Here is a 112929-nt window from a genome sequence, read left to right on the forward strand (position 1 = left end):
CCCACGAGATCGCCCCGGCGATTTCGGTTCCCCCGGAACGCGTTACAGGCTCGCCGATGTCAGTCGATCGCTACAATATCAGCTCTCTGCAGATCGCTGCCATGTGGCTGTTTCTCGGGCCGCTGATCATCGTGCTCGGCACGGCCGATATCCTGACCGGGGGCCGCAGCCGCAACTGGCCTTTAGGCAAATAGCCGCGACAGCAAGGTCCAGATCAGCCAGCCCGCGCCGAAGAACAGCGCCCAGGCGGCAAGGGCCATGACCACGATGGCAGCCAGCCGGTGCTGGCGCAGCCAATCGACGCCGCGGCTGGGATAGCCGACCGCCAGAAGCAACTGGTACACGCGTTCCACGACATATCTCCCGCCAAACACCCCGTTTGGTAGGAGCGCCCGGTTACGAAACGCCCACCGAATTCCTTACAATTGCGACATCCACAGGGCCGTCAGCGGCGGGCGAAGCGCGAGCGCAGGGCCACGGTGACGCCGGCCATCCCGATGACCGCCATGCCGACGAGGCCCACGCCGTCGGGCAACTGGCCGAAGACCAGCCAGCCGAGCAGGCCCGCCCAGAGCAGGTGCAGGTAGCTCATCGGCGCCAGGAGCGATGCTTCGGCATAGCGATTGGCGGCGGTGAAGCAGAAATGGCCGATGCCGGCCGTCAGCCCCAGGCTGACGAAGAGCGCCATTTCGAAGAGGCTTGGCATAGCGCCGAACCAGAACCACGGCATGGCCAACCCGAAGCAGATGGCGCCCGCCAGTGCTGAATAGAACGGCAAGGCCAGGGTTTTCTCGCTGCGCGCCAATACGCGCGACAGCAGGTAATAGGTCACGGTGGCCACGACATTGCACAGCGCGAAGATCACCCCGGCCGGATCGAGCCCGGCGCCGGGCCGAGCAATCAGCACCACGCCGGCAAAGCCGCCCATGGCCGCCAGCCAACCCAGCAGGCCAATGCGCTCGCCCAGCACCGGCCGCGCCAGCAGCACGACCAGGATGGGCGAGAGATAGATGATGGACGTGGTCTCGGCGATCGGCATGAGTTGCAAGGCGAGACTGGCAAACAGCGACCCGACCACGAGGCACAGCGAGCGCAGCGCGACCGGCCACTTGCGGCGCACCGTCACCAGCTCCCGGCCCCGGCTCGGCCCCAGTACGGCCAGCATCAGCATTGCATGGACGATATAGCGGATGGCGGCGACCAGCGGCACGTCATAGGTGGCGATGAGATATTTGTTGGTGGCGTCATTGGCGGCAAACATCAGCGTCGCCACCACGATCAGCAGGATACCAAACAGCGGCCGATTTTCGGTCAGGCTGACCGGTGGACGCGCCGCAGCATCCATTTCCGCGCCGGCATCGGCAACGGCCTCATCGCTCATCGTGGTCTCCGGGGAAGGCACGGCTGGCGGCCGGCCCAACGGCCGGCGCAGTCGTCAGGAATTCATGACCGCTGGCTCGCCGGCTGATTTGCCGGCAGACCCAGCATGCTGCCATGCCGGTCTTTCAGCAAGAGGCCACAGCGCGCAAACGGGGTTTCGCTGCCGCGACGCATTTGCTATCCACGACCCCGTGGTCTCGTAGCTCAGCTGGATAGAGCACCGGATTCCTAATCCGGGGGTCATGGGTTCGAATCCCGTCGAGATCACCACTGCTCTGCTGCTCCGGAAGGCGCCATGCTGCAGCTCTCATTCCACACCACCATTATCGAATGGCGCGGCCCTGCCCCGTTCTTTTATGCGCCAGTGCCGAGCCAGCACGCGATCAGCATCGAGCGGATCAAGAAACAGGCCAGCTATGGCTGGGGTGTGATCCCCGTCGAGGCCGAAATTGCCGGCACGCGTTTCACCACATCGCTTTTCCCAAGGACGGCACCTATCTGCTGCCGATCAAGCTGGCCGTCCGGAAGAAAACCGGTATCACCGTGGGCGATACGATCGCTGTCGAAATGACGATCGGGCCACGGGAAAGCTAGCTCATCGCGCCGCCCAGTTGATCCCGCGCCGCAGGATCGTGGCCATTTCGGGGACCTGAAACTCGGCCGAGACATGGCCCAGCGCGGAGTAGAAGACCCTGCCCTTGCCGTGCCGGCGCTTCCACACCACGGGCATGGTGACGCCCTCGATCCAGCTGGCGTGGTCGCCGGTGAAACTGGTGGTGGCGAGGACCTCGTTGGAGGGGTCGACATGCATGTAATATTGCTCGGAGCGGTAGGCGAAGCCGTTGACGCCGGCCATGATCGGGTCGTCCGGCCTGGTGATATCGACGCGGTAGTCGATGATATTGCCCGGATGGGCCACCCATTGGCCGCCGACCATGAATTGATAATCCACCGCATCGCGGAAGGCGTCGGCCATGCCGCCATGATGCCCGGCCAGGCCCACGCCGCTTTCGACGGCAGCAGTAAGGTTGGCGACTTCTTCCTTTTCGATTTTGCTCATGGTGAAGATCGGGATGATGAGGCTGAGATCGTGGATGGAAGGATCGGCAAAGGCCTCGGTCGTGTTCTCGACATAGACCTTGAAGCCGTCCTCCTCGAGCCAGTCCCGGTAGATTTTGGCGCATAGCTCGGGCTCGTGGCCGCTCCAGCCACCCCAGACGATCAGTGCTTCCCGCATTCCATTCTCCTCACGCGATAAACGATTGGCTGTGCCGGGCCGGCCCCGTCGTGCCCCAGGGCGAACCGTAGAGTTCGCCCAAGGCCACGGCCGCCGCACCGCGCGCCCATAACTGGTCGCCGGTATCGTCGATGACGATTTCGGCCAGCGTGGCCAGCGGCGCCGGAATAGCCGCGGCAAAACTCTCGCGCAGCGGCGCCAGCAGATGTTCGCCCAGCGCCAGCGTGGAACCGACGAGAATGACGCGAGGCGGCGCGAAGAGCGCGACGAGATTGGCAATGGCAACGCCCAAAGCGGTGCCGGCACGGGCGACTACGGCGCGCAGCTCGTCATCGCCGGCCTCGAGCAGGTCATGGACCTGCGCCAGGCCATGCCCATGCAAGCGGGAATCGGCGAGCAATGCGCCTTGTCCGGCCAGATCGCCGAGGCGCATGGCAGTCTCGCCGCCCGGTCCCATGACCATGTCGCCCAGCGTCAGGCTCAGCCCATGCGCGCCGCGGAACAATTGGCCATTATGCATGACGCCCAGGCCCAGCACTTCCTCGATGGCGACCAGCACGAAATCGTCATGATCACGCGCCTGCCCGAACCAGTGCTGCGCCATGGTGATGGCATTGGCATCGCTTTCGATAATGGTCGCAATGCCCAGCCGGGCCGTGATGGCCTCATACAGCGGGGCATCGAGATCGCCGAGCACGCTGCTGGCCAGCACCTTGCCGGTGCCATGCTCGACAATGCCAGGCAGGCTGAGCGCAACTGACTTGATCCGGTCGAGCCCGAGCCCGGCATCGCCCACGCAGCGCCGCACCCCATCCGCGACGAGATCGGCAATATCCGGCGTGGCAAGGCTCGCGCAGCGCGCCGGCAGGGTCAGGCTGGACAGCACGTCACCCTGGAAATTGGTAGCGACGCAGACCACGCGATCGGCGGCGAGCCTGACCCCGACCACCCAGGCCGCTTCGGGATTGAGCGCCAGCATGACGCGCGGCCGTCCACGCAGGCTCTGGCTGCGAATATCGCCCTCATGCCTGACGGTGATGAGCCCATCATCGAGCAAAGCGGCGGTGATGGCCGACACCGTGGTGGGCGACAGTTCTGTGCGCTCACCGATCTCTACCCGGGCGATCGGGCCATGGCGGCGGATCGTGTCGAGCACGAGAAAGCGGTTGATGGCCCGCATCAGTTCGGGGTCGGCGGTCTTCATGCAGACGGAGGCTCGCTGGCGGGGCCCGATTTAAATCGGGATACAAAATAACTCCCCGCTTGTAGGCGCCCGCCGCGGACCAGCGCAAGGCCAAATCATCTTGCGTTAAGCCAAAGTCAGGGCTCATGCGCTATCAAGGCAGCCAACCATCTTTTGGCCTTGCTGACCGCCTAACCGGGCAGCGACCCTGTTTGACCGAGGATTTCCATGACCGTTCTGCGCGCCCTCAAGCCCGCCATCCTGCCCTTGGCCGCCCTCTTGGCCGGAGTAACCATCGCGGCTTGCAGCATGGGGGGGCGGCGCCAGCTCGCCCATCGCCCTGTCGCCCGGCCTGTCGGCCCGCATGGACCAGCCCGGCGCCAGCCTCGACCGGGCCCAGGCCATCGGCATGATCAATGCCTATCGCGCCACCAATGGCCTGCCCGCACTGACGCCCGACGCAGGCCTGGACGGCACGGCCCAGACGCTGGCCGACCAATATGCCCGCACCGGCACCCCGCCCCGCGCCCCGCAGGAGCTGACGGTGATGAAGCTCAGCGCCGGCTATGCCACTTTCGCCGAGACCTTCTCGGGCTGGCGCAACAGCCCGGCCGATGCCGCGGGCCTCAAGGCGACGGCCACCAAGGCCGGCGTGGCCATGGCCTATAGCCCCAGCTCGAGCTATGGCGTGCACTGGGTGCTCGTCCTTGACGACTGAGCCTGAAACCATCGACGCCCGCGGGCTGAAATGCCCGCTGCCCGTGCTCAAGATGGAAAAGGCCATCGCGGCCCTGCCGCGTGGCGCACACCTGCTCGTATTGGCGACCGACCCCATGGCCAAGGTGGATATTCCCCTGTTCTGCAAGCAGAAAGGCCATGACTGCACCGTCACCACGGAAGGTGGTGTGCTGCATTTTGCCATCGTAAAGGGGTGACAGGACGGGCTGCATGAGGTGAAGTGGACCTGCGGCGAGCAGAGGAGGTCCAAATGACACTTTCCACATGCAGCTCTGTTGCGCTCCGCGCAATGCTGGCCGCCAGCCTGATGCTGCCCGCCGGCGCCATGGCCCAGGACAATCCGGGCTGGCACGGCACCGCCTATGAGGGCGCGGCAACGCTGTTCTACGGCACTCCGCAATCGGACCATGCCGAGCTTTCCTTTTCCTGCGAGGCCGGCAGCAGCACGGCCACATTCGTCTCCGCCTTCGCCCCGATTCTAACCGTCGATCGCGTCGAGGTCGTCGTAACCCTTGAGGCCGGCGATATTTCCCTGCCCATCATGACGAAAGACATTGTGCTGGAGCTGGATAATCAGTCCCTGCTCGAAGGCAAGGTTGCGCTCGATGGGCGGCTCATCGACCTGCTGGGCTCGGAGGGCATGCTGAGCGTTTTCGTCGAGGACGGGTCGGAGGAATATCCGCTGGAAGGCGCCATGGAAGCCGCGGCGGCCTTGCTCGAAACCTGCGGACAGGATGCCGACATAGCGGCCATCGAGATCTGCAAATTCGACGCCTGGGCGCATGGCGGCAGCCCGAATGCCCTTGTCATCCGCGACGGCCCGTCCGCCGATGCCGCGGCCATTGCCGATATGCCGGGGCCCTATGAGGGCTATAATGACCTATCCTATCCCACGGTGAGCGTTACCGGCTCCAGCAATGGCTGGTTTCGCATCGACGAGGTCACCACGGACCGCTATGCCGACCGGGACCTCATCGTGGCCTTTACGGGCGAAGGCTGGGTGCAGGGCAAGGCGCTGGCGCTTTATGTGGAAAGCGGGCTCCGCGCGTCGCCATCATACGATGCGGTGACGTCGCAATTCGACGCCGGCACCGACAGTTTTCTGACTGTCGACCGGCTTTATAACTGTCGCGGCGATTGGGTCGAAATCGGCGGCACCTATGCCGGCAAACGGGTGCGCGGCTGGTCGAGCGATATCTGCGAAAGCCAGATAACCACCTGCCCTTGACCACTATGAGACGGGCAGCGCCTGCCGCAACTGGGCCACGAAATCCGCTGATCGGACCGACATCAATTTGACGGTGCCGCGGGAATAGCGAATGTCGATCCGCTCCGACGCCATGCGGTTTTCCACGGCGATATCGGCAATCTCGGCCAGGGGAATGGTCCAGCTATCGGGGGGAGTGCGCGACTTGGTCAGGCGCGTCTGGGTGAAACCGAGCTTGCCATCGGCAACGACCAGCGTGCCGCTCACCCACACGCCACGATTGCGGTTGAGCATGATCGTGGTGGCGGGAAGCACGATCCAGCGCCAGAACGGGATTTTATAGCTGTCCGGAAACGGCTTGAGCCAGGCGGCGGGAATCGAGGCGACAGCGGCGGTTTCGGTCAAGTCGGCTCCCCGATTGCCATCAGGTTGGTCGCGTTTCCGAACCGCAAAACCGCAAACACTTTTGCTGGAAACGCTCCGGGCTATTGGTGCCCCCCGCCGGACTCGAACCGGCACGCCTCGCGGCGGAGGATTTTGAGTCCTCTGCGTCTACCATTCCGCCAGAGGGGCACGGGGAGGGTTCCTAGCTCAGTTGCCCGCAAGCCGCAACTGGGCCTTGCGATTATCCGGCGATGAGCAGCCGGACCAGATAGACCGTGATGACGCCCGTCGCCATGGCCGCGAAGAGGTTGCGCGTCAGGATGAAGATGCCGCCCGTCGCCAAGGCGGCCACGACCTCGGCCGGGCTGCCGGTGACCAGAGCCGGCGCCACCAATGCGGCCAGCACCGCGCCGGGAATATGCCGCAGCCAGGCGGCGGCAAAGCCATCGCGCGGCAGGCGATCGGCCAGCAGCAGGCCGCTGGCCTTGACGGCAATGGTGACCAGCGCCATGCCCAGGATGACGATGACGGCTTCAGGCGTGGTGTGCATGCTTGCGAACCTCCACCAGGGCGCCGGCCAGGCTCCCCGCCACACCGCCGACCAGGATATGCCAGCTACCCTCGACGAATTGCGCCGTGGCAATGGCGGTCAGCGCCGCCACCAGCCAGGGCACGATATCGCCCCTGCCCTTCCACATGCCGAGCAACAGAGCGAGGAATGTGGCGGTGAAGGCGAAATCGAGCCCCCAGCGCGCCGGATCGTCGATGGCCGAGCCGAGGCCATAGCCGATGAGATTGGTGCTCATCCAGCTGATCCAGGCCAGCACGCCCCCGCCCATGAGGAAGGCGACGCTGCCGCCGCCCCGCGCCATGGCAGCCACGGTCATGGCCCAGTTCTCGTCGGTGACCAGATACATGCTGAGCGCGCCGCGCCACAGGCCCTTTTCGGGGTAAAGCGGCCGCAGAGTGGCCGTGAGCAGCAGATAGCGCAGGTTGACAATGAGGGCGGCCAGGATCAGCGGCCCGATGGGCAGGCTCGATGGCGTGGCGGTCCACAGGTCGAGCGCCACGAATTGCGCCGAGCCGGCAAAGACGAGGCCACTCATCATCACCACTTCGAGGAGGCTGAGACCCGCCCCGCGCGCCAGCATGCCCCAGACCAACCCATAGGCCGCCACCGAAATGGCCACCGGAATGCAGGCGCGGGCACCGGCATAGAACTGTTCGGAAAAGCGATAGGGGGCAGCAAGCGTGGACATGGATGATGCTTAGCCTGTGACGGCGCCCAACGCATCGGGAAATTGCGGGGTGGTGATGACAAGTGGTGATGGCTGACATTTGCGGGCGTGATGCGCGTCACCTCTCCCCCCCGGGAGAGCGTTACAAACCGCACGACACCATCGGCTCCTGCCCACCCTCCCCCTTGAGGGGAGGGTAGCGAAGCTGGGCCGATAGGCCCTAGCGGAGCTAGGGAGGGGGTCGTTCGGTGGCCTGCAGAAATACCCCCTCCCCAGCTCTGCCAAGGCCCTGTGGGCCAGGCGCCGCTACCCCTCCCCTCAAGGGGGAGGGTGGCGATGACCACCGACATCGCCACTGCGGCTCCACCTGAAGAGAGGCGGTGAAGAGAAGCCAGATTGACGCACCCACACCTCCGGCGTACACAACCGGCCGTGTCATTTCCATGCCTCCAGCGCCCGTCCAGCCTGCGCCCCGCCTTCGGGGTGTGAATCGGTCCCTGCAGCGGTCTGAATTTTGCTCAGAACCCCCCGCTGTTTCCGGGGCCAGCGACGTGACGCGCAATTTGTCGAGGTTCTCAGGAGTGTTCGAATGAACCCCCAATCCAAGCCGCTCTGGCGGCGGTTCGTTGTCTTTCTCGTGCCGCTCATGGCGTCCAATATCCTGCAGGCGCTGTCGGGCACGGTAAACTCGATCTATATCGGGCAGCTGATCGGCGTCGAAGCGCTGGCCGCCACCGCCACTTTCTTCCCCATCATGTTCTTCCTGATGAGCTTCATCATCGGGCTGTCGGCCGGCTCGACCGTGCTGATCGGCCAGGCCTGGGGCGCCCGCAATGTCGACAAGGTCAAGCAGGTGACCGGCACCACCCTGGCCGCGACCCTGGTGCTCGGCCTGCTGGTCGCCATTTTCGGCGGTTTCTTTGCCGAAGGCATCATGACCGTGCTCGGCGCGCCGGAAAATATCCGCGAGCTGGCCGTGGGCTATGCCCGTATCGTGCTGATCGGCATGCCCGGCTTCTTCATGTTCCTCGTGGTCACCTCGGTTTTGCGCGGCGTGGGCGACACCATCACCCCGCTCTTCTCGCTGATCATGTCCATGGTGGTGAGCCTGCTGGTCACTCCGGCGCTGATCCTGGGCTGGTTCGGCCTGCCGCAACTGGGCGTCGATGCCGCTGCCTGGGCGATGATTGCCGGCTTCCTCACCGTGCTGATCTTCCTCTTCGTCTATATGCGCGCCCGCAACATGCCGCTGGCACCCGACAGGGTGCTGCTCGGCGCCATGCTGAAGCCCGATTTCAAGCTGCTCGGACTGATCCTCAAGCTCGGCGTGCCGGCTGGCCTGCAGATGGTGATCTCCTCCATCGCTGGCATCGTGGTGATCGGGCTGGTCAACCGCTTCGGCTCGGACGCCACGGCCGCCTATGGCGCGCTGGGACAGGTGATGAGCTATGTGCAATTCCCCGCCATGTCGATCGGCATTGCCGCCTCGATCTTCGGGGCGCAGGCTATCGGTGCCGGGCAGATGCACCAGCTTTCCGCCATCACCCGCACGGCCTTGGGGCTGAACCTGGTGATCACGGGCGGGCTGATCGTGCTGGCCTATCTGTTCAGCCAGCATCTGGTGGCCCTGTTCATCACCGACCCTGAGGTGATCGAACTGACCGAAACGCTGCTGCATGTCGTGCTGTGGAGCATTCTCTGCTTCGGCTGGAGCGTGGTCTTCTCGGGCATGATGCGCGCCAGCGGCACGGTCTATGCGCCCATGGTGCTGTCGCTGGCCTGTATCCTCTGCATCGAACTGCCCGGCGCCATCCTGCTCAGCCAGACCAGCCTGGGGCTAACAGGCATCTGGATCGCCTATGCGGCCAGCTTCACCATGATGCTGGTGCTGCAGGCGAGCTGGTATCAGTTCGTGTGGAAGAAAAAGAAGATCGTGGCGCTGATCTAGCGCATTCCGAACATGAAAGGGCGGTCCTGCGGGGCCGCCCTTCTTCATTGGCCGACCAGTGAATCCCAAGCGGCCAGTGCGCCACTGACGATCCGGTCGAGCTCGGCCTGCCCCGCGCCGTCGCGCGCCTCGATGGCCAGCCCGTTGATGACCGTGGCGTAGAAGGTGGCGACCGCCTGTGGGTCGGCCGTTTCAGGCACATCGCCATCGGCAATGCCGCGGGCCAGCCGGGCCGCCAGCCGGTCCCGCGTCGCCTGGCGGCGGCGGGTCAGATGGGCGCGCACATCGGCATTTTGCGGCGTACCGACCGTGGCCGACAGCACGATGAAGCAGCCCGGAGGGGCACCGGCATTGAGCTGGGAAGCCGCATTGCGGCGCAGGGTCATGACGAAGGCGGCGTGCGCGGTGGGCGCGTCGTCCAGATCGGCCTGCGAGAAGCAGCCATAGGTGTCCTCGTAAAGCTGCAAAGCTTCGAGGAACAGGGTCTCCTTGTTGCCGAAAGCCGCATAAAGGCTGGGCTTGCCGATGGCCAGCGCCGCGGACAGGTCGCCGATCGACGTGCCTTCATAGCCGCGCTCCCAGAACAGCAGCATCGCCTTCTGCAAAGCTTCAGTGCGATCGAATTCGCGGGGTCGTCCTGCCAAAACCGGGTGTCCATCTGAATTTATACCGATCAGTATAAAATCCTTGACCGGCAATCGCAAGCCGGTCTAGCAATTGTGTACCGATCATTATAAAATAGGAGACAGACATGCGATCCAGGCCCGAACTTCTCGACCAGGTGGCCCTCGTGACCGGCGGCAGCCGTGGCATTGGCGCGGCCATTGCCGTCGCCCTGGCCCGATCAGGCGCCGATGTGGCCTTCACCTTTGCCAGGAATGGCGCCCGCGCCGACGAGGTGAGCAAGCAGATCACCCAGCTCGGCCGCAAGGCGCTGGCCTTCCAGGCCGACCTCGGCCGATCCCGATGCAGTGGTCGCGGCGGTGGACCGCACCGTCGCGCATTTCGGCCGGCTCGATGTGCTGGTCAACAATGCCGGCGTCGGCGATGGCGGCCCCTTCGCCGATGTCTCCCGCGCCGATTTCGACCGGCTGTTCGCCATCCATGCCCGGGCGCCCTTCTTCGCGGCGCAGGCGGCAGCAAGGCATATGCCCAATGGCGGCCGCATCATCAGCATCGGCACCAACCTGTCGAGCCGCGTGGCCGAGCCGGGCCTGGCGCTTTACGTGTCCAGCAAATCGGCATTAACAGGCATGACGCGGGCACTGGCACGCGAACTGGGTCCGCAGGGCATCACCGTCAATACGGTCGATCCCGGCTCGACCGACACGGAGATGAACCCGGCCGACAGCCCCTATGCGAGCGAACAGCTCAAGCATAATGCACTGGGCCGCTTCGGCGCCGCCGAGGACGTGGCAGCGGCCGTATTGCATCTGGCGGGACCGGGCGGCCGCAGCATTACCGGCAGCTCGATCCTGGTCGATAGCGGCTTCAACGCTTAGAAGCGGCGCTCCAGCCAGTCCACCGCGAAAGCGACGACGGCGGGAGCATCCACCAGCACGGAAGGGGCGTGGCCGACCAGGCCGCGCCTGCCCTGCCCGGTGGCGAGGAAGTCTTCCACCACCTCCTCGAAATAATCGTCCGCCAGTCCCTCAACCACTGGCATGCCGGTGTCGAATTCCTCGAACCAGCGCCAGGCCGTCTGGCCGTCGACCAGGATCGGGCTCTCGTAGCGCAGCACGCGTTTGCCCGGAATGTCCGCCAGGTGCTCGGCGTGATGCAGCAGGGTCATGGTGTCGAGCGGCGCACCAATGAGCAGGGTCTTGCCACCTGACGCAACCAGCTTGCCGAAGGGTGATTGCGGGCCATAGCCATAGTCGAGCGCATGATCGGTCACAAACCACTCGGCCCGCCCGCCTAGCGCCGCGCAGGAGGCACCGGGACTGCCGCTGCGGCGCGCGCCCGGCGTAGTGCGCAGCAGTTCGGGGAAGGCACCATTGTCGCGGATCGAGCGCGACCTGACCGGATCGAAACCAGGCACATGCTGCCGCAACACGGGATCATCGCGCCCTAGCTCGTCCATCTGCCAGTCGCAATAGCCCAGGATCGTGCCATCAGGCCCCACCACATCGCGCAAGGCGTCGATCAGCGCATCGGGACCACCCAGTATCGGGCCGACCGAGCGCAGGCCGGCATGGACCAGCACAGCATCGCCGGGCACAAGGCCGAGCGCCGAGAGGTGTTCGGTCAGCGCCGCGCGGGTCCAGATGCCTGGCATGGTTCAGCCGCGCGCGTAGGCGACCTTGCGCGGCTCGGCCGCCGCCACGGCGCTTTCGCGCGCATCATAGACGGCGCGGGCATCGATGATGGCGGCATGGTGCTCGGCCGACCAGTCCCACAGCTTGCTGATCGGGCCATCCAGCGTCTTGCCCATTTCGGTGAGGCCATATTCGACGCGCGGCGGCACTTCGGGATAGATGGTGCGGGTGACCAGCCCATCGCGCTCCAGATTGCGCAGGGTCAGGGTCAGCATGCGCTGGGACACGCCATTGATCATGCGCTTGAGCTCGTTGAAGCGCAAAGTGCCGTTACGGCCGAGCATGCCCACCACCATCACGCTCCACTTGTCGCCGATGCGATTGAGGACATCGGACATCGCGGTGCAATTGGCGGATTTGGATGTGTCATGCAGTGACATGGCTGTTCCTTCTTGTGCGTAACTCAGGCACTAATATAAACACAGTTCTCTAATGTGCCTAGGGTACAAAAGTCGAGATCGGTTCGAGGAGGAACGAATATGACCGACGTGACCAACGGCGCCACCGGCCGCAGCGGGTGGAATATCGGGCTTTGGGTGGCGCAGGTCGTGCTGGCCGTGATGTATGGCTTTGCCGGCTTCAACAAGGTGAGCCAGTCCATGGAGGGGCTGGCTGCCATGGGCATGGGTTATGCCGTGGATTTCCCGGAACTCTTGACCCGCTTCATCGGCACGATGGAAATCCTCGGTGCCATCGGCATCATCCTGCCGGCACTGACCCGCATCATGCCGCGGCTGACGCCGCTGGCGGCTTTGGGCTTCTCGGTCATACAGGTTCTGGCCATGGGCGTGCATATTTCGCGCGGCGAATTCATGGTGCTGCCGATGAACCTGGTACTGCTGGCTTTGTCGCTCTTCGTGCTGTGGGGCCGCGAGCGCAAGGCGCCGATCAGCCCGCGCTGATTGCAGATAACATTATCGATAATCTGCGTTGACAGCGGGGATGCGGCGCTGTCTTGTCGGCCTGCCGTGACGTGAAGGAGGCCCTATGAGCGACCGTATCGAAACCCTTGCCGACCAGATGACGCTGGAAGAGAAAGTGTCGATCCTGTCCGGCGAGGATTTCTGGTCCGTGCCATCGGTGGCACGGCTGAGCATCGGCAAGCTGCGCGTCACCGACGGCCCCAATGGCGCGCGCGGCGGCGGCTCGCTGATCGGCGGCGTCAAATCGGCCAGCTTCCCGGTGGGTATCGCGCTGGGCGCGACCTGGAATGTCGATCTGGTCAGGGAAATCGGCGCGGCTTTGGCCGACGAGGTCAAGTCCAAGCAGGCCCATATGCTGCTGGCGCCCACGGTCAACATCCACCGCTCGGTGACCAATGGGCGCAATTTCGAATGCTATTCGGAAGACCCCATCCTGTCGGGCGAACTGGCCGCGGCCTACATCATTGGCCTGCAGGGCCAGGGCATCGGCGCGACGATCAAGCATTTCGTCGGCAACGAATCCGAGATCGAGCGCACCACCATGTCGAGCGAAATCGACGAGCGGGCCTTGCGCGAAATCTATCTCATCCCCTTCGAATGGGCAGTGAAGAAGGCGCAGACCTGGGGCGTGATGAGCTCCTATAACCGGCTCAACGGCACCTATACCTCCGAGCATGACTGGCTGCTATCAGATGTGCTGCGCAAGGATTGGGGTTATGACGGCATCGTCATGTCCGACTGGTTCGGCAGCCACTCCACCGCCGAATCCGTCAATGCCGGGCTCGATCTCGAAATGCCCGGCCCGCCGCGCGATCGCGGCCAGAAGCTGGTCGAGGCGGTCAAGTCCGGCGCAGTGAGCGAGGCGACGCTCAACCAGCGCGTCATCGCCATGCTGCGACTGATGGAGCGGGTCGGCTCGCTCGACGATGTCAGGACGTTCAAGGAAGTGGCCGACGACCGGCCGGAACACCGCGCGCTGATCCGCCGGGCCGGCGCCGAAGCCGCCGTGCTGCTCAAGAACAATGGCGCCTTGCCGCTTAAGGGTGATGGACGCATTGCCGTTATCGGACCGAACGCGAAAATCGCCCAGATCATGGGCGGCGGCAGCGCCCAGCTCAATGCGCATTATCGCGTTTCGCCCTGGCAGGGGCTGGTCGATGCCGTAGGCGAAGATCGGTTGAGCTATGCGCCGGGCTGCACCAATCACCGTTTCGAGCCGGTTCTGCGCGGCAGCTTCAGGGTCGAATATTTCGCCAATGAGAAGCTCGATGGCGCGCCGGCATATGTCGGCACGCAGGACGACGCCCAGGCCTTCTGGATCGGCCAGGTCGCCGAAGGCAAGGTCGATCCGCTGCATTTCTCGGCCCGCCTCACCGGCAGCTATACGCCCGAGACGTCAGGCACCCATCGCGTCGGCATCTATTCGGCCGGCTTCGCCAAGGTCTATGTCGATGGCAAGCTGATTGCCGATGCCTGGACCAATTGGACCAAGGGCCGCACTTTCTTCGAGGAAGGCTGCGATGAGGTGGTGGGCGAAGTGGCGCTCGAGGCCGGCCGCGCCTATGAGGTGGTGATCGAATTCGCCACCAAGGATTTCGCCACGCTAGGCCTCGCCGCCTTTGCCGCCGGCATCGGCCTGCCGCTGGGCGACGATGCCATTGCCGAAGCGGTGCGCGTGGCCCGCAATGCCGATACCGCCATTGTCTTCATCGGCCGCAATGGCGAATGGGACACCGAAGGCAGCGACCTGCCCTCGATAGAGCTACCCGGACGGCAGAACGAACTGGTCGCCGCCGTGGCCCATGCCAATCCCAATACGATTGTGGTTATGCAGACCGGCGGCCCGGTGGAAATGGCATGGATCGGCTCGGTCGCGGCTTTGCTGCAGGCCTGGTATCCCGGCCAGGAAGCGGGCAATGCCATTGTCGACGTGCTTGTCGGCGCCGCCGAACCCTCCGGCCGCCTGCCCCAGACTTTCCCGGTGCGCTGGGCCGACAATCCGGCCCATAGCCAGGACCGCGAAGTCTATCCCGGATTCGAGGGCAAGGTGCGCTACGAGGAAGGCATTTTCGTCGGCTATCGCCACTATGACCGGCTGGGCCTGACCCCGCTCTTTCCCTTCGGCTTCGGGCTTGGCTATGCCAGTTTCACGGTGAGCGACCTCGTCATCGACGATGCCGAATTCGAAGCCGAGGGCAATGTGATGGTCGGCGTCACCGTCACCAACACGTCCAACCGCGAAGGCTCGGCCGTGGTGCAGCTCTATGTGTCGGACGATGCGGCCTCCGACCCCCGCCCGGCCAAGGAGCTCAAGGCCTTCCGCAAGGTGAAGCTCAAACCCGACGAAGTACGCCAGATCACCATGACGCTCGATGCCCGCGCCTTTGCCTTCTATCGCGCCAAGGCGAAGCACTGGCTAGTCGAAGACGGCAGCTTCACCCTGCGCGTCGGCCTGTCCTCCGCCGACCTGCCGCTGAGCGGGACGGTGACACGGAATACGACGCTGATGCTGCCGGTTTAGGCAGAACCTCTATCCTTCCCCCCTCTCCCCTTGAGGGAGAGGGACGGCCTGACGCGTTCAGCGGAAGGCCAGGGTGAGGGGTTCTGCGCCATCCCATGCTTCAATGCTCCTGGATAGCGCGACACCCCTCATCCGCCCTTCGGGCACCTTCTCCCTCAAGGGGAGAAGGAAGAAGCGCTCAAGCCGCCTTGTGCTCGGCGCCATACATGCCGAGATAGTAGTTCAGGTTGTCGTCGCGCAGCCCGAGTGTCTCCAGCACGCCGCCCATGAAGCTGACCGGCGCCGTGCCGGGTGCAGTGACGATCCTGCCGGATATCACCGCATCGGGCTGGTCCCGGTAATGCGCCGCGCCCTTGTAGCCGGTCGGGGTGAGATTGTCGGTCGAATTGGACGTGTGGGCGACCTCGTCGAGCAAGCCGGCCCGCGCCAGCGCCAGCGTGCCATCGCAGATGCCGGCCACCGTCTTGCCGGCGTCGCGCGCAGCAACGAGAACCCTGCCGATATCGGGCGCATCGGCCTGGCTCCAGGCCACGCCGCCATTGACGACCAGCGCATCGATGGCGCTCACATTGATGTCTTCCACCGCCAGGTCCGGCGTTACCTTGAGGCCGCCCGACGAGGTGACCGGCTTGCCACCGGGCGTCGCGAACCGGGTGTCGATATTGAAATAGGAGCGGGCCGCCGCGTTGAGCAAGGCGGTTTCCCAATCGGCATAGCCTGGGGTGAGAATGGTGACGATCGTGGTCATCTGGTCGCTCCTGTTGGTTGGACACAAACTGGTGCACTCGCGCGACAGCTTGTGTCAGCAGGTTCAAAAGCCTGTCAGCCGGGCCGGCGCCGCATTGAGGTGAAACGCCCACGCTGCTAAGAGGATGCCGCCTTCCCCGCCGTATCGGAGCCGTTGCCCCTTGCTGTTCGCCCGCCGTATCGTCCTTGCCCTCATGCTGGCGCTGCTGAGCCTCGCGCCGGCCCGCGCCAATCCGATGCTGCTGGTGGATATGGACAATTTCGCCGTGCTCTATGCCGAGGAAGCCGGCCAGCCCTGGCATCCGGCCTCGCTCACCAAGCTGATGACGGCCTATGTCGCCTTCGACCAGATCGCTCTGGGCAAGGTGAGTCTCGATACCCCCGTGGTCATCTCCCGCAAGGCCTTCAACCAGGCGCCGTCAAAATCGGGCCTGGCCGTGGGCAGCGCGGTCACCCTGCAGGACGCGCTCTATCTCCTGCTGGTGAAATCGGCCAATGACGTGGCCGTGGCCATCGCCGAGACCATTGCCGGCGACGAAGCCAGCTATGTGGCGCTGATGAACGACACCGCCATGCGCATGGGCCTGACGGCAACCCATTACGCCAATGCCAATGGCCTGCATGACCCGGCGCAGGTCACCTCGGCACGGGACCTGGCCATTCTCTCGCTCTATATCCGCCAGAGCTTTCCGCAATATATGCCCATTTTCGGCACTGCCACCGTCATGCTCAACGGCAAGAAGCTGGAATCGGAAAATAAGCTGCTTGAAACCTTTGCCGGCACGACCGGCATGAAGACCGGCTTCATCTGCGCCTCGGGCCTCAACATGGTGGCGACGGTGGACCGCAATGGCCGCCGCCTGCTCGCCGTGATCCTGGGCGGCTCGTCGGCGCGCGACCGCAATGAGCGGACAGCCGAACTGATCCTGCGCGGGCTGAGCGGCGCAGCCACCGGCACCGGCCAGACCGTGCTGACGCTGGGCAACAATCCCGGCGCGCTGCCGGTCGACATGCGGCCACAGATCTGTGGCAAGGAAGCCAAGGCCTATACGGCAAGCCAGGAAGCGGCCTTTCCCATGGGGCTCAAGGGTCAGCCGAGTTTCCTCACCGACACGGTGCTGACCAGCTCCTATGTGGCGACCGACCTGGGCCGCATCGCCGTCGGGGTCAGCCTGCCGCGGCCGCGCCCGGCCCATCTGCCGATCTTCACCGCCCCGACCACCGAAGCAGCGCTGGACGGCGACCTGCGCCCCGGCCTGCCGGCAGCCATGCCGGGCGCCGTGCCCTTCCCCCGGCCGCGCCCCAACTTCTAGCCTCCGCTGTCATGCACCTCACGCAGAGGTGACGCCCAGCCATGGCGCTACCGCATGGCGTTAACCTTGTTCCTTACCGGGGTGTTAATTTCTTCCGTCGCATTTTGCGGAAAGAAATTTAACCCCCTTCAGACGAGGACATCCATGAAGCGCCTTGGCATCATGCTTTCCGCGATCACCCTGCTGACCACTGCCGCGCATGCCGCCGATCTCGGCTGGAACAGCGGTGCCAGCCCGATCTATTCGCCCACCCCGGCCTCGGGCTGGTCGGGCTTCTATGCCGGCGTCAACGGCGGTTATGGCTTCGGCACGCTGACGCGCCGGCCGGCCGCCGGCGGGGCGCAGACCGAGAACAATAGCGGCGGCTTCGCACTGGGTGCGCAGGCCGGCTACAATCTGGATATGGGCGGCTTCGTGCTCGGCACGGAAGCAGACCTGCAATGGTCCAATATCGGCTATACCGAGGACATTCCGGGCATCGGCTCGTTCAAGGCCGGCATCGACTATTTCGGCACTATCCGTGGTCGCGGCGGTGTCAGCTTCGGCCAGGTCATGCCCTACGTCACCGCCGGCTTTGCCGCCGGGCGCGGCACGGCCAGCGTAACCAATGGCGCCGGCGTCACCACGTCGCAATCGGCGACCCATATGGGCTGGACAGTCGGCGCGGGCCTCGAGGCACAGGCGACAGAAAACATCTCGATCAAGGCCGAATATCTTTATGTCGACCTCGGCACGCAGACCTATGCCGGCCCGCTGGCCGGGCTGGGCGGCATCGACGCCACCCAGCGCTTCAGCGTGCTGCGCGCCGGCATCAACTACAAGTTCTAGCAACCTGCCGGTTGCCAAGTCTCCCCGCTCCGGGCAAAGCTCGGGGCGGCGGAGGATATTGGCATGACGACACAGGGCGCGATACGCACGGGAACGGCCGGCTGGGTCTTCGCACCCTGGCGCGGCACCTTCTTTCCTGATGGCCTCGTCCAGAAAAAGGAGCTGGCCTATGCCAGCTCTCGCCTCGGCAGCATCGAGATCAACGCCACGTTCCGCGCCAACCAGAAGCCGGATAGTTTCACCAAATGGGCGGGCGAGGCACGCGACGGCTTCGTCTTTTCCATCAAGGGCCCGCAACTCGTCACCCATATCAAGCGGCTGAAGAATTGCGAGCAGGAGCTGGCCAATTTCTTCGCCTCGGGGCCACTGGCGCTCGGCGCCAAGCTCGGCCCCTTCATCTGGCAGTTGCCGCCCCATGTCGGCTATAACAGGGACGTGCTGGGCGCCTTCCTCAAGCTGCTGCCACGAACCAGTGCCGACTATGTCGCACTGGCCAGCAAGGCCGATGCACGGCTCAAATCCACGCCCTTCCTCACCACTGATGGGGTCGGTCCCATCCGCCACGCCATCGAGATGCGCAATGCCAGCTTCGATGTGCCCGAGGTCAATGCGCTACTGGCCGAGCACAATGTGGCGCGGGTCATCGCCGATACCGCGGAAAACCCGTCGCGCGAGCTGACCGCCGATTTTGCCTATTGCCGGCTGCAGGGCCCGATAGCCGGCGATGGCTACCAGAAGGCCGACATTGCCGACTGGGCCAGCACGGTCAAAACCTGGGCCAATGCCGGCAAGGACGTGTTTGCCTATTTCGTCCACGAGGACAAATTGCACGCCCCGGCCAATGCCATCGCCCTGCGGCAGGCCGCCGGCATCAGCCTGCCGGGCGACTGATCACAAGCCCGTTCCCCGCTGGAATTTGCCGCAATCGCGGTCTATTCCGGCCCTGTTTCAGCGTCACCCAAGAGACTCCAGCATGGCTGCCTCCATCCTTCACCCGCTCGACAAGAAATCGGCCGGCCTCGCCTTCATATTGGGGCTGGTGGCGATCCTGGGCGCGCTCGCCTCGCAATTCATCGGCGGGCTGGTGCCCTGCGAACTCTGCCTCGAACAGCGCCTAGCCTATTACTGGGGCCTGCCGCTTCTGCTGCTCGTGCTGCTCACCTGGAACCGCCTGCCGCTGACTGTGTGGTACATCGCCATGGCCATCGTCACGGCCATCTTCATCTGGGGCGCCTATATGGGCGTCTTCCATGCCGGCGTCGAATGGGGCTTCTGGCCCGGCCCCACCGCCTGCACCGGCATCGGCGAGACCATGGACTTCAACGCGCTGAGCAACCTCACCCCGGTCATCGGCTGCGATGTGGTGCAGTTCCGCTTCCTCGGCATTTCGCTGGCCGGCTATAATGCCCTGGTCTCGGTCGCCATCGTGGCGCTGCTGGGCATTTCGATCGCTGCGCAAATGCGGCATAGGCGGGGCTAACTGCCGCCCAGCGCAACATCTAGGTCCATCGCCGCATGCAGCACGCGCGCTATGGTGATGGTATTGGCACCGACTTTATAGATAATGGCGTAGTTGCCGTAAGGACGACGGCGAAGGCCCTTAGCCTCATATTCCGGTATGAGCGGGTAGCGGAGCGGCTTATCAGCCAACGATGTACAAGCACTCGCGAGTTCGGCAACAAAACTGCGAGCCCGTGACGGGCTATCACCAGTAATGAAGATAGTGATGTTTCGTAGGTCAGCTCGCGACGCATCGGCGAAGACGACACGCATCACGACGCCTTGCGAGCAATCTGCTCAATAAGCTCTCGTAGTTCGGCGAAGACTTCTTCTGCAGGTGTCACTCGACCCGCCTCGATATCATCCAGCCCCACCTGGATTTTCGCATCCAGTTCCCGGAACCGCGCCTCACGCTCCTGCACCAGCCGGACGCCTTCGCGCAAAACTTCGCTCTTGGAATTGTAGCGTCCGTTTTCAACCAGTTCGGTCACGACCTGTTCCAGGGTGTCGCCCAGTTCTGCGCTAATGGCCATGGCTTTCTCTCCGCTTGAGATCAACCAATAATAGTTATTGGCCGACCCGGACGCAAGGAGAACCGCTCTACGGCTCCAGCTCGATATCCCAGTAGAGATAGTCCAGCCAGCTCTGGTGCAGGTGGTTGGGCGGGAAGGCGCGGCCATTGTTGTGCAGGTCATGCACGGTGGGATGGTATGGCTTCTGGTGCGGGAACATGCGGATTTCGCTGGGCATGCGATTGGCCTTGCGCAGGTTGCAGGGCGCGCAGGCGGCCACGACATTTTCCCAGGTGGTCTGGCCGCCCTTGGAGCGAGGAATGACGTGATCGAACGTCAGGTCATCCTTTGAGCCACAATACTGGCACTGGAAGCGGTCGCGCAGGAACACGTTGAAGCGCGTAAAGGCCGGGTGGCGCGCCGGCTTCACGTAGTCGCGCAGCGACACGACGCTGGGCAATTGCATTTCGAAGCTGGGAGAATGAATGACCGTGTCGTAATGCGACACGATATTCACGCGATCCAGGCACACCGCCTTGATGGCGTCCTGCCACGACCATAACGACAACGGATAGTAGCTGAGAGGCCGGAAGTCGGCATTCAGCACGAGGGCGGGACAGGCCTCAGGCGACACGTGGATCGTCACTTGAGTCTCCCGGAACGGGAATCGAGTAAGTCCATAGCTCCCTTATACTAAGCCCTTTGTGTCAGGGCTGTGAAGCGGGAAGCGATGGCTTATTTCGCGGCAATTCTCTCGATGAAGGCGGTGGCGAAAGCCAGCCCGTCCGGCGCGATGCCGTGGCCGACGCCCGCGCTGACGTGATAGGCCACGTCATAGCCGGCCAGTCGCAGGGCCACGTCGGCATCGGCGCTGAGTTCGGGATCGACCACCTCGTCCATGTCGCCATGCACCAGACAAACCGGGCTTTTGGCCAGGACGGCGCTGCCGAATCCCTCCGGTGGCACGAAGGCGCCGGAAAAGGCGATAATGCCCATAAGCGGCCTGTCGAGCGACAGCCCCACATGCAGCGCCATCATCGCACCCTGGCTGAAGCCGGCCAGAATGGTGTTTTCCGGCCCGATGCCGCTCTGGCGCCACAGATCATCGAGAAATTCGACCAGCACCGGCCGCGCCTGCGCCACGCCGAGCTGCCGACTGGCCAGCCGGTCGCCCTCGAAGGCGATATCGAACCACTGAAAGCCCGAGGCCAGTTGCCGGCATTGCTCGGGCGCATTGGGCGAGATGAAGACCGCGTCGGGCAGGGCATCCTGCCAATGCGGCGCCAGCCCGATCAGGTCATTGCCGTCGCTGCCATAACCATGCAGCAGCACCACCGCCTGTTTGGGAACACCGCCGGAGGCGGGCGGCAGCATGGGGCCGGAGAGTTTGACGGACATGGCGACCTCGAACCTTGCAATGGGTTCCGCCTAGCATGAACGTCCCGGTCTGGCGAGAAATGAGTCCGGCCGGAGGCAGGCCGGACTCCAGTCGGGGTCAGAAGTGGTAGTTGATCCCGGCTTTGACCTGATGCATGGCCGCGTCGTGGCTGCCGCCGCCGCCACCGAAAAGCCCGCCCAGGCCCAGGCCGAGTCCACCGGCGGGCGCTTCCAGCGCAGGCAGGCCGATAAAGCTGTATTCGGCCGAGATCGAGACCGCCTCGGTCACCATGGCTTCGGCGCCGAAGCCGAAGGCGGGGCCGATCAGCAACTGGTTGGCAGTGCTGCTTGAGGGCAGGTCGATGCCCGGCAGGCCGAGCAGGCCACCCGGATCGGCCAGAGTCAGCCGCGAATTGCTGGAAACCGAGCCATTGGCCATGACGACGCCGCCCTTGAGGTAGAACAGCCAGTTGTCCTGGGTGAAGCCCATGCGGCCCTGCAGGGTGGTCAGCCAGTCGATGTTGAAACTGGTGGTGTCGGTATAGTCGATCGTGGCCGTATTGACCCCGTCGGTCATGCTGAGGGCGGCCACCGTGCTGTTGGTCTTGCCGAAGGCGCCCAGGCCGAAACCGGCCTCGAGGCCCAGCACCAGCCGGTCCCGCTGATAATTGTAGCCGCCGACAACGCCGCCATGAATGCCATTGATGCGGCCGGTTTCGGTCGCAAGGCTGCCCGTCAGGACGTCGCCACCACCCAGGTCGAGCGTCGCCGGCCCGACAGTGGAGATCGAGCTGCCATCCATGTCGAGGCCATAGCCGCCATAGATGCCGGCGTAAAAGCCGTTCCAGTCCGTGGCGTCCTGTGCCAGCACTGCCGTGCTCATCATCGTCAGCGCAAGTGCGCCCGCCCCTGCAAACCGTCCAATCAGCACCGCTCGTCTCCCTTCACCCTGTGGTCATGCCGCAGGATAGGGATCGGACGCGCGCTGCCATCATTCATATGAATGAGTGCAATTGGACCGATGACAGGAGACGGCCAAACTGTTGCCGCGCCGCAACAAATCCGGATTCAGCCGGGAGGGGGCCAGATCGACGCTCATCCATCCCCGTTGAGGCGGCCGGGTCCGAAACCCTTGAGCAGGGCGATGAGCTGCCCCTGCTGGCGCGTGCCGGTCTTGCGCAGGACCTGCGCCAGATGCGTGCGCGCCGTGGCCATGCCGATGCCGCGCTGCTGGGCCACTTCGGCCAGGGTGAGGCCGGCCGCCAGCCCGGCGGCAATCCTGGCCTCGGCCACCGACAGGTCGAACAATCCGCGCAGCAGCGGCTCGGTCGGCACATTGCCGCCCGCCGAATATCCGCTCACCGCGACCATGGCGGCGCCCTGGTCGAAAATATCGCTGGCAGAGCGCTGCAGCGGAATGACATGGGTGACGATGGCGCGGTCGGAATCGACCAGCCGCATCGGGATCGACCGCACCTCGGGAACGGGCACGCCCTGCCCGGGCAGCGCGGCCTGCAGCAACTGGTCGGCTAACCGGTCGCGTGCGGCCAGCCGGCCGAAAGCTGCGGGACGCAACACGTCGGTCAGCGCTTCGAACAGGGAATTGCTGGCAATCGCCACGCCCCTGGCCGAGATGATCGCGGCAGGAATGCCGATGGCCTCCAGCGCAGCGACACCGGCACTGGCCCGTTCCATCTGCAGCCGCCAGGCCAATAGGGCTGGCGCGCGCCAGATGCGGCCTGAAACTGTCCAGCAAAGCAAAATCCCGCCTGTCGAAATCGGGAAGCCCGCGCTGCCGCTCGAAGGTGAAAAGCGCAAATTCGCCATCGGGCATGTCCACGACCGAGCCGACCTGCCAGTCGGCGCCGATCCTGACCATGTTGTCGTCATAGGGGTTGTGCCCGTTGCGCTCGTCTTCGGTGAAGAAGTCGGCGCGTTCGAGGAAGCCGGGATATTTCATCCGGCGCAGGCGAAGCGCCGGAGCATTGTCGTACCAGACGGGGCCTTGGGCGAAATCGGCCAGCGTATCGACCACATTGGGCGTTGCGCTGAACAGCGGCGGCAGCCTGGGATCGACGATCAGGATAGCGCCGGAATGCGCACCGGCCCGTGTGGCGAGCTGCCCCAGCACCTCCGGCCAAAGCTCGGGAACAAAGGCAGCCTCATAGATGCGATCGATCTCTGTCATGTGCCCCGACCATCACAGCAGGATACCTTCCCGGTCGCGCATGACCGCGAAGTAGCGCCAGAACAGCAGCGCCGCAGCAGAACGATGCGGGGTCCAGCCCGCAGCGATGCCAATCATGTCCTTTATGGCGGGGCGAGCGTCAAGCCCAAGCCCGTGCTGCACCGCCTTGAGCAGGGCCAGGTCCCCGGCCGGAAACACATCGGGATGGCCGGCGCAGAACATCAGATAGACTTCGGCCGTCCATGGCCCGATGCCCTTGTGGGCCACCAGATAGCGCACCGCCTCTTCGGCCGGCAGGGTTTCGAGATGGTCGAAATCGAGCGTGCCGGCCACCATGGCCTCGGCAATGGCGCGCACGGTGCGGAACTTGCTGCCGGAAAAGCCGGTGCCGCGCACCTGCTCTTCGCTCAGGGTGAGATAGGTCGTGGGATCGAGCGCGCCGGCCAGGTTTTCGAATCGGGTCCAGATGGCATTGGCGCTGGCGACGGAGACCTGCTGGCCGGTGATGACCTTGGCCATGCCGGCAAAGCCGCGCCTTGCCACGCGAGGCTGCACATCGCCGGCAAAATCCCGCACGGCGGCAAGCCGCGGGTCGATCTCCACCAGGGCCTCGATATGGCCGGTAATGGCAGCGACGCTGTCGAGGCGCGGTGACGGCGCAAGCAGGCTCATGTAGAAACGCCTCGTGTCAAAACAGTCATCCAGTCCCGTCCTTCGCTTCGCGCCCAGCCCCAATGGGCTGCTGCATCTCGGCCATGCCTTTTCGGCGCTTTACACCTGGCAGGCCGCCAGCCTGCTCGGCGGCACCGCTTTGCTGCGGATCGAAGACATCGACGCCGAGCGCAGTAAACCCGAATTCACCGCCGCGATATTAAGTGACCTGCATTGGCTCGGCCTCGACTGGCCCGAGCCGGTATTGCACCAGTCCCAGCATATGGACGCTTACGCCGAGGCGGGCAACCGCCTGCGCGACCACGGCCTGCTCTATCCCTGCTTCTGCTCACGCAGCGAAATCGCTGCCGCCGCTGAGGGCACCGACCCCGATGGCGCCCCGCTCTATCCCGGCACCTGCCGGCATCTCGACCGGGGCGAGCAGATCACCCGGCTGGAGCGCGGCGACCCGGTACAGTTCCGGCTCGACACGGCAAAGGCCATGGATCGGGTCGGCATGCTGACCTTTACTGTGGTCGGCCCACTGGTCACCGACCGCCCGCAGGTCCGCCATGCCCGCCCCGAGCGCTGGGGCGATGTCGTGCTGCAACGCAAGGGCACGCCGACAAGCTATCACCTCAGCGTCGTGGTCGACGATGCGGCGCAGGGCATCACGCATGTGACGCGCGGCCGCGACATGGAAGCCGCGACCGATATTCATGTTCTCTTGCAGATGCTGCTGGGCCTGCCCTCGCCGATTTACAATTTTCACCGGCTGATCCTGGACGATGCAGGCAAGAAGCTGGCCAAGTCGCGGGGGTCGGAGAGCCTGCGGGGTTTGCGCGAACAGGGTTGGACCCCGGAGGATGTACGACGGGCGGTGGGGCTCTAGCGCCCAGTAGCCCTCATGGTGAGCCCGTCGAACCACGAGGGCGTGGCACGACAGCTCCACTCACCCGACCTCGTGGTTCGACAAGCTCACCATGAGGTCTCGTGTAGTTCTGTCACGCCGCCGCCTTGCCCTGCTCACCCAGCAGCTCGGTCACCGTCGCCGCAACCGCCTCGTCCAGCGGCGTGACAAACCCCTCCCCCAGCACCCCATCAAGCCGCTTGTCCGTCAGCTCCATTTCGTTCAGCCACAGATAGCGCATGCGATAAATGTCGCGCATGACCGGATTGACCAAGCCCACCGCGCGCAGCATCCACCAGGCCAGCGGCGCCGGCTCGAGCGGTTTGGGCGCGGCCTTGCGGATGGCCGTCAGCATCTGGCGATGGCTCACCCAATGGCCGGCAAAGTGGAAATTCTCGAACCGGGCGAGGCGCGCCCGCTGCTCCGCCAGAGCCACGAAGGCGCGGCCAAGATCGGGCAGATAGGCCCAGCTATGGCGCAGGTCGAGATCGCCCATATGGTAGACCTTGCCCTTGGCGTGATCCATCAGCATGGCCGCTTCGAACCATTCGCCACGATTGCCCGGCCCGTAGAAATCGCCGGCCCGCAGGATGATGACCTGAAACCCGTCCTCGCGCGCCGCCTTGGCCAGCATCTGTTCGAGCCGGATGCGGATGGCGCCGCGCGGCGCCTCGGCATCCTGCCGCAGTTCGGGCCCGACCACGCGATCCCCGGCGCGGTAATTGTAGATCGTGCCGGGAAACAGCAGCGTCTTGCCGCTGCCCCTCATGGCATCCAGCACCACCTGCAACTGCGCCTCGGCCCGGCCATTGCCCCAGCGGTCGTAGCGCAGATGCAGACCATGCACCACGACATCGGCATCGGCGATGGCCGCCTTGACCACATCAAGGTCGTCGGCATCCCCGGCGATGAAATGCGTGCCCGCGACCAGGCGGCGATTGCTTCGGCCCAGGCCCGTGACGGCCCAGCCGGCTTGCTGAAAGGCGACCACGGCAGCATTGCCCAGATGGCCGTTGCTGCCCAGGACAGTGACATTACCCTTGCTCATGATGTGTTCCTCGATTGCTTGATGACAGCATCATGCTCGATACGTTATCGTATGACGATTGACAGATATCGTGGGTTCAACATTCAAGAATGAATAGGCAACCGGATTGGGCGCTGTGGCGCAGTTTTGCCGCCGTAGTGGCGGAAGGCTCGCTCTCGGGCGCGGCGCGGGCCATCGGGCTCAGCCAGCCCACCATCGGCCGGCATGTGGAAACGCTGGAGGCCGACCTGGAGCTGAACCTGTTCGAGCGGACCATGAACGGCCTCAAGCCCAATGCCACGGCGCTCCGCCTCTATGAGCCGGTGACCCGCGCCCAGGCGGCGCTGGCGGAGGCCGGCATCGTCGCGGCGGGGGCGCAGGAAGATGTCGGCGGCACGGTGCGGCTCACCGCCAGCGCCATGATTTCCAACTATGTGCTGCCCGGCCTGCTGGTGCCGATCCGCGACCTGCATCCGCGCATCGCCATCGAGACCATACCCTCCGATTCGGCGGAAAACCTGCTGATGCGCGAAGCCGACATTGCCGTCCGCATGTTCCGGCCGACCCAGCTCGAACTGGTCACCCGCTATCTCGGCGATATTCCGCTGGTGGCGGTGGCGCATGAAAGCTACCTCGCCCGCCGCGGCCAGCCGCTCGAGCTGGCGGATCTGTGGGAACACGACCTCATCGGCTTCGACCGCTCCGACGCCATCCTGACCCATGCGCGGGGCCTGGGCTTTTCCATCACCCGCGATCATTTCATGCTGCGCTCGGACGACCAGGCCCATCTGTGGGAACTGATCAAGGCGGGGCTGGGTATCGGCTTCGGCCAGCTCAACCTGGTGCATCGCACGCCGGGCATGGTGGCTTTGCCGCTGGACCTGGCCATCCCGCCGCTGCCGATCTGGCTGACCACGCACAGGGAATTGTTCACGTCGCACCGGATTCGTGCCATCTATGACGCGCTGGCCGAGGGACTCACCGCCTATATCAATGACCAGCAGACCAATCGGTAGGACCTCATGCAGACCGCTCTCAATATCGCCATCGCCCTTGCACTGCTCTTCGTCGTCATCGTGCTCGGCCTGGGCCTGTGGAACATGATGAAGGGCGGGCCGGGCAATACCAGCCAGCGCCTGATGCGCCTGCGCGTCGCCGGACAGGCCGTGGCCCTGATCCTGCTGCTGGGCGCGCTGTTCTTCTTCGGCAGCGGCCGCGGCTAGGGCCGCCAGCCATGATCAAGCTCAACCGCATCTATACGCGCACCGGCGACGACGGCACGACAGGACTCGTGCGCGGCCCCCGCCGGCCCAAATACGACCCGCGCATCGACGCCTATGGCACGGTCGAGGAAGCCAATGCCACGATCGGCATGGCGCGGCTGCATACCAATTCCATGCCCCGGATCGACATGCTGCTGGGCCGCATCCAGAACGACCTGTTCGACGTCGGCTCGGACCTGGCGACGCCCGGCGCCGACGCAGCCGATGCCGAATATCCCTCGCTGCGCATCCGCCCGGTACAGACCGAATTCCTCGAAAAGCAGATCGACCATTACAATGCCGAGCTCGAACCGCTCCGCAGCTTCATCCTGCCCGGCGGTTCCCCACTCGCGGCTTGCCTCCATGTGGCGCGCACCGTAACGCGGCGGGCCGAGCGCATCACCGTGGAACTGGCGGCGGCCGAGCCCGATACCAGCCCCGAGGCCCTGCGCTATCTCAACCGCCTCTCCGACCTGCTCTTCGTGCTGTCGCGCGTAGCCAATGCCAATGGCGTCAAGGACGTGCTGTGGGTGCCCGGCAACCATGGCGACATCAAGAAGGGCGGCTGATGTTCCTGCCGCTGCATGATCGCAACGCCATCCGCCACATCCGCTTCCCCTACGTGAATTACGGGCTGATCGCGATCACCACGCTCTGCTTCCTGCTGCAATCGGTACTGCCGCCGGCCACCTTCGACCAGGCCACCATCAATTTCGGCATGATCCCCATCGTGGTGCGCGACGTCTATCCCCAGCCTCTGCCCTGGCTGCCCGATTGGGCCACGCTGCTGACCTATCAGTTCCTGCACGTCAACTGGCTGCATCTGCTCAGCAACATGCTGTTCCTCTGGGTCTTCGGCGACAATATCGAGGACGCGCTGGGCCACGCCAAATTCCTGCTGTTCTACCTCGCCTGCGGTGTCTGCGCCGCCCTGGCGCATCTGGTGTTCAACCTCAACGACAACGGTCCGCTGATCGGCGCCTCGGGCGCCGTGGCCGGGGTGATGGGCGCCTATATCCTGCTCTACCCCCATGCCCGCGTCTTCGTGCTGGCGCGCATCGTCATCCCCATTCCCCTGCCGGTCCCCGCCTTCTGGATGCTGGGCTTCTGGGTGGCGACGCAGCTCTTCTACGTGTTGATCGGCTCGGAAGAGCCGGTGGCCTGGTGGGCGCATCTGGGTGGCTTTGTCACCGGCGTAGTGCTGGCGGCCGGGCTAAAGCGGCGCGACGTGGCACTGCTGGGCGGCCGCTAAAGATTTCACGAAATTGCCACGATTGCCCAAGGTTTTGTTCATAACCGCTGCCTAGAGTTGGCCGTGGACTGCCAGCGAAAGGAGGTCCGCTATGAATACCGACCTCTCGATGCAGATGCTGCAGATGAACTCGATGAAGCTGCAGAACAGCATGCAGATCGCCGTGTTCAAGAAGGCGCATGAAATGCAGACCGATCTGCTCGAAACCCTGATGCAGACCGCGCTTTCGGCACCGCCGCCCGGACAGGGCGCCAAGATCGACAAGCTGGCCTAGCCGCCGGAGGGTCCTCCATGAGCGCCGCCATCGGCATCAGCCCCGCCATCATGATCAGCCGCAAGGCCCACGCCGCCGCCGGACAGGGCAATGCACTGGTCGAAGTCGCCCGCCTGCGCGCCGATCTCAGCGTGGCGGCGCAGCGCGAACATGACAGGACGGCATTGCTGCACCCGGAAGCCGATATCGCGCCCCCGGCCATCTATACCGGCGCGGATGTGGACCGGCTGGTCTAGAGCGTTTCCAGCAAAAGTGGCAACGGTTTTGCGGTTCGGAAACGCGACTTAGGAAACCAGCTCGATCATCTTCTCGACCACCGCCTCGCCATCGGGCGTGTCCCAATGGGCCGGGCCCTGCAGCACGGCCAGTTCGCAGCCATTCTCGTCCAGCACCAGCGTCGCGGGCAGGCCGACCGCCACCGCCTGTTGCTTGAGGCGTTCGAAGGCGGCAAAGGTGTCGTCGGCATAGAGCGGCAGATTGGCGAAGCTGTTCTCGTCGAGGAAAGCCTGCGCCTTGTCCTGGCCGCCTGCCCCGATATCGAGATTGATGGGCAGCACCATGAAGGCATCCGAATTGTATTTGGTGGCCAGCGCGTCAAGCGCCGGCATTTCCTCGCGGCAGGGCACGCACCAACTGGCCCAGAAATTGACCAGCAGCGCCTTGCCCTTGAAATCGGCAATGGTCATGTCCTTGCCGGCGGCATCTTTGAACGCCATGGTCGCGTAGCCGCGCCCCTCGCCGGTGCCGTTGAGCGCCGCCAGTTCTCCCACCGCCGCCATGTCGATGGCCTCGGCCGCCTCCCGCTGCACCGGGCATTCCTTTGCCTGCCCGGCATTGCCGAGCCACACCCACGCCGCTATAGCTACCGCCAATCCCGCCAAACCCAGGATGATCCACAGCCGGACCCGGCTCGGTGCTCCGGGAAGGGGTGCTTGCGTATCGGTCATAGAGGTCTCCGGCAATGAGCAACAAGATGTGGGGCGGACGGTTTGCCACCGGCCCCGACGCCATCATGGAAGAAATCAACGCCTCGATCGGATTCGACCAGCGCCTGTTCCGCCAGGATATTGCCGGATCGGTGGCCCATGCCACAATGCTCGCAGAGACGGGCATTCTGACGCATGCGGACCGCGACGCCATCATTGCCGGTCTAGCCGAGGTGCTGGCCGAAATCGAGGGCGGCAGCTTCACGTTCTCGCGGGCGCTGGAAGACATCCATATGAATGTCGAAAGCCGCCTGCGCGAAAAGATCGGCGATGCCGCCGGCCGGCTGCACACCGCCCGTTCGCGCAACGATCAGGTGGCGACCGATTTCAAGCTCTATGTCCGCGATACGATCGACACGCTGGTGACCCAGGTGCAGACGCTGCAACTGGCTTTGGTCACCCGCGCCGAGGAAGAAGCCGAGACCATCATGCCCGGCTTCACGCACCTGCAAAGTGCCCAGCCGGTGACCTTCGGCCACCACCTGCTCGCCTATGTCGAAATGCTTGGCCGCGATGCCGGGAGGCTGCTCGATGCCCGCAAGCGCCTCAATGAAAGCCCGCTGGGCTCGGCCGCGCTGGCCGGCACGCCCTACCCCATCGACCGATCGATGACGGCCGAAAAGCTCGGCTTCGACCGGCCGACGGCCAATAGTCTCGACGCCGTCTCCGACCGCGATTTCATTCTCGAAACGCTGGCCGCTGCCTCGATCTGCGCCATGCACCTCTCCCGTTTTGCCGAGGAAATGGTGATCTGGAGTTCGGCCCAGTTCGGCTTCGTACGGCTTTCCGACAAGTTCACCACCGGCTCCTCGATCATGCCGCAGAAGCGCAATCCGGACGCCGCCGAACTGGTGCGCGCCAAGATCGGCCGCATCCTCGGTGCGCTGACCAGCCTGCTCGTGGTGATGAAAGGCCTGCCGCTCGCCTATTCCAAGGACATGCAGGAAGACAAGGAAGTCGCCTTCGACGCGCTCGACGCCCTCTCCCTGTCGCTGGCCGCCATGACCGGCATGGTCGGCGACCTGGTGCCCAATCGCGAGCGCATGCGCGCCTCGGCCTCGGCGGGCTTTTCCACCGCCACCGACATTGCCGACTGGCTGGTGCGCGAGCTGAACATTCCCTTCCGCGACGCCCATCACATTACCGGGCAGATCGTGGCTTTGGCCGAACAGAAGAATTGCGGCCTGGAAGGGCTGACCATCGAGGACTTCAAGTTTATCGACCAGCGCATCGACAGCCGCATCCACAAGGTGCTGACCGTCGAGGCTTCCGTCGCTGCACGACAGAGCTATGGCGGCACGGCTCCCGCCAATGTGCTTGTTCAGGCCGCCCGCTGGAAGACCGAACTGACCGGCCAGGAGCATGAGCCGCGCCCACTCGGCAAGAAGAAGCATGCCGGCCATGGTGATGGCGGGGTTGAATAGGGCTGGGCATTGCGCCACCTTTCCCTCTCCCCTTGAGGGAGAGGGTGGCAATTCTTCGTTCAGAAGAATTGCCGGGTGAGGGGTTCTGCGCTCTCCCATGCTTCAATGCTGGCGGAAACAACCCCTCATCCGCCCTTCGGGCACCTTCTCCCTCAAGGGGAGAAGGGAAGAACGGAGAGAACATTGCACAAGAAAATCCGACAGATGCGCCTCACCGAGCGTCATGTCGGCTATCTCAGGCCCGAAGATCCCTCCGAGGACATGCCGCCACCGCCGCCCGGCCTGCGCGCGACGGCGCCGGACGACTACCGGCGCACCATCGATACCCTGCTCGGGCCGGATCGCGACCATGACGAGGTCTGGATCTTCGCCTATGGCTCGCTGATCTGGAAGCCGGCCTGCGACTTTGTCGAAATGCGCACCGGCCGCGTGCATGGCTGGCATCGTTCCTTTTGCCTCGGCTGGAACAACCGCTTTCGCGGCAGCGACGCCAATCCCGGCCTGATGCTGGCGCTCGATCGCGGCGGCGCCTGCAATGGCGTGCTTTATCGCCTGCCCCCGGGCCGGATCGACGAGGCCATGACCAAGTTGCTGGAACGCGAAATGGGCTGGCTTCCCTCGCCCTTCCCGCCGCGCTGGGTCAATGTGCGCAGCGGCGACCGGGTGATCCGCGCCATCACTTTCTGCATCGACCGCCATTCCGGCCGCTATGTTTCGGGCCTCAGCATCGATGCCATTGCCGAAGTCCTGGCTACCGCGGTCGGCTCGCGCGGCTCCATGGCCGAATATCTGTTCGCCACGGTGCGGCACCTGGAAGACATGGGCATCCACGACCCCCATCTCTGGCAATTGCAGTCCCTCGTCGCCGACCGCATCGAAGCCGCCTATGAGCCGGATCGGTAAGTCCTGCTTTTGTTTTTTTCAGCGCTGCACTAGAGCATGAGCACCTTCCCTTCTCCCCTTGCGGGAGAAGGTGGCGCGTAGCGCCGGATGAGGGGTCCCGAGGGGTGGACAGAACCCCTCACCCGCCCTTCGGGCACCCTCTCCCGCAAGGGGAGAGGGAAGGCAGGAAACGAGCAATGGTCCACCATTTCACCCACCGCGACGGCACCCTTTACGCCGAGGACGTCAATCTCAACGACCTCGCCGCCAAGGTGGGCACGCCCTTCTATGTCTATTCCAGCGCCACCCTGCGCCGGCATGTGCGCGTGGTGCAGCAAGCCTTCGAGGGCATTCCGACGCTGCTGGCCTATGCCATGAAGGCCAATTCCAACCAGGCGGTGCTCAAGCTGATGGCGTCGGAAGGCGCCGGCGCCGATGTGGTGTCCCTGGGTGAACTGGAGCGGGCGCTGGCCGCCGGCATCCGGCCGGACAAGATCGTCTTTTCCGGTGTCGCCAAGACCATTGCCGAAATGCGCCGCGGGCTGCAAGCCGGCATCAAGTGCTTCAATGTCGAGAGCGAGCCCGAGCTGGAACGCCTGTCGATGGTGGCCGCCGATATGGGCCTCACCGCCCGCGTTTCGGTGCGCATCAATCCCGATGTCGATGCCCGCACCCATGCCAAGATCTCGACCGGCAAGGCCGAGAACAAGTTCGGCATTCCCTATATCAGAGCCCGCGACGTCTATCGCCGCATCGCCGAACTGCCCAATGTCGAGGCGGTGGGCGTCGATATGCATATCGGCAGCCAGCTGACCGATCTCGAACCCTTCGGCACCGCCTTCGGGCTGATGGCCGAGCTGGTCAAGGCTTTGCGCGCCGATGGCCATGCCATCAGCCACGTCGATGTCGGTGGCGGGCTGGGCATTCCCTATCACCACGACCAGGACGCCCCGCCCCATCCCGAAGCCTATGCCGCAGTGATCCGCGACAAGGTGGGCCAGCTCGGCTGTAGCCTGGTGATCGAGCCGGGGCGCCTGCTGGTGGGCAATGCCGGCATCCTGGTCACCAGGGTCGAATATGTGAAGGAAGGCGGCACCAATTTCGTCATCGTCGATGCGGCGATGAACGACCTGATCCGCCCCACGCTCTACGAGGCCCATCACGACATGGTGCCGGTCAACCACTCCAACCTCGCCCCCATCACCGCCGATATCGTCGGCCCGGTCTGCGAAACTGGCGATTATCTCGCCAAGGCCCGCACCATGCCCGGCGTCAGGGAAGGCGACCTGCTGGCGGTGATGAGCGCCGGCGCCTATGGCGCGGTCATGGCCTCGACCTATAATTCGCGCGCGCTGATCCCCGAAGTGCTGGTCGATGGCGACCGCTTCCACGTGATCCGCCCGCGCAAGTCGCTGGACGAGCTGATCGCGCTGGATTCGGTACCCGACTGGCTGTGATCGCTACTGTAGCTGGGCCTGCCGGCCCAGCGACACCACTTCCACCGGCTTGCCTGCAAGCGCGTCATCGACCTTGGCGATCAGGTCGGCCAGGGTGAACGGCTTGGTGATGACGTCGTAGATCAGCGCCTCGAGCCCATGCGCCCGCTCGCGCTGGTCGGCAAAGCCGGTCATCAGCACGATGATGATATCGGGGTATTTGGCCGCCACATGCAGCGCCAGCCCGATGCCATCCATGATCGGCATCTTGATATCCGACAACAGCAGGTCGAAGCGGCCTTCTTCGCTGTCGACCGTTTCGGCGGCAAGGCCGCCATCTTCCTCGGCGACGACCTCATGCCCCTTCATGGTCAGGGCGCTTACCACGAAGGCGCGCACCGAGGGATCGTCTTCGGCAACCAATATGCGGGCCATCAATGCTGCTCCGGTAGAATGGAATTGTCTGAACCGGCCGCGGCCGGTTTTTCGGCGGCCCTGGTTTCGGCCGCGACGATGGGCGTGCTCTGCCCGCCGGCAAAGCTGAGGCGAACCCGCGCCGCCTCGCCCGGCGGCAGGGTCAACTGGGTGTCGAAGGTCGCGCGCTCGCCGGCCATCAGGTCGCGCACCGAAGGGGTGACGCTCCATTCGTAGATGCCGTTTCCCTGCTCATCGACCAGCGTCACCACGACAGGCGGCACGGTGACCGGCTCGGGCATCTTGCCGACGATCTGGGCCGAGACAACAAGCACTTCCTTGCCGTCGCGCAGGGTGCGCAGGCTGGACACATTGGAAAAATCGAGTCCCACCACGTTGACGCCGAGGCCGACAGCGCCATAGACGCCGGCCATGGCCGGGAAGCGCTCGACCACCTGCACTCGGCCGAAATAGGCGGTGAGGAGGATCGCGCCGAGCAGCACGAAGCCTGCAATGCGCAAAGTCCGCCGCAGCCGCGCCAGTGGCAGGTCGGCGGCCATGGCGGTCTGCCGACGCGCAAAGGCCCGCTGCCGCCGGCGCAGGATTGCCGCATCGACCTTGGCGGTGCTCAAGGCCTCGGCCTGCCGCTCCAGTTCCAGCCGCTGCGCCGCTTCGGCCGCCACCGCACGCTCCTCGGCCGACATGGCTTCATCGAGCCCGTCTTCCTCGATGGTCACGAAAGCCTGTTTCTGCTCGGGCGTAGCTTCCTCTTCCAGCGGCTGCTGCTGCCAGTCCCGCCGGCAATGAGCGCACTGCACCTTGCGACCTGCCGAGCCAATGGCCTCGTAGGTCACCTGATACTTGGTCTGGCAATGCGGACAGGTGATGATCATCGGGCCAGACGGAATGGTGGACGGAATAAGTCAGCCCGACCCTAGCGGGCGGGGGTTAAAACTCCTCAAACCAATCCGCCCGTCTCGGCAATCCACCACATTTGCGCCGCTTTACTACCCACATGGACGCTGGTCAGCGCATGCGGCACTCATGGCTGTTATGATGCGCCCGACACCTGATTCGCCTTGATCTGCGCACCAATTGCGGAGCCTCTGTTCTTGATCGAGTTTTCCAATGTCGGGCTGCGCTATGGCAATGGTCCCGAGATCCTGCGGGACCTGACCTTTTCGGTCGAGCCGGGCTCGTTCCATTTCCTCACCGGGCCCTCCGGCTCGGGCAAGACCAGCCTGCTGCGCCTGCTGCTGCTCTCGCTCAAGCCCTCCAGGGGCCGCGTCACCATGTTCGGCGAGGATGTGAGCAATCTCACCCAGGACCGCCTGCTGCAGATGCGCCGCCATATCGGCATCGTGTTCCAGGAATTCCGCCTGCTCGATCACCTGACCACCTTCGAGAACGTGGCCCTGCCTTTGCGCGTGCTGGGGCAGCCGGAAAGCGAATACCGCCCCAATGTCACCGAACTGCTCGAATGGGTCGGCCTGGGCGAGCGCATGAATGCCCTGCCCTCGCTGCTGTCGGGCGGCGAAAAACAGCGCGCCGCCATTGCCCGCGCCGTCATCGCCCGGCCAAAGGTGCTGCTGGCCGACGAACCCACCGGCAATGTCGACCCCGACCTGTCGAGCCGGCTGGTCCATCTCTTCGCCGAACTCAACCGCACCCTGGGCATGACCATCATCCTGGCCACCCACGAATTGCCGCTGCTGGATCAGTTCAACTATCCGCGCATGCTGCTCAGCAAGGGCGAGCTGGTGATCCATGATTGAACGCGTTCTCCGCTTCTGGCCCTCGCGCAAGGGCGCGGCTCCCATCGTTCCCGAAAAGAGCGTGGCCGGCCGCACCCTGCTGCTGCTGATCACCATCATGAGCTTCCTCTCCGCCGTGACCCTGGGCGGCGTGGTGCTGGTACAGAAATCGGCCATTGCCTGGTCGGCCGATGTCGGCCGCGAAGTCACCATCCAGATCCGCCCCGTCGAGGGCGAGGTGATGGAAAGCAACCTGCGCACTGCCGTGTCCCTGGCTGAATCGACCCCCGGCGTCGCCTCGGCCCGCGCGCTGACCATCGCGGAAAGCCAGCAATTGCTCGAGCCCTGGCTCGGCACCGGGCTCGACCTCACCGCCATCGAAATCCCGCGCCTCGTCGTGGTGCAACTGGCCGATCCCACCGATGCCGATATCGAGGGGCTCGGGCGCAACCTCGCCGCCGTCAAGGGCGCCAGCCTCGACACCCATGCCGCCTGGCGCCAGCAGCTCAACACCATGGCCGGCACCATCGTGCTTTCAGGCCTGCTCGTGCTCATCCTGATCGGCGCCGCCACCGTGCTCGCCATCGTCTTCGCCACCCGCGGCGCCATGGCGACCAATCGCGAAATCGTCGATGTGCTCCACTATATCGGGGCCTCCAACAAATTCATTGCCGGCGAATTCCAGGGGCGGTTCCTGTCCATCGGCCTGCAGGGCGGACTGTTGGGCACCGTCGCGGCCATGCTGTTCTTCGCGCTGATCGGCACGGCGGCCGGCAATATGCTGTCGAGCGAAGCCGGCGCCCAGGTCGGCGTGCTGTTCGGCCGCTTCGCGCTGGGCATAGATGGCATTATCGGCATCCTGGCCGTGGTGCCGGTCATCGCCGCGCTGACAGCCATCACCTCGCGCGTCACCGTCCGCCGTTTCCTCTCCGAAACGTCCTGACGCATGGAGCGAACGGAATCATTCGCCCTGGTTGCCGATGACGTGGTCGCCGCCAACGGGCTTTATACGCTCACCAGCCTCAGGCAACGGAAAGTCTTGATCGCCTGGACCTGCCTCTGGCTGGGTTTCGTGGCTTTCCTGACCTTCATCGACGGCGTGGATCGGGCCCTCGCCAGCTGGCCCATGCTGCTCGGCATTTCGCTCCTGCCCTTCCTGGCCATTCTTCTCGTGGTCTGGATCATGGGGCCGATCTCGGCACGGCGCATGTTCCGCCAGCAGAAATCCCTGCAGGGCCGCCTGGTCTATGGCTGGTCCGATGCCGGCCTGCATACCGAGAGCGAATATGGCAGCTTCGACATTCCGTGGTCCCATTTCATCCGCTGGGCCGAGGATGACCGCACTTTCCTTCTGTTCGAGTCCGACCGGCTGTATAGGATGGTCCCCAAAAGGGTCCTGACCACCGACCAGCAGGCAAGCCTGCGTCGCGCATTGGTCGGGGTCGGCGGGTAACGGGAGCGCGACAAGCAGCATGACGATCATCCAGGCCATGCGCACCGCGCTGTTTTATTTCGTCTTCATCGGCCAGACGGCGATCGTCGCCATCATCATCGGCTCCATTGCCCTGGTCAGTGGCCGCACGCCGCTGAGCTGGAAGCTGGCCGTCTTCTGGTGCCGCTCCAACCTGGCTTATCTCCGCGTGCTGGCCGGGGTGAAGACCCGGGTGACCGGCATGGAAAACATCCCCGAAGGCGGCTGCATCATCGCCTCCAAGCATCAGAGCGACTGGGACGTCTTCTCGATCTTCCCCCATACCGGCCGGCCCGCCTATGTCATCAAGAAGGAGCTGATGCGCATTCCCTTCTTCGGCTGGGCGGCCCGCTCGCTGGACTGTATCGAGGTCGATCGCAAGCGGGGCGCCGAAGCCATTCCATCCATGATGCGCCAGGCCCACGCCGCCATCGATCGCGGCTGCCGCATAGTCATCTTCCCCGAAGGCACGCGCAAGGCGCCCCTGGCGCGGCCCGATTACCGCCAGGGCATTGTGCGGCTCTATCTCGAACTCAACGTGCCCGTCGTGCCGGTGGCGCTCAATTCCGGCCTGTTCTGGGGCCGCAACAGCCCCGTCATCTGGCCGGGCACGGCCGAGGCGAAATTCCTGCCCCCCATCGAGGCGGGGCTCTCGGCCGACGTCTTCCTCGACCGACTCAAAAAAGCCATCGAATCGGAGTCCAACGCCCTCATCCTCAAGGCCGAGGACCAGGGCCTTTCCCGCCCCGTCGGACCCGAATTGCGTGAGCGCCTCGATGCCATCAGACAGAACAGCGGCGCCGAGGCCTGACCACTATATATTGACGAAATCGGCAAACACCCACATACATGTAGTCGTCGGATGCAGGGGCGCTTGACATGCCCTGCATTTTGTTCTATTTTTGTTCTTGTTTGATACCCGCTGCGGGGATAGCGTGATGGCTGGCTATGGCGAGAACAGGGTAGTGATTCACGGCTTCGGCCGGCAGAGCAACTGGCTCGGCCGTTCCGGGCGGGCCTATGACCTGGTCAGCGAAAATCTCGACCGTTTCGCCATGACCGATGCCGACCTCTATCTCATCGCCAAGGGCAATCATGTGCTCTGGGTCGGCTCGACCGGCGAACTGGTCGCCGATCCCATGAGCCGCACGCGCTTCCGCCTGGCACTCGATTGCGCCGACCGCGCCTTCCGCCTGCTCACCCCCAGCGCCATCGCCGAACGCCTCACCACCATCTGGGACCTCGAAGGCGCCGAACCGGCTCAGGGCATGCAGGCGGCGTAAGTCCTCGAGGTTTTCGTCTCCGTCATTCCATTCCCACCCACTGGCCGTCACCCTCGGGCTTGACCCGAGGGCTCTTCACTTACCGAACATCTAGCAAGTACAGTCCCCTCGGGTCAGGCCCGAGGGTGACGATCGAGCATTGGCGAAGCCCGGAGGCCATGACTGGAGACCCGCGGATCAAGTCCGCGGGAGGCGGCTGTCGATAGGGGTGGAATTGCGCATGCGACTCCGCGCAAACCCCCTAGCCAAGCCCGCATACTTGCTCTATAGAGCCGACCAATCCCTTTCAGAGATGACCTCTCTGGGCCGCTCTGGCGGCGCAACGATATTGAATTCGGAGTACCGACCATGGCAGTGCCAAAACGCAAGACCTCGCCGATGAAGCGCGGCTTCCGCCGCTCGGCCGACGCCCTTGCCGCCCCTTCCTATGTCGAAGACAAGGATAGCGGCGAGCTGCGCCGTCCGCATCACGTCGACCTCAAGACCGGCATGTATCGCGGCCGGCAGATCCTCGACGCCAAGAAGTAAACGAAAGACGAGGCGCGAATTGCGCTCGTTTCTGTTATGCAACGGCCGGCCCTCCTCGGGGTCGGCCGTTTTGCTTTTTCCGCCGCCAGCAAGAGCGGCCCGCTACACTGGAGTTAAGCCATGAGCATGCGCGTTGAATCGGACACGATGGGCACGATCGAAGTCCCTTCCGACAAGTATTACGGCGCGCAGACGGCCCGCAGCCTCATGAACTTCGACATTGGCGGCGAAAAGATGCCGACCGAGATCGTCACCGCCTTTGGCGTGCTCAAGAAGGCCGCTGCTTTGGCCAACCACAAGCTCGGCCTGCTCGACGAAACCACTCGCGACCTGATCGTCGCCGCCGCCGATGAAGTCATTGCGGGCAAGCTGGCCGATCACTTCCCGCTCGTCGTCTGGCAGACCGGCTCGGGCACCCAGTCCAACATGAATGTCAACGAGGTCATCTCCAACCGCGCCATCGAAATGGCTGGCGGCACCATGGGCTCCAAGAAGCCCGTGCATCCCAATGACCACGTCAATATGAGCCAGTCGTCCAACGACACCTATCCCACGGCCATGCATATCGCCGCCGTCGAGGCGCTGGAAAACTACCTCTTCCCGCGCGTGCAGCTGCTGCGCGACACCCTCCATGCCAAGTCCGAGCAATTCATGGACGTGGTCAAGATCGGCCGCACCCACCTGCAGGACGCGACGCCCCTGACCCTGGGCCAGGAAATCTCCGGCTGGGTCGCCCAGATCGACTATGCCATAGCCGCCATCAAGGCCACCCTGCCCCAGCTCAAGGAACTGGCTTTGGGCGGCACCGCCGTCGGCACCGGCCTCAATGCCCATCCCGATTATGCCGTCGCCGTGGCGAAAGAAATCGCCACCCTCAGTGGCCACGACTTCGTCACCGGCCCCAACAAGTTCGCCCTGCTCGCCGGCCACGATGCCTTTGTCGGCACGTCGGGCGCCCTCAAGCAGCTGGCCGCCGCCTTCATGAAGATCGCCAATGACGTGCGCTGGCTGGCCTCCGGCCCCCGCTCGGGCCTGGGCGAGATCGTCATCCCGGAAAACGAGCCCGGCTCGTCCATCATGCCGGGCAAGGTCAACCCGACCCAGTCCGAAGCCATGACCATGGTCGTCGCCCATGTCATGGGCAATGACGCCGCCATCGGTTTCGCCGCCAGCCAGGGCAATTTCGAGCTCAACGTCTTCAAGCCCGTCATCGCCTACAATTTCCTGCAGGCCGTGCGGCTGCTGGCCGACAGCGCCAAGAGCTTCAACGACAATTGCGCCGTCGGCATCGAGCCCGACCGCAAGCGCATCAAGCAGCTCGTCGACCAGTCACTGATGCTGGTAACCGCCCTCAACCGCCGCATCGGCTACGACAACGCCGCCAAGATCGCCAAGACCGCCCACAAGAACGGCACCACTTTGCGCGAGGAAGCGGTCAATCTGGGCCTGCTGTCAGGCGAAGAATTCGACGCCGAAGTAAAGCCCGAACAGATGGTCGGCCCGCTCAAGCTGAAGAAGTAGCCTTCTGCGCGATACCCCCGTTCGCGGGAAGCGTTCACTTTCAACTTCTGTGTGCGCGACTCCACCCCACCCTCATTCCCTCCCCATCAAGGGGAGGGAGGCGCATGGGTGACGTCAGTGGTCCAATATCGCAAGGTCCACTGGCCTGGCTTCCCTCCCCCTTGTGGGGAGGGAGTGAGGGTGGGGGTATCTGACCCCGATATAGGGGTAAGCCGCTCAGCCTCCGTTCATCTGCGACCCATTAGGCACTCTTTGCGGCGGACCGCCAATCTGGCATGGTCCGCCCAGGGAACAAGGAGAGCCAACTTGGTCGAACATGTCTATGTGCCACCGACCGGTGCCGCACCGCGCCGCACCGGGCCGTTCATTCCGCCTCTGCTGATCGTGCCCTTCCTGGTCTACAACCTGGTCGTCTTCATCTTCCTGGGCGGCAACCCGGCCGGCTGGGGCAATACGGCCCTGTCCATCCCCATGGTCTCGGGCGTACCATGGGCCGTCTCCATCGGCGACCTGCTGGTCGTCGGCTCGCTGATCCTCTTATTCTTCGAACTGCTGAAATCCACCCGCATCGGCACGGTGTCCATCCTCGAGCACATGCTCTCGATGATCGTCTTCGTGGTGATCCTGGTCGAATTCCTGCTGATCGGGGCGGCCTCGAGCTCGGTCTTCTTCATCCTGCTCGTCATGTCGCTGATCGACGTCGTGGCCGGCTTCACCATGTCCATCACGTCGGCCACGCGCGACATGAGCATGGGCGGCCACTAGGCGACGATGCTGGTCCGGTAGCCCAGCGGCATGCGCTTCACGACAACAGTGGCGCCATCGGCATAAGCCCCGATGGCGCCATCGGCATTGCCGCGCCGCCGCGCGCGCTGGGGCGCAAGATTGGCGCGCGCCGCCAGCAACTGGCTGACAAAGGCTGCGGTGGTTTCGCTGCGGCGCAATGACGGGCGCGGGCGCGGCGCCTCGATCAGCATCGGAAGTCCGGCTGGCTTTGTGTCAGAACTGGCCAATTTCGCCTCTTTTGTCTCAAAGCGGGCCAGCCTGTCTCGAATTGAAACAACGCATCTGGCCCTATGCGCTATTAAACGCAAACGGTGTGCCAGATGCTAACAGTCTGTTAACGATTTCCGCTCTCAAAGCGAATGATGGTTAAAGCGGCAGATGCATGACATGCCGCCGCGTACCCTCCCGTCCATCCTCGACGAACCCGGCCCGCTCGAAGGCCGGAACGAAGCCCATATGCCGGTAGCTGGGCGAGTCGGAATCAACCGGATAGGCCTCGAGAATGCGGGCCTTGTGGCGCCTCGCATATCGGGCCGCCCCCTCGATCAGCTGGGCGCTGAGGCCCTGCTTGCGGTGGTCCCGGGCAATGAACATGCAGGTCAGCGACCAGACTTTGTCGCTTGCCTCGACCCCGCCAAGTCCCCGCTGGAACGTCTCCTTGGGCGCCACCGAGACCCAGGCGACGGGCTTGCCCGCATCATAGGCCACGAGCCCCACCGGCACGCCGCCATTGATGCGCTCCAATATCTGCCGCTTGCGGGCCGGGCTCTTGGCATCCTTGAGTTCGGCGCTGGTGGCACGAAAGGCCATGCACCAGCACCAGTTGGGCCCGCCCTTGGCCCCGAACAGCGCCTCGAAATCGCCGACAGTCTCCGCCGTCACCGGCTTGAATGTCAGCTTGAGGGACATGGCTAGAAGTTGTCCTTGCCCTTGCGGATCGCGGCAAACACCTCGGCCGGGTCAGCGCCCTCAAGGCCATAATGCCGGGCCAGTACGGGGTCATCCGCCCGCAGGAACGGGTTGGCCGCCTTGTCCTCGCCGAGCAGGAACGGAATGGTCGCCCGCCCCGACGCCTGCAAATCCTTCACCTCGGCCGCCCGCTTCTGCAGGGCCGCATTGTCAGGATCGATGGACAGCGCGAATTTGGCATTGCTGGCGGTATATTCGTGGCCGCAATAGACCAGCGTATCGTCGGGTAGCTCGCGCAAGGCCTTGACCCCCGCCCACATCGGCCCCGGCGTGCCCTCGAACATGCGGCCGACGCCGAGCGAGAACAGCGCATCGGCAGTGAACAGGTGCTTGCCGGCCTTGTCGTGGAACACGATATGGCCCAGCGTATGGCCCGGCGCGTCATAGACTTCGAACGTGGTCTCCCCCAGGCTCACACTGTCCCCACCGGACACCAGCTCATCGAGATCGGCAATCTTGTCGGCCTCGCCGCGCGGTCCGACGACGCGGGCGCCGAACTCGGCCTTGAGCTCGGGAATGGCCTCGACATGGTCGATATGGTGGTGGGTGATGAAAATATCGGTCAGCGTCCAGCCGCGATGCACCAGCGCATTGCGGATAGCGGCGGTTTCCGGCGCGTCGATAGCCGCAGTACGGCCGCTGGCCGTGTCATGCACCAGATAGCCGAAATTGTCGCTCCGGGCGGGAAACACATCGACGATCAGACTCATGGCAGCACTCCGAAGCAGGGAAACCTGCAAGCTAGGGTGACCCGCACCACAAGACAACCTGAGGTTGGACAAGTTCTCGGGAACGCGGCAATGTCACGCGCATGACCGCCGATGTGACCCGCCTCATTGCCTATTACAAGTCCCCGCTGGGGCGTTTCGCGCGCCCTGGTGCGCGAACAGGTGGTTGGGCTGGCCGATGACGTTTCCGGCAAGCGCGTGCTGGGACTGGGCTTCGCCACGCCCTATATGCGCTTCACGCTCGACAAAGCCGAACGCGTGCTGGCCTTCATGCCGGCCCGCCAGGGCGCCTCGGCCTGGCCGCGTGAGGGACCGTCGCACACGGTATTATGCGATCCGCTGGAAATGCCGCTGACCGACGCAGCCATCGACCTCACCCTGGCCATCCACGCATTGGAGCATGTGGCCGATGCCGAGGAACTGATGCGCGAACTCTGGCGCATCACCGCGCCCAACGGGCACCTGATCCTCATCGTACCGCGCCGCCGGGGCATCTGGGCGCAGCGCGACAACACGCCTTTCGGCTCGGGCAGCCCCTATTCGGGCGGACAGATCGACAAGCTGCTGCGCGACCACAGCTTCGTGCCCGAAGCCTGGCGCGATGGCTTGTTCCTGCCGCCATTCCAAAGTTCGTTAGTGCTGAAATCGACCCGGCTCTTCGAGCGGGTGGGCCGGCTGTTCGGCCCGGCCATGAGCGGCGTCATCTGCGTACGCGCCCGCAAGGAGGCCTTCCCGGCCGTGCCGCGCCGCAAGCGCGAGGAACGCTTCGTGCGCCTGCCAGGGCTGAGCACCGCCACGGCGCGGCAGGGGTGATTGATCAGCGACCGTTCAGTCACTCCAGCGAGCGGCCCCACCCCACCCTCAATCCCTCCCCATCGAGGGGAGGGAGGCGCTAGATCGACTTTCAAGGATCATCTCGAAATTGCCCCAACCGCCGAGCGGGCTTCCCTCCCCCTTGTGGGGAGGGAATGAGGGTGGGGGTGAGTCAAGCGCACCGGACGAAGGAGCCCGATTGCTCAGAGCGTTGATTGCCTTAGCCCGGCGCTTTGACTATGGTCCGCGCGGTTTTCCCGCCCAGATTGGCATCATGTCCGACGACTCTATCCGACCCGTTCCGCAGCCCGGTATTCTCGATATTGCGCCCTATCTGCCCGGCAAGTCCGGCGCACCGGGCAGCAATGCCATCAAGCTTTCGGCCAATGAAAGCCCGCTGGGCACCAGCCCCAAGGCGATGGAAGCATTTCGTACCGCGGCCGAACATCTGGAAATCTACCCGGAAGGGTCGTCGAAAATCCTGCGCACGGCCCTGGCCGAAGTGCATGGCATCGACCCCGACCGGATCGTCTGCGGCAATGGCTCGGATGACTTGCTGCACCTGCTGGCGCAGACCTATCTCGGCGAGGGCGACGAGGCGGTGATGAACCGCTACGGCTTCTCGGTCTATCCAATCATCACCAAGGCCGCCGGCGCAAAAATCGTCATGGTCGAGGAGACCGACTACACGGCCGACGTGGATGCGCTGCTGGCTGCCGTGACGGAGAAGACCAAGGTCATCTGGCTGGCCAATCCCAATAATCCCACCGGCACCTATCTCAGCGATGCCGAGGTGCGGCGGCTGCATGCCGGGCTGCGCCCCGATATTCTGCTCGTCATCGACAGCGCCTATGCCGAATATGTCATCGCAGCCGACTATTCGGTGGGGCTCGAGCTGGTGGGCGAGGCCAGCAATGTCGTCATGGTCCGCACCTTCTCCAAGATGGGGCTGGCGGCCGCCCGCATCGGCTGGATGGTGGGCCCGGCCCATGTCGTCGACGCCATCAACCGCATTCGTGGCCCGTTCAACGTCAACCTGCCGGCGCAGCTGGCCGGAGCGGCGGCGACGCGCGACGTGGAATTCAACGCGCGCCTCAAGGAACATAACGCCAAATGGCGCGACTGGCTGACGGCGGAGCTGCATTCCAACTCCATGCGTGTCGTGCCCAGCCAGGCCAATTTCATCATGGTGCTGTTTCCCGATGCCGAATTCGCCGCAAAGGCCTTCGAAACCCTGCGCGAGCGCGGACTGATCGTGCGCGAAATCGGCCCGTCCTACGGCATTCCCGAAGGCCTGCGCATTTCCATCGGCTCCGAAGAGGCCATGCGCGGCGTCGCCGGCATTCTCAAGGCACTGGTCAAGATCTCATGAGCGTTCACTTCCGCAAACTCGCCCTGATCGGCATTGGCCTGATCGGCTCCTCCATCGCCCTGGCGGCCCGCCGGCAGGGACTGGTCGAAGTCATCTCCATCGCCACCCGCAAGCAGGACACGCTGGACGAAGCGCGCGAGTTGGGGCTGGGCGACATCTATACGCTCGATGCGGCCGAGGCGGTGCGCGGCGCCGATCTGGTCGTCATCTGCACGCCCGTTGGCGCCTATGAAGGCGTGATGCAGGCCATTGCCCCGGCGCTGGAGCCCGGCGCCATCCTCTCCGATGTCGGCTCGGTCAAGGGCCATGTGGTGAAGACTTTGGCGCCGCTGATCCCTGATGGCGTGAGCTTTATTCCCGGCCATCCGCTGGCCGGCACCGAACATTCCGGCCCTTCGGCCGGCTTTGCCGAACTCTTCGCCGGCCGCTGGTGCGTGCTGACCCCCGGGCCTGAAGTCGACCCGATCAAGACCGAAAAACTCGCCGGTTTCTGGCGCGCCATGGGCAGCCAGGTCGAGAGCATGGACGCGGCCCATCACGACATGGTGCTGGCCATTACCAGCCACATCCCGCACCTGGTCGCCTACAATATCGTGGGCACGGTGGCCGATCTCGAGGCCGCCACGCAGTCCGAAGTCATCAAGTTCTCGGCCTCCGGCTTCCGCGACTTTACCCGCATCGCCGCCTCGGACCCCGTCATGTGGCGCGACGTGTTCCTGACCAATCGCGACGCGGTGCTGGAAATGCTCGGGCGTTTCTCCGAGGATTTGAGCATCCTGCAGCGCGCCGTGCGCACCGGCGACGGCCCGGCGCTGGAAGCCATGTTCACCCGCACGCGCGCCATCCGCCGTTCGATCATTTCGGCGGGCCAGGAAACCGCGGCCCCGGATTTCGGCCGCCAGCACGAAGCCCCGCCAGCGCCCGAAACGCCCTTCGTGCGCGAGCATGGCGGCGGAGACGACGCCTAAGGATCAGTCCTCTATCACCTCTCCCCTGAGGGGGAGAGGTCGGCCCCGCAGGGCCGGGTGAGGGGTTCAGAATGGCGGCTCTTTCAATGCTGGCGCCCCAGCCCTGAACCCCTCACCCCAGTCCCTCTCCCTCAGGGGAGAGGGGGCAATTAAGCTGGCGGTTTAGCCTGACGAACTCAGAACAAGGGCGGCAGGCTGGCGATCGGCACCAACCCCGAAAAGATGCCGCCGGCGCGGAAATTGATCTGGTTCACATGGGCGCCATCGGCGCCGGGCGTGCCCAGCACCAGCGTCCGCCACGGCTCCTGCAGTAGCGGTCCGATGCGCTCGGCCACGCCGGTCGAGGTAATGGCGATCTGTCCATCGACCATGCCCTGCGGGTCGAGACCAAGCTGCCCCTCGGCATCGAGCACCGAATCCGCGTCACTGGCGCGGATAGCGACGATCTTGAGCGCACCGCCGGCCTGCTGCATGGCAGGCAGCAGCATGGGATCACCCCAATTGCGCACATCGTCGGGCAGGCCCGAAAGCTCCAACTGCACTTCCGCATTGGTGTCGGTCAGGGTCAGCCCTGGCCAGGCCAGAGTATCCGCCTTGGCATAAAGCGCCAAAGCCGCCAGATGCCGCTCGGCATCATATTGCTCGGGAATGTCGAACAGATGGACTTCGGTGAGCGGGCTATGCGCGATCACCGCATCGCCGAACAACGTGTCGGACCAGACCAGATCCTTGCCCGATACCGAAGCCCGGGCAATGCGCCAATTATCGAGCCGTATGCTGGCCTCGAGGCTGGACCATGCCACGCCGTTGCGCGTGCCGGTAAAATTGTCGCTCAACTGCAGCGGCCCCTTGGCCGAAGCCAGCACATGGAACGGGGCATAGACCCGCACGCTGGCGCGAATGCCGGGAACATCGACCACGATATCGCCGCTGACAATGCGGGCGGTTTCGCAATCGACGTCGAAACGGAAGGGGAAGCCGCCGACATCCAGCGTGCCGCAAGTGAGGTTGGGTTCCGTCACGCCATCGGTCAATGCCAGCGCATCGACATTCTGCTTCACGATACCGGCCAGCACCAGCCAGGCCGCGCTCCACAGCACGATGACCGCCGCCACGACACTGCCAAGGATGATGATTCGCTTCTTCATGGCGGCACTCTTACCTGCGCGGGACGGCGGACTAAAGCACCTTCACGAGCCCCGGCATTCATCGGCGGTAAATCCGGGTCGCCATAGGATGGCATGGCTTCTATCGAGACTGCGCAATTCCTCGCGGGGCAAGCTTGCCTAGGTTTCTGTTCAGGTTATGGCGATGCACGATACGGACAATACAGCGACCCACTGGGTCTTCGGCTACGGGTCCCTCATCTGGAATCCGGGATTTGCCCATGTGTCGGCCCAGCAGGGCCTGCTCAAGGGCGCCCATCGCAGCCTCTCCATCGTTTCCCATCATCATCGCGGCACGGTGGAGCAGCCGGGGCTGGTCTTCGGGCTAACCCGCGGCGGCTCCTGCCGTGGCATGGTGTTCGAAGTGGCCGATGCCGATTGGCCCCAAGTCTATGCCTATCTGCAGGAACGCGAACAGGTCACCGCGGTCTACCGCGACGTGATGCGCCCGGTTCATCTGGCCGATGGCCGCACCATCGGCGCCCTGGCCTTTCTCGTCGACGAGCGGCACGAACAGTTCGCCGGCCGGCTCAGCCTCGACCAGCAACTGGCCATGGTGCGGGCTGGGGTGGGCTTGTCCGGCCGCAATATCGATTATGTGCTCAATACCGCCCGGCACTTGCGCGAACTGGGCATTCGCGACCGGCAATTGATGGCTTTGGCCGACCTGCTGGCCGAGGACGACGCTGCGGTCGCCTGAGACCTCATGGTGAGCCTGTCGAACCACGAGGGCGGGCACGCAGATCGTGCCACGACCTCGTCCTTCGACAAGCTCAGGATGAGGTCTACTTCACAGCGCCAACCGCCCGCCTTCGCCGACGCAACTGGCGCGGTCGCCATATTCGATGACGCGGGCTTCGATGATCCCGGCAATGCGCAGCATGCCCGGAGACGGCCTCGCCGGCTGCCGCAGCATTGGATTGGGCAGAACCGTCACCAGCAGCGTCGCCGTACGCCAGTCGAGATTTTGCGGCTCGATGCCGAAAGCCCTTTGTGCCCCGGCGGCGACGCCGAACTGCCCTTCCGGACCCCATTCGGCAATGTTGAGATAGATTTCCATGATCCGCCGTTTGGGCAGGACTAGGTCGATATAGAAGGCCAACGGCACTTCCAGCGCCTTGCGAATGACGCTCTGCCCGTTCCACAGGAACAGGTTTCGCGCCACCTGCATGGTGATGGTCGAGGCGCCCCGCGCCTCCTTGCCATCAATGAAGTTCTCGACCTCGTCGCGCAAGGCTCCCAGATCGACGCCCCAATGGCGGCAGAACTGACCATCTTCGGAGAGAATGACCGAAGCCTTGAGCCGGTCGGAAATATCATCGATATCGCGCCATTGCCGATCCACCGGTCTGCCGGTGAGATAGCGTTCCAGCATCGGCACCGAGACCGGATCGACGAAGAGATAGACCGGCGTCAGCAACACCGGAATGGCAACGAGGACGGCCACGGCAAGGCCCAACCAGCGCAGGATGCGCCAAAGGCCCTTGGATTTGCGTCGTCTTGCCATGTCTCTCCATAGCCGCCGCGGGGCCGTTCATCCAGCCCCGGCGCGACGCCGCATCCCCTTGCCGCCGCATCGGCAAACGGCTAGCAACGTGCCCATGTACGACTTCTCCGCCGACATCGCCGATTGCGCCAAAGCCGTGGAAGCGGCGCTGGCGCGGCAGCTCGATGCGGCGCCGCTTTCCGGACCAGGCCCGGCCCCTGCACGGCTGATCCAGGCCATGCGCCATGGCAGCCTCGAAGGCGGCAAGCGCCTGCGCCCGCTGCTGGTGCGGCAGGCCGCGGCAATCTTCAATATTCCGGCGGCGCAGGCGCTGACGGCCGGTCTCGCCGTGGAAATGATCCATTGCTATTCGCTTGTCCATGACGACCTGCCGGCCATGGACAATGACGACCTGCGCCGCGGCCGGCCCACGGTGCATAAAGCATATGACGACGCCACGGCCATCCTGGCCGGCGATGCGCTGCTCACCCACGCCTTCGGCCTGCTTGCCGACCCGGCATGTCATCCCGATGCGGCGGTGCGCATCGCGCTGGTGGCCGAACTGGCCACCGGGTCCGGCGCCGGCGGCATGGTGGGCGGGCAGATGCGCGATATCGAGGGCGAAGCCGGCGGCCTCTCCCCCGACGAAATTTCGACCATGCAGGCGATGAAGACCGGCGCACTGATCCGCGCCAGCGTCCGCATGGGCGCGCTGCTGGGCGGAGCCGATGCGCGGGCGCTATCGGTGCTCACCCTCTATGCCGAACTGGCCGGGCGCGCCTTCCAGCTTGCCGACGATATCCTCGACGTAACCGCCACAGCGGAAACCATGGGCAAGGCCACGGGCAAGGATGCGGCGCTGGGCAAGCAGACCCTGGTGGCCACGCTCGGGCTCGAGGGTGCTCGCACCCGGTTGAACCAGACCGTCAATGAAGCATTGTCCACCCTGCGCACCTTCGGCCCCAAGGCTGATGGGTTGCGCGCCACGGTGCGTTATTTCGCCAGCCGGGAGAACTGAGCTTGGCCATTCTTGCCAGCGTCAATATCGGCCAGCCGCGCCCCATTCCCGGCAAGAGCGGCAAGACCGGCATCTACAAGCTTCCGGTCGAGGGCGATGTGGCCATCACCCGCGAAGGCGTGGCCGGCGATGCGGTGATGGACAGCAAGCATCACGGCGGGCGAGACCAGGCGGTCTATCTCTATTTCAGCGACGACTATGTGTGGTGGTCGAACGAACTGGGGCTGGAGATCGCGCCGGGCACCTTTGGCGAGAACCTGACCATTGGCGGCGTCGAGGGGCGCCAGGTTGCGGTGGGCGACCGCTTCAGCATCGACAAGCTCGTGCTCGAAGTCACCTCGCACCGCACGCCCTGCAACGTCTTTGCCCTGCGCATGGGCGACCCCAAATTCGTCCGCCGCTTTCATCAGGCTGGTCGTCCCGGCGCCTATTGCCGGGTCATCACCGAAGGCAGCCTGCATGCCGGGCAGCCGGTGCGCTACACCCGCTTTGCCGGCGAGCGCACCACGGTCGCCGAATTGATGGCGCTCGATGGCGTGCGCGAACCCGACCCCGCCATTCTCCGCCGTGCCCTCCTGGCACCCGTCCATTACAAGATGCGCGCCGATTTCGAAGATAAACTGGCCAGACTATTCTGAGAGAATTCCATGAGCCTTGCTTCCGTCCAAGCCGACCTCGCCGCCCGCGCCCCTGATCTCTCCGTCATTGTCACCGATGCCTCGACCGCCACCGTGCAACTGGCGGCCGAAGTCCATGGCGTCGAGCCGGGCCAGATCGCCAAGACGCTGTGCATCCGCGTCAAGGACGAGGAATTCCTGCTGGTGACGCGGGGCGATGCGCGGCTGGACAACCAGAAATCCAAATCCGCCTTTGGCGGCCGCCCGCGCATGCTGGGCGTCGAGGACGTGCTGCGGCTCACCAGCCACCAGGTGGGCGGTGTCTGCCCCTTCGGCCTGCCCGCGCCCTTGCCGATCTATCTCGACGTGTCGCTGAAGGTTTATGACCTGGTGATCCCGGCAGGCGGCTCCACCCACGCCTCGGTCAGGCTGACGGTGGATCGACTGGCCGAGCTCTGCGGCAGTAAATGGGCCGATGCCTGTGTGCCACCGGGCCTGGCTTCCGAATAGCCTGTTCGAGCCCAGCCTTGTCCGGTCGGTGGGCCTATCCTATACCTCTGCCAAGTGAGGACGGCCTCCCCCTTTATGGGTCAACGCTCGGGACGCCCCGGCAAGCCGGGGATCTCCATGCGCACCACCGCCGACCGCATCCGCCACGCCATCAGTTTTGAAGTCATCGGCATCCTACTGGCAACGCCGCTGGGTGCTTTGGTCTTCAATCTCCACGCCGGCGACAGTGCCGTCATCGTTATCGGCAGCGCCACGGTGGCGATGGTCTGGAACTACATTTACAATCTGGGCTTTGACCACGCGATGACGCGCCTGCGCGGCAGCACGCTCAAGACAGTGCCGCTTCGCGTCCTCCATGCTGTGCTGTTCGAATTGGGCCTGCTGGCCATGCTGATGCCGCTGATCGCGCTCTATCTGGGCATATCGCTGTGGGAAGCGCTCCTCATGGACCTGGCTTTCGCCCTGTTCTACATGGGTTACGCTCTGATTTTTAACTGGGGCTATGACCGGCTGTTCCCGCTGCCCGAATGGCAGAAGAGCCAGGTCTGATCAGGCCAGATTGCCGGTCAGCGCCAAGGCCGCCAGCACCAGCAGCATCATGCCGACCCAGAACCAGCGCCGCGGCGAGGACTGGAAGGGCGTGAACAGGCGCCGGAAGAAATCGCTCATTCCGCCGCCGTCTTCTGCCCGGCGCCGAACTTGCGCTCGATATAGTCGGCCACCATCACCTTGAACTGGTCGGCCACATCGGCCCCACGCAAAGTGGCAACCTTTTCGCCATCGACGAAAACCGGCGCCGCAGGGGTTTCGCCCGTACCGGGCAACGAAATGCCGATATTGGCATGCTTGCTCTCGCCCGGCCCGTTGACGATGCAACCCATGACAGCCACCGACAAAGTCTCGACCCCCGGGTAGCGCTCGCGCCATTCCGGCATGGAAATGTTGAGATGGTCCTGGATGTCCTTGGCCAGCGTCTGGAACGTCGTGGACGTGGTGCGCCCGCAGCCGGGGCAGGCCGCTACAACTGGCAGGAACTGGCGGAAGCCCATGGTCTGCAGCAATTCCTGCGCCACCTTGACCTCGGTGGTGCGATCGCCGCCTGGCTCGGGCGTCAGCGAAATGCGGATCGTGTCGCCAATGCCCTGCTGCAGCAGGATACCCAAGGCGGCCGACGAGGCGACGATGCCCTTGCTGCCCATGCCCGCTTCGGTGAGGCCGAGATGGAGGGCATAATCGCAGCGCGCCGCCAGGTCCTGATAGACGGCGATCAGATGCTGGACGTCAGATACCTTGGTCGAGAGGATGATCTTGTCGCGGCCCATGCCCAGTTCTTCGGCACGTCTGGCCGAGAGCAGGGCCGACTGGATGATCGCCTCGCGCTGCACCGCCGCCGCCGAAATCGGCGCCGCGGAGGCCGCATTCTCATCCATCAGTTTGGTCAGCAATTCCTCGTCGAGCGAACCCCAGTTCACCCCGATGCGGACGGGCTTGTCATATTTGTTGGCAATGTCGATCAGCGTCGAGAATTGCGTATCGCGCTTGGCCTTGAAGCCGACATTGCCCGGATTGATGCGGTATTTGGCCAAGGCCTCGGCGCAGGCCGGATGATCGGTCAGCAGCTTGTGGCCGATATAGTGGAAATCGCCCACCAGCGGCACGTCATAGCCCATGGAAACCAGCCGGTCGCGGATTTCAGGTACGGCGGCCGCCGACTCGTCGCGATCCACCGTGATACGCACAATTTCCGAACCGGCGCGGGCCAGTTGCATGACCTGCTTCACCGTGGCGTCGATATCGGCCGTATCGGTATTGGTCATCGACTGCACGACCACGGGTGCGCCGCCGCCGACCATGACGCCGCCGACATCCACACCCACCGATTGCCTGCGCTCTGCCGGGCCAGCCATGAAAAACACCTCGAATGCTCTGAGGGAGAAATAGGCCTGCTAGCGTAGCGACGCAATGTTTCTCGATTGTGTCGAACGGACGCGGGTCGCCCGGCCATTCCGCACAAGATGATCGCCACCATCTTGAACCGGCCCCGGCAGCAACCATTTATAGGGCATGTTCAAGATGCTCCTCCCCCGCCTCGTCCTCTTCCGCAAGGAAGTCGTCCAGCTCTGGAAGGCTTTCTGGGCGGCCGGGACCCCGCTTCATCTCAAGGCCGCCACGCTGTTCGTGGCCTTCTACCTGATCAATCCGTTCGACATCATCCCCGATGTCATCCCCCTGCTCGGCTGGGTCGACGACATGATCCTGGTGCCGCTGATGGTCAGCTGGATCGTCAGCCGCCTGCCCGTTCCGGCCCGCGTCTATGCCGGCAAATACGGGCCGACTGTGGACGGTAAGGCGCGGCATCTCTAGCCAGCAACAAAAAAGGCCCGGATCGCTCCGGGCCTTTTGCTATTCTAACCGCACCAACAGATCCTTGGCGTCGATCTGGTCACCGGGCTTGATCAGCAATTCGGCGATCACCCCATCCACTTCGGCATGGAGCGCGGTTTCCATCTTCATCGCTTCGATCGAGCACAGCACGTCGCCAGCCGTCACCGACTGGCCCTGCTTGACGGCCAGGGTCGAGATGACGCCCGGCATGGGCGCACCGACCTGCTTGGCATCACCCGGCACGGCCTTGGCCCGCACCTTGACCTCGCCGGCCTTGAGGCGATCGGGCACCACGATGGTGCGCGGCTGGCCGTTGAGATCGAAGAAGACGCGGACCTCGCCCTTTTCATTGGTCGGGGCGCGGCCGAGATAGTTGACGACCAGCGTCTTGCCCTTCTCGATATCGACCAGCAGTTCGTCGCCCTCTTCCAGCCCATAAAAATAGACCGGGGTCGGCAGCACTTCGGTCGGGCCGTAGCGATCCTGGGTCTTTTCGAAGTCGGCATAGACCTTGGGATACATGAGGTATGAAGCCAGCCGGAAATCGTCGATTTCGTGACCCACATCGTCGGCGATCTTCTTGCGCTCGGCTTCGAGGTCGACGGGCTTGAGATAGGACCCCGGCCGCTCGGTCAGCGGCGTCTTGCCCTTGAGCACCTTCTTCTGCAGCGCCTGCGGGAAGCCGCCCGGCGGCTGGCCCAGATCGCCGGCAAAGAAACCCACCACGGAATCGGGGAAAGCGATGTCGCGCTTGGGATCTTCCACCTCAGCGCGGGTCAGGCCGGCCGAGACCATGGCCAAAGCCATGTCGCCCACCACTTTGGATGATGGTGTGACCTTGACGATATCGCCGAACATCCGGTTGACGTCGGCATAGGTCTGGGCGACTTCGTGCCAGCGGGTTTCGAGGCCGAGCGAGCGCGCCTGTTCCTTGAGATTGGTGAACTGGCCGCCCGGCATTTCATGCAGATAGACTTCCGAGGCGCCGCCCTTGAGGTCGCTCTCGAAGGCGCGATACTGCGTCCGTACCGCCTCCCAATAGAACGAAATCTGGCGGATCGCCTTGGCATCCAGCCCAGGATCGCGCTCGCCGCCGGCCAAAGCCGCGACGATGGAGCCGAGCGTCGGCTGGCTCGTCGTGCCCGATAGCGCATCCATGGCTGCGTCCACCGCATCCACGCCCGCTTCCACCGCTGCCAGCACCGTCGCCGAAGCCGCGCCTGATGTGTCGTGGGTGTGGAGGTGGATCGGCAGGTCCACTTCCTGCTTCAACGTCGCAATCAGCGTCCTGGCGGCGGCAGGCTTGAGCAGCCCCGCCATGTCCTTGAGGCCCAGCACATGCGCGCCGGCCTTTTCCAGCTCCTTGGCCAGCCCGACATAATATTTGAGGTCATATTTCGACCGCTCGGGATCGAACAGGTCGCCCGTATAGCAAATGACGCCTTCGGCGACCTTGCCCTCCTCGATGACCGCATCGAGCGACACGCGCATATTCTCGACCCAGTTCAGGCAGTCGAACACGCGGAAGATATCGACGCCCCCGGCCGCCGCCTGCTTGACGAAGAACTTGACGACATTGTCGGAATAATTGGTGTAGCCGACGCCATTGCTGCCGCGCAGCAGCATCTGCGTCAGGATATTGGGAGCACCCTCACGCACTTTAGCGAGGCGTTCCCACGGATCCTCGTTGAGGAAGCGCATGGAAACGTCGAACGTCGCCCCGCCCCAGCATTCCAGCGAGAAAAGTGCAGGCAAACCGCGAGAATAGGCCTGGGCAATCCTGGTAATATCGTAGGAACGCATGCGGGTCGCGAGCAGGCTCTGATGCGCATCGCGCATCGTCGTATCGGTGAACAGCACCCGGCTTTGCGCCTTCATCCACCTGGCCAGAGCCGCCGGCCCGTCGCGGTCGAGAATCTGCCGGCTGCCATCGATCGTGGCGAGCGGCGGGAATTCCGGCACGACAGGTGCGGCCGCTTCTGCCGGTGGCTTGGGCCGGTCGCGCACTTCGGGATGCCCGTTGACCGTGACGTCGGCGATATAGCTCAGCAGCTTGGTGGCGCGATCCTTGCGCGGCTTGAAGTTGAACAGTTCCGGCGTCGTATCGATGAAGCGCGTCGTGTAGCGGTTCTCGACGAAATCGGCGTGGGTGATGATGTTTTCGAGGAAGGCCAGGTTGGTCGCCACGCCGCGAATGCGGAATTCGCGTAAAGCGCGATGCATCCGCGCAATGGCCTCTTCGGCTGATGGCGCCCAGCAGGTAACCTTTTCCAGCAGTGGATCGTAGAAGCGGGTGATGACCGCCCCGGCATAGGCCGTGCCGCCGTCGAGCCGCACGCCGAAGCCGGTGGCGCCACGATAGGCGGTGATGCGGCCATAATCGGGGATGAAGTTCTGCTCTGGGTCTTCGGTGGTCACCCGGCACTGGATGGCATTGCCGTTGAGGCGGATATTTTCCTGCAGCGGTACGCCCGATTCCGGCGTGCCGATGACAGCGCCGTCCAGCAGGTGGATTTGCGCCTTGACGATGTCGATGCCGGTCACTTCTTCGGTGACGGTATGTTCCACCTGGATGCGCGGGTTCACCTCGATGAAGTAGAACTTGTCGGTATCGGCATCCATCAGGAATTCGACCGTGCCAGCGCCGCGATAATTGGCGGCCTGGCCCAGCCGCACGGCCGCGTCGGTCAGGTCCTTGCGCACCGCATCCGACAGGTATGGCGCGGGGGCGCGTTCCACCACCTTCTGGTTGCGGCGCTGCACCGAGCAGTCGCGCTCATAGAGATGCACCAGGTTACCGTGATCGTCGCCGATCGAGCTGCACCTCGACATGGCGGGCGCGCTCGACCAGCTTTTCGAGATACATCTCGTCCTTGCCGAAAGCCGCCTTGGCCTCGCGCTTGCCCTCGCTGACTTCCGACAGCAGCGACTTCTCATCCATGATGCGGCGCATGCCGCGCCCGCCGCCGCCCCAGCTGGCCTTGAGCATCAGCGGATAGCCGATCTCTGCCGCCAGCTTCTTGATCTCAGCAGGATCGTCAGGCAGGGCCTCGGTGGCCGGCACCACCGGGACATTGGACGCGATCGCCATATTGCGCGCGGCGACCTTGTTGCCGAGGTCGCGCATGGTCTGGGCGCGCGGGCCGATGAAGATGAGGCCCGCATCCTCGCAGGCATCGACGAATTCCGGGCTTTCCGACAGCAGGCCGTAACCGGGATGGATGGCATCGGCGCCCGAAATGCGGGCGATACGGATATATTCGTCGATCTGCAGATAGGCCTCGACCGGCCCCTTGCCCTTGCCGATCAGATAGGCCTCGTCGGCCTTGAACCGGTGCAGCGCCAGTTTGTCTTCTTCGGCATAGGCGGCGACCGTCTTGAGCCCCAGCTCATTGGCGGCGCGGAAGACGCGGATGGCGATTTCGCTGCGGTTAGCGACGAGGATTTTCTTGATGGGCATGCATGTCCGTCCGAGCAGGAGGGGTTTGGGACCCTGGCGGGTCCGGCTCAGGTAATCAGGACGGCTGGGACGGTTGCCCGCCCAACCGTCGAATAGAAAAGTCTAGCTGCGGCTCAGGTGGCCGGCGAGATGGCTCATGTCGTAGCCGGCCTCGGCCGCCTCCCGAATGATCTCGCCTGCCTCCATCTCTCCCGCCTGGCTCAGCGCCCACAAGGTGGTGGAGCGCGTCCCCGAACGGCAGAAGGCGAAGACCGGACCCGCGCTCCCCTCGAGCACGGATTTGGTCTTTTCGACCATGTCGGGGGAAACCCCTTCACGGCCAAGCGGGATGGCATAGTAGTCGAGCCCGGCAGCCTTGGCAGCCGCTTCGATAGCGGCGCTTTCCGGCTGGTCGGGCGATTCCCCGTCGGGGCGGTTATTGATGATGGCGACGAAACCGGCGGCTTTGAGCGCTGCGACGTCCTCGGGCTGAATCTGCCCCGAAACGCTGACGTGATCGTTGATCCGCTTCAAATCCAAGTCACTACTCCCGCTGCCAACTTCGGCGTCCCCGCCCCTTATATGCGCCGGGCCCCACCCGACGCAACTACGACGGAAGGATACCTGTCATGAACCTGTCATGGGTCGAGCCGTTCAGGCGGCCACGGCAGCACCGGCCCTGGCCAGCGGTTTGGGGCGCCCGAGCAGGAAGCCCTGGAAGGCGGTGCAGCCGGCCTGCCGCAACTGCATGAACTGTTCCTGCGTCTCGACGCCCTCGGCCACCACTTCCACCGGCAGCGAGCGGGCAATGTCGCAGATGGCCGAGACGATCATGCCGTCGATACGGCTGGCGCCGAGATTGACGACATAGCTCCGGTCGATCTTGATGATGTCGAAGGCAAAGCCGCGCAGATATTGCAGGCTCGCATGGCCCGCCCCGAAATCGTCGATGGCGATGCGCACGCCCAGTGCCCGCAGGGCAGCCAGGTTTTCCAATTCCACATCGCCGGCATTGAGCGGCACCGTCTCGGTGATCTCGACCACGATGCGGCGCGGATCGGTATCGGTCTCGGCCAGCGTCGCCGCGAACCGGCCGGCGAAATCGGCGTGGCGCAACTGCATCGGCGATACATTGATGGCCACCGGCTTGCCACCGAGATTTTCGAGGTCGGCACAGACCCGCCGCAACACCCAATCGCCCAGCTTGTCGATGAGATCGCTCTCCTCGGCGATGGGGATGAACTGGGCCGGCGAAATCATGCCGCGCACCTGATGGCGCCAGCGCACCAGCGCCTCATGTGAGCGGATTTGCAGGTCGGCGCTGAAAATCGGCTGATAGTGCAGTTCCAGCTCGTTCATCATCAGGGCCGCGCGCAATTCGCGTTCGACGAAGCGCCTTTGCCGCTCGTCGCCCAGCATGTCCGGCTCGTAGCAGAGCACACTATGGCGGCCGGAGCGCTTGCCCTTGTAGAGCGCCAGGTCTGCCTTGGAGATCAGGTCGGTGGGATCGACGGCATCCTGCGGCGCCAGGGCCACGCCGATGGAGGCCGAAAGGCGCACGGGACGCCCCTGGATGCTGACCGGACGTTCCAGCTGGCGCAGCAATTCCTCGCCGAGCCGGCGCAGGCCCGGCTTGTTGTCATGCCCGACAATGATCACGCCGAACTCGTCGCCGCCCAGCCGGCCCAATATGCCGCCGGGAATGACCTGCTCGATGGTGCGGGCCAGATGCACCAGGGCGGCGTCGCCCGCCGCATGGCCGGCACTGTCGTTGAGCACCTTGAGATTGTCCATGTCGAGCTGCAGGTAGCCGACCGACCGTTCGGCGCCGTGGAACACGTCATCGGCCAGCGCTTCGAGGAAATAGGCCCGGTTGAACACGCCGGTCAGCGCGTCGCGATTGGCCCTGGTCCGGGCCTGGCGGGCCTGCTCGGCTATGGTCGACAATTGCCGGGACAGCCAGCGATGGCCATAGGCCAGAATGGCCAGCAGCATGACACCGCTGAACAGCGCCGCGCCCGGCAGAACAGCCTGCACGCCCGGCCCCAGCAGATCGAAGAAAGCCAGCATGCGGACAATCACGATGGCGACGACCAGCACGGCTACAGCCAGTGCAGCGCGGCGATAACCGCTGAGTACAGACGCAAAATCAGGATCGCGGCGCATGGTCGTTCAGGTTCCGGACGCAGTCTTGCCTTTATCGTGCCGAAGGTCTGAACGCAGGGTAAACGCGCGGAAAAATCCGTTGTTTTACATCATCTTAGAACCGGCAGGCCTCCAGCAAGCCGGGGAAATTATGCCGGCCACATGACAGTGACGCGACAGAACGGCGAGCCGCTGCCGGCAGGGTTAACAAGGCCCTGCCGGCATGGGGTCAGCCGACGCCGGGCGTATAGCGGGCCAGCGCCTTGATCACCTGCTTGGCGGTAACCCGGCCGATCTGGTGTCCATTCTCGTCCACGACACCGACCCATTGGCTCTCGGCAAACAGCGGCAGCACATCCTCGCAGCGGGCATCCTTGGAGACCGCCTGCTCGCACAGTTCGTGCTCGCCCTTTTCCATGATCGAGCGCACATGGATGGCGCGGGCCTTGTTCACCTCGCGCACGAATTCCTCGATATGCTCATTAGCCGGCCGCAGCACGATATCCTCGGGCTTGCCTTCCTGCTGCACGGCCCCGTCCTTGAGCACGGCAATACGGTCGCCGATCTTGAGCGCTTCATCGAAATCGTGGGTGATGAAGAGGATGGTCTTGCCCAGGGAGCGCTGCAGGTCGATCAACTGATCCTGCATGCCCGAGCGGATCAGCGGGTCAAGCGCCGAGAAGGCCTCGTCCATCAGGATGATGTCGGTATCGAGCGCCAGCGCCCGGGCCAGGCCCACGCGCTGCTGCTGGCCGCCCGAGAGCTGGCGCGGCTGGCTCTGCTCATAGCCGGCCAGCCCGACGATCTCGATCCACTTGGCGGCTTCGGTCAGGCGCTCCTCCCGGCCGACGCCGCGCACTTCCAGCCCATAGGCGACATTGTCGATCACCGAGCGATGCGGCAGCAGGCCGAATTTCTGGAACACCATGGCCACCTGGGTGCGCCGATAGGTCCGCAATTCGTCCAGGCTCATCTTGAGCACATCCGTGCCGTTGACCACGATCTCGCCTGATGTCGGCTCGATCAGCCGGTTGACGTGGCGGATCAGCGTCGACTTGCCGGAACCGGACAGGCCCATGACCACGAAGATCTGGCCACGGGCGATATCGAGCGACACATTGTCGAGTCCTACGACGTGATTGGTTTCGGCCTGCACTTCGGTCTTGGATTTACCCGATTGCAGCAGCGCCAGCGCCTGCTGCGGATTGTCGCCGAAAATCTTGGTGACGCCGCGCATGGCAATGGCGAGGTCGCTGCGCGTTTCGGCCTGGATGTCGATGGCGTTCATTTAGCGAGCCTCCGCCAGGCCGATACGGCCCTGCAATTGTTTGCCGAAGGATTGGGTAATGCGATCGAAGATGATCGCCAGCACCACGATGCCGAGGCCAGCAAACAGCCCGCGGCTGACCTCGAGCCGCCCGATGCCCTGCAGTACCTGATAGCCCAGCCCGCCCGCGCCGATCATCGAGGCGATGACCACCATGGCCAGCGCCATCATCGTGGTCTGATTGATGCCGGCGAGAATGGTCGGCAGGGCCAGTGGTATCTGCACGCCCAGCAGGCGCTGGCGCGGATTGGTGCCGAAGGCCCGGCTGGCCTCCATCACCGCCGGATCGACCGAGCGCAGACCGAGATCAGTGAGACGCACCAGCGGCGGCGCGGCATAGACGATGGTGGCGATCAGCGCCGGAATCTTGCCCGGCCCGAAAATCATCACCGTGGGAATGAGATAGACGAAGCTCGGCAGCGTCTGCATCAGGTCGAGGATCGGCGTGATCACATTGCGCACATGCAGCGACCGGCTCATCCATACGCCTACCGGAATGGAGACGACGATGGCCGTGATCGTCGCCGCGATCATCAGCGCCATGGTGGTCATGGCGTCTTCCCAAAGGTTCATCACCCCCAGGAACAGCAGCGAGACCAGCACGATCACTGGCAGCTTCCAGTTGCGGGTGGCAAGCCAGGCTATGCCCACCAGGATAGCCATGATCAGCCACCATGGCGTGGCAACCAGCAGATCCTCGATGGCCTTGAGCAGCATCAGCAGCGGATAGGCCGCCGCCTCGAATTCATCGCCCCAGTTGCGCACGACCCAGTTGAGGCCATCGTCGATGGCCCGGCGCAGCGGGCGGGTGTCGATCAGTTCGGGAAACACGTCATTCTTCTCCGGGAAGTTTGGCGCGCGATGCCGGAAGGCGTTCCCAAAGCGAGGGCAAATCGCATTCGGGCATCACGCGGAAAACGGCCGGGTCGAAACCCGGCCGTATCGGCTTTTCGCTGTGAGGCAACGATCAGCTAAGGCTGGCCTTGACCTTCTCGGCCACCTCGGGGGAAACCCAGGTGGTCCAGAGGTCTTCCTTGGTCTTGAGGAAGTTTGCCGCGGTATCGGCGGCATCGGCCTGGTTCTCGTCGCCATAAACCAGCAATTCGCTGATCTCGGCATTGGTGAGACCCACCTTGGAGAAATACTCGGCCACTTCAGGCGCTTCTTCCCTGAATCCAGGCGGCAGCGCCGACGATGGCAGGCGAGGACGGATAAGCGGTCACGCCGGCCGGCTCGTCGCAATCGGGGTTGGTATTGCAGGCATAGACTTCGGGCTTGGTCTCGCCCAGATCGAGCTGCACCGCATCGAACTTGCCCAGGATGGCCGTGGGACCCCAATAGTAGAACAGGATCGGCTCTTCGCGGGTAAAGGCACGCGCAATCGAGGCGTCAAGCGCTCCGCCCGAACCGGGGGAGAAGATGTTCCAGGTATCGGCAACATCGAAGGCTTCATAAAGCGCGGAGGTCGACAACTCGCAGGCCCAGCCCGGCGGGCAGGAATAGAGCCGCCCCTTGCTGGAATCCTCGGGATCCGCGAACAACTCCGGACGAGCCAGAACCGCCTCGGCCGAGGTCAGCTCGGGATATTCTTCCTGCACATAGCGCGGGATGAACCAGCCTTCGACCGTGCCATCGGTGATGGCGTCGCCAAGCTTGACGACATCACCGGCCTCGACGCCCTCAGCCCAGGGCTCTTCAACGGCGCTGGTCCAGAGTTCGGGCGCGACGGCGGGGGTGCCCCGCGTCAGCATGGATGAGGCCGTAGGAACGGTGTCGCCAGTCACAATCTCGACGTCGCAGCCAAAGCCGGTTTCGAGAATGGTGGCGTGAATATGAGCCAGAGCGGCCGCAGATGGCCACGTCATTTCGGCAATATCGATGGTCTTGTCGGTGCCGCAGGCGGCGGCGTCGGCTTCCTGGGCAAGGGCGGGAAGGCTCATCGCGGACAATAGCGCAACGGCCATCGCGGCGGCAATGCCACCGGATTTCAATATCATCAGGTCGTCTCCTGGATTTATGTGATGCGGCAACCCTATATGCCGCAGTACATCCATGTCAAATCGACGTATACTTGATAATTAACTGTAATTACGCGCAGTGTTGATTTGATCAACGAACTAAATATGACTTCAAAACAACTGCAAAATCATAAAAACTTGCTCACTCAAGAGCTTCCAGTGAACGTATTAAATTGTCGCCGAAGCAAAAAAATTGCTCGGTCAACTTTTGGCCGTCAAATTGCCCGGTTTTCAACGTCTTATGGCGCCGTCGATCCAACCCAGCGCCGCCAGATATCTTCTCGCTCCGCCACGAAGCGGTCGGCGACGCCTTCGACCGTGGCGCCGGGCTCGTTGAGCTGTGCCAGCAGCCCGTTCATGTCGGCCAGCGGCAGGCTGCTGCGCTGGAAATAGGCGGCAATGGCGGGAATATCGGTAAAGACCCACTCCGCCAGCGCCACCACTACCGTCTCGCTGGGAAAGGCGCTGGGCGCTGGCGACGGACAGGCCAGCCGCGCCAGGCACTTGGCCGCCTCTTCGTCATAGGCACCCATGTCGAGGGCGACGAAATTGAACTGGGACAGCACCGCATTGGGCTGCCAGTAGTAGAACAGGATCGGCTCCTTCCGGCTCACCGCCTCGGCGATCAGCGTATCCATTTCGAACCGGTTGCCGGGCTCGACCAGTTCCACCATGCCACCAAGTCCCAGGGCGGCGATCAGATTGCGGTTGATCAGTGCGCAGGCCCAGTCGGCCGGGCACGATATGAACCGCACCTTCACCCCGCCATTGAGCACCGGCAGTGCCGCGACCAGCCCGTCGATACCGACCAGTTCGGGATGCACCGAGGCCAGATAGTCGGGCATGAACCAGCCTTCGAACTGGGTTTCGGCATAGGTCGGCGCGGCCGGGCGCAACATCTGCGCGTCGATGCCGGCATTCCACACATCGGCAATGCGCGTGACCCACATTTCAGGCGCTACCGCCGGTTGTCCGGTCGACCCCATCGAGGAGCCCGTCGCTGCCAGGTCGCCCGGCGTAACCCGCGTATCGCAGCCATAGGCGCGCGCCAGCACGCGGGCGTGGATTTCGGCAAGCAGCTCGGCCGAAGGCCAGCTCATGCGGGCGATACTGAGGGGTTGGGTACCGCAGGGCGGTGGCGGCGCGACCTCGCCAACGGGAGCCTGCGGCGCCGGGACGGCATCCTGGGCCTGGTCGAGCACGGTGATCTGCGCCATCGCCGGTCCCGCAGCCACCAGGGTCGCCAGCAGGAGCATCGCCCGCAATAGCCTCGCCGTCATTGCAGCCTCTCCCGCATCAGTCTCACTCTATGCAAAAACCACCCCCGTTAAGCAACAGTTGCGGCAAGCTGAAATGCCAATCAATACCCGGTGACTCCTGCTCATCAAATGTGCAACAGTTGCTTCCAGCGGGGCGTGGGTTGCGCCCCCTTTATCGCGTTGTTTCCGCTTGGAAAGACGGGCTCGGGCAAGAGCCGCCCCGCGGAACAACCCAGCAGAGGGACGTACATGCTCAATCTCAAGAATACTCTGGCCCTGGCCGTTGCCGCCTCGGCACTCGCCGTCGCCGCTCCCGCCATGGCGCAGGAAGTCAAGATCGGCTTCCTGGCCGACGTGACCGGCCCTATCGCCGGCTTCGCGCCGGGCATGGTCGATGCCGGCAACCTGGCCATCACCAATGTCAACGATCAGGGCGGCATTCTCGACGGCCAGACCCTGGTCTCCGTGCTGGCCGACAGCGCCTGCGACGGCGGTGCCGCCGGCCCGGCCGCCGACCGCCTGGTCAATAGCGAGCAGGTCGTGGCCATCTTCGGTGGCTACTGCTCCGGCTCGACCATTGCCGGCGCCAACGGCTCGGCCATTCCGGGCAATGTGGTGATGGTCTCGCCGGCCTCGACCGCTCCGGCCGTGGCTGAACTGGCCGACAATGACCTGGTGTTCCGCGACGTGGTTCCCGACTCCATCCAGGGCGTCAAGGCGGCCGAATTGCTGCTTTCGCAGGGCACCACGGAAGTGGGCGTCACCTATGTCAACAACGACTATGGCTCGGGCCTGGCCGGTGCTTTCGTCGATGCCTTCACCGCTGGTGGCGGCACGGTTCTGGCCAATGTCGCCCATGAAGACGGCAAGGCCGACTATCGCCCCGAAATCGGTCAGGTCGAAGCGGCCGGCGCCACCACGCTGGTGATCTATGGCTATGAAAACGCCGGTGGCGGCGCCATCCTGAACCAGGCCATCGAAGCCGGCTCGTTCACCCAGTTCGTCGGTGGCGACGGCATGGCCGGTGACGCCCTGCTGGAAGGTCGCGACGCTGCCTCGCTCGAAGGCATGATCCTGACCCAGGCTGCTGCGGCTGCCGGCCCGTCCTTTGACGCGCTGAACGCCCTCACCAGCGCCGTCGGCCAGGACGCCAACGGCACCTATGTGACCAACTCCTACGACGCCGTGTTCCTGCTGGCCCTGGCCATCGAGAAGTCCGGCTCGGCCGATCGCGAAGGCGTCTCGGCTGCCCTGCGTGAAGTCGCCAACGCCCCCGGCGAAACCATCCTGCCGGGTGAGTGGAGCAAGGCCAAGGAACTGATCGCTGCCGGCACCGACATCAACTACGAAGGCGCTTCGGGCACCATCGAGTTCGACGACGTCGGTGACGTGGCCGGCGCCATCAACTACTTCGTCATCGAAGGCGGCGCCACGGTCAACAAGGGCCTGATCCAGTAATCCTGATCAACCCGACCAATCCGAAGGCCCAGGAGCAATCCTGGGCCTTTTTGTCAGGAGAAGCCGATGGCAGATGACGAGACGCTGGCTTTCTACGCCCGGAATGCCGCCGAATATGTGCGCGACGATGGCGGGCGGCCCGATGCCCGCCTGAATGCCTTCCTCGATGCGCTTCCGGCCGGCGCCCGCATTCTCGAACTCGGCTCGGGTAGCGGGCGCGACGCCGCCACCATGCTGGAGCGCGGCTTCGACATCCATGCCACCGACGCCTCCCCCGAACTGGCCGCGGAGGCCGAAACCCGTCTGGGTCGTCCGGTGGCCATAATGCGGTTCGACCAGCTCGATGCCGTGAACGCCTATGACGGCGTCTGGGCCTGTGCCTGCCTGTTGCACGCGCCGGCGGAGGAATTGACCGACGACCTGCGCCGCATCCACGCCGCCTTGCGCGTGGGCGGATTGCTCACCGTCAGCTTCAAGGCCGGCAATGGCGCCGGCCGCGACCGCTTCGGCCGCTACTATAACTATCCCGATCGCGACACGCTGCTCGGCCACTTTCACGCCGCCGCCGACTGGCAGGGCATCGCGCTCGAAAGCAATGCGGGCAGCGGCTACGACCGGCAACCCACGCAATGGCTCTGGGTCAACGCCCGCAAATAAGACGGCCCGCAGCCGGGTAGGCTACGGGCCGCATATCATTCTGGCTGGCGGGCTCAGCCCTCGCGGCGGATCACTTCGGGGATCAGCCCCTTGGGCGCGAAGCGCAGGGCGATGGTGATCACCACACCGAGCACGAAGACGCGCATCTGCAGCGCCCGCGAGTCGATTTCGGGAATGGCGCCCCAGCCCATATGCTGCGTCAGCGTCGACAGGTTGACGAAGATCAACTGCGCCGCCGGGTCGGACAGCACCCAGACCACATAGATCAGCAGCGACCCCAGCAGCACGCCCCAGCTATTGCCGGAGCCGCCGACGATGACCATCACCCAGATCATGAAGGTGTGGTTGATCGGCTGGTAGCCCGAAGGGTCGAAAATCTGGCTGAACGAGACCAGCATGGCCCCGCCAATGCCCATCAATACCGAGCCCAGCACAAAGAGTTCGAGCTGGCGCCCGGTGACATCCTTGCCCATCGAGCCGGCGGCGATGTGATTGTCGCGAATGGCGCGCATCATGCGGCCCCAGGGCCCGCCATAGGCGCGCTGGACGACGTAGAAGATGATGACCAGCAGGGCCACCGCCAGCGCCAGGAACCCCAGGCGGGCCTGCACGAAGCTGTCGGCAATGCCCACCCCATTGGCCTGCAGCGCCTGCGGCAGCGGCGTCGGCCAGGGCATGGGCGACACCGACATGGTGCCGCGCGTCAGCCAGTCCATATTCTTGATCAGTGCGCGAAGGATCTCGGAAATGCCGATCGTGGCGATGGCCAGATAGTCGGTGCGCAGGCCCAGGCTGATCCTGCCGACGAAATAGGCGATGGCCGCTGCCAGCAGCCCGCCGAACAGCCAGCCCAGCACCGGATTGAGCCCCAGCCCGCCGACAAAGCCGGCGGTGGATTCGATATAGGCCGCGGCCGGATCGATCTGGCTGCGATAGATCACATAGGCGATGAACCAGGCCAGCACGACGACGAGACCATAGAAGAAGCCACGCAGGCCCAGCCGCCGCGTCTGCCGCGCCGCATAGACCAAAGCCGCCCCGATCAGGAAGGCCAGTAGCGCCCGCCCCAGCAGCATCGGGCCATCCGAGTTCCAGAAGCTGGCATTGACCGGATAGGAGATGAACGTCACCGCCGCACCGCCCACCATCAGGAAGCCCATAATGGCGAAATTGAACAGCCCGCCATAGCCCCACTGGATGTTGAGGCCCAGTGCGATCAGGGCAAAGCCGGTGGCCTGCACCAGGATCAGCAGCATGCTGGCGCTGCCCTGCGACACACCGGCCGCCGCTACCAGGAAGAACAGGGCGACGAACAGGGCAATACCGCGATAGAGCGGACGATCCAGCCAGCGGGTTTCGGCTTCTGCCGCGCTCATGTGGAAACTCCCTTGAAGATACCGGTGGGGCGCACCAGCAGGGTCACGACCAGAATGACGAAGGCCACGGTGAGCTTGTACTCGGTGGGCACCAGCGCCAGATTGGCCGGCAGCGCCATGCCTTCGGGCAGGATTCCATTGAGCGGGCGCAGCACTGCCGTCCAGTTGAACACGGCTAGCGTCTCGGCAAAGGCAATGAGGAAGCCACCGACAATGGCGCCATAGGCATGGCCCAGCCCGCCCACAATGGCAGCAGCGAAGATGGGCAGCACGATATTGAAGGCCAGGTCCGGCATCAGCGCCACGTCGAGCGCCAGCATCACCCCGGCCACACAGGCGAGACTACCGGCAATCACCCAGGTCACCCGCACCACCAGCGCGGTATTGATGCCCGAGACCTGCGCCAGGTCGGCATTGTCGGCCATGGCGCGCATCGCCTTGCCCAGCCGCGAGCGCGTCAGGAACAGGTGCAGCGCAATCACCAGCAGCGCCGTGACCACGAACATCAGCACCTGCGGCTCGGTGATCGAGATCGGCCGCGTGCCGCCCAGGGCGCTCATGTCGATGCGGAAAATGTCCTTGGGCTCGGTGTCGTAGAAGCTGCGTGTGCCCGAGCCGAAGATCAGCCGGATCAGGCCCTGGATCATCAGTGTCACGCCGATCGAGGCGATCAGCATGGTCACCGGCTTGGCGCCGCGCTTGCGCAATGGCGCGTAGAAGCCTTTGTCGATGCCCAGCGCCAGGAAGGCCGCGATCACCATGGCCACCGGCAGCACGACGAAGCCCGTCGGCAGCGGCGTCACGATGCCCAATGCGGTGCACAGGCCCGCCAGCACGAAGGCAACGAAGGCCCCCATGGTCATCATGTCGCCATGGGCGAAATGGGCGAAGCGCAGGATGCCGAAGATCAGCGTGACGCCGATGGCGCCCAGCGCATAGATCGAGCCGAGCACGGTGCCCGAAATCAGCACGCGGTTGATGAAGAAAATGAGTTCGTCCATGACCCTCAGCCCCCGAGGAAACTTTTGGCGACTTCGGGATCGGCGATGAGTTCGGCGCCGGTACCGGTGAAGCGGTTCTGCCCATTGGCGAGCACGAAGCCGCGCGAAGCGAAGGCCAGTGCCTGGCGAGCATTCTGCTCGACCATGAGGATGCCGACGCCTTCCTTGTTGACGCGCATGATGGTCTCGAAGATTTCGATGACATAGCGCGGCGACAGGCCTGCCGACGGCTCGTCCAGCATCAGCAGCGTCGGCTTGCTCATCAGCGCCCGGCCCATGGCCACCATCTGCCGCTGCCCGCCCGACAATTCACCCGCCGGCTGCCGGCGCTTTTCCGCCAGCACGGGGAACATCTGGTAGACCCAGTCCATCGTATCGCGAAAATCGTCGCGCCTGGTGAAAGCGCCCATTTCGAGATTTTCCTCGACGGTCAGGGTGGTGAAGACGTTCTTTTCCTGCGGCACGAAGCTGAGCCCCATCGGCACCAGCGTGTCGGGCAGGGAATTGGCGATATTGCGGCCACCGAATTCAATCGTGCCGCCGGTGACCCGGAGCAGGCCGAAAATCGCCTTGAGCGTCGTCGACTTGCCGGCGCCATTGGGGCCGACGATGACGCCGATATCGCTCTGCTCGATGGCCATGTTGACGCCATTGAGAATAGGCGCGCCGCCATAGCCGCCAACGACGTTCCTGAGTTCGATCAGCGCCATCCACGGGTCTCCCCAAAAAGTGGGAACCGGTTTTTGGATAAGGAGACCCGCATCTACGCCACCTCGACGGGTGTGCCGAAATAGGCTTCGACAATGGCTGGATTGGCGCGGATTTCGGCCATCGGGCCCTCGGCGATCTTCTCGCCCTGCGCCATCACGATGACCGGATCACATAGCCGCGCGATCAGATCCATATCGTGTTCGATGACGAAGAAAGTATAGCTCAACTCGCGGTTCATGCGCTCGATATTGGCCGCCAGGTCGTTGAGCAGCGTCTTGTTGACGCCGGCCGCCACCTCGTCGAGCAAGACCACCTTGGCATCGACCATCATGGTACGGCCCAGTTCGAGCAGTTTTTTCTGCCCGCCCGACAGGTTCCCCGCCAGTTCGTTGCGCACATGGCCGAGCTTCAGGAAGTCGATGACGTCCAGCGCCTTCTTGCGCACCTCGGTTTCGCGCGACTTGCTGAGACCGGGACGGAACCAGGCATTGCCGAGATATTCGCCCGGCTGGTCGCCCGGCACCACCATCAGATTTTCCAGCGCCGTCATGTTGGAGAATTCATGCGCGATCTGAAAGGTGCGCAACATGCCCGCCCGGAACAGCTCATGCGGCTTGAAGCCGGTGACATCGACCCCGTCGAAGATCACCGAGCCGCCATCGGGCACGATATTGCCGGCCACCATGTTGAACAGCGTGGATTTACCTGCCCCGTTCGGTCCGATCAGCCCGGTTATCGAGCCGCGCCTTACCGATAGCGAGCAGTTGTTGACGGCGGTGAGACCGCCAAAGCGTTTGCTGACGTTGCGAACGTCGATAACCAAGTCAGAGGACACCCAGACCCGTCCCGATTCCTGAAGCCGAAGGCACCCGGTTCAATCCGGGCGATTTTGCGGCATCTGCTCATAAGGCGGGGACATGGTCAACCTTGACCAGGCAGTCAAAGATACGCGAGCACTGCGTCGGCTGTGGATTTGTTGTTGGCGCAGGGTACGTCATAGAGCGTCGCCAGCCGCGTCAGCGCCTTCACATCGACATCATGCGGCTGCGCCGAGAGCGGGTCGATGAAGAAGATCAGCACGTCCAGCTTGCCCTCGGCGATCATGGCGCCGAGCTGCTGGTCGCCCCCCAGCGGGCCACTCTTGAGCAGCGTTACCACCATCCCGGTCGCCGCCATGACCCGGCTGCCCGTCGTGCCCGTGCCCCAGAGTTCGTGCTGGCTGAGCTTGAGCTTGTGATGCTCCGCCCAGACACAGAGGTCGTCTTTCTTGTCGTCGTGTGCCACCAGGCCGATCCGCGCCATGCTGCCCTCCAGATGCAGGCAACTTACAAGCACGCTTCACGCAAAAAGGGCAATGGCCTCGCTGAGCAGGATGCCGATCCGGTCCACCGGAATGTCGTCGCCCGGCACGAGGCGCAGATAGCGCCCCTTCTTGAGCCCATCCCCGGCCAGCAAGCCATCGCCATGCGCCAGCAATCGCCCATGCTCGAAATAGAGCGACACCCGGTCGGCCTGGGCAAAGACCGAACAGACATGCCCGGCGCCCGCATGGCGGAAATTGACCGATCTCCAGCCGCTCATCACCTTGCCCGAAAGACCCGGATGCGCCGCAACCAGCGCCACCAGCCGGGCTGTGAGCTCGGCCACCGGCGCCGGCAAGGGCGCGATCAGCGCTGCGAAGTCGCTGGAATAGACCGGATCGACGGCGGAAGTGAGCATGGCGGCGTCCCGATTTTGACACCGCGCCACCCTGCCGCTCGCTGCTGACAGGGCGTGTCAGCAGCGGAATCGCCGACCTAGAACTCGTTCCAATCCAGCTTGATGGCGGCATTGCCCACCGTCTTGAGGGCCGGCATTGCGCGGGCGGGCGCCCGGACCGGCGCTGTTGCGGCACCATCCATCTTGAACACATCGACGATACGGTCGAGTTCGCTCGCCTGTGCCTCGGTCTGTTCGATGGCCGCATTGGTTTCTTCCACCAGCGCCGCATTGTGCTGGGTCATTTCGTCCATCTGGCGCACCGCCACCGTGACCTCGTCCAGCGCCGCGGCCTGTTCGCTGTTGGCCCGGGCTATGGCGTCGATCAGTGTCGAACTTTCCTGTGCTCCGCCCAGAATGGCAAGCAGCTTTTCCGAGGCCTGCCCCACCAGCCGCGCACCATTTTTGACCTCGCCGGCACTGGCCTCGATCAACACTTTGACATCGGCCGAGGCACTGGCGGCCGATTGCGCCAGTCGCCGCACTTCCACCGCGACCACGGCAAAGCCCGCACCGGCCTCCCCGGCCCGCGCCGCCTCGACCGAAGCATTGAGCGCCAGCAGGTTGGTCTGGAAGGCGATGTCGTCGATCAGCCCGATAATGTTGGAAATCTTGCCCGAACTGGTCTCGATCGCCGCCATGGCTGCATTGGCCTCGGTCATCACGGCGCCGCCCTCAGTCGCGCTGGCCGACACGGCCTTTGCCTTCTGGCTGGCCGTTGCCGCTCGGGTCGCGTTTTCCTGCACCGCGGTCGACAACTGCTCGACCGAGGCCGACGTCTCCTCGATGGTTGCTGCCTGTCTGGTCGTGCGCTCGGACAGATCGTTGGCGCCCGAAAGGATTTCGCTGGTCGCCGTCTTCAGTGATCGTGACGTTTTCTGCAGCCCGTTGACGATATCGAACAACCGGCTCAGCGACTGGTTGAAGGCCAGCCGCGCGCCGCTCGTAGTGGCCCGTGAACTGGGTATCGATTCGTCCCGTCAGGTCCCCTTCGGCCATCTTGGCGAGGCTGGCCGTCAGCTCGCCGATAATCCCCTCAGCCCGTTTGCGCTCGGTGATGTCGGTCGCGAACTTGATGACCTTCACCGGCTTACCACGCGCATCCAGGATCGGATTGTAGGACGCCTGGATCCAGACCTCCTTGCCGCCCTTGCCGAAGCGCTGAAATTCCGCGGCAATATATTCACCGGCACGCAGCCGCTCCCAGAATCGGGCATAGTCCGCGCCGCCAGTATAGGCCGGATCGCAGAACATGCGGTGGTGCTTGCCGGCAATCTCGTCCATCCGATAGCCCAGCGTGGCCAGGAAATTCTCGTTGGCCCGCTGCACGATGCCATCGAGGTCGAATTCGATCATGGCCTGTGCCCGGCTGATCGCGGCCATCTGAGCCTCGTGATCGGCCGCCTGGTTCTTCTGGGCGGTAATGTCGGTAGCAAATTTGATGATCTTGACCGGCTTGCCACGCTTGTCCAGGACCGGATTGTAGGACGCTTGTATCCAGACGTCCCGCCCGCCCTTGGCAATACGCCTGTAAACCGCGGCCTGGAACTCGCCAGCAGCAAGGTCCGCCCAGAACTGGCTATAGGCCGGTGATTGCGCCTCAACCGGATCGACAAACATCCTGTGATGCTTGCCGACGATCTCTTCGAGCCTGTAGCCCAGGGCCGCAAGGAAATTCTCGTTGGCGGAGATGATGCTGCCATCGAGATTGAACTCGATAACTGCCTGGCTGCGCATGATTGCGTCAACCCTGGCCCGCTCGTCACTGCTGCTCTGTGCAAACATACCCATCGAGAAAGGCCTCCAGCCCCGCCCTGCCGCCTTGCGGCACCTGCGTAAATGTTATGAAGAAGAATTGGATAAGCGGAGGTTCCGGCTCTGCTCGCAGGTTCTGCGTAGCCGACTAAGCAGATGTCCCAGGTCGTGCCCTGGCTGCCAGTCCCAAGGGCAAGGTTCTGCCGGTCGCAATTGTGTTGCTGTCTGCTGCATGGCCGCACGTTCACCTGCCACCACCGGCCCCCATGGCGATGATCGACATTGTTCTGCGCCCATCTTCGAGGCTGACCGCGAAAGGTTAAGAGAACGCCAATTCCGATGCGGCGGAAACAAAAAGGACACCCCGCATGGCGACCACCGGCTGATCTGCCCGACTAGAACTCGTTCCAGTCCGGCGCGATGGCGGTATTGCCCACCGTGGCCACCCTGGGACGCGCCTGCGGCGGTACCCGGCGCACCGGCGAGGCGACGGCGCCGATCTTGAACACATCGACGATGCCGTCGAGTTCGCTGGCCTGCACCTCGGTCTGCTCGATGGCGGCATTGGTTTCTTCCACCAGCGCCGCATTATGCTGGGTCATCTCGTCCATCTGCCGCACCGCAACCGCCACTTCCTCGAGCGAGGACGCCTGATCCTTGTTGGCCTGGGCGATGGTGTCGATGAGTGCGGCGCTTTCCTGCGCCCCGGCCAGGATATCGAGCAGGGTTTCGGCGGCCTGTCCAACCAGCCGCGTCCCGGCGCGCACCTCGGCAGCACTGGCTTCGATCAGGGCTTTCACCTCACTCGATGCATTGGCCGCCGATTGCGCTAGGCGGCGTACTTCCACAGCAACCACGGCAAAGCCCTTGCCGGCATCGCCGGCGCGGGCTGCTTCCACCGAGGCGTTGAGCGCCAGCAGGTTGGTCTGGAAGGCGATATCGTCGATCATGCCGATAATGTTGGAAATCTTGGCCGAACTGGCTTCGATCGCCGACATGGCCTGGTTGGCTTCCTTCATCACCTCGCCGCCCTGCGTGGCATTCTGCGACACGGCCTGGGCCTTGTCGCTCGCCGTCGCCGCACGGCGGGCATTTTCCACCACGGCCAGCGACAATTGCTCGACCGAAGCCGACGTCTCCTCGATCGTGGCTGCCTGCCTTGTGGTGCGTTCGGACAGGTCGTTGGCGCCGGAGAGAATTTCCCCGGTCGCGGTCTTGAGCGAGCGCGAGGTCTGCTGCAACTGACCGACGATCCCGGTCAGCTTCTCGGCCACCGCATTGGTATCGCCCTTGATCTGCTCGAATTCCGGCTCGAAATCGTCGGTGATGCGGGTCGTGAGGTCACCCTGTGCCATATCGCGCAGCACCGCCCCGGTGAGGGTCACCGCGCGGTTGATCTTGGCCTGGGCCTCGGCGTCCGCGGCCTTGGCATCGGCCGTGAGCTTCTCGAAATAGACGGACACGCCGATATCGATATCGAGCAGCATGGATTTGAGCACATCGGCCAGCGCCATGCCCATCGCGTCGGTCGCCGCCATCACCTCTTCGGGTGAGACCGCCTTGCGCCCGAACCGTTTCGCCTTGGGTTGCAGGGCCTCGGCCATCACGTCGCGAACCAGGCCCAGCACCAGCGTTTCCACGATGATGCCATAGCCCCCGATATGCCAGCGCGGCTCCAGCCCGATCTGGGCATGGCGCAGGCCGACGCGAGAACTGGCCTCGTAATAGGCGTCGTCGAACTGGCCGGCGGCAATCGCCTTCCAGTGTCCGACCTGCTTGGATTGGGCCCGGTCCATCTGCTGCTTGCCATCGAAGAATTTCATGACCGCCGGAACCGTGGCGATCTTGGCGTAGAACTTGTCCAGCGCCAACGGCAGATGCCGGTCGACATGCGCCTGGACCGTTGCCAGCCGGCGCTGCGCCGCCGCGTCGAGGCCGATGAAATCGAGACGGGACTGCAGGGCGTCTTTGGGAGTTGAGGTCGATGACATTATGGGCTCACGAATAATGGTTCCGAGGTTCGACCATCCGCGACTCCCAAATCGTGATCTGGATCAAACCGGCGCCATCCAGCCACCGACATGGTAAAGAGATGGTGAACGGAGCGATGTATGCACCCGCGACATCTTCCACCGGCACCGCAGACCGAATCCCAGTCATCGCAAAAGTCGGCGACAGGCTAGGAGCCGCCGAATCTCGTCGCCAGTTGCGCCAATTGCTTAGGTAGTTTCGGGTGGCCCTAGCCGGCTTTGCCGCGCCCGAAATAGGCGCCGGCGACCGCCTTGAGATCGCCAATCACGCCGCGTGCACCACTTTCGCGTTCCGGCGCCGGCCTGGCGCCCCCACCAAGGGTGAAGACGCTGATGACCCGGTCGAGTTCGTTGGCCTGCGCCTCGGTCTGTTCGATGGCGGCATTGGTCTCTTCCACCAGGGCCGCATTGTGCTGGGTCATCTCGTCGAGCTGGCGCACCGCCACATTGACCTCGTCGATCGAGGCGGCCTGTTCGCGGCTGGCGCGCGCGATCCCGTCCAGCATGGTCGCATTGGCGCGAATGGCTTCCTGCACCACCACCAGCCGCTCGGCAGCGCTCGCCACCAGTCGCGTGCCGCCCTTCACCTCGTCGGCCGACTGTTCGATCAGCGCCTTGACGTCGGATGACGCACTGGCGGCCGACTGGGCCAGTCGCCGCACTTCCACGGCAACCACTGCAAAGCCCGCACCGGCCTCTCCGGCCCGCGCCGCCTCCACCGAGGCATTGAGCGCCAGGAGGTTGGTCTGGAAGGCGATGTCGTCGATCAGGCCGATAATGTTGGAAATCTTGGCCGAGGACTGCGTGATGCGGTCCATCGCCCCGGTCGCTTCGCCCATCACCGCGCCGCTGGCCTCGGCCTCGCTCGAAACCGTCCGGGCCTGCTGGCTTGCCTGCTCGGCCTGGGCGGCATTGTCGACCACCGTCCGGCTGAGCTGCTCGATGGCGGCACTGGTCTCCTCGATCGTCGCGGCCTGCCGCGTCGTGCGTTCGGAAAGATCGTTGGCGCCGGAGAGAATTTCGCCGGTGGCGGTCTTGAGCGTGCCCGACGTGCCGCGCAACTGGGTGATGATGTCGCCGAGCTGCTCGGCCACGCCATTGGTATCCTGCTTGAGCCGGGCAAAGGCGCCCTTGTAGTCGCCGGTCATGCGGTGGGTCAGGTCGGCACGGGCCAGCGAGGCCAGCACGCTGCCGGTTTCGGTCAGGCCGCGATCGACCGTCGCCACCAGGTCGTTGACATCGAGCGCCAGCTGCCGCAGCTCGGGATCGTCGAGTTCGGTGCCGACGCGGCGCGAGAAATCGCCATCTATGGCCGCGCCGACCACCGCGCCGATATCCTGCTGCAAGCCCTGGATGACGGTGACGCGCCTGGCGCGCTCCTCGCTCATATCGAGCTCGGCGCTCCTGAGGTCACGCATCTTGAGACCATTGCTGCGGAACACATCCACGGCCTCGGCCATGTAACCCAGCTCGTCGGCGCGCTCGAGGCCGGGCACCACGGCATCCAGCTTGTCGCCGGCGATTTCGGCCATGGCATCGGTGAGGCGGGTGATCGGCCGCGTGATCGTGCGAGCAATGAGAATGCTCGTTATCGCCGCCAGCGCCAGCAGCACCAGCCCGATGACAAGCATCGTATTGCGCAACCCGGCCGATGGCGCGGAAATATCGGCTTCGCTTTCCAGCGCCACCACGGCCCAGTCGACGCCGCCAAAGGTCAGCGGCTCGCTGGCGGCCACATAGGCTGCGCCCTCATGATGCGACAGCGGCCCGATCGCCGCCGTCCCAGCCAGCGCCGCGCTCACCGCGTCGCCCTGCAGCGACAGCACCAGCACGTCATTATCTTCCGTTCGGGCGGCATCATTGCGCACCAGCCCATCCTGGCCGACGAGATAGGTCTCCCCGCTCTCGCCCAAGCCCTGCGTGCGATCCAGCACTTCGCCAATGCGGCCGGTGGACATCTGGTAGGCGAGCACGCCGATCAGAAAACCCTGATCAAAGACCGGCGAAGCAATGAAACTTGCCGGGGCGCCACCGCTCGGGCCATAGGGCGCGAAATCGGACAGGAAGACCTGCCCCGCCTCGCCCGCCATGGCTGATCGCACCACCTTGCCCAGGTCGCTATCGGCCCATGGCCCACCGCCTTCGGCGAAATTGGTGGCGAAATCGGCGTCCTTGGAGACGGTGTAGACATTGTTGAAATTGGTATCGAACAGCAGGACGTCGTAATAGCCGCGCCGTTCCTGCATATCGCGGAAATCGGCATGGAGGCTTCGGTGATGCAGGTCATAGACCGGCAGCCAGTCCGAGGTTTCGAGCTTGAGCCGTTCGCCCGCCGGATTGGGATTGCGGGTGATATAGGCGTCCTGCAGCAGCTCGACCGGGTCGCCCTGCCCCTTCAGCGAGCGCATGGCGCCCGAAAACAGATCGATGGCGGCGGCGATTTCCGACCGCCCGGCAAACAGCGTCAAATCCTCGGCGACTTCATTGAGATAGGCATCGAGCGACGAGCGCGCATTGGCCGCCGCGGCAGTCAGGCGCTGCTCGGCCTGGTTGTTGACGATGCTGCTGCTGACCGCATAGGCCGCCAGCGCCAGGCTGGCGCCGGTGACGAGCGCGATCGCCACCACCATGGCCGGCAGCTTGAAGGCAAGTTTGAGCTGGGTCGTCATCGAGAGAGCTTCCGGAGTTGTGGCACTGCTGCCTTTTGCCAAGGCATGCCCGCTTCTCCTCTTCCGCGGCCATGACGCACGGAAACCATAGGAAGATGATGGTTAAGGAAGCCCTTCCTTGCCTGTCATGAGACCGTCATCGGCTTCCGGGGATAGACCCCCCCGGAAGCCATGGATGATGGGGCCTAGAACTCGTTCCAGTCGGCCGAAATCGCCGCATTGCCCTGGCTGAGATAGGCCTGTGCCGCCTTGCGGACATTGGCCGGGCGGACCGGGGCGGGCGCTGCGGAAGCCCGGGCCGGAGCGGCACGCTCGCCGCCCGTATGGAACACGGCCACGATGTCATCAAGCGCGCTGGCCTGGGCCTCGGTCTGCTCGATGGCGGCATTGGTCTCTTCCACCAGTGCCGCATTGTGCTGGGTCATCTCGTCCATGGTGCGGACGGCGATATTGACCTCCTCGATGGCCGAAGCCTGCTCGCGGCTGTCCCGGGCAATGCCGTCCATCAACTGGTCATTAGCACGCGCCGCTTCCAGCATGGCCGAAAGCCGCCCCGCCGCGTCCGAAACCAGGCGCGAACCCAGTCCCACTTCCCCGGCAGACTGCTCGATCAGCACCTTGACGTCGGCCGAAGCGCTGGCCGCCGATTGGGCGAGGCGCCGCACTTCCACGGCCACCACGGCAAAGCCCTTGCCGGCATCGCCGGCCCGGGCCGCTTCCACCGAGGCGTTGAGCGCCAGCAGGTTTGTCTGGAAGGCGATATCGTCGATCAGCCCGATAATGTTGGAAATCTTGCCCGAGCTGGTCTCGATGGCCGTCATGGCCGCATTGGCCTTTTCCATGACCTGCCCGCCTTCTTCGGCGGTGCGGGTCACCTCGGCCGCGTTGATGCTGGCATCCTTGGCGCGCTGCGCATTCTGCAGCACGGTCGAGGCCAGTTGCTCCATAGCCGCCGACGTCTCCTCGATCGTCGCCGCCTGCTTTGTGGTGCGTTCGGAGAGGTCGTTCGCACCCGACAGGATTTCCCCCGTCGCGGTCTTGAGCGTGCGCGAGGTCGAACGCAATTGCGTCACCACCTCGTTGAGCTTGTCCGCCACCGCATTGGTATCGGCCTTGAGGCGGGCAAAGGCGCCCTGATACTCGCCATCCATGCGCATGGTGAGGTCCGTATTGGCCAAAGCCGTTAGCACCCTGCCGGTCTCGCCGAGGCCCCGGTCCACCGTGGCGACGAGGCTGTTGACGCTGCTGGCCAGGCCGTTGAGCTCGGGATCGGGGAATTCGGTCTCGACCCGCTTGCTGAAATCGCCGGCAATGGCGCAATCGACCACCTGGCCGAAGGCGCCTTGCAGGTCGCTCATCATGGAGCGACGATTCTGCTCCTCGGCCACGATGCGCGCGGCTTCCGCCTCGGTCATCTGGCTGACCTTGAGCCCGTTCTGGCGGAACACTTCCACCGCCCGTGCCATGGCGCCGATTTCGTCGCGGTTTTCGCCATAGGGCACCGCAACGTCGTAATTGCCTTCGGCCAGCCCATCCATGATGCCCGTCATCCTGCGGATCGGCCTGGCCAGCACGCCGGCACCGAACCAGACCAGCGCCAGCACCGCCACCAGCAGCGCTGCAGAGGCTGCCAGGGCCATGTTGCGCATCTGGTCGACACCGGCAAAGATCGTTGCCGCCGGCACATCCATCAGCATGGTCCACTGGTCGGTCACCCCGTCGAACGACAGTTGCGTCGCAATGACGAACTGCTGCGTGCCGGTGGCATCGGCATAGTAGAGGCCCTTTTGCAGCAGGGCCGGATCCAGCAGCGCACCGGCAACATCGGGTGCCACCTTGGTGCCGACAAGCGCCGGGTCAGGGCTGGCAATCCACTGGCCGTCGCTGCTGACCAGCGACACATTGCCGACATCGAAGGGCCGGAGCTGGCCAATCACACCGGCAATCGTATCGAGGCCGAGATCGGCGGTGACGATACCGACCGGCTTGCCCGCCTTGTGCACGGGAATGCTGATCGTGGTCATCAGCACATCGACGCCATTGACCGCATAGGAAAACGGTGGCGTCAGCACCGCACGATCTTCGGCCAAAGGCAGGTCATACCAGTTTGCATTGTCCGCCGACATATCCAGCAACTCGACGACGACCTTGCCGTTCTGGTTGGTGAAATAGGGCACGAAGCGGCCGCTGGCGTCGGAATATTTATGCCCGATAAAGCCGGCATCATTGCCGTCGAGGGCGTTGGCATTGAAGGCCAGGGTCATGCCGGTCAGCGCCGGGCGGGACGCCGCAGCCGCGGTCATCAGGCGACCGAGCTGATCGCGGTCGGCCACGCCTTCCGATATGGTTCCTTCCACTGCGGCGCTTACGCCGCGGGCCAGTGAAATAATGCCGCCCATCTGGCCCGATGCCAGCTCGCTATACTGTCCCAGCAGCGCGCGCGCCCGCGCCTCGGCTTCGTTGCCCGCCGTGCCATACATCAGCGCCGTTCCGCCGAAGACGATGGCGCACATCGAAGCTGCAAACAACACACCTGCGCCGATCACCAGCTTCATCTGGATCGACAGGTTGGAGAATTTCATTCTGTATTCCCTACCAAGTTTGCCTCTGGCGAAGGCGGCCTATTGACCGTTTCTGGTCGTTCCACCGGCTGCAGCTATGCTTGACGGGTATCCGCACGCGTCTCGGCGCCATCCGCGCAAAGCGGATGAGCAGGTTCAGATTGCGGGGAAAGCGACGCCATATTGCTCCCGCCGTGATGTTCGCCACGGCATGCCCAAGTCAAAGTACAACTGCGTCCGCAATCACCCTGTCAGAGCGCCCTTAAGGCCGGGTTAAGCACGATAGACTGCAGCCGGCATGAAAAAGGGCGCCACAGGGCGCCCTTCGCAAGTAACGGCATTGTAGAGCCGTCAGAACTCGGACCAGTCCTTGGCGATGGCCGCATTGCCCTGCGTGAGATAGGAGCGAGCAGCCGACCGGACCTTGTCGACCACGCCGCGCCCTTGCGTCGGCAAGCCGCGCTCCTGCGTCGGCACGCCACGCGCCGGGGCGGTAGCGGGCCGCGCCGTCTCGTCGATGGTGAAGATATCCACCACCCGGTCGAGTTCGCTGGCCTGGGCCTCGGTCTGCTCGATGGCGGCATTGGTTTCTTCCACCAAAGCGGCATTATGCTGGGTCATCTCGTCCAGGGTGCGCACGGCCACCGACACTTCATCGATGGCGGCTGCCTGTTCGCGGCTGGCCCTGGCGATAGCCTGCATCAGGGTGGCATTCTCGTCGACTGCATCCAGCATGGCCGTCAACTGCTCGGAGGCGTTGGACACCAGCTTGCTGCCGCCCTTGACCTCGTTGGCGCTCTGTTCGATCAACGCCTTGACGTCGGCCGAAGCGCTGGCCGCCGACTGCGCCAGGCGCCGCACTTCCACCGCCACCACGGCGAAACCCTTGCCGGCATCGCCGGCCCGGGCCGCTTCCACCGACGCGTTCAGCGCCAGCAGATTGGTCTGGAAGGCGATATCGTCGATCATGCCGATAATGTTGGAAATCTTGGCCGAACTGGAGGTGATGCGTTCCATCGCCTCATTGGCCTCGGCCATGGTTTCCCCGCTCTGCGCCGCACTGTGGGATACCGACTTGGCCTTGACGTCGGCGTCTTCCGCCATGCGGGCATTGTCGGCCACGGTCGAAGCAAGCTGCTCCATGGCAGCCGAAGTTTCCTCGATCGTCGCCGCCTGCTTGGTGGTGCGTTCGGAGAGATCATTGGCCCCGGAGAGGATTTCCCCCGTCGCGGTCTTGAGGGCACGCGAGGTCGAGCGCAATTGCGTCACCACATCGGTCAGCTTGTCGCCCACCGCATTGGTATCGGCCTTGAGCTTGGCAAACGCGCCCTGATAATCACCCGCCATCCGCCTTGTGAGATTGGTATCGGCCAGCGCGGCCAGCACGTCGCCGGTTTCGCTGATGCCGCGATCCACCGTCTCGACCAGGTTGTTGACGCTGCCGGCCAGCGCATTGAGCTCGGGATCGGGGAATTGCGCGTGGACGCGCTTGGAGAAATCGCCGGCAATAGCGGCATCCACCACCTCGCCGAAGGCGGCCTGCAAGGCTACCATCATGTCGGTACGCTCGACCCGGCGGCGCTGCGAAGCCGCGCGCTCTTCCTCGGTCATCTGGCTGACCTTGAGCCCGTTCTCGCGGAAGATTTCGACCGCGCGGGCCATCTCGCCGACTTCATTGCCACGGGTGATGAACGGCACTTCGGCTTCGTAATCGCCCTCGGCCACCGCCTTCATGGTCTGCGCCAGCTTCGGCACCGCCGCCATCATCAGGCGGGACATGACATAGCCCAACACGCCCAGGATCACGAGGCTCACCGCGCCCACGCCCAGCAGGATCCACAGGGTGGAGAGAATACCCGCCTCGAGCCGGGCCTTGTCCGTGCCGGCATACAGCACGCCGATCAGCCGGCTTTCCTGGTCCAGTATGGGTTGATACGCCGTATAATAGGCGGTGCCCTGCACTGTGGCTTCGCCAAAATAGGACTTGCCTTCGACCAGCGAAGCATAGGCGGGATCGGTCTGGTCCAGCACGCCGCCCAGCATGCGTTCACCCTCGGGCGTCAGCAGCGTGCTGCTCAGGGCGATGAGGGGTTTGTCGGCCGCCTCTGCGCCGTAGATGGTCACGTTTTCGCCGGTGAGACGAACCACCGAATCCACCAGGTCGTGATTGACGAACAGGCGCGGCATGGCCCAGGTCTTGACCGAAGCGATGCTGCCATCCTCTGCCCAGGCCACCTCGGAACCGGGCAGCTTGCCGCCCACCACCGTCGCCGCCGTGCGCAGGTCGCCTTCCAGTTGCGCCATGGCATTGGCGCGGGTCGAGGCGCTGAGATTGACATAGGTCGCCGTCGTCACCGCCGCGATGGATACGATGATGGCGGAAATCACCAAGGTGGCGATCATCGTCGTCAACTTGATATTGCCCAGGACGTGCCCAGCGCGCTTCAGCATATCGATTTACCCCGTATCCCCGCGCGGTTCGGTGGAATCCGCCCGCGCCCCAATCGGGAAAAAATATCAGGGCAGGCTTAATCGAGTGTTTATCGATTTGTCTGGACAAGTTGCGGTCGCGAAATATCGCGAACAATAAAAACCCCGCGGAGCCTTGCGCCGCGGGGTTTTATACTTGCCGTCCCGTTGGAGACTAGAACTCGCTCCAATCCGGCGCCACGGCAGCATTGCCATGGGTGGTCAGATTGGCGGAGGCCGCCGATAGCCGCTGCTGCAGGTCGCGGGCGCCGCCAGCGGGTGCTGCCCGATCGACTCGCGCTTTCGCCGCCTCCTGCTGGGCGATGCGGAACACATCGACAATGCGGTCGAGTTCGGTCGCCTGGGCCTCGGTCTGCTCGATGGCGGCATTGGTTTCTTCCACCAGCGCCGCATTGTGCTGGGTCATCTCGTCCATGGTGCGGACGGCGGTGGTAACTTCCTCAATGGCCGACGCCTGTTCGCGGCTGTCATTGGCGATGGATTCGAGCAGGCCATTATTGCCCCGCGCCGCGTCCAGCATGGCCTTGAGCTTGCCGGCCGCGTCGCCCACCAGCTTGGAGCCGGAATTCACCTCGCCGGCCGACTGCTCGATCAGCACCTTGACCTCGCTCGACGCCTGCGCTGCCGACTGCGCCAGGCGCCGCACTTCCACGGCCACCACGGCGAAGCCCTTGCCGGCATCGCCGGCCCGCGCTGCTTCCACCGAGGCGTTCAGCGCCAAGAGGTTGGTCTGGAAGGCGATGTCGTCGATCATGCCGATAATGTTGGAAATCTTGGCCGACGATTGCGTGATGCGCTCCATCGCCGACGTCGCGGCATCCATCACCTGCCCGCCCTCTTCGGCGGTGCGCGTCACCTGCGCGGCATTGACGCTGGCATCCTTGGCGCGCTCGGCATTCTTGAGCACGGTGGTCGCCAGCTGTTCCATGGCCGCCGAGGTTTCCTCGATGGTGGCCGCCTGCTTGGTGGTGCGCTCGCTGAGATCGTTCGCGCCCGACAGAATCTCGCCCGTCGCGGTCTTCAGCGACCCCGAAGTATGGCGCAACTGGCCCACAACCTCGGTCAGCTTGTCGGCCACTGCGTTGATATCGGATTTGAGCGTGGCGAAGGCGCCTTCATAATCGCCCTCCATGCGCTCGGTGAGATCGGTATTGGCCATGGCCCCCAGCACATGGCCGATTTCGGTCACGCCGCGATTAAAGGTCGACACCAGATTGTTGATGCCGGCAGCCAGCCCGTTGAGCTCGGGATCGGGGAATTCCACCGCGACCTGCCGGGTGAAGTCGCCGGCCACGGCCGCGTCGACCACCTCGCCGAAGGCCGATTGCAGCTCGCTCATCATCTTCTGCCGGTTTTCCTGGTCGGCAATGATGCGCGCGGCTTCCGCCTCGGTCATCTGGCTGACGCGCAGCCCATTGGCGCGGAACACTTCCACGGCGCGCGCCATGGCGCCCACTTCATTGCCCTGTTCGGTATAGGGCACCTCGGTTTCGTAATTGCCCTCGGCAATGGCTTCCATCGAACCGGCCAGCTTGGGAATGGGCTTGGTGATCAGGCGCGACAGCACCAGTCCCACCAGCCCCAGCGCAACAGTCACCGCGCCACCCACCATCAGGATCAGCCCGAGCACGCCATTGGCCGAAGCCTCGACATTGGCCATGGGCGTGCCGACGAAAATGGCGCCCATGACTTCGCCGCTCATCTTTTCGATGGGCTGCAGGGCCGCGAAATAATTGACGCCGTTGATCGGCAACTGGCCGATGAACGGCTCGGCGGCCAGCACCGCTTCATAGGCCGGGCTGGATGGGTCGAGCATCAGGTCCGCGACCCGCGTGCCATCGGCTGCCGCAATGCTGGTGGTCTTGCCGGCCAGGATCTGGGTCGCCGGATCGAGCACGTAAATGCTCGCATCCTGCTTGGTGACGCGCGTCACCGAATCGATGATTTCGGTATCGTAGAAGGGAGGAACCGCCCAGCTCTGGAACGCATCCATCGTCCCCTCTTCGTTCCAGTTCAGGACCGAGCCGGAAATGCGCCGCTCCAGGATCGTGGCGGCAACCGCCAGATTGGTTTCCTGCTGCACCTTGCTGTCGGCCATCGACTGGGCATGCAGGCTCATATAGATCGCGCCCGACACGACGGCGATGGAGCCGATAATGGCGATGAGAACCAGCGCCGCTATGGTCGTGGTCATCTTGATATTGCCGAAAGCAGCAAAGAGCTTGCGCATGGCGTGTTTCCCCCAAGTGTCCCTGCGCGGCGAATTCATCGCGCACCTGTGGACCTACTGATGGGAAAAATTACGGGATAGCCGTTAATCGAAGGTTTTCCAAAAGCGCTTCGGTATCGTTTTCGAAGTCGATTTCATGGTTTCGGAGGTCGAATTCTCCGCAAAGGCCCGCGATCTGCACTGCTCGATACCCGAATGTCTGTTTTTCGCGTGGCGATTACACCATCACGCCCGCGGCCTTCCTGATGATTGGACGGACCAGACGCGTGTCGTCCCGGTCCCTTGTCATTGCTGACGCGGAACCGGAACGACCCGGGGAATTTCATTTGCCGAAACCATAAAGGCCGAATCTTAACGGCGGGTTGCCCTTGTATGGAAGCGCCGGAAATGAACAGGGCGCCACTGGGCGCCCTTTGAAGTCGTGCTGTCCCGATCGGGCTAGAACTCGTTCCAGTCCTTGTCGACGGCCGCATTGCCATGGCTGAGATAGGATTTGGCCGCGGTCTTGAGCTTGTCCTGCAAGCCGCGCGCGCCGTCGGCAAATGTCCTGGCCGGTGCAGCCGGGATCTGGCGCTGCACCGGCGCCGTTTCGCCGATGGCGAAGATATCCACGATCCGGTCGAGCTCGGTGGCCTGGGCCTCCGTCTGCTCGATGGATGCGTTGATCTCCTCGACCAGCGCCGCATTGTGCTGGGTCATCTCGTCCATGGTGCGCACGGCGGTATTGACCTCGTCGATCGCCCCGGCCTGCTCGCGGCTATCCCTGGCGATGCCGTTCATCAATTCGTTCGAGGACCGCGCTGCACTCACCATGGCTTCCAGCTTGGTCGCCGCATCGAGCACCAGCTTGGAGCCGCCCTTGACCTCGCCGGCCGATTGCTCGATCAGCACCTTGACCTCGCTCGAGGCATTGGCTGCCGACTGCGCCAGGCGACGGACTTCCACCGCCACCACGGCAAAGCCCTTGCCGGCATCGCCGGCCCGCGCTGCTTCCACCGACGCGTTCAGCGCCAGCAGGTTGGTCTGGAAAGCGATGTCGTCGATCAGCCCGATAATATTGGAAATCTTGCCCGAGGACTGGGTGATGCGCTCCATGGCCTCGGTGGCCTGGTGCATCACCTGCCCGCCCTCTTCGGCGGTACGCGTCACGGTCGAGGCGACGCCGCTGGCTTCCTTGGCGCGCTCGGCATTCTGCAGCACGGTCGAGGCGAGCTGTTCCATGGCCGCCGACGTCTCCTCGATCGTCGCCGCCTGCTTGGTGGTGCGCTCGGAAAGATCGTTGGCACCCGACAGGATTTCCCCCGTCGCTGCCTTCAGCGTGCGCGAGGTATCCTTGAGCTGGCCGACAATGTCGGTGAGCTTTTCGGCCACCGCATTGGTGTCGGCCTTGAGCTTGGCGAAGGCGCCCTGATAGTCGCCTTCCATGCGCCTGGTGAGATCGGTATCGGCCAGCGAGGCCAGCACCGAGCCGGTTTCCCCCACGCCACGATCGACAGTCGCCACCAGATTGTTGACCGAGCGGGCCAGCGTATTGAGCTCGTCATCGGGGAATTCGGCATCGACGCGCTTGGTGAAGTCGCCGGCAATGGCGGCATCCACCACCGCGCCGAAGGACCGCTGCAGGTCCTGCATCATGGCGGCGCGTTCGGCCTGGCTGCGGATGATCTGGGCGGCCTCCGCCTCAGTCATCTGCGCGACCTTGAGCCCGTTCTCGCGGAACACTTCAACCGCGCGCGCCATGGCGCCCAGCTCGTCCTTGCCATCGGCGCCACGCACCTCGACATCGAGATCGCCATCGGCCAGCGCATCCATCGTATGGGTGAGGCGGCTGATCGGGCGGCTGATGGAGCGGGAGAAGAAATACCCGACCAAAGCTGCGAGCGCGAGCAGCGCACCGCCCACCAGCAGGATCATGTTGCGCATATTGTTGACCGGGGCGTAGACCTCGTCCTGCGGCTGCACGGCAGCCACGGCCCAGGTGACGGCGCCAACACTGACCGGGCCGGCCCGCACCACCATGGGCGCATCGCGGTAATCCATGCTGGTCCCTTCGGCGGTCTCGCCGGCAAAGGCCTGTGCAATCACGTCGGACGTCAGGGCCGTCTGCAGCACATCAGGCGCCTCAGTACGCGGCGACTCCGTGCGCAGCAGCCCGTCCGACCCCACCACGACCACTTCACCGGTCTCACCCAGCCCCGACAGGGCCGACACCCGGGCGCTGAGCGCCTCGGTGGAAATGGCGAGCACCATGACGCCGGTATTCTCATCCTTGTCGAAAACCGGCATGGCCATGAAACTTTCGGCCGTGCCGGTCGGGCCATAGGCCGTATAGTCGACAAAGGCTGCCTGGCCGTCGGCCAGATCCTTGGCAGCGGCAAAGGCCTGGCCCAGCCCGCTGGCGGCCAGCGCGGAGTCGGTAACGACATTGGTCGCAAAGTCGGTATTCTTGGCCACCGAATAGACCACATCGCCCGCCGCGCTGATCAGCAGCACGTCGGAATAGGCGCGTTCCTGCATCAGCGTGCGGAAGCCGGGATGATAACGCTTGTGCACCGGGTCATAGCTGGCACCCTTTGCGCCCACGCTATCGACGGCCGCCCGGTCCTCGGGGTTGGGATTGTCGGTGACATAAGCGGTCTGCAACTGCACGGCAGCGCGTTCCTTGAGCCCCATGCGCAATTCGTCCAGCGCGCGCGTCAGGTTCTTCATGGCCGTCACGGTATCGGACCGCTGCACGAAGAGCCGCAGGTCGACCTCGGCGCTCGAATAATAGTCGCTGACCAGCGACACGGCCGTGCTGAGCGAGGCCTGCATCGACTGGTTGCGCTGGTTCTGCACCGTGCCGAGACCGATCAGATAGCTCGCCAGGCCCACGCCCGCCCCCACAAGCAGGGCAGAGCCGACCAGCACCAGTGGCAATTTCTGGGCGATCTTCAACTGCGGAAACAATTTCATTGGTCTTGATGCTCCCTCACGGATCGTCGCGCCTGCTTGAATAGAGCCCCGTTCGGCTCCGGCAGCGACAATCACCCCCAACGTGAATCGATTTGTGCAAACGATATATCCAGGGGATTAACCGCTCCTTACGGATAATCACGACGTCCAGATTTCTCAAAAAGCAGTGGCGAAAAGCAGAACGCCCCGACCGTCAGGTCGGGGCGTCAAAATCACTACAATGACTGTGGCGATCAGCTCAGCGCGCCGATAACCGCTTCGATGCGCTTCTTCATGGTCGAGGCATCGAACGGCTTGATGATGTAATTGTTGACGCCGAAGGAAATGGCTTCCTTGACCTGCTCCTTGTCCGAGCGACCTGTGGCCATGATGAACGGCATGGCCTGGGTGCGCGGATGCTTGCGGATGACCTTGAGCAGGGTCAGCCCGTCGATATCTTCCATGTTCCAGTCGGAAATGATCAGGTCGACATTGCTCTTTTCGAGTTTGCCGAGGGCATCGCGCCCGCTCTTGGCCTCGATGATGTCCTTGAAGCCGAGTTGGGTGAGGATGTACTTGCAGATACCGCGCATGGACTGCTGGTCGTCGACAATGAGGACACTGACAGCGCTGGCTTTAGGCATGATCGTATTCACCTTCTGGCGAGTAGGGTCCGAAGACCCCGTTCTTTCGAGCAAACCCTAGGCAACAAGCGTTACAAATCTCTCAATCCGTCACTTGGCATTGCGACAGAGGCCTTTACGCCGCCGACTTCAGCCGCACCAGGGCATGGGCCAGCCGCGCTGCGATCGCTTCGACCGGCGCCTGCTCCACCACTGCGCCTTCCTCGAAGGCAACGCGCGGCATGCCATAGACCAGCGCCGAAGCCTGGTTCTGCCCCACCGTATAGGCGCCGGCATCGCGCATCAGCTTGAGCCCGCGCGCCCCATCCCGGCCCATGCCGGTCAGGATCGCCCCGACGGCCAGGGGACCAACGGTCCTGGCGACCGATTCAAACAGCACATCGACACTGGGGCGATGCCCGCTTTCCGGCTCGTCCTGCGTCAACCTGGCCTTGAGTTGGCCCGATGTCCGCTCCACCCGCAGATGATAATCGCCGCGTGCCACATAGGCGTGGCCGGGCAGGAGCGGCATGCGATCCTCCGCCTCCACCACCTTGAGGCCGCAGATCTCGTCGAGCCGGGCGGCGAAGCGGTTGGTAAAGCCGGGCGGCATGTGCTGGGCGATGACGATGGGCGGGCAATCGGCCGGCATGTCGGCCAGCACCGCGCGGATCGCCTCGACGCCGCCGGTCGATGCGCCGATGGCGATGAGCGCGCCCGCCGGTGCAGCCGCGGTCTTGACCGCGATCTTGGGCGCCTCGGCCCGGCCGGCCGAGCGGCCCCGCACGTCGGACTTGGCCGCCGCCCTGATCTTGTCGCGCAGGTTGGCGCCGAAAGCCTCGATGCCCCCTTCGGCTTCCGCGCTCGGCTTGGCCACGAAATCCACCGCGCCCAGTTCGAGCGCCAGCAGCGTTTCGCTGGCCCCCTTCTTGGTCAGCGTCGAAACCATGACCACCGGCGTCGGCCGCAGGCGCATCAGCCGGTCGAGGAACTGCAGCCCGTTCATATTGGGCATTTCGATATCGAGCGTCACCACATCGGGGTTGAGCGCCTTGATCTTTTCGCGCGCATCGATCGGGTCGGTGGCGGTGCCGACGACATTGATGTCGCCGTCGCGTGTCAGCATGCGCGTCAGCACTTCGCGGATCAGCGCCGAATCGTCGACGACCAGGACCTTGATGCTCATGCTGCTTCTCGTTTGCTCAGTTTCTGCCTGGATTGATAGATGGTCTTGCCGACCAGCCGGAAACCCTCGCCGCCCGAGCCGAGATTTTCCGAATGGCCGATATAGAGAAAGGCCTCCGGCGCCAGCAGCTTGCTGAAGCGCCCGAACATTTCGCCCTGGGTCGGTTTATCGAAATAGATCGCTACATTGCGGCAGAAGATGGCGTCGAACGGCCCCTTCATCGGCCAGGGGCCAATCAGGTTGAGCGGCTTGAACGAAATCAGCTCGCGCACCGCCTGGGGAACGCGGATCGTGCCGTCACCCAGCTTTTCGAAAGGCCGCGCCCGCTCGCCCGCAAGCCCGTTCAACTCGTTTTCCGAATAGATGCCGCGCGCCGCCTTGGCGATGACCGCCGTATCGATATCGGTCGCCAGGACTTTGAAATCCCAGCGCTTGAGATCGGGGAACGCCGCCAGCAGGTCCATGCCGACAGTATAGGGTTCCTGCCCCGTCGAGCAGCCGGCCGACCAGATGCGCAGGCGACTGCCGCGCGGCCTTTCCGCCATGAGCGCCCCCACATGGGACCGCAGATGCTCGAAATGGTGGTCTTCCCGATAGAAGCGCGTGAGATTGGTGGTGAGCGCGTTGACGAAATCCTGCCCGTCCTGGGCGGTGCCCTGGCGCTCGAGATAGTCGAGATAGGCATCGAAACCCGGCAGGCCCAGCGCCCGCACGATCTTGGATAGCCGCGAGATCACCAATGTCCTCTTGGCATCGCTCAACGAGATACCGGCGACCGAATAGACCCGGTTCTTGACCCGCGAAAACTCGCGGTCGCTGAGGGAGATTTCTCCCTGTTCCATGCGGCTTACCCCAATTGCCTTGTGGCCGGTTGTGCCGGGATCAGGCGCGTGCCCGCCGGGCCGGTTGTGCCGCGCTGGGCTCTCCGGCTTCGCCGAGCGACGCCATCCGCCCGGTGAGGCGCTGCAGCGCCGCGTCACCCTCGTCCAGTGTCGCGACGATCGTATCGGTTTCATTGCTTAGATTGCGTAAATGCGTATCGAGCCCCTCGATCATTTTTTGCAGGGCCTGCGCCTCGTTCACGCCGGTCTCCGACTGGGCCCGGCCGCGTTTCACCACGTCGCGGATATCGCGGGCCGAGCGGTTGGTCAGTTGCGCCAGCTGGCGCACTTCGTCGGCCACCACGGCAAAGCCCGCCCCCTTCTCGCCAGCCCGCGCCGCCTCGACCGCGGCATTGAGCGCCAGCAGGTTGGTGCGGAACGAGACGTCCTCGATGGCCTGCACCATCTTGTCGATTTCCTGCGTCATCTGGTCGATCTCGCCCACCAGCGCCCCGGTGCGCCGCGCCGCCAGATCGGCCGCACCCACCAGGTCCTGTGCCTCGCGGCCGATGGCAAGCGCCTGCCGCAGCCCGGCGCTGCCAGTGGCAAGAGCCTGCCCCATGGCGCCGGCATCGTCGCGGCTCCCGGCAGTCAGCGAACCATAATGGGCCGCCCGCTGCTCGAAGCCGTCTACCAACCGGCCCACCGCTGCCAGCCGGTCCTCGAGCCCGGTCCGCAGGTCGCGCTCCTCGTCCAGTTGCTCGATGATCGCAGCGATGAAATCGTGCAGCCGCATGGCCAGCGCCCCGATTGGGCCGTCGAGTGCATCGGGCAGGTCGTGGCCGCCGGCCGCCACGCCTTCGAGCTGCAGCAGTCCCGCATCGAGCGTGGCCAGCCCGGTATTGAGCGCGGCGAGCGTTGGATGGGCCAGGGCGGCCCTGGTCTCGAAGCGGAACCCGGTCTGGCCGCTGGCCAGGGCCCCGGCAAAGGCATCGAGATCATCATCCTCGATATAGCTGCCGGCCGGTACCAGTTCGAGCAGGTAGCGGCCCGCAGCAATGGATCGCCGCCGCACGGTAAAGCGGCCGCCGCCCAGCATGACCATGGCTTCCTCGGCCGCACCGCCGCCGGCATCGAGATAGCCCGCGCCGAACAGGGCATCGAGCGATGCCCCTTCGCCGGCATCCCTGGCCAGCGCCGTGATTCCCATGCTGGCTGCCAGGATCAGGCCCTTTTCGTCCACCACCACGGCCGGCTGCTGCATGGCGGCAATGGCGCTCTTGAAATGGTGGGCCTTTTCGAGACGCTTGCCCAGCCGCGCCACGACACCGGCAATGGTGAGGGTCTCGTCGGGCTTCTCGCAAAGCCCGGCCGCCAGCGCCACCGAAGCCAGCGTGGCGCGGTCCTGCCGATCGTAGTGCGTCGCGATGAACAATGTGCCGGCCAACGCCACCAGCAGCAGGCCGACAACGCTGCCCTGCCCCGCCGGACCGGTGCCAAGCGTGGCCGTGGCAATCCCGGCCAGCGCCACGACGCCCAGCCACAGACTGGCAATGATGAGCGCTAGCCGCAGATTGGGCATGATGCGCAAATCAGTGAGAAGAGGTCCAACATGGCCGAACTCTATGTCGACAATGGTTAATCAAATCTATAAAGTCTTACTGCCGGGTAAGACTTTAATAAGCCTGATTGCGACAATCTGAAGATTTGTCCTGCTTCGGGACAGCAGCAAACGCAAAGAGCTGGCCGTCGGCCCGCGATCCGGCCGACGCCATCCAGGTGTCGTGGCAGTGCTAGAACAGTTCGATATCGTCCACCGGTGCGGGCAGGATGATGCGGCGCTTGGCGATCGCGGCTTCTTCGCGCGCCACGTTATCACCGATCTCGCTATCGAGACGTTTGACGAAAGCCCGGCCGGAATACGGCTTGAACAGCACGCGGCGGGCATAGGTGCCACCCAGGTCTTCGCTGGTGGCGACATAGCCTTCATCGAGCAGGAACTGCCGCACGAATTCGATATTCTTGCGCCCGACATCGTCCAGCGCCGAATTGATCTTGCCGCCGCCGAACACCTTGATCTCGAGATTGGCCTTCTTGCCGGTACCCCTGGTCAGCACCTTGTTGATGAGCTGTTCCATGGCGAAAGCGCCATAGCGGGCCGACGCGCCGTAGCGGTCCCTGGCGGAGCCCGATTGCTCCGCGAGCAGGAAGTGGTTCATGCCGCCCACCTGAGCGACCCGGTCGCGTACGCAGGCCGAGATGCAGGAGCCCAGGACGGTGGAATAGGTGAGGTCGGCCGCATCGGAAACATGGCAATCGCCCTGGTGCACGGTCGTAACCACCCCACGATCGAATTCGGGTGGTAAAGAGTTCGGCAATGCCATTTGTCGTCTTGCAACCCCAAAACCAGTGGTTCGGATCGTAGCGGAAAACTCGTTAGCCAATTGCTAACCACACCGATGGAGCGATGCCACACCGGCAAATTCGGCAAGAAGAGCTTTAGAAATAGTCCTATAGGTTGCTTGCAACGGGGCTAGGGTCTGATCTTTATGTCACTGCAGAAACTCGCGAGAGAACTCGATGAGACAGCGCGCCAGACGGCGTCGATGCTAGAAGGCATCACTGAAGCGCTTGAACTTCTCGCCGACACCAAATTGAGCAAGGACGCTTCGGTCCAACAGGCCGTCCTGATGATCGTCACCGCCCTGCAGGGGCAGGACCGTATCGAACAGCGGTGCCACAACATGGCCTTAGCCGTCCGCCAGTTCGCCCTCCTGCCCGCCAACGCCCCTGACAGCGTCTATGACGAAATCTGGGCCAGCCTCACCCTCGACGAATTGCGCGTGCCCGCTTTGTCCGGCATCGCCGCCCACCAGACCCATGGTGACGCCGAACTGTTCTAGATTTTTCAGAGATGTCCGAACGAAAAGACAGGCGCGATGGGCGCCTTTTTTGTGCCTACCGCGCGGCCGCCTTGTGATGCTGGATGACTTCATCGATGATGAAGCGCAGGAATTTCTCGGAAAATGCCGGGTCGAGATTGGCCGCTGCGGCCAGGCTTCGGAGCCGCTCGACCTGCTCCTGTTCACGGCCGCTATCGGTGGCCGCCAGGCCCTTTTCGGCCTTGAGCCGGCCAACCTGCCGCGTCAGCTTGAACCGCTCGGCCAGGATGAAGACGACCGCCGCATCCAGATTGTCGATGCTTTCCCGCAATTGCAGCAATTCGGCGGGAATATCTGTCTTGGCCATCGGCATGTCCTTCGCGCTGGAAACGAAAAGGGCGCCAGCGGCGCCCTCGATTGATTGACGATATCGAGCGGCCTAGCCGTCCATCTTGGCGCCTGACACCACGGCATGCAGGTCGATCAGCCCGACCATGCGGCTCTCATGGGTCACGATGCCGTTGAGCAGTTCGGTATCGATCGAATTGCCTTCCGGCACATTGTGGATGTCGTCGCGGCTGACGGTCAGGATGTCGCTGACCGCATCGACCAGGATGCCGACCCATTTGTCGCCGACACTCATCACCACCACGACATGGTTCTTGGTGGGCGAGGTCTGGCCGTCGCCGAAACGGGCGCGCAGGTCGAAGATCGGCACGATCGTGCCGCGCAGGTTGATCACCCCACGCACGAATTCGCGCGTATTGGGCAGCGGGGTCGCACCGTTCCAGGCGCGGATTTCGCGCACCGTGGTGATCTCCACGCCATAGGTCTGTTCACCGATCGAAAAGGCGATGAGCTGGAGCGAGTTCTGCCCGGCAACGCCGGCCTTCTCGCCCATGTCGTCACGCAAACCGAGCGCTTCCATTCTGTTGCCTTTCTGCCGCCGGTTCTGGACGGCTACACACTGTTACTCGGCCGCTAGGCCGCATTCTTGTGGACGATCGTGGTCTTGAGCCCCTGCACGTCGACGATCAGTGCGACATTGCCGTCGCCCAGGATCGTGCCGCCGGCAATGCCGTCCACGCGTTCGAAATTCTCTTCCAGCGATTTGATCACCACCTGCTGCTGGCCGATGATGTCGTCGACGATGAGCGCCACCTTGGCCGAGCCTTCGGCCTCGCACAGCACCACGAACCGGTTCTCAGGGTCGGTCTCGGTCAGCATCTCGAAGCGCCTGGCCAGGTCGATGACCTGCACATATTCGCCCCGCACCTGCAGCACCTGGCCGCCTGACGGCACCCGCTCGAAGCTGGCGCGCGAGCACTGGATGGTCTCAACGATCGAGGAGAGCGGCACCACATAGGGCGACTCCCCGACCTTGACCAGCATGACATCGAGCACGGCCAGTGTGAGCGGCAGGCGCAACGTCATGCGCGTGCCCTTGCCGGTCCAGGAGCGGACATGCACCGAGCCGCCGATCTTCTTGATGTTGGATAGCACCACGTCCATGCCGACGCCGCGGCCGGAAATGTCGCTGACTTCGCTCGCCGTGGAAAAGCCTGGTGCGAAAATAAGCTGGTCGATCTGCTCGTCGGTCGGATTGACGTCGGGCGCGATAATGCCCTTGTCGCGCGCCAGCTGCAGCACCTTCTCCCGGTTGATGCCGCCGCCATCGTCTTCGACGATGATCAGGATATTGCCGCCCGCCTGCTCGGCCGAAAGCCGGATCGTGCCGGTCTCCTGCTTGCCGCGCCCGAGGCGCTTGTCGGGGGTCTCGATACCATGATCGGCCGAATTGCGGATCATATGCGTCAGCGGATCGCTGAGCTGCTCGATCACCGTCTTGTCGATTTCGGTGTTCTCGCCGATGGTTTCGAGCTTGATCTTCTTGCCGGTCTTGCTCGCAAGCTCCCGCACCAGGCGCGGCATGCGCGAAAACACCGATTTGACCGGCTGGGCGCGGATCGCCATCACCGAATCCTGCAGCCCACGCGTGGTCTGCGCCAGCACTTCGAGGCCGCGCACCAGTTCGGTGTAACGGGCCCGCAAGGTCTCATCCATCTGCTGGGTCAGCATGGACTGGGTGATGACCAACTCGCCCACCATGTTGACCACGCGGTCCACCTTGTCGAGATCGACGCGGATCGACTGCACACCCACGCTGCGGTTGCCGCTGCTTTCCTCACCCTCGCCGGATGGCGGCGCGGCACGTAGCGGGGTCGCGGCAACGACCGGCGCCGGCGGCTTGGCGACAGGACTGGGCTGGATAGTCTCGGCCAGTTCGGCAAAGCTGAGCGTCGGCGGTTCTTCGAAACTGTCCTGCGCGGTAACGGCGACCGGTTCCGGTTCGGGCGCAAACTGCGGCTCGGTCGCAACATCGGCATCGGCGGTGAAATCGAGCAGGCTGGCCACTTCGTCATCGGCCAGCGCCAGAAGATCGGACGGATCGGGCTCGTCGCTTGCCGCTTGTACCGGTTCAGGCGCGGCGGGAATGGGCGCGGGCATTTCGAACGCCGTGGCATCGCTGCCGAGCTGCGCCACCGCAATATCGCAATCGCCCTCGACGAATTCGAAGACCTCGCGGATCATCGCCTCGGTCAGCGCGGGGGAGATCATGGTGATCTCCCAGGAACAATAGACCGCAAAGGGCTCGAAATCGCTCAGCGGCGGAATCTCTTCCAGCACGGGGCGCACATGCATCTCGCCCAGCGCGGCGAGTTCGCGGAACAGCAGCAGCGGGTCGTTGGCGCGAGCATAGAGTGCTCGGTGCGGCGTGAAGCGCACTTCCCAATGGCCCGGCTCGATCTGCATCGGCGCTGCCTCGAAGGCGTCGTCGATAAGCGCCTCTTCTTCACCCGCCATGGCCGGCGCCGCGGGCGCATCGAGATTGACCATGACCGGGGTGAATTCGATGTCGAATTCGTCGATCGGATCGCCCCCTTCGTCGTCGCCAGCCGCGGCATCGCCGCGTGCCAGCGCATCGAAGCGCCCCTTCTCGTCCATGCCGTAATCGGCGGGCAAGGCCTCGCCGGTCTGGGCAGCCTTGACGTGGTCGGCCACGATATCATTGGCGCGGATGCACAGCGTCACCACGTCATCGCTCATCTCGATGCGGCCGTCGCGCACATAGTCGAGCAGCGTTTCATAGGCATGGGCAAAGCCCACCAGCGCCGAAAAGCCGAAGGCGCCGGCGCCGCCCTTGATCGAATGGATGGCGCGGAACACCGCGTTGAGTCGGTCGGCGTCGCGTTCGCCCGCCTCGATCGCAGCGAATTGCTCCTCGAGCTCGGTCAGCAGCTCGGAGCATTCGTCGAAATAGGTGGCTTTGAAATCGTCCAGATCGCTCATGCGAACGCCCAACCCTTCTGGGTTCTTATGCCTGCTTAGTGAACCACGCGGTGGATGACCGAGATGAGCTTTTCCGGATCGAAGGGCTTGACGATCCAGCCCGTGCCGCCGGCCGCCTTGCCCTGGTCGCGCTTGTCCTGGCTGGTTTCGGTGGTGAGGATCAGGATGGGCAGGCTCTGGTGATTGCCCGTGGCCCGCACATTCTTGATGAACTCGATGCCGTCCATGACGGGCATGTTGATATCGGTGATCACAACGTCGACCGTTTCGGTCTTGAGCACATCAAGGCCCTGCTTGCCGTCTTCGGCCTGCAGCACCTCGAACCCGGCATTGCTGAGCGTGTGGTGCAGCATGGCGAGGATCGTCCTCGAGATCGTCCACCGTGAGAACCCGCAAAGTCGTCATCCTCTCATCATCCCTGAAAACTGGGCGTCCAGCCCCAGTCGCGCGATAGCGGCCGTCAATGCGGCGCTCGGCTGCTCGATAGTGAAGTCAAACTGGTTTCTCCGGGCGGTTTCCGCGGCGCTGATGAGCATGAACAGCGCATTGGTGGATACCCGCTCGACGGCATCGGCGGTAACCGTGACCGGCCCCTCCTCGATCGCATCGATCAGGCCGTCGCGAATGCCGTCCAGCGCGTCAAGATCGATGACCGCTGGCAAAGCGACGGATTTCTTGGCCTTGCTGACCATGGCGAGTGATGCCCCCGGAGTTCTCTCCAATGAGCAGTTTCCATGGGAACGGTTTAAGAAGTGCTAACCTTGATGCCGAACAGCGGCCGCAGAGGCCCGCTCCCGGCCTGTTCTGCTGCCCGCGACGCCTTTTCCCTTGCCGCGGGCAATGGGAGGGGGGTAACCCAAGCACGCCTATTCGAATTGGACCTGCCATGACCGCCAATATCGCCCTGACCGGCATCGCCCGCGACCTTGCCGCCCGCGCTGAAACCGGCAAGCCGATCCGCGTCGGTGTCATCGGCTCGGGCGAGATGGGCACCGACCTCGTGACCCAGATGAGCCTGATGACCGGCATCGAGATGGCGGCCATCGCCACCCGCCGGCCCCATACCGCGCTCGAGGCCATGACCATCGCCTATGGCGAGGATTCCAGGGGCAAGGTCGCCGACAGCCCGGCTCAGGCACTCGCGGCGATCGAGGCGGGCAAGATTGCCATCACCTCGGCCGAAACCCTTGTCACCACTGACAATATCGACGTCGTCATCGACGCCACCGGCAAGCCGGGCGTCGCCGCCGACTACGACCTGCTCGCCATGGAGCATGGCAAGCATCTGGTGATGATGAATGTCGAGGCCGACGTGACCATCGGGCCTTACCTCAAGGCGCAGGCCGACAGACTGGGCGTGGTCTATTCCGTCGGCGCCGGGGATGAGCCCAGCTCCTGCATGGAACTCATTGAATTCGTGAGTGCTTTGGGCCTGCCCATCGTCGCTGCCGGCAAAGGCAAGAACAATCCGCTTCGCCACGACGCGGTGCCCGACGACTACCGGGAAGAGGCCACCCGCCGCAACATGAACCCCCGCATGCTGGTGGAATTCGTCGATGGCTCCAAGACCATGGTCGAAATGTGCGCCATCGCCAATGCCACCGGGCTGGTGCCTGACGTGCCGGGCATGCACGGCCCCAAGGCCGACCGCGACGACATGGCCAAGGTATTGATTCCAAAGGCAGATGGCGGGATTCTCAACAAATCCGGCGTTGTCGATTTCACCATCGGCAAGGGCGTGGCGCCGGGCGTCTTCGTGATCGTCAAGGCGGAGCATCCGCGCATCATCGAGCGGATGGACGACCTCCATATCGGGCACGGGCCCTATTACAGTTTCTTCCGGCCCTACCACCTGACCAGCCTCGAAGTGCCGCTGACCTGCGCGCGGATCATGCTGCATGGCAAACCCGATATGGTGCCGCTGCCGAACCCGGTGGCCGAGGTCTGCGCCGTCGCCAAGCGCGACCTCACGCCCGGCGAAACCTTTGATGCCATTGGGGAAACCTGCTATCGCAGCTACACGATGACCATCGGCGATAGCCGCGCTGCCGGAGCCGTTCCGGTGGGCCTGCTCGAGGGCGGCAAGGTGACCGCGCCGGTGAAAAAGGGCGAGCTGCTGACGTCAGCCAACAGCCAGCCGGACACGTCCACCCGCCTCTTCGCCCTGCGCCAGGCGCAGGATCGCATGCTGGGTCTCGCCCATTCGCATCAGGGCCGAATTGGTTAGCGCACTGTTAGCATCGACGCATTCGACTGGTTGATTTTCGTAGGCCTTCGGATTAATTCCTGACTAAATAATTCAGGAATTTTTCCATGACCGACTCCATCGATCCGCGCGCCCCGCAACGCATCCGCCACGACACGCGCATGCGCCTGCTCGAAGCCGTCGAAATAACCGACATTACCCCGAAAATGCGCCGCGTCCGCTTCTGTGGCGACATGGCGGGCTTCGCCTCGCCCGGCCATGCCGACCACATCAAGGCATTCTTCTTCCCCAAGGGCGTTGAGCCCAAGCTGGTGCCCATCGGTCCGCGTGGCGCCGAATTCGCCGAGGGCGAGCGCCCGGAAATGCGCGACTACACCCCGCGCGCCTGGGACGTAGACCGAGGCTGGATCGACCTCGATTTCGTGCTGCATGGCGATGGCCCCGCCTCAAGCTGGGCGGCCGAAGCCAAGGTCGGCAGCAAGCTGGTGATCGGCGGCCCGCGCGGCTCTGTCGTCGTGCCATCGGCCTATGACTGGTACCTGCTGGCCGGCGACGAAACCGCCCTGCCCGCCCTCATCCGCCGCATCGAGGAACTGCCTGCCGGCAGCAAGGTGATTGCCGTCATCGAAGTGGCCGACGCCGCCGAGGAGCAGGGGTTCGAGACCGCGGCGGATGTGGCGCTGCACTATGTCCACCGCAACGGCGCTGCAGCCGGGACGACGCGCCTGGTGCTTGATGCGGTCAAGGCGCTGACGTTTCCTGATGGTGTTGCCTATGCCTATATTGCCGGCGAAGTCGGCATGTCGCAGGCGGTGCGCGCACATCTGCAGGACGAACGCGGCTTCGACCCGCAATATATCAAGGCCGCCGGCTATTGGCGGCTGGGCATGGCCGATGCGCATGAGGATCATTGAGGGCTTATTGGTTCTCCGTTGACGCCTTGGAGTGGAGCCACCCCTCGCCCCTTGTGGGAGAGGGGGCAATTTCCTCGTTCAGAGGAAATTGCGGGTGAGGGGTACTGCGTCATCCTATGCTTCAGGGCTTGTAGGTAGTCCGGCGCCCCCTCATCCGCCCTTCGGGCACCTTCTCCCACGAGGGGAGAAGGGGGCACGGTGCTCGGGGCGCGCCGTTGTCAGTTCCGCTCTTCCATACTAGCCAATCTCCTGCCCCGCCGCTAAAGCTCTGCGCACCAAACAGGAGTGCGTCATGAGCAGCAAGAAAGTCCGCTGGGGGATTTTGTCCACCGCCAATATCGGCATGCAGAAGGTGACGCCCGGCATCATGGCTTCGGACCATTCCGAGGTGGTGGCGATTGCCTCGCGCGACCTGGGCAAGGCCCGCAAGGCCGCCGACAAACTGGGCATTGCCAAGGCCCATGGCTCCTACGAAGAGCTGTTTGCCGACCCTGACATCGACGCCATCTACAATCCGCTGCCCAATCACCTGCATGTGCCCATGACCGTGGCGGCGGCCAAGGCGGGCAAGCATGTGCTGTGCGAAAAGCCCATCGCGCTCACTGCAGCCGACGCCGAGGCGCTACGCCAGTGCCCGCCGGACCGCATCGTGCTCGAGGCCTTCATGGTGCGGTTCCACCCGCAATGGAGCCGGGCTCGCGAGATCATCCGCTCGGGTGAACTGGGCGAGATCAGAGCCATCAATGCTGCCTTCACCTATTTCAATGCCGACCCCAACAATGTCCGCAACCAGGCCGATATCGGCGGCGGCGGCGTGATGGATATCGGCTGCTACCCGATCACCGCCGGGCGCTTCCTGTTCGAGGATGAACCCAAGCGCGTGGTGTCGCTGGTGGAGCGTGACCCGAGTTTCGGCACCGACCGGCTGGCCAGCGTCATTGCCGATTTCGGCAATGGGCGGCAGCTCAATTTCACCTGCTCGACCCAGACCGCGCCGCATCAGCGCGTGCTGGTGCTGGGCAGCAAGGCCAAGCTCGAAATCATCATCCCCTTCAACGCCCCACCCAATGAGCGCACCGCCATCACGGTGGATACCGGCGCACCCTTCGACGGCTCGCTGGCGCGGCGGGAAATCCTGCCGGCCGTGGATCAATATACCGAACAGGCCGAGGCCTTTGCGCTGGCTGTGCTGGGCGAGAAGACACTGCCCTGGGGCATCGAGGATGCGATTGCGTCGATGAAGGTGATCGATGCGGTGTTCGAGAGCGAGAAGACCGGGGGCTGGGTGGCGGTTTAGGCTTCTTTCTCGCCGCACCCATCCCGCGCACCCTGAGGCCGGCCTACCCCTCTCCCCTCGTGGGAGAGGGTGGAAATCCGCGTCCAGCGGATTTCCGGGTGAGGGGGCTGCGCTATCCCATGCTTTGATGTCAGCAGATAACTCCGTCCCCCCTCATCCGCCCTTCGGGCACCTTCTCCCACGAGGGGAGAAGGGGAAAGCGCCCATACATCCAAAGTAAACACTCCCTTGGGAGTTCGGCGCCAGGCACACTACCGGCTTCAGCCCAGCTCCGGCCCCACCAGTCGCTCCACCAGCACCGGGATCGCCGCGCGCACCGAGGCTTCGTCGATCATCTTGCGGGCGACGCCGTAGCTGGCGGCCTGGATCAGGCGGTTGAGTTCGGTGGGTTCGGCCACGCCGGCCTGCTTGAGAGCAGCGACGATTTCTTCGTTCATGCGCGTGTCGAGGGCGCGGAAGCGGGTCGAGACGCGGCTATGGGTGGCGTAGAGCTCCTCGGCGAAGGGGGAGCCTTCGATGACATGGGCGATGGCGCCGTATTTGCCGGCCATGGCCGCGCCGATGCGCTGGGCCACGCTGCCCGGGCCGGCCATGCCGGCATCGAAACCGGCGACCAGGGCGTCGCTGAGCTCGTCGAGAATGCCGGTAAACACGGCTTCCTTGTCGGCAAACTGGGCATAAAGCGTGGGCTTGGCCATGCCCGCCTCGCGGGCAATCGCCTCCATGGTCGTGCCACGCAGGCCCTCGCGCAGCATCAGCAGGCGCGCCGCATCGAGGATGCGCCGCCGCTTCTCCGCCACCCTGTCATTGGGCGCCTGACTCAAATCTGCGACTCCACACTTGAACATATTGAACGATTATCATATCTATCGTTCAATTCGTAAGGGAGAATTCCATGTCCGACCGTGTCCTGCTGACAGGCATATCCGGCTTTCTCGGCGGCCATGTCGCCCTCCAATTGCTCAATGCTGGCTACACCGTCCGGGGCAGCCTGCGCAACCTCAAGCGCGCCGACAAGGTGCGTGACACGCTGGCCAGGGCGGGCGCCGATCTATCGCGGCTCGAATTCGTCGCGCTCGACCTGATGGACGATGCCGGCTGGCGCGAAGCCGCCGACGGGTGCCGCTATGTGCAGCACACCGCCTCGCCCTTCGTGCTGGAAATCCCGCAAGACAAGATGGACCTGATCGGCCCGGCCGTGGAAGGCACCACGCGGGCGCTCGACGCCGCCAATGCGGCGGGCGCCGAGCGGATCGTGCTGACCTCGTCCATGGCCGCCATCGCCTATGGCCACGACAAGGCCCGGACCACGCCCTTCACCGTCGACGACTGGACCGACCTCAATGGCCGCGGCGTCAATTTCTACCAGGAATCCAAGACCCTGGCCGAGCGCCGCGCCTGGGAAATCATGGATGAAGCGGGCCGGCGCGAGGCGCTCGCGGTGATCAATCCCAGCGGCATTTTCGGGCCGCTGCTCGACGAGGACCCAGGCACTTCACCTATCCTGATCCAGCGCCTGCTCAATGGCTCGGTGCCGGCATTGCCGCGCATTCCCATCACCATTATCGACGTGCGCGACGTGGCCGCGGCACATGTGGCCGCGATGACTGCGCCCGAGGCTGGCGGCCAGCGCTTCCCGATGGGCGAGCGCACGCTGTTCTTCAAGCAGGTGGCGGACCTGCTGGCCGAGCGCTACCCCGACAGGCGCGTGCCGCGCCTGCAGATGCCCGACTGGGCCGTGCGCATTTATGGCCTGTTCGACCGCGACGTGCGCGGCAATCTGGGCGAACTGGGCCTGGCCAAGCAACTCGACTCGCGCGGCGCGGTGGCCCTATTGGGCCGCGAACTCACGCCAGCGCCGGAGGCAGTTCTGGCAACCGCCGAAACGCTGGTGGCGCACGGGCTGGTTTAAGAAAGCGCCAACAAGGCGCTTTTACCCCCTTGCCCTCGCCCCGATTATTGTTCATATCAGCATCCGTCGGAACGGGGCTGTAGCTCAGTTGGGAGAGCGCGTCGTTCGCAATGACGAGGTCAGCGGTTCGATCCCGCTCAGCTCCACCATTCCGATTAATGTAGCTCATTGATTGTCTGTGGGTTTTTGTCGCTCGAGGCAGCCGATGGTGCAGCTGGGTGACAATTTCTCTTACAATCGGCGAACGCTCGATCCTGCCAACCCGAGTGCAGCCGTCCCCTCCGGCCTGGCGCAAAAGCAAACATCTGCAGTATTGAGTCTCGGCATCGCAACATCAAAAGCTGTTGCGTTTCGCTGGCAACGGCCGCGACCAATAAGTGCCGCAGATCGGACAACCTCAGTCGTGCCTTGTCAGGGGGAGCATAGGGGCTGCTACCAGCAGGCTAGCGTCAGGCGGGCCTTGCGACAGCATGTCCCCGGACCGCTGACCTCGCCCCCACCCCCCGGCTTACCCAAACGGCGCGTGTTTTGGCCTTATCCCCCGTTCGTACAACGCGATGTGTTTCCGAACTTTTTTGCCAACTCTGTTATATAGTCTATCCTGGTCGCGCACGTACCGGCTTGCTCGAGCCAGGACGCTCGCCAAGACGGGCTGACGGCGGTGATCCAGGAGGCCAATGTCCACGGCATCTCGACCGGCTCGGTCGATGACCTGGTCAGGGCGGGGCTTGAGTGCTATCTCCAGAGCCGGGTAACCCAGCTCTGCGAGGACATCGGCAGCTAGTCTGGCCGTATCTCTGGATTGCTGCGATGTTCGGCACTCAACCGGTCATCTCTTGGCTTCATTTGCCTCCTTCGCTGGTTGAGCTCCAGGGAGCCCTAATAACAGCGACGTTGGGTAACCAACTTGACCTGAGCCCCTAGATCTCCTCCAGATTTTGGTAGAGTCCGACGTCGCATAGGGACGATCGGATGAAGCGCAGCAGGTTCAACGAAGAGCAGATCATTTCGATATTGAAGGAGCAGGAGGCCGGGCTTGGGACGGCCGATCTGTGCCGCAAGCATGGGATCAGCAGTGCCACCTTCTACAAGTGGAAGGCCAGGTATGGCGGGCTGGAGGTGTCCGATGCCCGCCGGCTGAAGGCGCTGGAGGAAGAGAACGCCCGGCTCAAGAAGCTGCTGGCCGAGTCGATGCTGGATAATGCCATCCTCAAGGATGTCGCCGCAAAAAAATGGTGACGCCCGACGCGAAGCGAGATGCGGTGGCCCAAGCCTGCCTGGTGCATGGCGTGAGCCAGCGGCGGGCGTGTGAAGCACTTGAGGTTGATCGATCGAGCGTGCGGTATCGCAGCACGAGGCCTGCCGACCAGGAGCTGCGGGAAGCGATGAAGGCTGACGTTGCCCCCAACTTCTATCCAGCCTGAAGGAGACTCGGGCGGTTGGTTTGGCCGATTTGGCCGGGGTGAGCGACGGGGGCTGGCGCGGAGCTGGTCATTGAGCGGAGCGGCAGATCCCGTCGCGGGTTGAAGGTGTCGGCGTATTCGGCAGGCGTCATCCAACCCAACCGCGAGTGCGGCCGGTGCAGATTGTAATCGGCGCGCCAGGACGCCACGGTTGCCCGCACGTGAGCAAGCGATGGGAAGAGCGTCTCATTGAGCAGTTCGTCCCGCAGCCGGCCATTGAAGCTCTCGATGAAGGCATTCTGGATCGGCTTGCCTGGGGCAATGTAGTGCCAGTCGATCCCCATCCGGTCAGCGAAGCCCAGGATGGCATTGGACGTGAACTCAGTCCCATTGTCGCTGACGATCATCTTGGGGCGTCCTCGAGTAGCCATCAGCGTCTCCAGCTCTCTGGCAACGCGCAGGCCAGACAGCGAGGTGTCGGCAACCAGGGTCAGGCATTCGCGTGTGCAGTCATCGACCACCGTCAGCACCCGGAAGCGCCGACCGTCCGTCATCTGGTCGGAGACGAAGTCCAGGGACCACCGATCGTTGGGCGCCATTGGGGTCAGCATCGGTGCCCTGGTGCCCATGGCACGCTTGCGGCCGCCTCGACGTCGCACCATAAGCTTCTCCTCGCGGTAGATCCGGAACAGGCGCTTGTGATTGACCTGATACCCTTCCCGCCGCAGCAGGACGTGCAGCCGCCGATAGCCGAACCGTCGCCGCTCGTGGGCAATGGCCTTCATCCGATCGCGCAGCATGATGTCATCGGTCCGAAGCGCCTGGTAGCGCATCGTCATCCGACAACATCCCAATACTCGGCACGCCCGCCGCTCGCTCATCCCATAGGCAGTCTGGAGATGGGCGACAGCATCCCGCTCGGCGGCGGGCGCTACCATTTTTTTCCAAGAAGATCTTTCAGCGCGGCATTATCGAGCATGCTGTCGGCCAGCAGCTTCTTGAGCCGGGCGTTCTCGTCCTCCAGAGCCTTCAGTCGCCGGGCCTCGCTGACGTCCATGCCGCCATACTTGGCCTTCCACTTGTAGATGCTGGCATTGCTGACGCCGTGCTTGCGGCAAAGATCGGCAACCGGGACCCCGGCCTCCTGCTCCTTCAAGATCGCAATGATCTGCTCTTCGGTGAACCTGCTTCGCTTCATCTCTGGTCCTTCTGATGGGGCCAGAGCCTACTTCAAACTGGATTAGGCGCAGGGGGCAACGTCAAGGCCGTGGCGTCGGAGCGACGCCGGTTTGGCTATCGGCGCATCCACGTGATGCTGCAGCGCCAGGGGATCGCCATGAACATCAAGAAGCTCAGGCGGCTCTATGGCGAGGAGAAGCTTCAGGTGCGCAAGCGCGGCGGTCGCAAGCGGGCTCTGGGCACGCGGCGGCCAATGCTGGTGCCTGACCGGCCCAACCAGCGCTGGAGCCTGGACTTCGTCAGCGATGCCTTCACCGATGGTCGCCGCTTCCGGGTGCTGACCGTGGTGGACGACCACACGCGGGAGTGCCTGGCTTTGGTCGCCGATACATCGCTGTCCGGTGGACGGGTGGTGCGCGAACTTGACGCCATCATCGCTAAGCGCGGTCGACCGCTCACGGTGGTCAGCGACAATGGCACCGAGTTCACCAGTATGGCGATCCTGCGCTGGTCCCAAGACCGGCAGATCGACTGGCACTATATCGCTCCCGGCAAGCCAATGCAGAACGGCTTCATCGAGAGCTTCAACGGCAGCTTCCGCGATGAATGCCTCAACGAGACGCTGTTCTCGTCGTTACCCGAGGCGCGGGACCGGATCAGCGCATGGAAGGAGGACTACAACAGCCACAGACCGCACTCCTCGCTGGGCAATCTCACGCCCAACGAGTTCGCCACGCAACTGGCACTGGAAAAACAAGCCGCATAAGGCCAAACATCAACCCAAGGACTCTCCTTAAAACCGGAGGGAACTTGGGGCTCAGGTCAAACTCCAGGCGATAAGCAGACCGCCTGGAGAATCTGACACAGCCCTCGGGGCGCGTCTGCGCGTGCTAAAACTCCGACTTCACCAGCCGATGCTCGTCAGGGAGGTTCCTCTGGAGGATGTAGTCGTTGAGGATCACTGGTCTGGTCTGCAGGGCTCTCATCGGGTGCACTGGAACATCGGGCTTGACTAGAGCTGGGTGAATGCCGACTGCCACTGATCGCCCCTCCTTTTGAACCAAGAGCGGTACAACTGTCGACCCCACCTGGATCATCGAGGAACAGATGAATCCATCCAGCTCCAGGAGGCGTTTAAGCGCCGACAGGGACGTGGCCTGTTCCTCTGGTGTCTTCTCGATGGGGATCTCTCCAGTCATTCCGTACCGAAGTAGCTCGGCACCGAGGCGACGATCTAGCCGATCCTTGAGATGTTGATTGTGGTAGTGACGTAGGCAGCTCTCGCATGATCCATCGCACTGAGCTGGACAATCTTCTAGCAAAGACAGCGTGGATTGCAGGATTTCCTGAAGGTGCCTGGACGCCAATTCAGCGTAGCCGGCACCTCCCGAGAGCGTGTCGTACAAGTATACGTCAAGCCTTAGCGTGTCAGGCTCGTCACCGGGAACCACGCGGAAGCCGGCCCCGAATTCCGATGGATCCAAATCTAGTTGCTGATGCCGACTGGCCGCTAACCTAAGTCCTTCAGCCACGGTAAAAAGTGCGTCCTCAATGGTTCGCAACTGGACGGCGTCCGCCGTGTCCGAGATAATTGGCGCTGCCACGTGCCAACGCAGCAGCATCAGGTCGGTTGAGAACACATGTCCCAAAAACACATTTTGGAATAGGCCGTTGCAGCGTTGGTTCGGTTTGGGGTGGTTGTACGAAAACTCTATTTTGTAAGGCCGTTCATGAGTCCCTGCGGGTTGCTCATCTATCGAAGCTTTGCCGCACTTGTCGCAAACCCAGAAGCCGCCGTGTCCGTCTGCGTCCGTCTGCTGGCCCCTATTCGCGGTTACTAACCTTCGGTCATTGGCCACGACGAAACCTAGATGCGTTCCCATTGGCTGCAGCGGCGGGAGGTCGTCGCTCCCGACGGGAACAGGAAACTGCGCCGAAGTAGCATACGTGATGTCTTGATCTCTATCGTCATCCTTGAGGGGACGGCCTTCCTCAGGGACGAATACCTGGGGCGTTATCATAGGCATCGAACTCAACGCACTGCCGCAGACGGGGCATTCTTCTGGGACTGGCTGTCCATCTTCGAGGTCCCGCACGAAGCTACAGTGGGCGCAGTGGACAAGACGGACCGGGGCTGCGAACAGCGAGGCCGCTCGATCATGAACGGTGGGCATCGTGTTGGCGGTGATGCCGCCACTTCGATACGTTTCCTTGTTGATGACGATAAGGCGCCCAGGTGCATATTCGCTGAGAGCCTTGCTAATCGCTTGCTGCGGCCGTTCAACGATCTCCATTTTGTATTCAGAGCCGCGTCTTGTCAGCTTCTCGACCAGAAAACTCGTTAAGTCGGTGGGAAAAGCATAGCTCGGAAGCATGCCGCGACCGAACAGGAATTCCAGTAGTTCCTCATCCCCAATGGCGCCGCGGGCAATACGTTCGTCTTCGTCTTCATCTTCATCGGAGGCGGCCATGGCTTGGTCGGAGATGCCTTCCCGAATAAGCGCGATTGGCGGCGCAACGGCGGCCAGATCCTCAAGAAGGTCGTTGGCAATGCTGCCAATCCAGTCGTCGAGGGTAGCAGGGGTTATCCGCAGCGTGGCCGGAAGCCATTCCCGAATCTGTTGTCGAACTTTTCCTTTGCGGTCCACCACCTCGCGCCTAACCCAGTCGGAGAAGGCGGTGACATCCAGACCGGGCTCGCCGGTCCCTTCGAAGAAATCCCGGGCGCTGCCCAAGGCCCTGAACAGGGCGGAGGTGGCGCCCCCCACAGCGACGTCGTGCTCGTCCATGTAATTGTGGAAGAATGTCTGGAACAGGAAGGACGTGACATGCCTTCTGGCAATCTTAGGATTGTCTATCTTGATGTCCGGCCCGCGCGGCGATCCCGCTACGATCCTTTCTGGGTTGTTGTAGTAATAACTATCGTGAGGACCATTTTGTGCATAGGTCACTACGGTCGACACAGATGAGCCACGACGGCCGGCCCGGCCGGCACGTTGCTGGTAGTTCTCTCGCTGCGGGGGAACGTTTCGCAAGCCCACGGCCACCAACGATCCTATATCCACCCCTACCTCCATAGTCGTGGTACAACTTAGGACATCAATAGGCCTATCCCGATCATGTATTTTCACGTCCTTGAAGCGGAGTTCGTACTGTTCAGTAGTGGAATGAACACGCGAGTTGTCTCGGTTAGACAACTGCGCGGTATGCTCCTCAACGGCGATGCCTCGAAGCCGGGTGGGGAAATTACGGGCCTCTATGACTGGTTCGCGCCAGAAACCCTTGCGGGCCCGGATGTAGACGCTGTCGTTGGGGTCGATAGATACTACGCCCGGCTCACCGCACGATCCGCAGCATCCCCTCACATGGAATGGTAGGAGTGCAGTGCAGCGCTGACAACTGTGCCACGGCATCTGTAGGTCGATGTGGACGGCCGTTTTTGCGACGTCCACAAAGACACCGTTGTTGGCATCTACTAGTCCGAATTCCTGCGCTATGGCCCGCTCGAGATTCTGAAATTCGTCCAGCGCCAGATTAAGGGCGCCTGCCAACTTGGGCTCCAGCGACTTGCTGAAGCATCCATTGCTGCCCCAGGCTGCCTTAAAGAACCCTGCAGCACGTCCTCGGATAATACCATCGAGGCTGCGGTCTATAGCGTATTCATCGGCCAGCTTGGCGATCCAAGCCGCCACAGTACCCCGCAGGTCTTCGATAGTGAGCGAGGGGTGCGATGATGCAACGGCTTTAACCAAGCTCTGCAGCGCCTTTTCGGTCGGCTTCAGGTAACCGATGGTGGCGCCCAGAATCGAGTAATATCGCCCGCACAATTGCTTGAGTAAGGCCGTGTAATATCTTGGTGGAATGTCACCGGGCTCGAAATCTTCAAGCAATTCGGACAGCGTGTCGGTTGGATGGTCCTTTTGGAGTCGCTCAAGCTCACCGTCAAGGATATGCGCGTCGTTGCGATCGAAGATAAGCAGGTCAGATTGATGGAGAACACTTAGGATTGCGGTATATAGACTTTTATTAGGCCGTGGTTCTCTACCGATCGCCTCCAGCTTCGCGGTTGCCAAGCTCAGAATCTGGCGAAAGAGGTCTTGTTCGACTTCGCGCGGGATGTCTCGCGCCAGCCTAGCTGCTTTTTGCCGGCCGTCGGAAAACAGAAGCACTTTTCGGCCACCGTTGGGATAGTCGCGGCTCTCCGCGATTGCCGCTGGCTGGTTGTCAAGTTGCGCTTTTATCAAGTTTGCGAACGGGGCCTCGCCCTTTGTGGCGTGGTCCATGATATTCGAAGAGTCACCGCGGTTGGTCTTTCCCTGGCAGACAGGGCATTCGTCGAACCGGAACCCGTAGGCAGTACCCCCTTGAGTAGTATCGGGTATCGCGATCCTCCTAAAGCCCGCAGATGTGGAGGGTGTCGAGTACACTACTCGTCCGCTTTGCGTATCGAGCCATGCTTCAGTCCTGCGGTCGCTGGTGAAGAGTGGTGCGTCCTCCATCAGAATTTCGATTGGTACCAGGGGCGATTGCCTGCCCTCGCGAAGCGAGCCTGATGGGGATGCCCAAAGGAAATCCGGTTTGGGCCCATCAACGTATGCTCGCACGAAGGCCGTTCCACATTCTCGATGGGTAAGCAGCTCAAAGACTCGGGCGCCACAGTCGCATGCCCCGCGCGCATGCGTGTGCAACTTGCCTAGGATACGATGACCGTCTGTTGCTCGTGCAGCCGTGCATTGCGGGTTTACACAGGCGAACAGCCCCGGAAGTCCCCGGAAGAACATGTGAAGCCGGGTGGGAAGCAGGACACGCTGGTCTGAAAGTCGTTTGGCGAAGGTTGCCATGGACAGCAGGCTCGCCAGCGCGGCGCGTGAATCCCCATGGCTGGGAAAAACCTTCTCGGCCAGTTGATCGAGGGGTTCGGCCCGTCCTGACACCAGTTCCAGCACGCGTTCAAGCGGGGAGAAACCGCTCAATTGATGGAAGAGGTAGTCCGCCAGATCTTCGTCGCCCAAAACGGGCCAGCCAACCTGCTGCGCAAAGTCCCCTACCACTTGGCGGGCCCGTGTCTGATCGATGGCATGGCGCTCAAAATCTGCGATAGGAAAGCTCGCCAGAGCGTCCACCTGGATCGGTCTTGCTTCGGCAATGACGCTTCGCGCCTCCCGCGTTCCAGTTACCACCTCGAATGTTCGGGTAGAATCCTGCGCCAGGCCGGTGAGGTTGGCCGCAAAACCTTTCACGTCCTCCAAAGCCGCCGGTCCATCTCCAAGACTGGCACTCGTAAGAATAAATCGTACTCGCTCGCGAGGTACGTCCAGGCGCGCGATGAGTCGCCGGATCAGTAGTGCGACCTCTGCCCCGCCCGCACCACGATACATGTGAGCCTCGTCCAGTACGAGCGTCAACTCGTTGTGTTCGTTGGCCTTCAACCAGTCCCTAGTCTGTTTGAAGATGGGCCGCTCGATGGGTCTCATGAGCATGTACTCAAGCATCGAGTAGTTCGTGATCAGGAGGTCGGGACAAGCGATCTGGCTCTCATGGCGGGTCATGAGTTCGCGATCCTCAGGTTGCGTGATCAACCTGTCCTTCCAATTCTGGAATTTGCGCTGCTGGCCTGAGCGAGTGGTCTTTAGTTCGACCTGATCCTCAGCATAGAAACCCAACATATCCTTTGCCGGCCATTGCCCAATTTCTTCGAGCTTTGCCATCGATCCGTTTTTCAACAACGGCAGATAGAAGTCGTTGAACAGCGGTTCGATGCGATTAGTGTCGCGTTCGTTGGAACGAGGACCAGGATAGGGGGAACGTCCAGTGTAACTTGCAAATCGGACGGGTCTTCCTCTGCCCCGGGAGATTATTGACGAGGCTTCCGGTGTCCCGAATAGACGACGTATCCGCGACAACTGATCGTTCACCAGGGCATTCATGGGGTATAAGAGCAGCGCCCTGCAGCCTGGCATCGATGCAGTGATGGGCCGGTCCTGCCCTTCCTGCACTAGCTTGCCAATAATTGGCATGAGAAAGCTCTCGGTCTTGCCTGAACCAGTACCGGTAGCGACGATCAGATCCTTGGACGGCGTATTGAAGAATATTTGAAGTGCGTTTGCCTGGTGCACGTAAGGTCGTGGATGAAGTCCGACCTTCATCCCACCAATATCGGTCAGTGCCTCGCGTACAACTGCAGGAACCGCAAGGTCGCGATAGGGGGCACCCAACTCGTATACCGGAGTAGATTCCACGTAGGGCATCTGAGCTACTGATCCCGCTTCCTCGAGCAGCAGCCGACGCTCCTGGATTAAACTCTCATTCCGGATGTGGTACTGGGCCTCGATGTAAGATCTGAGGCCCTCCGTCAGTTTGGCGGCGGTGGCGTTCACGCCAGCGTCCTTCGATTTCGTCATGAATTCCCCCCGGTCAGTTCGAGCTTGCAGTTTAACCGTGACAGTGCGCGTCGAACGAAAGGCAGCGCCAGCTCCGGAAATTCGACGGTTGTCACTCCCGCCGTCTGCACCGTGGTGCGTCCGAGTGCGAGGACCTTTGCCTCTTCGGCTGGCATATCGCGCGGGAAGTGGACCCGGAAGCGCCCCTCGGCCACCTCACCTCGCAATGTTCTGGAAGTGCCGAGTCTATCGTCAAAGCCGAATCGAAGACGCCGGGCCTCGCCTGCGTCGACGTTGGCGGCCTTACTGATAATTGTTTCGTCCATCCTGCGGACCAAATAACCGATTGAGTATGGGCGATTGTGGATCATACTTTGCCGCGGTCGAAAGAGCCTTGGCCCCTCCGGGGGGGGACGTCGAGCCCTGCATTGGCAACCAGCGTCCCATGACTCCCGAATGCTGGAAATGGTCTGGTGCATAAACTTCAAATGATTCGGCCGACACATTCACAGCCGTCATCTGATGGGAATAGGCTGCGATGGCGCGTTCCGTCCACTTTGCAAGCTCGCCCACTTCGCCAAGCCATGTATCGGCATCTATGGTCAGACTCTTAGCTAGTTGCTTTTCGCGTTCCCCGCACAGGTACCGTGCTGGGCCAGCGGCCTTAAGATATGCAGCCGCGGTTGGCCAACTGCCGATGGCGAGGCGAGCGCCATTGTCTTCCGAGCTAACGGCGCGAGCCGGTGGTGCGACCCAGTTGCCAAGACCAACATCGACGATGTCGCCAATTGCTTGAAGCGACCTCAACACGGACAAAATTATCCCTTGTTGGGCCTCGTCATTCGGAAGGAGTGCGTGAAGATTGCGGCGAACTGCGTTTGTGAGACGGCCGCTCGAAACTGGGCTTTGGCCAGTAGCCACGACCATAGAACGAAGGTGTTCGGCAATTAGTGCATCCCGAAGATCGACATGGAGATGGGCGTCGATTCGATCAGCAAGATGAGATGCAAGATCGAGGTTGGACAATGGCTGAGCTATCATGCTGATTTGTCGACTTTTTCCGAACCATAACCGCCCAGAAGACGCAGCAGCCTTTCGTCCGGAGTTGCGGCGTCGCAATTGCCGCTGTTCAGCGAATGATCCATTTCCTCTTTCGGCACACCGACGATCGCCCAGAGGGGCAAAAGCCACCCATAAGCTGCGGACTTTAGGGCTGCACCGGCTTCCGAACTCATGGCAACGAGGTTTTTGTAGTGACTTACCGCCCGTCGTTCTCGGCGGGGGTTGCGACGCCCGTACTTACGCAGGAGAGCAAGAAAGTCCTCCAGGTCAGCCGATGCATCGACCACCGGCCTTAAGCTCATCCGCCCCATCCGGCATGAGACCATTGGCGCTGCAACGGGTGGTGTCAATTTCCAGTCGAGGACGTCGAGGTCGAATATAGGACCAAGATCGAGCAGATGGGAGCATTCGGGAAGCGCCGACGCGCCATCCCCCAAACTGGCAAATATCAGCAATTCTC

Annotated in this window: 107 protein-coding genes, 3 tRNA genes and 7 pseudogenes (1 of these 117 cut by a window edge); 52 read left to right on the forward strand and 65 right to left on the reverse strand. The window is 63.6% G+C overall.

Annotated elements, in window-relative coordinates; translation table 11 throughout:
* Window positions 1-56 precede the first annotated feature (56 nt).
* A complete protein-coding gene (locus FPZ08_RS22000; protein WP_186767006.1) occupies window positions 57-194 on the forward strand; it encodes a hypothetical protein in 138 nt (45 codons plus the stop codon).
* Here the strand turns inward: FPZ08_RS22000 and FPZ08_RS22005 are convergent.
* Entirely contained in the window at window positions 183-353 is a 171-nt protein-coding gene (locus FPZ08_RS22005; RefSeq protein ID WP_186767007.1) for a hypothetical protein, read from the reverse strand. The two genes, FPZ08_RS22000 and FPZ08_RS22005, sit on opposite strands and share 12 nt — an antisense overlap.
* Before the next feature lie 92 nt (window positions 354-445).
* Window positions 446-1381 carry a DMT family transporter gene (locus FPZ08_RS13835; RefSeq protein WP_210246804.1) on the reverse strand — a complete coding sequence of 312 codons (936 nt, stop codon included), beginning with the start codon at window positions 1379-1381 and terminating at the stop codon, window positions 446-448.
* Window positions 1382-1573: 192 nt separating this feature from the next.
* Between FPZ08_RS13835 and FPZ08_RS13840 the strand changes: the two genes are divergently transcribed.
* Together FPZ08_RS13840 and FPZ08_RS13845 are read left to right on the forward strand one after the other, a co-directional pair.
* Window positions 1574-1650, forward strand: a tRNA-Arg gene (locus FPZ08_RS13840).
* Between the two features lie 25 nt (window positions 1651-1675).
* Window positions 1676-1974 (forward strand): annotated as a pseudogene (locus tag FPZ08_RS13845) (DUF1905 domain-containing protein).
* A 1-nt stretch (window position 1975) separates the two neighbouring features.
* Here the strand turns inward: FPZ08_RS13845 and FPZ08_RS13850 are convergent.
* Together FPZ08_RS13850 and FPZ08_RS13855 are read right to left on the reverse strand one after the other, a co-directional pair.
* Window positions 1976-2617 carry a ThuA domain-containing protein gene (locus tag FPZ08_RS13850; protein WP_146290549.1) on the reverse strand — a complete coding sequence of 214 codons (642 nt, stop codon included), beginning with the start codon at window positions 2615-2617 and terminating at the stop codon, window positions 1976-1978.
* Window positions 2618-2627: 10 nt separating this feature from the next.
* Complete coding sequence (locus FPZ08_RS13855) at window positions 2628-3821, reverse strand: ROK family transcriptional regulator (protein ID WP_146290550.1); 1194 nt, start codon at window positions 3819-3821, stop codon at window positions 2628-2630.
* Window positions 3822-4164: 343 nt separating this feature from the next.
* Between FPZ08_RS13855 and FPZ08_RS13860 the strand changes: the two genes are divergently transcribed.
* From FPZ08_RS13860 to FPZ08_RS13870, 3 genes are read left to right on the forward strand one after another with little or no spacing between them, the layout of a single operon-like run.
* Window positions 4165-4518 (forward strand): CAP domain-containing protein, encoded by a 354-nt coding sequence (locus FPZ08_RS13860; RefSeq protein ID WP_146290551.1) that lies wholly within the window; start codon window positions 4165-4167, stop codon window positions 4516-4518.
* On the forward strand, window positions 4508-4735 hold the full coding sequence (locus FPZ08_RS13865; protein ID WP_246132659.1) for a sulfurtransferase TusA family protein: 228 nt from the start codon (window positions 4508-4510) through the stop codon (window positions 4733-4735). The genes FPZ08_RS13860 and FPZ08_RS13865 overlap by 11 nt, the downstream gene beginning before the upstream one ends.
* Window positions 4736-4788: 53 nt before the next feature.
* Window positions 4789-5766, forward strand: a complete 978-nt coding sequence (locus FPZ08_RS13870) for an SH3 domain-containing protein (protein ID WP_146290553.1) — start codon at window positions 4789-4791, stop codon at window positions 5764-5766.
* A gap of 3 nt (window positions 5767-5769) precedes the next feature.
* Here the strand turns inward: FPZ08_RS13870 and FPZ08_RS22405 are convergent, their stop codons facing one another.
* From FPZ08_RS22405 to FPZ08_RS13890, 4 genes are all read right to left on the reverse strand, one after another.
* Complete coding sequence (locus tag FPZ08_RS22405; RefSeq protein ID WP_246132660.1) at window positions 5770-6150, reverse strand: hypothetical protein; 381 nt, start codon at window positions 6148-6150, stop codon at window positions 5770-5772.
* A gap of 84 nt (window positions 6151-6234) precedes the next feature.
* Window positions 6235-6318, reverse strand: a tRNA-Leu gene (locus tag FPZ08_RS13880).
* Between the two features lie 52 nt (window positions 6319-6370).
* Complete coding sequence (locus FPZ08_RS13885) at window positions 6371-6679, reverse strand: AzlD family protein (protein ID WP_146290554.1); 309 nt, start codon at window positions 6677-6679, stop codon at window positions 6371-6373.
* Window positions 6663-7388 (reverse strand): AzlC family ABC transporter permease, encoded by a 726-nt coding sequence (locus FPZ08_RS13890; RefSeq protein ID WP_146290555.1) that lies wholly within the window; start codon window positions 7386-7388, stop codon window positions 6663-6665. Before FPZ08_RS13890 ends, FPZ08_RS13885 begins: the two co-directional genes overlap by 17 nt.
* Window positions 7389-7956: 568 nt before the next feature.
* On the opposite strand from FPZ08_RS13890, the gene FPZ08_RS13895 reads away from it, so the two are divergent.
* A complete protein-coding gene (locus tag FPZ08_RS13895) occupies window positions 7957-9315 on the forward strand; it encodes an MATE family efflux transporter (RefSeq protein ID WP_146290556.1) in 1359 nt (452 codons plus the stop codon).
* A 44-nt stretch (window positions 9316-9359) separates the two neighbouring features.
* Here the strand turns inward: FPZ08_RS13895 and FPZ08_RS13900 are convergent, their stop codons facing one another.
* A complete protein-coding gene (locus FPZ08_RS13900) occupies window positions 9360-9959 on the reverse strand; it encodes a TetR/AcrR family transcriptional regulator (RefSeq protein WP_146290557.1) in 600 nt (199 codons plus the stop codon).
* 107 nt (window positions 9960-10066) lie between these two features.
* Here FPZ08_RS13900 and FPZ08_RS13905 point away from each other — a divergent pair.
* A pseudogene (locus tag FPZ08_RS13905) lies at window positions 10067-10817 on the forward strand (SDR family NAD(P)-dependent oxidoreductase).
* On the opposite strand, the gene aac(3) reads toward FPZ08_RS13905, so the two are convergent.
* Entirely contained in the window at window positions 10814-11593 is a 780-nt protein-coding gene (gene aac(3) / locus FPZ08_RS13910; protein WP_146290558.1) for an aminoglycoside 3-N-acetyltransferase, read from the reverse strand. The pseudogene FPZ08_RS13905 and the gene aac(3) overlap by 4 nt on opposite strands.
* Window positions 11594-11596: 3 nt before the next feature.
* Entirely contained in the window at window positions 11597-12013 is a 417-nt protein-coding gene (locus FPZ08_RS13915; protein WP_146290559.1) for a winged helix-turn-helix transcriptional regulator, read from the reverse strand.
* Between the two features lie 99 nt (window positions 12014-12112).
* On the opposite strand from FPZ08_RS13915, the gene FPZ08_RS13920 reads away from it, so the two are divergent.
* Both FPZ08_RS13920 and FPZ08_RS13925 read left to right on the forward strand, forming a co-directional pair.
* Entirely contained in the window at window positions 12113-12535 is a 423-nt protein-coding gene (locus FPZ08_RS13920; protein WP_146290560.1) for a DoxX family protein, read from the forward strand.
* A gap of 85 nt (window positions 12536-12620) precedes the next feature.
* Entirely contained in the window at window positions 12621-15077 is a 2457-nt protein-coding gene (locus FPZ08_RS13925; RefSeq protein WP_146290561.1) for a beta-glucosidase, read from the forward strand.
* A 178-nt stretch (window positions 15078-15255) separates the two neighbouring features.
* Here FPZ08_RS13925 and FPZ08_RS13930 read toward each other — a convergent pair whose 3' ends face one another.
* A complete protein-coding gene (locus FPZ08_RS13930) occupies window positions 15256-15825 on the reverse strand; it encodes a DJ-1/PfpI family protein (protein ID WP_146290562.1) in 570 nt (189 codons plus the stop codon).
* A gap of 160 nt (window positions 15826-15985) precedes the next feature.
* On the opposite strand from FPZ08_RS13930, the gene FPZ08_RS13935 reads away from it, so the two are divergent.
* From FPZ08_RS13935 to FPZ08_RS13950, 4 genes are all read left to right on the forward strand, one after another.
* A complete protein-coding gene (locus FPZ08_RS13935) occupies window positions 15986-17137 on the forward strand; it encodes a D-alanyl-D-alanine carboxypeptidase family protein (RefSeq protein WP_186767008.1) in 1152 nt (383 codons plus the stop codon).
* A 144-nt stretch (window positions 17138-17281) separates the two neighbouring features.
* Entirely contained in the window at window positions 17282-17965 is a 684-nt protein-coding gene (locus FPZ08_RS13940) for an outer membrane protein (protein WP_186767009.1), read from the forward strand.
* Window positions 17966-18028: 63 nt separating this feature from the next.
* On the forward strand, window positions 18029-18856 hold the full coding sequence (locus FPZ08_RS13945; RefSeq protein WP_146290565.1) for a DUF72 domain-containing protein: 828 nt from the start codon (window positions 18029-18031) through the stop codon (window positions 18854-18856).
* 82 nt (window positions 18857-18938) lie between these two features.
* Window positions 18939-19445, forward strand: coding sequence for a disulfide bond formation protein B (locus FPZ08_RS13950; protein WP_186767010.1), 507 nt, complete (start codon window positions 18939-18941; stop codon window positions 19443-19445).
* Here the strand turns inward: FPZ08_RS13950 and FPZ08_RS13955 are convergent.
* The 7 genes from FPZ08_RS13955 to FPZ08_RS13985 form a co-directional block, all read right to left on the reverse strand.
* Window positions 19442-19738: a type II toxin-antitoxin system RelE/ParE family toxin gene (locus tag FPZ08_RS13955; protein WP_146290567.1), complete on the reverse strand. Its 297-nt coding sequence runs from the start codon at window positions 19736-19738 to the stop codon at window positions 19442-19444. The genes FPZ08_RS13950 and FPZ08_RS13955 overlap by 4 nt on opposite strands.
* Window positions 19738-19998 carry a type II toxin-antitoxin system ParD family antitoxin gene (locus tag FPZ08_RS13960; RefSeq protein WP_146290568.1) on the reverse strand — a complete coding sequence of 87 codons (261 nt, stop codon included), beginning with the start codon at window positions 19996-19998 and terminating at the stop codon, window positions 19738-19740. Before FPZ08_RS13960 ends, FPZ08_RS13955 begins: the two co-directional genes overlap by 1 nt.
* 67 nt (window positions 19999-20065) lie before the next feature.
* Window positions 20066-20623, reverse strand: coding sequence for an HNH endonuclease (locus tag FPZ08_RS13965; protein WP_146290569.1), 558 nt, complete (start codon window positions 20621-20623; stop codon window positions 20066-20068).
* An 89-nt stretch (window positions 20624-20712) separates the two neighbouring features.
* Window positions 20713-21375, reverse strand: a complete 663-nt coding sequence (locus FPZ08_RS13970; protein ID WP_146290570.1) for an alpha/beta hydrolase — start codon at window positions 21373-21375, stop codon at window positions 20713-20715.
* Between the two features lie 97 nt (window positions 21376-21472).
* Window positions 21473-22285, reverse strand: a complete 813-nt coding sequence (locus FPZ08_RS13975) for an outer membrane protein (RefSeq protein ID WP_146290571.1) — start codon at window positions 22283-22285, stop codon at window positions 21473-21475.
* 164 nt (window positions 22286-22449) lie between these two features.
* Window positions 22450-23049: a helix-turn-helix transcriptional regulator gene (locus FPZ08_RS13980; protein ID WP_146290572.1), complete on the reverse strand. Its 600-nt coding sequence runs from the start codon at window positions 23047-23049 to the stop codon at window positions 22450-22452.
* Between the two features lie 505 nt (window positions 23050-23554).
* The gene (locus FPZ08_RS13985) at window positions 23555-24214 is read right to left on the reverse strand and encodes a DNA-3-methyladenine glycosylase family protein (protein ID WP_146290573.1); all 660 of its coding nucleotides are present in this window, start codon (window positions 24212-24214) and stop codon (window positions 23555-23557) included.
* Between the two features lie 13 nt (window positions 24215-24227).
* On the opposite strand from FPZ08_RS13985, the gene gluQRS reads away from it, so the two are divergent.
* Complete coding sequence (gene gluQRS, locus FPZ08_RS13990; protein ID WP_146290574.1) at window positions 24228-25085, forward strand: tRNA glutamyl-Q(34) synthetase GluQRS; 858 nt, start codon at window positions 24228-24230, stop codon at window positions 25083-25085.
* A gap of 112 nt (window positions 25086-25197) precedes the next feature.
* Here gluQRS and FPZ08_RS13995 read toward each other — a convergent pair whose 3' ends face one another.
* Complete coding sequence (locus FPZ08_RS13995) at window positions 25198-26151, reverse strand: NAD-dependent epimerase/dehydratase family protein (protein WP_146290575.1); 954 nt, start codon at window positions 26149-26151, stop codon at window positions 25198-25200.
* A gap of 89 nt (window positions 26152-26240) precedes the next feature.
* Here FPZ08_RS13995 and FPZ08_RS14000 point away from each other — a divergent pair, with 89 nt between their 5' ends.
* The 6 genes from FPZ08_RS14000 to FPZ08_RS14025 all read left to right on the forward strand — a co-directional run bounded on the left by FPZ08_RS14000 (window position 26241) and on the right by FPZ08_RS14025 (window position 29154).
* A complete protein-coding gene (locus tag FPZ08_RS14000) occupies window positions 26241-27146 on the forward strand; it encodes a LysR family transcriptional regulator (protein ID WP_146290576.1) in 906 nt (301 codons plus the stop codon).
* A 6-nt stretch (window positions 27147-27152) separates the two neighbouring features.
* On the forward strand, window positions 27153-27353 hold the full coding sequence (locus tag FPZ08_RS14005) for a twin transmembrane helix small protein (RefSeq protein ID WP_146290577.1): 201 nt from the start codon (window positions 27153-27155) through the stop codon (window positions 27351-27353).
* 11 nt (window positions 27354-27364) lie between these two features.
* The gene (locus tag FPZ08_RS14010; protein ID WP_146290578.1) at window positions 27365-27961 is read left to right on the forward strand and encodes a cob(I)yrinic acid a,c-diamide adenosyltransferase; all 597 of its coding nucleotides are present in this window, start codon (window positions 27365-27367) and stop codon (window positions 27959-27961) included.
* A complete protein-coding gene (locus tag FPZ08_RS14015; protein ID WP_146290579.1) occupies window positions 27961-28644 on the forward strand; it encodes a rhomboid family intramembrane serine protease in 684 nt (227 codons plus the stop codon). Before FPZ08_RS14010 ends, FPZ08_RS14015 begins: the two co-directional genes overlap by 1 nt.
* A gap of 91 nt (window positions 28645-28735) precedes the next feature.
* Complete coding sequence (locus tag FPZ08_RS14020) at window positions 28736-28918, forward strand: putative motility protein (protein ID WP_146290580.1); 183 nt, start codon at window positions 28736-28738, stop codon at window positions 28916-28918.
* A gap of 17 nt (window positions 28919-28935) precedes the next feature.
* Window positions 28936-29154, forward strand: a complete 219-nt coding sequence (locus FPZ08_RS14025; protein ID WP_146290581.1) for a hypothetical protein — start codon at window positions 28936-28938, stop codon at window positions 29152-29154.
* Window positions 29155-29202: 48 nt separating this feature from the next.
* Here the strand turns inward: FPZ08_RS14025 and FPZ08_RS14030 are convergent, their stop codons facing one another.
* On the reverse strand, window positions 29203-29865 hold the full coding sequence (locus FPZ08_RS14030) for a redoxin domain-containing protein (RefSeq protein ID WP_146290582.1): 663 nt from the start codon (window positions 29863-29865) through the stop codon (window positions 29203-29205).
* 14 nt (window positions 29866-29879) lie between these two features.
* Between FPZ08_RS14030 and argH the strand changes: the two genes are divergently transcribed.
* The 3 genes from argH (at window position 29880) to lysA (ending at window position 33667) form a co-directional block, all read left to right on the forward strand.
* Entirely contained in the window at window positions 29880-31328 is a 1449-nt protein-coding gene (argH, locus tag FPZ08_RS14035) for an argininosuccinate lyase (RefSeq protein WP_146290583.1), read from the forward strand.
* 183 nt (window positions 31329-31511) lie between these two features.
* Window positions 31512-32231, forward strand: a complete 720-nt coding sequence (locus FPZ08_RS14040; RefSeq protein WP_186767011.1) for a gamma-glutamylcyclotransferase — start codon at window positions 31512-31514, stop codon at window positions 32229-32231.
* A gap of 176 nt (window positions 32232-32407) precedes the next feature.
* Window positions 32408-33667, forward strand: a complete 1260-nt coding sequence (gene lysA / locus FPZ08_RS14045) for a diaminopimelate decarboxylase (protein ID WP_146290585.1) — start codon at window positions 32408-32410, stop codon at window positions 33665-33667.
* Between the two features lie 3 nt (window positions 33668-33670).
* Here lysA and FPZ08_RS14050 read toward each other — a convergent pair whose 3' ends face one another.
* Entirely contained in the window at window positions 33671-34081 is a 411-nt protein-coding gene (locus FPZ08_RS14050; RefSeq protein ID WP_146290586.1) for a response regulator, read from the reverse strand.
* Window positions 34081-34953, reverse strand: a complete 873-nt coding sequence (locus FPZ08_RS14055; protein ID WP_146290587.1) for a zinc-ribbon domain-containing protein — start codon at window positions 34951-34953, stop codon at window positions 34081-34083. Before FPZ08_RS14055 ends, FPZ08_RS14050 begins: the two co-directional genes overlap by 1 nt.
* A 219-nt stretch (window positions 34954-35172) precedes the next feature.
* Between FPZ08_RS14055 and ftsE the strand changes: the two genes are divergently transcribed.
* The 8 genes from ftsE (at window position 35173) to FPZ08_RS14095 (ending at window position 41382) form a co-directional block, all read left to right on the forward strand.
* The gene (ftsE, locus tag FPZ08_RS14060) at window positions 35173-35835 is read left to right on the forward strand and encodes a cell division ATP-binding protein FtsE (protein WP_056258285.1); all 663 of its coding nucleotides are present in this window, start codon (window positions 35173-35175) and stop codon (window positions 35833-35835) included.
* Window positions 35828-36757, forward strand: a complete 930-nt coding sequence (locus FPZ08_RS14065) for a cell division protein FtsX (protein ID WP_146290588.1) — start codon at window positions 35828-35830, stop codon at window positions 36755-36757. Before ftsE ends, FPZ08_RS14065 begins: the two co-directional genes overlap by 8 nt.
* Window positions 36758-36760: 3 nt before the next feature.
* Complete coding sequence (locus FPZ08_RS14070) at window positions 36761-37267, forward strand: YcxB family protein (protein ID WP_146290589.1); 507 nt, start codon at window positions 36761-36763, stop codon at window positions 37265-37267.
* 19 nt (window positions 37268-37286) lie between these two features.
* Window positions 37287-38096 carry a lysophospholipid acyltransferase family protein gene (locus tag FPZ08_RS14075; RefSeq protein WP_146290590.1) on the forward strand — a complete coding sequence of 270 codons (810 nt, stop codon included), beginning with the start codon at window positions 37287-37289 and terminating at the stop codon, window positions 38094-38096.
* Window positions 38097-38223: 127 nt separating this feature from the next.
* Window positions 38224-38568: a hypothetical protein gene (locus FPZ08_RS14080; protein WP_146290591.1), complete on the forward strand. Its 345-nt coding sequence runs from the start codon at window positions 38224-38226 to the stop codon at window positions 38566-38568.
* 348 nt (window positions 38569-38916) lie between these two features.
* Entirely contained in the window at window positions 38917-39096 is a 180-nt protein-coding gene (rpmF, locus tag FPZ08_RS14085; RefSeq protein WP_146290592.1) for a 50S ribosomal protein L32, read from the forward strand.
* Window positions 39097-39216: 120 nt separating this feature from the next.
* Window positions 39217-40617, forward strand: a complete 1401-nt coding sequence (fumC, locus tag FPZ08_RS14090) for a class II fumarate hydratase (protein ID WP_146290593.1) — start codon at window positions 39217-39219, stop codon at window positions 40615-40617.
* A gap of 306 nt (window positions 40618-40923) precedes the next feature.
* Window positions 40924-41382 (forward strand): hypothetical protein, encoded by a 459-nt coding sequence (locus tag FPZ08_RS14095; RefSeq protein ID WP_246132661.1) that lies wholly within the window; start codon window positions 40924-40926, stop codon window positions 41380-41382.
* On the opposite strand, the gene FPZ08_RS14100 is transcribed toward FPZ08_RS14095, so the two are convergent.
* From FPZ08_RS14100 to gloB, 3 genes are all read right to left on the reverse strand, one after another.
* A complete protein-coding gene (locus FPZ08_RS14100; RefSeq protein ID WP_146290594.1) occupies window positions 41379-41630 on the reverse strand; it encodes a hypothetical protein in 252 nt (83 codons plus the stop codon). The genes FPZ08_RS14095 and FPZ08_RS14100 overlap by 4 nt on opposite strands.
* Before the next feature lie 139 nt (window positions 41631-41769).
* Window positions 41770-42312: a GNAT family N-acetyltransferase gene (locus FPZ08_RS14105; protein WP_146290595.1), complete on the reverse strand. Its 543-nt coding sequence runs from the start codon at window positions 42310-42312 to the stop codon at window positions 41770-41772.
* A gap of 2 nt (window positions 42313-42314) precedes the next feature.
* Window positions 42315-43082: a hydroxyacylglutathione hydrolase gene (gene gloB, locus FPZ08_RS14110; RefSeq protein WP_146290596.1), complete on the reverse strand. Its 768-nt coding sequence runs from the start codon at window positions 43080-43082 to the stop codon at window positions 42315-42317.
* A gap of 126 nt (window positions 43083-43208) precedes the next feature.
* Between gloB and FPZ08_RS14115 the strand changes: the two genes are divergently transcribed.
* From FPZ08_RS14115 to FPZ08_RS14125, 3 genes are all read left to right on the forward strand, one after another.
* Window positions 43209-43913: a methyltransferase domain-containing protein gene (locus FPZ08_RS14115; RefSeq protein WP_146290597.1), complete on the forward strand. Its 705-nt coding sequence runs from the start codon at window positions 43209-43211 to the stop codon at window positions 43911-43913.
* Between the two features lie 274 nt (window positions 43914-44187).
* Complete coding sequence (hisC, locus tag FPZ08_RS14120; RefSeq protein ID WP_146290598.1) at window positions 44188-45285, forward strand: histidinol-phosphate transaminase; 1098 nt, start codon at window positions 44188-44190, stop codon at window positions 45283-45285.
* Window positions 45282-46253: a prephenate/arogenate dehydrogenase family protein gene (locus tag FPZ08_RS14125; RefSeq protein ID WP_146290599.1), complete on the forward strand. Its 972-nt coding sequence runs from the start codon at window positions 45282-45284 to the stop codon at window positions 46251-46253. Before hisC ends, FPZ08_RS14125 begins: the two co-directional genes overlap by 4 nt.
* Window positions 46254-46429: 176 nt before the next feature.
* Here the strand turns inward: FPZ08_RS14125 and FPZ08_RS14130 are convergent, their stop codons facing one another.
* The gene (locus FPZ08_RS14130) at window positions 46430-47401 is read right to left on the reverse strand and encodes a DUF2125 domain-containing protein (RefSeq protein ID WP_146290600.1); all 972 of its coding nucleotides are present in this window, start codon (window positions 47399-47401) and stop codon (window positions 46430-46432) included.
* Between the two features lie 163 nt (window positions 47402-47564).
* On the opposite strand from FPZ08_RS14130, the gene FPZ08_RS14135 reads away from it, so the two are divergent.
* Window positions 47565-48119: a gamma-glutamylcyclotransferase gene (locus FPZ08_RS14135; RefSeq protein WP_146290601.1), complete on the forward strand. Its 555-nt coding sequence runs from the start codon at window positions 47565-47567 to the stop codon at window positions 48117-48119.
* Window positions 48120-48209: 90 nt separating this feature from the next.
* On the opposite strand, the gene FPZ08_RS14140 is transcribed toward FPZ08_RS14135, so the two are convergent.
* Window positions 48210-48926 carry a transglycosylase domain-containing protein gene (locus FPZ08_RS14140; RefSeq protein ID WP_146290602.1) on the reverse strand — a complete coding sequence of 239 codons (717 nt, stop codon included), beginning with the start codon at window positions 48924-48926 and terminating at the stop codon, window positions 48210-48212.
* Between the two features lie 94 nt (window positions 48927-49020).
* On the opposite strand from FPZ08_RS14140, the gene FPZ08_RS14145 reads away from it, so the two are divergent.
* The 4 genes from FPZ08_RS14145 (at window position 49021) to FPZ08_RS14160 (ending at window position 51599) form a co-directional block, all read left to right on the forward strand.
* Window positions 49021-49923, forward strand: a complete 903-nt coding sequence (locus tag FPZ08_RS14145) for a polyprenyl synthetase family protein (protein ID WP_146290603.1) — start codon at window positions 49021-49023, stop codon at window positions 49921-49923.
* 2 nt (window positions 49924-49925) lie between these two features.
* On the forward strand, window positions 49926-50561 hold the full coding sequence (locus FPZ08_RS14150; protein WP_146290604.1) for an MOSC domain-containing protein: 636 nt from the start codon (window positions 49926-49928) through the stop codon (window positions 50559-50561).
* A 9-nt stretch (window positions 50562-50570) separates the two neighbouring features.
* Window positions 50571-51050 carry a YbaK/EbsC family protein gene (locus FPZ08_RS14155; protein WP_146290605.1) on the forward strand — a complete coding sequence of 160 codons (480 nt, stop codon included), beginning with the start codon at window positions 50571-50573 and terminating at the stop codon, window positions 51048-51050.
* Between the two features lie 117 nt (window positions 51051-51167).
* The gene (locus FPZ08_RS14160) at window positions 51168-51599 is read left to right on the forward strand and encodes a PACE efflux transporter (RefSeq protein WP_146290606.1); all 432 of its coding nucleotides are present in this window, start codon (window positions 51168-51170) and stop codon (window positions 51597-51599) included.
* A 116-nt stretch (window positions 51600-51715) separates the two neighbouring features.
* Here the strand turns inward: FPZ08_RS14160 and ispG are convergent, their stop codons facing one another.
* Window positions 51716-52957, reverse strand: coding sequence for a flavodoxin-dependent (E)-4-hydroxy-3-methylbut-2-enyl-diphosphate synthase (gene ispG / locus FPZ08_RS14165; protein ID WP_146290607.1), 1242 nt, complete (start codon window positions 52955-52957; stop codon window positions 51716-51718).
* Window positions 52958-53114: 157 nt separating this feature from the next.
* Between ispG and FPZ08_RS14170 the strand changes: the two genes are divergently transcribed.
* Window positions 53115-53414, forward strand: coding sequence for a YkvA family protein (locus tag FPZ08_RS14170; protein WP_146290608.1), 300 nt, complete (start codon window positions 53115-53117; stop codon window positions 53412-53414).
* Between the two features lie 39 nt (window positions 53415-53453).
* On the opposite strand, the pseudogene pyc reads toward FPZ08_RS14170, so the two are convergent.
* From pyc to FPZ08_RS14205, 8 genes and pseudogenes are all read right to left on the reverse strand, one after another.
* Window positions 53454-56895, reverse strand: a pseudogene (pyc, locus tag FPZ08_RS14175) (pyruvate carboxylase).
* A gap of 102 nt (window positions 56896-56997) precedes the next feature.
* A complete protein-coding gene (locus tag FPZ08_RS14180) occupies window positions 56998-57414 on the reverse strand; it encodes a protein tyrosine phosphatase family protein (protein ID WP_146290609.1) in 417 nt (138 codons plus the stop codon).
* Between the two features lie 114 nt (window positions 57415-57528).
* Window positions 57529-59040, reverse strand: a complete 1512-nt coding sequence (locus FPZ08_RS14185) for a putative bifunctional diguanylate cyclase/phosphodiesterase (RefSeq protein ID WP_146290610.1) — start codon at window positions 59038-59040, stop codon at window positions 57529-57531.
* Window positions 59041-59248: 208 nt separating this feature from the next.
* Complete coding sequence (locus tag FPZ08_RS14190) at window positions 59249-60307, reverse strand: quaternary amine ABC transporter ATP-binding protein (protein ID WP_146290611.1); 1059 nt, start codon at window positions 60305-60307, stop codon at window positions 59249-59251.
* On the reverse strand, window positions 60308-61177 hold the full coding sequence (locus tag FPZ08_RS14195; RefSeq protein ID WP_146290612.1) for an ABC transporter permease: 870 nt from the start codon (window positions 61175-61177) through the stop codon (window positions 60308-60310).
* Window positions 61178-61313: 136 nt separating this feature from the next.
* Window positions 61314-61499, reverse strand: a complete 186-nt coding sequence (locus tag FPZ08_RS22650) for a hypothetical protein (RefSeq protein WP_281285634.1) — start codon at window positions 61497-61499, stop codon at window positions 61314-61316.
* Window position 61500: 1 nt separating this feature from the next.
* The gene (locus FPZ08_RS14200) at window positions 61501-62343 is read right to left on the reverse strand and encodes a glycine betaine ABC transporter substrate-binding protein (RefSeq protein WP_281285635.1); all 843 of its coding nucleotides are present in this window, start codon (window positions 62341-62343) and stop codon (window positions 61501-61503) included.
* Window positions 62344-62603: 260 nt separating this feature from the next.
* Window positions 62604-63644, reverse strand: a complete 1041-nt coding sequence (locus tag FPZ08_RS14205) for a glycine betaine ABC transporter substrate-binding protein (RefSeq protein WP_146290613.1) — start codon at window positions 63642-63644, stop codon at window positions 62604-62606.
* Between the two features lie 228 nt (window positions 63645-63872).
* Here FPZ08_RS14205 and FPZ08_RS14210 point away from each other — a divergent pair, with 228 nt between their 5' ends.
* Window positions 63873-65081 (forward strand): ABC transporter substrate-binding protein, encoded by a 1209-nt coding sequence (locus FPZ08_RS14210; protein WP_146290614.1) that lies wholly within the window; start codon window positions 63873-63875, stop codon window positions 65079-65081.
* Between the two features lie 66 nt (window positions 65082-65147).
* Window positions 65148-65738 (forward strand): class I SAM-dependent methyltransferase, encoded by a 591-nt coding sequence (locus FPZ08_RS14215; protein ID WP_146290615.1) that lies wholly within the window; start codon window positions 65148-65150, stop codon window positions 65736-65738.
* Between the two features lie 53 nt (window positions 65739-65791).
* Here the strand turns inward: FPZ08_RS14215 and FPZ08_RS14220 are convergent, their stop codons facing one another.
* The 18 genes and pseudogenes from FPZ08_RS14220 to FPZ08_RS14310 form a co-directional block, all read right to left on the reverse strand.
* Window positions 65792-67114 (reverse strand): branched-chain amino acid ABC transporter permease, encoded by a 1323-nt coding sequence (locus tag FPZ08_RS14220; RefSeq protein ID WP_146290616.1) that lies wholly within the window; start codon window positions 67112-67114, stop codon window positions 65792-65794.
* Window positions 67111-68115 carry a branched-chain amino acid ABC transporter permease gene (locus FPZ08_RS14225; protein WP_146290617.1) on the reverse strand — a complete coding sequence of 335 codons (1005 nt, stop codon included), beginning with the start codon at window positions 68113-68115 and terminating at the stop codon, window positions 67111-67113. The genes FPZ08_RS14220 and FPZ08_RS14225 overlap by 4 nt, the downstream gene beginning before the upstream one ends.
* 5 nt (window positions 68116-68120) lie before the next feature.
* Window positions 68121-68825: an ABC transporter ATP-binding protein gene (locus tag FPZ08_RS14230; protein ID WP_146290618.1), complete on the reverse strand. Its 705-nt coding sequence runs from the start codon at window positions 68823-68825 to the stop codon at window positions 68121-68123.
* Between the two features lie 53 nt (window positions 68826-68878).
* Entirely contained in the window at window positions 68879-69661 is a 783-nt protein-coding gene (locus FPZ08_RS14235; protein ID WP_146290619.1) for an ABC transporter ATP-binding protein, read from the reverse strand.
* A gap of 104 nt (window positions 69662-69765) precedes the next feature.
* Window positions 69766-70140 carry a methylglyoxal synthase gene (locus tag FPZ08_RS14240; RefSeq protein WP_425457604.1) on the reverse strand — a complete coding sequence of 125 codons (375 nt, stop codon included), beginning with the start codon at window positions 70138-70140 and terminating at the stop codon, window positions 69766-69768.
* Between the two features lie 24 nt (window positions 70141-70164).
* Window positions 70165-70545, reverse strand: a complete 381-nt coding sequence (locus FPZ08_RS14245; RefSeq protein ID WP_146290621.1) for a DUF1801 domain-containing protein — start codon at window positions 70543-70545, stop codon at window positions 70165-70167.
* A 184-nt stretch (window positions 70546-70729) separates the two neighbouring features.
* Window positions 70730-72369: pseudogene (locus FPZ08_RS14255) on the reverse strand (methyl-accepting chemotaxis protein); the annotation flags it as partial.
* 365 nt (window positions 72370-72734) lie between these two features.
* Complete coding sequence (locus tag FPZ08_RS14260; RefSeq protein ID WP_246132663.1) at window positions 72735-74330, reverse strand: methyl-accepting chemotaxis protein; 1596 nt, start codon at window positions 74328-74330, stop codon at window positions 72735-72737.
* Between the two features lie 248 nt (window positions 74331-74578).
* Window positions 74579-77038, reverse strand: a complete 2460-nt coding sequence (locus FPZ08_RS14265; RefSeq protein ID WP_146290623.1) for a methyl-accepting chemotaxis protein — start codon at window positions 77036-77038, stop codon at window positions 74579-74581.
* Window positions 77039-77223: 185 nt separating this feature from the next.
* Window positions 77224-79620 carry a methyl-accepting chemotaxis protein gene (locus FPZ08_RS14270; RefSeq protein WP_146290624.1) on the reverse strand — a complete coding sequence of 799 codons (2397 nt, stop codon included), beginning with the start codon at window positions 79618-79620 and terminating at the stop codon, window positions 77224-77226.
* A gap of 330 nt (window positions 79621-79950) precedes the next feature.
* Window positions 79951-82050 (reverse strand): methyl-accepting chemotaxis protein, encoded by a 2100-nt coding sequence (locus FPZ08_RS14275; protein ID WP_186767013.1) that lies wholly within the window; start codon window positions 82048-82050, stop codon window positions 79951-79953.
* Window positions 82051-82243: 193 nt separating this feature from the next.
* The gene (locus FPZ08_RS14280; RefSeq protein WP_246132664.1) at window positions 82244-84319 is read right to left on the reverse strand and encodes a methyl-accepting chemotaxis protein; all 2076 of its coding nucleotides are present in this window, start codon (window positions 84317-84319) and stop codon (window positions 82244-82246) included.
* A gap of 438 nt (window positions 84320-84757) precedes the next feature.
* The gene (locus FPZ08_RS22410) at window positions 84758-87274 is read right to left on the reverse strand and encodes a methyl-accepting chemotaxis protein (RefSeq protein WP_246132665.1); all 2517 of its coding nucleotides are present in this window, start codon (window positions 87272-87274) and stop codon (window positions 84758-84760) included.
* Between the two features lie 233 nt (window positions 87275-87507).
* On the reverse strand, window positions 87508-87897 hold the full coding sequence (locus FPZ08_RS14290; RefSeq protein ID WP_056233086.1) for a response regulator: 390 nt from the start codon (window positions 87895-87897) through the stop codon (window positions 87508-87510).
* Between the two features lie 115 nt (window positions 87898-88012).
* Complete coding sequence (locus FPZ08_RS14295) at window positions 88013-89062, reverse strand: protein-glutamate methylesterase/protein-glutamine glutaminase (protein ID WP_146290625.1); 1050 nt, start codon at window positions 89060-89062, stop codon at window positions 88013-88015.
* The gene (locus FPZ08_RS14300; RefSeq protein ID WP_186767014.1) at window positions 89059-89904 is read right to left on the reverse strand and encodes a CheR family methyltransferase; all 846 of its coding nucleotides are present in this window, start codon (window positions 89902-89904) and stop codon (window positions 89059-89061) included. The genes FPZ08_RS14295 and FPZ08_RS14300 overlap by 4 nt, the downstream gene beginning before the upstream one ends.
* A gap of 40 nt (window positions 89905-89944) precedes the next feature.
* Window positions 89945-91465 carry a methyl-accepting chemotaxis protein gene (locus tag FPZ08_RS14305; protein ID WP_186767015.1) on the reverse strand — a complete coding sequence of 507 codons (1521 nt, stop codon included), beginning with the start codon at window positions 91463-91465 and terminating at the stop codon, window positions 89945-89947.
* Between the two features lie 211 nt (window positions 91466-91676).
* Window positions 91677-92225 carry a chemotaxis protein CheD gene (locus tag FPZ08_RS14310; RefSeq protein ID WP_210246805.1) on the reverse strand — a complete coding sequence of 183 codons (549 nt, stop codon included), beginning with the start codon at window positions 92223-92225 and terminating at the stop codon, window positions 91677-91679.
* Window positions 92226-92537: 312 nt separating this feature from the next.
* Here FPZ08_RS14310 and FPZ08_RS14315 point away from each other — a divergent pair, with 312 nt between their 5' ends.
* Window positions 92538-92786, forward strand: coding sequence for a hypothetical protein (locus FPZ08_RS14315; RefSeq protein ID WP_146290628.1), 249 nt, complete (start codon window positions 92538-92540; stop codon window positions 92784-92786).
* Window positions 92787-92841: 55 nt separating this feature from the next.
* On the opposite strand, the gene FPZ08_RS14320 is transcribed toward FPZ08_RS14315, so the two are convergent.
* From FPZ08_RS14320 to FPZ08_RS14340, 5 genes and pseudogenes are all read right to left on the reverse strand, one after another.
* Window positions 92842-93132 (reverse strand): chorismate mutase, encoded by a 291-nt coding sequence (locus FPZ08_RS14320; protein ID WP_146290629.1) that lies wholly within the window; start codon window positions 93130-93132, stop codon window positions 92842-92844.
* Between the two features lie 72 nt (window positions 93133-93204).
* The gene (locus tag FPZ08_RS14325) at window positions 93205-93693 is read right to left on the reverse strand and encodes a chemotaxis protein CheW (RefSeq protein ID WP_146290630.1); all 489 of its coding nucleotides are present in this window, start codon (window positions 93691-93693) and stop codon (window positions 93205-93207) included.
* A 53-nt stretch (window positions 93694-93746) separates the two neighbouring features.
* Window positions 93747-96116 carry a chemotaxis protein CheA gene (locus tag FPZ08_RS14330; RefSeq protein WP_146290631.1) on the reverse strand — a complete coding sequence of 790 codons (2370 nt, stop codon included), beginning with the start codon at window positions 96114-96116 and terminating at the stop codon, window positions 93747-93749.
* Window positions 96117-96151: 35 nt separating this feature from the next.
* Window positions 96152-96521 (reverse strand): annotated as a pseudogene (locus tag FPZ08_RS14335) (response regulator).
* On the reverse strand, window positions 96518-96808 hold the full coding sequence (locus FPZ08_RS14340) for an STAS domain-containing protein (protein ID WP_146290632.1): 291 nt from the start codon (window positions 96806-96808) through the stop codon (window positions 96518-96520). The pseudogene FPZ08_RS14335 and the gene FPZ08_RS14340 overlap by 4 nt, the downstream one beginning before the upstream one ends.
* Before the next feature lie 194 nt (window positions 96809-97002).
* Between FPZ08_RS14340 and FPZ08_RS14345 the strand changes: the two genes are divergently transcribed.
* From FPZ08_RS14345 to FPZ08_RS14355, 3 genes are all read left to right on the forward strand, one after another.
* Window positions 97003-98343, forward strand: a complete 1341-nt coding sequence (locus FPZ08_RS14345; protein ID WP_146290633.1) for an NAD(P)H-dependent oxidoreductase — start codon at window positions 97003-97005, stop codon at window positions 98341-98343.
* 86 nt (window positions 98344-98429) lie between these two features.
* Complete coding sequence (locus FPZ08_RS14350; protein WP_146290634.1) at window positions 98430-99236, forward strand: siderophore-interacting protein; 807 nt, start codon at window positions 98430-98432, stop codon at window positions 99234-99236.
* Between the two features lie 292 nt (window positions 99237-99528).
* A complete protein-coding gene (locus FPZ08_RS14355) occupies window positions 99529-100533 on the forward strand; it encodes a Gfo/Idh/MocA family protein (protein WP_146290635.1) in 1005 nt (334 codons plus the stop codon).
* 260 nt (window positions 100534-100793) lie between these two features.
* Here FPZ08_RS14355 and FPZ08_RS14360 read toward each other — a convergent pair whose 3' ends face one another.
* Window positions 100794-101357, reverse strand: a complete 564-nt coding sequence (locus FPZ08_RS14360) for a TetR/AcrR family transcriptional regulator (RefSeq protein ID WP_210246807.1) — start codon at window positions 101355-101357, stop codon at window positions 100794-100796.
* 71 nt (window positions 101358-101428) lie between these two features.
* On the opposite strand from FPZ08_RS14360, the gene FPZ08_RS14365 reads away from it, so the two are divergent.
* The 4 genes and pseudogenes from FPZ08_RS14365 to FPZ08_RS22420 form a co-directional block, all read left to right on the forward strand.
* Complete coding sequence (locus FPZ08_RS14365; protein WP_146290637.1) at window positions 101429-102445, forward strand: NAD-dependent epimerase/dehydratase family protein; 1017 nt, start codon at window positions 101429-101431, stop codon at window positions 102443-102445.
* A 73-nt stretch (window positions 102446-102518) separates the two neighbouring features.
* Window positions 102519-102594: transfer RNA gene (locus FPZ08_RS14370), tRNA-Ala, on the forward strand.
* A gap of 512 nt (window positions 102595-103106) precedes the next feature.
* On the forward strand, window positions 103107-103229 hold the full coding sequence (locus tag FPZ08_RS22415; protein WP_425457546.1) for a hypothetical protein: 123 nt from the start codon (window positions 103107-103109) through the stop codon (window positions 103227-103229).
* 188 nt (window positions 103230-103417) lie between these two features.
* Window positions 103418-103836, forward strand: a pseudogene (locus tag FPZ08_RS22420) (transposase); the annotation flags it as partial.
* 20 nt (window positions 103837-103856) lie between these two features.
* On the opposite strand, the gene FPZ08_RS14380 reads toward FPZ08_RS22420, so the two are convergent.
* Window positions 103857-105046 (reverse strand): IS3 family transposase gene (locus FPZ08_RS14380; RefSeq protein ID WP_146290639.1). Its coding sequence is split into 2 segments (ribosomal slippage): window positions 103857-104788 and window positions 104788-105046, totalling 1191 coding nucleotides; the frame shifts between segments, so codons are not numbered across the junction.
* Between the two features lie 60 nt (window positions 105047-105106).
* Here FPZ08_RS14380 and FPZ08_RS14385 point away from each other — a divergent pair.
* A pseudogene (locus tag FPZ08_RS14385) lies at window positions 105107-105793 on the forward strand (IS3 family transposase); the annotation flags it as partial.
* A 124-nt stretch (window positions 105794-105917) separates the two neighbouring features.
* Here the strand turns inward: FPZ08_RS14385 and FPZ08_RS14390 are convergent.
* The 3 genes from FPZ08_RS14390 to FPZ08_RS14405 all read right to left on the reverse strand — a co-directional run.
* Window positions 105918-111428, reverse strand: a complete 5511-nt coding sequence (locus tag FPZ08_RS14390; RefSeq protein ID WP_146290640.1) for a DEAD/DEAH box helicase — start codon at window positions 111426-111428, stop codon at window positions 105918-105920.
* A 282-nt stretch (window positions 111429-111710) separates the two neighbouring features.
* Window positions 111711-112448, reverse strand: a complete 738-nt coding sequence (locus tag FPZ08_RS14400; RefSeq protein WP_146290642.1) for a hypothetical protein — start codon at window positions 112446-112448, stop codon at window positions 111711-111713.
* Window positions 112445-112929 carry the 3' end of a hypothetical protein gene (locus FPZ08_RS14405; protein ID WP_146290643.1) on the reverse strand. The gene runs 988 nt beyond the window's last position, so only the last 485 of its 1473 coding nucleotides appear in the window; its start codon lies off the right edge, out of view; the stop codon is at window positions 112445-112447. Before FPZ08_RS14405 ends, FPZ08_RS14400 begins: the two co-directional genes overlap by 4 nt.

Origin of the sequence: Devosia ginsengisoli, assembly GCF_007859655.1 — a bacterium.
In the GTDB taxonomy this organism is placed as follows: Bacteria; Pseudomonadota; Alphaproteobacteria; order Rhizobiales; family Devosiaceae; genus Devosia; species Devosia ginsengisoli.

Excerpts from the sequence above, each read along its gene's own strand:
- FPZ08_RS13860 (WP_146290551.1), top strand. The coding sequence starts at position 4,165 with ATGGACCAGCCCGGCGCCAGCCTCGACCGGGCCCAGGCCATCGGCATG.
- FPZ08_RS14070 (WP_146290589.1), top strand. The coding sequence starts at position 36,761 with ATGGAGCGAACGGAATCATTCGCCCTGGTTGCCGATGACGTGGTCGCC.
- FPZ08_RS14055 (WP_146290587.1), bottom strand. The coding sequence starts at position 34,953 with ATGATCATCACCTGTCCGCATTGCCAGACCAAGTATCAGGTGACCTAC.
- FPZ08_RS14215 (WP_146290615.1), top strand. The coding sequence starts at position 65,148 with ATGGCAGATGACGAGACGCTGGCTTTCTACGCCCGGAATGCCGCCGAA.
- FPZ08_RS14210 (WP_146290614.1), top strand. The coding sequence starts at position 63,873 with ATGCTCAATCTCAAGAATACTCTGGCCCTGGCCGTTGCCGCCTCGGCA.
- FPZ08_RS14300 (WP_186767014.1), bottom strand. The coding sequence starts at position 89,904 with ATGGAACAGGGAGAAATCTCCCTCAGCGACCGCGAGTTTTCGCGGGTC.
- FPZ08_RS14340 (WP_146290632.1), bottom strand. The coding sequence starts at position 96,808 with ATGGTCAGCAAGGCCAAGAAATCCGTCGCTTTGCCAGCGGTCATCGAT.
- FPZ08_RS14270 (WP_146290624.1), bottom strand. The coding sequence starts at position 79,620 with ATGAAATTCTCCAACCTGTCGATCCAGATGAAGCTGGTGATCGGCGCA.
- FPZ08_RS14365 (WP_146290637.1), top strand. The coding sequence starts at position 101,429 with ATGTCCGACCGTGTCCTGCTGACAGGCATATCCGGCTTTCTCGGCGGC.
- FPZ08_RS14200 (WP_281285635.1), bottom strand. The coding sequence starts at position 62,343 with ATGATATTGAAATCCGGTGGCATTGCCGCCGCGATGGCCGTTGCGCTA.
- FPZ08_RS14105 (WP_146290595.1), bottom strand. The coding sequence starts at position 42,312 with ATGTCCCTCAAGCTGACATTCAAGCCGGTGACGGCGGAGACTGTCGGC.
- FPZ08_RS13940 (WP_186767009.1), top strand. The coding sequence starts at position 17,282 with ATGAAGCGCCTTGGCATCATGCTTTCCGCGATCACCCTGCTGACCACT.
- FPZ08_RS14265 (WP_146290623.1), bottom strand. The coding sequence starts at position 77,038 with ATGACGACCCAGCTCAAACTTGCCTTCAAGCTGCCGGCCATGGTGGTG.
- FPZ08_RS14050 (WP_146290586.1), bottom strand. The coding sequence starts at position 34,081 with ATGGCCCGCATATTGGTTGCCGAAGACGATCCCTCGGTGCGCGCCTTC.
- FPZ08_RS14350 (WP_146290634.1), top strand. The coding sequence starts at position 98,430 with ATGACCGACTCCATCGATCCGCGCGCCCCGCAACGCATCCGCCACGAC.
- FPZ08_RS13870 (WP_146290553.1), top strand. The coding sequence starts at position 4,789 with ATGACACTTTCCACATGCAGCTCTGTTGCGCTCCGCGCAATGCTGGCC.
- FPZ08_RS13890 (WP_146290555.1), bottom strand. The coding sequence starts at position 7,388 with ATGTCCACGCTTGCTGCCCCCTATCGCTTTTCCGAACAGTTCTATGCC.
- FPZ08_RS14390 (WP_146290640.1), bottom strand. The coding sequence starts at position 111,428 with ATGACGAAATCGAAGGACGCTGGCGTGAACGCCACCGCCGCCAAACTG.
- FPZ08_RS13985 (WP_146290573.1), bottom strand. The coding sequence starts at position 24,214 with ATGAGCCTGCTTGCGCCGTCACCGCGCCTCGACAGCGTCGCTGCCATT.
- FPZ08_RS14125 (WP_146290599.1), top strand. The coding sequence starts at position 45,282 with ATGAGCGTTCACTTCCGCAAACTCGCCCTGATCGGCATTGGCCTGATC.
- fumC (WP_146290593.1), top strand. The coding sequence starts at position 39,217 with ATGAGCATGCGCGTTGAATCGGACACGATGGGCACGATCGAAGTCCCT.
- FPZ08_RS13950 (WP_186767010.1), top strand. The coding sequence starts at position 18,939 with ATGGCTGCCTCCATCCTTCACCCGCTCGACAAGAAATCGGCCGGCCTC.
- FPZ08_RS14145 (WP_146290603.1), top strand. The coding sequence starts at position 49,021 with ATGTACGACTTCTCCGCCGACATCGCCGATTGCGCCAAAGCCGTGGAA.
- FPZ08_RS13930 (WP_146290562.1), bottom strand. The coding sequence starts at position 15,825 with ATGACCACGATCGTCACCATTCTCACCCCAGGCTATGCCGATTGGGAA.
- FPZ08_RS13995 (WP_146290575.1), bottom strand. The coding sequence starts at position 26,151 with ATGAGCAAGGGTAATGTCACTGTCCTGGGCAGCAACGGCCATCTGGGC.
- FPZ08_RS14290 (WP_056233086.1), bottom strand. The coding sequence starts at position 87,897 with ATGCCTAAAGCCAGCGCTGTCAGTGTCCTCATTGTCGACGACCAGCAG.
- FPZ08_RS14245 (WP_146290621.1), bottom strand. The coding sequence starts at position 70,545 with ATGCTCACTTCCGCCGTCGATCCGGTCTATTCCAGCGACTTCGCAGCG.
- ispG (WP_146290607.1), bottom strand. The coding sequence starts at position 52,957 with ATGGCTGGCCCGGCAGAGCGCAGGCAATCGGTGGGTGTGGATGTCGGC.
- FPZ08_RS14355 (WP_146290635.1), top strand. The coding sequence starts at position 99,529 with ATGAGCAGCAAGAAAGTCCGCTGGGGGATTTTGTCCACCGCCAATATC.
- lysA (WP_146290585.1), top strand. The coding sequence starts at position 32,408 with ATGGTCCACCATTTCACCCACCGCGACGGCACCCTTTACGCCGAGGAC.
- FPZ08_RS14275 (WP_186767013.1), bottom strand. The coding sequence starts at position 82,050 with ATGCTGAAGCGCGCTGGGCACGTCCTGGGCAATATCAAGTTGACGACG.
- FPZ08_RS22000 (WP_186767006.1), top strand. The coding sequence starts at position 57 with ATGTCAGTCGATCGCTACAATATCAGCTCTCTGCAGATCGCTGCCATG.
- FPZ08_RS14205 (WP_146290613.1), bottom strand. The coding sequence starts at position 63,644 with ATGACGGCGAGGCTATTGCGGGCGATGCTCCTGCTGGCGACCCTGGTG.
- FPZ08_RS13960 (WP_146290568.1), bottom strand. The coding sequence starts at position 19,998 with ATGGCCATTAGCGCAGAACTGGGCGACACCCTGGAACAGGTCGTGACC.
- FPZ08_RS13850 (WP_146290549.1), bottom strand. The coding sequence starts at position 2,617 with ATGCGGGAAGCACTGATCGTCTGGGGTGGCTGGAGCGGCCACGAGCCC.
- FPZ08_RS14220 (WP_146290616.1), bottom strand. The coding sequence starts at position 67,114 with ATGAGCGCGGCAGAAGCCGAAACCCGCTGGCTGGATCGTCCGCTCTAT.
- FPZ08_RS14075 (WP_146290590.1), top strand. The coding sequence starts at position 37,287 with ATGACGATCATCCAGGCCATGCGCACCGCGCTGTTTTATTTCGTCTTC.
- FPZ08_RS14295 (WP_146290625.1), bottom strand. The coding sequence starts at position 89,062 with ATGAGCATCAAGGTCCTGGTCGTCGACGATTCGGCGCTGATCCGCGAA.
- gloB (WP_146290596.1), bottom strand. The coding sequence starts at position 43,082 with ATGAGTCTGATCGTCGATGTGTTTCCCGCCCGGAGCGACAATTTCGGC.
- FPZ08_RS13920 (WP_146290560.1), top strand. The coding sequence starts at position 12,113 with ATGACCGACGTGACCAACGGCGCCACCGGCCGCAGCGGGTGGAATATC.
- FPZ08_RS14030 (WP_146290582.1), bottom strand. The coding sequence starts at position 29,865 with ATGACCGATACGCAAGCACCCCTTCCCGGAGCACCGAGCCGGGTCCGG.
- FPZ08_RS14140 (WP_146290602.1), bottom strand. The coding sequence starts at position 48,926 with ATGGCAAGACGACGCAAATCCAAGGGCCTTTGGCGCATCCTGCGCTGG.
- FPZ08_RS14230 (WP_146290618.1), bottom strand. The coding sequence starts at position 68,825 with ATGGCGCTGATCGAACTCAGGAACGTCGTTGGCGGCTATGGCGGCGCG.
- FPZ08_RS14010 (WP_146290578.1), top strand. The coding sequence starts at position 27,365 with ATGATCAAGCTCAACCGCATCTATACGCGCACCGGCGACGACGGCACG.
- FPZ08_RS14020 (WP_146290580.1), top strand. The coding sequence starts at position 28,736 with ATGAATACCGACCTCTCGATGCAGATGCTGCAGATGAACTCGATGAAG.
- FPZ08_RS14160 (WP_146290606.1), top strand. The coding sequence starts at position 51,168 with ATGCGCACCACCGCCGACCGCATCCGCCACGCCATCAGTTTTGAAGTC.
- FPZ08_RS14400 (WP_146290642.1), bottom strand. The coding sequence starts at position 112,448 with ATGATAGCTCAGCCATTGTCCAACCTCGATCTTGCATCTCATCTTGCT.
- FPZ08_RS14000 (WP_146290576.1), top strand. The coding sequence starts at position 26,241 with ATGAATAGGCAACCGGATTGGGCGCTGTGGCGCAGTTTTGCCGCCGTA.
- hisC (WP_146290598.1), top strand. The coding sequence starts at position 44,188 with ATGTCCGACGACTCTATCCGACCCGTTCCGCAGCCCGGTATTCTCGAT.
- FPZ08_RS14135 (WP_146290601.1), top strand. The coding sequence starts at position 47,565 with ATGCACGATACGGACAATACAGCGACCCACTGGGTCTTCGGCTACGGG.
- FPZ08_RS14320 (WP_146290629.1), bottom strand. The coding sequence starts at position 93,132 with ATGGCCAAGACAGATATTCCCGCCGAATTGCTGCAATTGCGGGAAAGC.
- FPZ08_RS14080 (WP_146290591.1), top strand. The coding sequence starts at position 38,224 with ATGGCTGGCTATGGCGAGAACAGGGTAGTGATTCACGGCTTCGGCCGG.
- FPZ08_RS13970 (WP_146290570.1), bottom strand. The coding sequence starts at position 21,375 with ATGTCCGTCAAACTCTCCGGCCCCATGCTGCCGCCCGCCTCCGGCGGT.
- FPZ08_RS13980 (WP_146290572.1), bottom strand. The coding sequence starts at position 23,049 with ATGGAACGGGCCAGTGCCGGTGTCGCTGCGCTGGAGGCCATCGGCATT.
- FPZ08_RS13955 (WP_146290567.1), bottom strand. The coding sequence starts at position 19,738 with ATGCGTGTCGTCTTCGCCGATGCGTCGCGAGCTGACCTACGAAACATC.
- FPZ08_RS14025 (WP_146290581.1), top strand. The coding sequence starts at position 28,936 with ATGAGCGCCGCCATCGGCATCAGCCCCGCCATCATGATCAGCCGCAAG.
- FPZ08_RS14325 (WP_146290630.1), bottom strand. The coding sequence starts at position 93,693 with ATGGAAGCGCTCGGTTTGCGTGACGACATGGGCGAGAAGGCCGGCGTT.
- FPZ08_RS13895 (WP_146290556.1), top strand. The coding sequence starts at position 7,957 with ATGAACCCCCAATCCAAGCCGCTCTGGCGGCGGTTCGTTGTCTTTCTC.
- rpmF (WP_146290592.1), top strand. The coding sequence starts at position 38,917 with ATGGCAGTGCCAAAACGCAAGACCTCGCCGATGAAGCGCGGCTTCCGC.
- FPZ08_RS14005 (WP_146290577.1), top strand. The coding sequence starts at position 27,153 with ATGCAGACCGCTCTCAATATCGCCATCGCCCTTGCACTGCTCTTCGTC.
- FPZ08_RS13925 (WP_146290561.1), top strand. The coding sequence starts at position 12,621 with ATGAGCGACCGTATCGAAACCCTTGCCGACCAGATGACGCTGGAAGAG.
- FPZ08_RS14130 (WP_146290600.1), bottom strand. The coding sequence starts at position 47,401 with ATGAAGAAGCGAATCATCATCCTTGGCAGTGTCGTGGCGGCGGTCATC.
- FPZ08_RS14065 (WP_146290588.1), top strand. The coding sequence starts at position 35,828 with ATGATTGAACGCGTTCTCCGCTTCTGGCCCTCGCGCAAGGGCGCGGCT.
- FPZ08_RS13885 (WP_146290554.1), bottom strand. The coding sequence starts at position 6,679 with ATGCACACCACGCCTGAAGCCGTCATCGTCATCCTGGGCATGGCGCTG.
- FPZ08_RS14155 (WP_146290605.1), top strand. The coding sequence starts at position 50,571 with ATGAGCCTTGCTTCCGTCCAAGCCGACCTCGCCGCCCGCGCCCCTGAT.
- FPZ08_RS14015 (WP_146290579.1), top strand. The coding sequence starts at position 27,961 with ATGTTCCTGCCGCTGCATGATCGCAACGCCATCCGCCACATCCGCTTC.
- FPZ08_RS14170 (WP_146290608.1), top strand. The coding sequence starts at position 53,115 with ATGTTCAAGATGCTCCTCCCCCGCCTCGTCCTCTTCCGCAAGGAAGTC.
- FPZ08_RS14190 (WP_146290611.1), bottom strand. The coding sequence starts at position 60,307 with ATGAACGCCATCGACATCCAGGCCGAAACGCGCAGCGACCTCGCCATT.
- FPZ08_RS14305 (WP_186767015.1), bottom strand. The coding sequence starts at position 91,465 with ATGCCCAATCTGCGGCTAGCGCTCATCATTGCCAGTCTGTGGCTGGGC.
- FPZ08_RS14280 (WP_246132664.1), bottom strand. The coding sequence starts at position 84,319 with ATGCGCAAGCTCTTTGCTGCTTTCGGCAATATCAAGATGACCACGACC.
- FPZ08_RS13855 (WP_146290550.1), bottom strand. The coding sequence starts at position 3,821 with ATGAAGACCGCCGACCCCGAACTGATGCGGGCCATCAACCGCTTTCTC.
- FPZ08_RS14225 (WP_146290617.1), bottom strand. The coding sequence starts at position 68,115 with ATGGACGAACTCATTTTCTTCATCAACCGCGTGCTGATTTCGGGCACC.
- FPZ08_RS14185 (WP_146290610.1), bottom strand. The coding sequence starts at position 59,040 with ATGCGCCGCGATCCTGATTTTGCGTCTGTACTCAGCGGTTATCGCCGC.
- FPZ08_RS14260 (WP_246132663.1), bottom strand. The coding sequence starts at position 74,330 with ATGTCATCGACCTCAACTCCCAAAGACGCCCTGCAGTCCCGTCTCGAT.
- FPZ08_RS13915 (WP_146290559.1), bottom strand. The coding sequence starts at position 12,013 with ATGTCACTGCATGACACATCCAAATCCGCCAATTGCACCGCGATGTCC.
- FPZ08_RS13945 (WP_146290565.1), top strand. The coding sequence starts at position 18,029 with ATGACGACACAGGGCGCGATACGCACGGGAACGGCCGGCTGGGTCTTC.
- FPZ08_RS13835 (WP_210246804.1), bottom strand. The coding sequence starts at position 1,381 with ATGAGCGATGAGGCCGTTGCCGATGCCGGCGCGGAAATGGATGCTGCG.
- FPZ08_RS14330 (WP_146290631.1), bottom strand. The coding sequence starts at position 96,116 with ATGAGCGATCTGGACGATTTCAAAGCCACCTATTTCGACGAATGCTCC.
- argH (WP_146290583.1), top strand. The coding sequence starts at position 29,880 with ATGAGCAACAAGATGTGGGGCGGACGGTTTGCCACCGGCCCCGACGCC.
- FPZ08_RS14345 (WP_146290633.1), top strand. The coding sequence starts at position 97,003 with ATGACCGCCAATATCGCCCTGACCGGCATCGCCCGCGACCTTGCCGCC.
- FPZ08_RS22410 (WP_246132665.1), bottom strand. The coding sequence starts at position 87,274 with ATGAAATTGTTTCCGCAGTTGAAGATCGCCCAGAAATTGCCACTGGTG.